The following is a 115,343-nucleotide window of genomic DNA, read 5'->3' as shown; positions in this document are numbered from 1 at the left end:
TCAAGACCATCTACTTTATGGCAACGGAATATGAGCTTTATGCGCTTAAAGAATTTAGAATTTGGATATACTCTGCCTAGACAATGGACTCAAAAATGGAAAATGTCAGTTGTACGACTCTATGCGCAGGGAGTGAATGTGTTTACATTCAGTAAGTTCAAGATGTGGGATCCCGAACTGGAAACGGTTTCTGGAAGTAGTTACCCTCAAATGCGTGTATTTAATATTGGTTTAAGTGTAACACTTTAATAAAAGAAACGATGAAAAAATATTTATACTTCCTGTCTTGCCTTTTGCTATCAGTGTTTTTCAGTGCCTGCAGCAAATACCTTGATGTTGATTTGGAAAATCAAATGACACTCGACGAAGTCTTTAACAAACGTAAGACGACTGAACAGTACCTTGCTCAGGTATATGGCTATCTGCCCCTAGAACATGATATGTTCTATAGTGAAGGTGGAAATGTTCCGCTTAGTGATGAAGCGCTATTCTCGTGGGTCTCATGGGTACCCTGGCTTAATTTTGCTAATGGCACTTGGGGTGTAACAACAACTGATTATGCAACCTGGGAACATAACTATAAAGGGATCAACCAGGCGACTGTTTTTATCAATAATGTTGATAAAAATGTAGAATTGAGCGAATCTGTAAAAAGCACAATGAAAGCGGAGGCTCGTTTTCTAAGAGCATACTTTTATTATTTATTGCTTAGACGATATGGTCCTGTATTTGTCTGGGGAGATCGCGCTGCAGATGATAAAATTGATCCAAAGACTGTAGATCGCATGCCGTTACAGGCCAATGTAGATTTTATTCTCTCCGAATTTGACAAGGCAACGGCTGTATTACCACTGGAAATTACAGATCAGGCATGGTATGGTCGTATAACCAAAGGCGCTGTAATGGCGGCGAAGGCAGAACTTTTATTGTACATGGCTCGACCTTTATTTAATGGCGCAAAGCTATATGTTGGCTTGAAAAATAAAGACAGCGAATTTCTTTTCCCCCAGATAGCGGACGCTAATAAATGGGAACTCGCGGCAAAAGCAGCTAAGGATGTCATTGATTTGAATCTTTATTCCTTATATGTGGATACCAAAGAAAAAGATCCATTTCGTCACGCAATAAAATCGTATATGGGGATTTATTTTGATAAATGGAACTCTGAAGTAATATGGGGACGTTGGTCAGATGATGGATTTAATTATAATGTACGCACGGCTCCTCCAAAAGTGGTGACTATAGGTTACGGAGGGTATGCTCCTTCACTTAAGCTGGTTGATGCATATCCAATGGCGAGTTCAGGACGTTATCCGGTTATAGGGTATGGGGCCAATGGACAACCGGTTATTGATGAAAAATCAGGGTACAAAGAGGCTGGCTTCACGGACAATTATGTTCATCCTTTGGATAATTTTGCTGCATTTAAAGCTCATAATAGCTGTGTTGGACGGGATGCAAGATTCTATGCATCCATTCTAGCCAGTGGTATGTATTGGACAAACCCGAAGCCTCAGCCTAGACAGGTAACATTTTTTGAAGGCGGTACTTCATCTTATACAAAAACAGGAGACTGCGTAAAGTCGGGCTACCTCTGGCGGAGAATGAGCGACCCGACCAATGACATTGAAGCTGGAAATTGGGGACAATTTGCTTGGCCTTATTATCGGCTTGCAGAGATATACCTCAACTATGCAGAGGCATGTAATGAAAAGCCAAATCGGAATGAAGCCGAGGCCTTAAAATATGTCAATCTCGTTCGTCAACGTAGTGGCTTAAATAATTTAGAGGTAGCCTACCCCGAAGTATTGGGCGATAAAGAAATGCTCAGAACACTTCTTCGGAAAGAACGTATGGTGGAGCTCGCATTTGAGGGACATCGCTACTTAGACTTAAGGACTTGGATGACAGCGGAGCAGGAAATGAATGAACCTTACTATACACGTAATGTAGCTGCAACAAACTATGAATCTTCATGGGAAAGGACGAAGGATGTATTTCCTGGCAAACGGTCGTTCCAGCCTAAGCATTATTTCTTCCCGATACAACAAAAGCAGCTGAGTGAAATGATTCATATTACACAAAATTATGGATGGTAGTTATTTATTAAAACTGAAGGTGATGAGAAATTATATATTCTATTGTGTTTTTCTATTTGCACTACTTCTAATGAATGGGTGTCAGAAGGATGACCGGATGAATAATATGGTAGACGATACCATATATATCCGCGACTATAAAGAGAATAAGATAACCGTATTTGATTGGGGGAAATTTGATTACAATGTGACAATAATTAAGGCGGGTATTGGACAGAAAGCTACAACAGTAAATTTTCAGATTGACGAAGCTTATCTGGCAGATTACAATGCAAAGGAGGGGACGAATTATAAGCTGCTTCCTATGGATTGTTATACAATAGGCAATTCTGCTTTGGTATTTGGAGAAAAAGATACACAACGAGATGTACATTTTGTCTTCGACAGTCACAAGATAAAGGCCTTACAGGGAAAATATAAAGAACAATATGCGCTTCCCTGCCGCATTGCGTCGGAGGGAGATTTGTTAAAATCACTTAAACCGGAGATGGGGGCAGTTTTGCTCATACCTATTGTTAAGGATCCCTTTTTGGAGTTTATCTCGCCGGGGCTACAACTTGATCTGGTCAAATTGACACCGACAGGTGCGGAACAGGTAAAAGGGGAAGCGGTGGTTACAACAAATTATCCCAATCGATGGGATCTCGATTATGAAATCGAGGAATATCCAGCAGCTTTAGAGGCTTATAATGCCACGATAAAGGAGGAAGAAAAGGAAAAACGATTGAAATTGCTCCCAAAGACAGCCTATCAGTTATCACAGATGCCCTATAAAATTGAAGCCAAGAAAAATAAGGGAAGCTTCGAATTTACGATTATCAGGAAAGGACTTGTTAGTGGAACCACAAACTTATTTGGCGAATATGCATTGCCTTTGCGGATCAAATCTGTTTCAAAAAATAGTATTAATCCAGAGGCATCGACGATACTGGTTCCTGTTTCATTTCAACCACCAGATATTGCCCGTACAGGGTGGAAGGTTATTCAGGCTTCTTCGGAATGGATCGGCGGGGGTGAAAAAGAAAATATTCTGGATGGCAACGTGGATACCTACTGGCATAACATTTGGATGGGGGGAGAACCGCCACTACCACATTTCTTAATCATCGACCTGGGTAAAGAACACGAAATGATGGCAATTGAGCTTATAAGAAGAGCAAACAACGATCTGAAAACGGTATTATTTGAGGTCAGCACCGATAATAAGACCTATATTCCAGTTGGTAAAGTTGACTTTGGTACAAATAATCCAAAACATACACTTATGACCAATATTCCGACGACGAAAGCTCGTTATTTGAAATGTATTGTTACCGAGAGTAACCGTCCACCTTCATCCGCTATTGCTGAAGTATATGTAAAAGGTTTGTAGCGATATCTGATATTTATCGTATTATCAATAGGTAGATTATTGTAGGGTTGTTCGATTTTTTTCGAACAGCCCTATTTCTTTTAGAAAGAATATGCTGAGCAATAACCTCTATTGGTTAATCAATATCGTATGGTTACATTGAATAAATGGTTCCTGAGTCCTTATTGATTTTTATGCGTCTTGTTTAAAAGTGGAGGCGAGAATAGAAAAATGAGACACTGTAGAAGTTAAAACAAAAAATCCCGCAATTTTGATTTGCAGGATTTTTTGTTTTTTTAAGTAGCCCGTAGGGGAATCGAACCCCTGTTTCAAGAATGAAAATCTTGCGTCCTAACCCCTAGACGAACGGGCCATTTCCTTTGTGATGCTGCAAATATAGAAGCTTTTTCAATAAGCACAAAAAAAAACTGCGCTTATGTCGCTAATTCGCTGAAATTGAGAAAAATTATTTTTTTAAGTGACCTTAGCCAACAGCATATGCAAGCATATATTCATTGAATTTTTCATAATGTACCTCAAAAGTATGCCGATCGAGGTGGCTGTCGAGCTCAAGTTTTAAGACACCTTGTTTTTGGTATTCGAAAGGTTGTATGGTCATGTTGTTTAAGAAAGAAACCCCTGAATTTCCCTGAAGTTTATAGATTGCTTCTTTTGCGCACCAGCAGGCATATAACTGCTCATATCGCGTATCGCTCTGCGTAATAAAAGCAAGTTCAACGGGTTTGAGAAACTTATGTTCGATACGTTCAACTTTCGTCTTGATGATTTCCATATCTATACCTACTTCCCCTTCCGTACTTATCATTGCTGCGGCATAGTCAAAAGAGTGTGAAAGTGATATCTTCTGCGGGAAATTGGCAAGATAAGGCTTACCATTAGGATCGGAAGGACAGTCAATATAACGCGAAGTATTCAATAACGTCCGCAACAACACACGTGTAGCCAGCCAATGCAAGCGTCGCTTACCCTTGTTAAATGAGCTTAATTTGGCCTTCTCACGCTCATCCAACTGAAGTTTGGACAATAAATCCTCGTCCGATTCCTCAATCCGCCAAATGGCAAATTTGGTTTGGCTATCTATTTCACGTAAATACACTAGACTCATACCCAAATTTAAAAAACAAATCGCAAATTATTGTACACTCGATGTTGAGCAATCTGAAAAATTGATGGGTTTGTTTTTTTAATAAAAAAATAGCGTAAAAATTTGTGTGAGAACCGTATTTTTGAATTTATATAGCATGGCCTGATGCTCTTGCTATCTTGATACACATGATTTTATCGGATAAAAGAATTCTTGAAGAGATTGAAAATGGCAGTATTGTCATTCAACCATTTGATCGTAAGTGCTTAGGAACAAATTCCTACGATGTGCATTTGGGTAAATATTTGGCGACTTATGCGGATCGCGTATTGGATGCCAAAAAGCATAATGAAATTAACCATTTTGAAATCCCAGAAGAAGGTTTTGTATTGGAACCTAATACCCTATATTTAGGCGTTACGCTGGAATATACAGAAACACACAAACATGTTCCTTTTTTGGAAGGAAAATCGAGTACTGGCCGTCTGGGAATTGATATCCATGCAACAGCAGGTAAAGGTGATGTGGGCTTTTGCAATACATGGACATTGGAGATATCTGTTGCACAACCCGTCAGAGTCTATGCAGGTATGCCAATCGGTCAATTAATTTATTTTGCTGTAGAAGGCGATATAGAGACGTTTTACAATACAAAGGGTAATGCAAAATATAATGGCAAGACTATCCGTCCTGTCGAATCCATGATGTGGAAGAATAGTTTCTAAAATGAAAAACGTTGGATGGATTATTTTGGGGATGCTATTGATTGTCTTGGTCAGTGGTGTGCTCTATTATTTTTTCCATCCGATGTTTGGCGGAAGCTTTAAAGGTGCGCGATTGGAGCGGATGAAACAATCGCCTAATTTCAGAAATGGTGTATTTCATAATCTTGAGGTAACTCCATCCCTAAAGAGTGATGTAAACATTGTGTCTTTAATGTGGGACTTTCTTTTTAATAAAAAACCGGGGCTGAAGCCATTGGGGGCATTACCAGCCATGAAATGCGATCTAAAAAACCTGCCGTTACAAGATATTCTGGTTTGGTTTGGCCATTCATCCTACCTGCTGAAGATTGATGGTAAATTATTGCTTGTAGACCCTGTATTCAGCGAAAACGCCTCGCCCGTTCCGGGGAGTAACAAAGCATTTAAAATCGCTGTGGATTACACTGCAGCAGACTTCCCCCCAATAGATTATCTATTTATTTCCCATGATCACTATGATCATCTTGATTATGAGACCATAACAAAATTGCGAGAGAAAGTCGGTCAGGTTATCTGCGGCTTAGGGGTAGGTGCGCATTTCGAATCCTGGGGTTATAAACCAGAGCAGATTATCGAAGGCGACTGGTATGATCAAATACACCTTGTGCCTGATTTTAAGGTAACTTTTACTCCTGCAAGGCATTTTTCCGGCCGTAGATTCACTCGAAACAATACCCTTTGGACATCCTTTGTACTGAAGACTGCGAACTATAATTTATTTTTAGGGGGCGATAGTGGTTATGGAAAACACTTTAAGACAATCGGTGAACGGTTTGGTCCATTTGATCTGGCTATTTTGGAGAACGGGCAGTATAATGATGCATGGCATTATATCCATTCGCTGCCCGAAGAATGGGGTCTTGAAACAAAAGACCTGCAAGCAAAAGCCACACTGCCCGTTCACTCTTCAAAATTCGCCCTGGCCATGCACGGATGGAAGGAACCGATGGAGAAGTTTTACGAAACGGCTCAAAGGGAACATAGTAAACTTATTACCCCAAAGATAGGAGAACTTGTTCATCTGAATAAACTGGATACTGTATATTCCCCTTGGTGGCGGGAGCTTGAATAAATTATTGCTTGTTTTTTTCAGCAATCCATAACGACATATATTTTGTGCTCTGTACAGTGTGATGCAGGAGGATTTGGCTAATAAAATTTTGCTGCCGATGTTTACCTAGCTGTACTTTAATTAAAGATAGATTAGTCATGAAATCCGCTTGGTATTTTCGTTTTTCATAACGCTCGTTAATGATACGAGTGCCCTGGATCTGGGCTGTTTTCCAGATGTCTTTATCGTTATACAGTTCCATTGATTTTATGCAGAATGTTTCAGGGTCATCTTCGATAAAGCCATTCCAGGGTAGATTGCCCTTCATAGCTTCGGCACCAATGGACGTTGTAACAGAGGGTGTACCACTATGCATGGCATCGATAAATTTGCCTTTCACCCCTGCTCCAAATTGGATCGGAGCAATCAATAGTCTGTAATTGGACATGGTGTCCTTGGCTGACTCCGCTCGCCCCTTAATATGAAAGTTCTCTTTGGGGTTATGCAGTTGGAGCACTTTTTGCGTAGGATACGCCCCATAAATATGTAATTCTACTTTCGGAAGCATTTTTCGGAGAACCGGCCAAATTGCAGTTTTTAGATATTGTACAGTATGCCAGTTAGGCTCATGGATGAAGTTGCCAATAAACAGCAGGTCTTTTCGCTCTTCGAACGGCTTCCATGCATTAATTTCCGCAGCCGTAATTTCATTTTCAAGAAAAGGTAGGTAATAGAGTATATCCGGTGAGATACGGAACACTTCAGTTAGAATTTTCATTTCAGACTCCGAGATGATTAAGGATAAATCGCATCGTAATATCGATGCAATTTCTCTTTTTGCGGTGTCGTTAAATAATTCCTCAAAGGAAAAATTGCCCTTGTTTTTGATACAGTTTTGACGTGCCTGCCTTAAGAAATGGAGATCTTCGGTATCAAGTATCCGAAGGGAATCAGGACATTGCTGAGCCACCCGCCAACCATATTGTTCCTCCACCATAAAACGGTCAAAGACTACTATGTCAGGTTTTAGTTCTGCGATAAATCCGTCAAAGCTGTCACTGTTTAATACAATGGGTTGTTCATCAACACCGAGAGGTTTCAATGCCGCACTGTAAGGAGACTTTGCTGCAGCGGAAGCAAATGTAATTTGATAAGAACGGTCAATGAATGTCTCGATCAATTGCATCATCCGAAAACCCGCAGCCGATGATGTTGGCTCCGGCCATACCAGTCCGACGAACAAAACCCTTTTCTCTTTCATGGATGAAAATTACTGATTAATGCCAAAAGAATTGATGAAAACTTAACAATTTATCATTTTCAAACGATTAGCTTTATTTCGTGTTTATAATACGGTTGGTTATTATACAATAAACGATAATATGGGCAAGACTATTGTTCAGCACATTCAACATTTTTCGCCAAAAACCTATTGGAAAGAGCTAATAGCTGTTTTGGTCATTTTGTTAGCCTTTGTTTTTTTTAGAAATGAAAGAAAAGAGCTGGCCGCCATTATTCCGCAGTTGAAGGCAGCAGATCTGACTTGGGTTTCGATCGGTATCGGTATTACTCTCCTCTATGTCTTGTTGCAAGGATTGATGTATGTGCAGAGTTTTAAAGCTATTGGTCTTTCGATTAATTTAAAAATTGCCATAGATCTATTCTTAAAAAGAAACCTGCTCAGTGTATTCCTCCCAGCAGGTGGTATTAGTTCACTCGCCTATACCACCACGCAGTTGCGCAAGAGAAATCTAAATACGACACAGATTCATCAGGCTGGTGCCATCTATGGTTATGTGGGACTACTAACCGTTTTTCTGATCGGAGTCCCCGTGATATTATATACCATTTGGGACAATAAAAATTTTGGAGATGCTTGGATTTCATTACTGATTTTGGGAGTGCTTTTGGCCGTTGTGTTTTGGTTGGTATGGTCTTTTCGTACGCATAAAGGAATCTATCGGTGGATGGAGTTAAAGTTTCCGGCTGTTGCCTCCAATATAGACGAGATATTCTCTGGAGAGGTGAAGATGAAATATCTCTTAGGGACGGTATTGGCTTCAATCGTTGTGGAGTGCTGTGGGATAGCACATGCTTTTGTCAGTATGTATGCTTTGGGCTTGGATCATTCCTTTGAAGCTGCAGCTATCGCCTATACGGTTTCGGTGGTTTTGATGATTGTATCGCCCTTTTTGCGGGGATTGGGGGCGGTGGAACTAACCATGTTATATATCTTCAAAGCATACGGTTACGGCCAGGCCGAAGGTTTGGGTATAACCATTCTTTATCGGGTATTCGAATTCTGGCTGCCCTTATTGTTAGGATTGATTGCTTTCTCTTGGCGCGGTAGGCAACTATTAGCACGTGTAGGACCAGCCTTGCTGATCTTCTTTTTGGGTATGGTCAACATTGTTTCGGTATTGACACCTCCATTGGCAGATCGCATGAAGCTAGACCGGTTTTATTTACCTCTCGAAGCTATCCATGCATCAAAGTTTATGGTATTTGTTCTGGGAGTAGGCTTGTTGGTTACCTCAGCATATTTGATCAAAGGTTTTCGCGTGGCATTTTGGATAGCTGTTGTGTTTAGTGCGCTTTCTTTATTTGGACATGTGTTTAAAGCATTGGACTATGAGGAAGCATCAGTAGCCCTGTTGACCCTTATCTTTTTGGGGATTAGTTATAAACAGTATCCGATTAAAAGTAATATTCGCTGGGTAAGAATCGGATTCGTAACCTTTGCTGTCGGATTGATCGGGGTCTGTTTGTTTGAAATATTGAGCTTTTACTTTATTGATAAACAACATTTTGGTGTTGAGTTTACTTGGCGCCAGTCTATTTATCATACCGTAAAAAGTTTCCTGTTATTCGCTGATGATGATCTGATGCCACATACCAATTTCGGACAGGAATTCCTGCGGATTACACAAGTTTTAGGGGTTTTCTGTTGGTTTCTGCTTATCTATGCGCTGGCGCGCCCGCGTTTGATTGCCGACGAGGATTCAAGTAAGTCTGAACTAGAACGGGCACAACAGCTGTTGGAGGAATTTGGGCAGTCACCGATGGATTTTTTCAAATTGGGGAAGGACAAAGTTCTTTTTTTCTCTGAGATTTCAGAGGGTTTTACAGCGTATCGACTAGCAAATGAATTTGCAATTGTATTGGATGAGCCAGTCTGTGAACAAGGCGATAAAGAAGAACTGGTTGAGGAGTTTGATCGGTATTGTTATGCAAATGGATTAAAAGCTATTTATTATCGGGTTGATGAAAATAGTCTGGTTCATTTCTCATCGCTTCGCAAACAGAAGATAACGATCGGCCAAGAGGCTGTTTTGGAATTAGAGAGATTTACACTGGAGGGGAAAGACCGTAAATCACTGCGTAATGGACTTAATGCAATTCAGAAAAAAGGGTTTACCACAGCAGTATTGAAAGCGCCGCAGCAACTAGAGACGTTGGATGAGCTTAAGGCCATTTCTGACGAATGGTTGAAGGAATTTGATAAAAAAGAAATGGTCTTTTCCCAAGGGATGTTCAATGCCGAAACGCTCGTCGAACAGGATATTATTGTCCTTAAAAATGATAGTGACAAAATCGTGGCCTTTCTGAATATTATTCCTGACTATGCCAAGGATGAATGTACTTATGATATGATCCGAAAGTCACTGGAAGCACCGGGCGGCAGTATGGATGCGTTAATAGTTGAGATGATCAGCTACGCAAAAGCCCAAAATTATAGCTATTTGAATATGGGAATGGTTCCCATGACGGGGTTGGAAACAACAGATAGTCCGGCAGAAAAGATTATGAAATTTGCTTCCACACGGTTGGGAAACTTCAAACATTATCATAGTTTGCGCGATTTTAAAGAGAAGTATGCGACCTTTTGGGAAAACAAATATCTTATCTTTGATAATGATTTTGATCTGATACAGCTCCCTGTTGCATTAGTTAAGGTGATGAAACCTAATGATTAATATACTTTGGAGCCTTATTCAGCAAGTATTACTGATCCTATGAAGAAGTTGACCGTTTTATTTATCATTGGTTGCATGGCATTTCATGTCCTCGCCCAACAACGTTTGATCGAAATGAAATATTGGAATAATAAAGCAGTATTACCTCTGGTGCTTTACTTGAGTGGAGATGGTGGATTCAATTCTTTTTCAAATAAGGTATGTCAGTTGATTGCTGATGCGGGGTACGCTGTGGCTGCTATTGACTCCAAGAACTATTTTTGGAAGAAAAAGACCGCCAAGGATATCGCCGCGGATATTTCGAATACACTCAAAAACCTTATTTTGGCAAGACAGAACCAGCAGCTTTTTATTGTGGGCTATTCTTTTGGAGCGGATGCAGTGCCTTTTATCATAAACCGTATCGATCCCTTAGTAAAGAAAAATGTACGAAGCATCGTACTGTTGGAACCCTCAGTGTCCACAGATTTGGAGATTCATATCGCCGATATCTTGGGGCGGAGTAGTACCAAACGTAGCCTTGACGTTGTTGCCGAGATTAATCGGATAGAAGGGATTAAAACGAGCATTGTTCTGGGAGATGATGAGGCCGAATTTCCGGTAGAGAAGATTCGCTTGAAAAACTTTAACAAGAAATATCTTTCAGGCGGACACCATTTTAGTGGTAATGCAGATAAAGTGGTTCAGACAACGCTGTCTCTTTTTTAGTATTTCTTATCCTAGATCAAATAAATTGATAAAAAGACCTACTATTTTTGAATTAGTTTTTAAATAGAGAAGACATATGGAATTAGGAATAGGAATGTTTGGTGACTCCAGGATAGATCCCGCTACAGGTCAGATCCAGGCTGCACAGGATAGAATGAAAGAAATTATTGAAGAAATCAAACTGATGGATCAGGTTGGGTTGGATTTCTTTGGTATCGGCGAGCACCATCGGGAAGATTATGCTGTTGCTGCTCCCGAAATTATACTGGCGGCGGCTTCTACAGTGACCCAAAACATCAAGTTGGGTAGTGCTGTTTCGGTATTGAGCTCGGCTGATCCGGTCAAATTGTTTCAAGATTTTGCAACAGTTGATTTGTTGTCCGACGGTCGGGCAGAGCTTATGGCAGGTAGGGGCTCGTTTATTGAGTCATTTCCGCTATTTGGATATGATTTGAAGGATTATGCGGATTTGTTTGAGGAGAAATTGGAACTACTACTTCGGTTGAATAAACAGAATCCAGTAACTTGGCGTGGAAATTTTAGAGCTCCTTTGATCAATCAGGAAATTTTTCCACGACCAAAGAATGGATCTTTGCCAATTTGGGTTGCAGTAGGGGGGACCACTTCATCTGTTATCCGTGCCGGAAAATTAGGTTTACCTGTCATGTTCGCAATTATTGGGGGAATGTATGAAAGTTTTGACCATCTATTTGAGATGTATCGCCAAGCTTATGAGGATAATGGACACGATATGTCAAAATTTCAAGTTGGTGTTCACATGCATGCCTTTTTTGGTGATAACAGTGCGCAGATCGCGGACTATTATTATCCGATCTACTCAGCACAGATGAATCGCATCGGAGCAAGTCGCGGATGGCCACCCTATCAAAAGACACAATATGACTTTGGCAGATCTTCGCGGGGGCACCTTATCGTTGGTGATGCAGAATATGCCGTTGATAAAATTTTGGAGATTCACGAGAAATTTGGACTGACCCGTTTTTCTGCACATATGGATGTTGGCGCACCCGGACATAAAGAAATGTTGCGGTCTATTGAGATCTATGGCGAAAAAATCGCGCCTAAAATTAGGGCGGTACTTAATAAAGATAGCTAAAAGAGCGCATTATCATTTTTTTTAAGCAGAGATATTACCTACCTTTGTCAGGTAATTATTTTTAGATAGTAAGATGCTTGGACTTAAGTTGTTGACAGATCCGCGATGGGCAAATATCGCAGAAGGAAATTTGGAGGAGATTTTGACAGATCATGCCTGGTGTGAGCAAAAGGCTGCTTCAAATGCAATATCCTTGATCACAAACAACTCTGAGCATGAGGATTTGGTACACGAATTGACTGCCATAGCCATCGAAGAAATGGAACATTTTAAGATGGTTATCGACATCATCAAAGAGCGGGGCTATACATTGGGACGTGAACGGAAAGATGACTATGTCGGTCAGCTGATGAAATTCTCCAAAAAAGATGGTAGCCGAAATATGGCTTTTATAGACAGACTATTATTTGCTGCAATGATCGAAGCACGTAGCTGTGAGCGATTTCGGGTTTTATCACAAAACATCAAGGACGAAGAACTAGCTAAGTTCTATTATGATCTGATGGTTTCCGAAGCAAATCATTATACGACATTTTTGAATTTTGCAAGGAAATATTCCGTAGATGTCGACGTAGAAAAACGTTGGAAAGAGTGGCTGGAATTTGAGGGCAAATTGATCCAGTCTTACGGAAATAAGGAAGCCATACATGGCTAAAGGATCGCGAATCTACCTATTTTAAAACACATACATAACAGTTGTCCCGTTCTATTTTCTTTAGAACGGGATTTTTTGTCACTTAATTATTCTTATCTTTGTACCGTGATTGAAAAAAGTAAAATAATAGATATCAGGAGTTTGTCTTTGAGTCAGATCAAGGATCAACTGACCGCGTTGGGTGAGCAAGGCTTTCGTGCAAAACAGATTTACGAGTGGCTATGGGAGAAATCCTGTGTTGATTTTGATCAAATGAGTAATTTGAGCAAGCCCCTACGGGAAAAGCTGAAGGAAAATTTTACAATTAATGCTGTCAAAGTTAAGGAGTCGCAAATCAGTTCAGATAAGACGATAAAAAGCAGCTTTAGGCTTTATGATGGCAATATCATAGAAGGTGTACTTATACCTGCACCTGAACGTATGACAGCCTGTGTTAGTTCACAGGTTGGCTGTAGTCTGACCTGTAAATTTTGTGCGACGGGCTATATGGATCGAAAACGTAATCTCAATGCAGATGAAATTTATGATCAAGTGGTGCTAATCAGTAAACAGGCAGAGGAAAATTACAATCAGCCGCTAACGAATATTGTCTACATGGGCATGGGTGAGCCATTGTTGAACTATGCCAATATGATGAAGTCGGTGGAACGTATTACAGCTCCAGATGGTCTTAATATGGCTGCCAAGCGAATTACCGTATCTACTGCTGGTATTGCGAAAATGATCAAAAAATTGGGAGATGATCAGGTGCGTTTTAACCTTGCTCTTTCGTTGCATGCAGCCAATGATAAAAAGCGGAATGAGATTATGCCGATCAATGAGCAGAATTCCTTAGCTGCATTGGCGGAAGCGCTGAAATACTTTTATGCAAAGACAAAGAGCCCAATAACATTTGAATATATTGTGTTCAATAATTTCAATGACGAATTGGAGGATGCAAAGGAGCTTGCTAAATTTTGTAAGCATGTGCCTTGTAAAGTAAATTTGATTGAGTACAACCCAATTGCTCTTGCTGATTTCCTGAATGCGGAAGCTGATAAGATCGATGTATTTGCCAACTACCTCAAAAGCCAAGGAATCATTACCAATGTACGAAGAAGCCGGGGCAAAGATATTGATGCCGCTTGTGGACAATTGGCAATAAAAGATAAAGACAAGGAAACTTCTGAGGCCTAGTTTACAAGATTGTTGGTATCTTTAACTGAGGGAGTTACCTGCATGCAATTTGATCTACGAAATATTCTGGCCGATTTTGTCGCCATATTCTTTCCCAAGGAATGTGCGTGCTGCGGTTGTGCGCTTAAATATCAGGAAAAATATATCTGTATTGCCTGTGATTTCCATTTGCCTTACACCAATTTTCATACCTATCCGGATAACGATACTGCCAGGCAGCTTTGGGGGAAGGCCCCAATCGAAGAGGCTTGCTCTTTTATGCTCTTACAAAAGGGAAGCCGTGTGGAGCATTTAATTTATCAGATTAAATACAATAATCAACCCTTTTTGGCCGAATATTTTGGTTACCAGTATGGACTCAAACTGCTTGAATCGGAGCTATATCGCGGTTTATCAGCGATTGTTCCAATTCCCTTACACAAGAGTAAACTCAGGAAAAGAGGATATAACCAATCGGCATATTTTGGACGAGGTCTGTCTCGAGCAATGCATATTCCTTTGCGGGAAGATGTTCTGAAACGTGAACGGGCGACCATGACCCAAACAGGTAAAGATCGCCTAGCACGCTATGAAAATGTAGAAGATGTATTTGTCTGTACACAGCTCTCACAGCCGCTGGGTGAACATGTTTTACTTGTTGATGATGTGCTAACAACCGGTGCGACAATCGTTTCGGCTACACTTACGCTGCAGGAATCGTTAGGATGTAAGGTATCGGTGGCGACTTTGGCTCGTGCCCAATAATTTCCTTTGACAGCCCTTGATGAAGCGATGGTCGATTCTAGCGCTATAAAAAATTAACAAATGATTCTTGGTACATGAAGAAAATCTTCTAAACTCTTCTGTTTACGTAGTTCAATAGATAAGCAAATCCCGCCATACCGATGCCCACGGAATCAGCAAATAAATCCCACCAATCACCACTACGGTAAGTAAAAATATAAAGCTGAAGTAATTCCGTTAAACCAGCAAATGAAAAGCCTAGGAAAGATACAACGAAAATCGGGAGCCAACGTGTTGGTTTTCCTCTAAATTGTTGTATAACACCGTTATACAGGAGTGTACAGAAAACGAAAAACATACCTGCATGAACAAGTTTATCCATGCCGGGGTAGCTAGGCACTGTATCAAAATTATTTCCGGGGAGCGTACATAAAACAATAACTATGATGGCCCAAATAAAACACCATTTATAGTCCAGTAGGATTTTAATCATGAGGATAAATATCCAAAAATTTCCTGACAGAAATGAAATTTAAATAATTTTAAAAAATTATTATACTGATTATCAGTGTATTATTATATTTATTTTGTTTTATATGGTACTATGTATTGCATGGTACCATAAAATACATATATCTTTGTATTGTTATGATAGCTGAAAATACACAAATCCAAATGAGGAAGGGGATACTTGAATATTGTATCCTATCCATAATTTCTCGAGGAGAAATTTATGCCTCCGATATTATCAGCGAACTGAAGAAAGCTCAATTGTTGGTTGTGGAAGGAACCTTATATCCGCTTTTAACACGTCTGAAGAACAATGGCCTGTTAAGCTATATATGGAAGGAATCGACTTCAGGTCCGCCTAGAAAATATTATGAAATTACCCAAGAAGGGCTTGATGTCCTTTCCAGATTGGATGTTACCTGGAATGAATTGGTGTTTGCTGTAAACACATCATTGGTAGGTAGAAACGATGATTCAACTAAACCAGTTAAAGACAATAGCGATGAATAAGACAATAATTATCAATATAAATAGCATCGTCTTCCACATTGAGGAGGATGCCTATGAGGTACTGCGGTCGTACATGATTGATATACAGAAGCATTTCGGTCAGTCGGAAGATAGCCGTGAGATTTTAGAAGATATTGAGAACCGTATTTCTGAGATGTTTACAGAGAAGATCCAGGCAGGAAGTAAAGAGGTTCTCAATATGGAAGATGTCAATGCCGTTATTGATCAGATGGGCAGGGTGAGTGACTTCGAATCGGAGGATCAGGACGATTATGCTTCTTTCCGCCGTGAGAGGAATTCTGACGGTTTTAAGGTCGGTAAAAAACTAATGCGTGATCCTGATGACCGGGTTTTTAGTGGGGTATGTAGCGGTTTGGGACATTTTTTCGGTATTGAGGCCAAATGGGTTAGACTACTTTTTGCACTGTTTGTCATTATTGGTGGATCGGGCCTTTTGGTGTATGTAATCCTTTGGATTGTGATGCCGCCAGCGATTACTAGGGCAGATAAAATGGAAATGCGTGGTGAAGCACCCAATATTCAGAATTTTAAACGTTCTTTTGATGAGGAAATGAGCGGTGTGCGGGATACCTTTTCACGTGGACTGGATCGGACCGGAGACGGAGTGACCAAACTATTGCAAATCATAGTAAAAGCCATCGGCGTCTTTTTTGTTATCCTTGTCGGGGCAACGCTTATTGGATTGATTATCGGATTAATATTCTTTGCATTAGCCATCGTGAATGTGATTCCTGATGTAATGGATGACTCTGGTCCATTCTATTTAATGGAGCCCAGTGATGTGCCATTTGCTTTGATTGCAGGCTTTTTGTCGATATTTATTCCTCTTGCGGGCTTATTTTACTTGCTTTTACGTGTTCTTTTTGAAAAGAAGCCAATGAATAATTATCTGACAACAACGCTTTTCGTAGTGTGGTTGGCGTCTATAGGAGCGATTATCTATTATTCGACTTCAGTGGCAAAAGAATTTAGAGAGTCGAGTACCATTGTCGAAGAAAAGCCTTTGCAAAAACAGTCTGTATACTTTTTAAGTGAAAATGATATTCGGGTAATCCGTTTAAAAAATGGTGTTAAAAGTGGCCTAGGAATACAAAGTGATAACTTTTCGTCTTATCTGAAGCGTGATATTCGGATCCGTATCGAACGTATTGATTCTTTGCAGGCTCCCTATGTGCGCTATGAATATTCTGCCAAAGGAAATACGTATAAAGTGGCTACGGATAGGGCTGCCAAAATCAATTATACTCTTAAACAAGATTCAACTGCACTGATTTTTGATAATGCATTCCAGTTGAGTGAGGGTGAGCGTTATCGGGATCAAGAGGTAAATGTAACGTTGTTTTTGCCTGTAGGTACCAAACTGGTGATCAATGATAATCTGGAGGATAAGTTGCGTGACATCTCATTTTACGATTGCCGCGACCGATACAATAAAGATTTAAGGGATGTAAGAGATGTCGAATTTGTGGTGACTTCGCTCGGTGTGAAATGTGCCTTGCCAGAAAAGGAATCTGAGGAAGAAGAAACTGTTGATTCGGATAGCAATCATATTGTTATTGCTGATACATCCATTGTAATTCGTAGGGATACGATCATCAATGCGAAAAAAGACGGTGTGTCTGTTCAGATAAAAAAGAAATAAATCTTTAAAAGTCTTCCGCTCCAGTGGAGCGGAAGGCAAATTATACAAGCCAATACCATTATGAACCCTGCATGAGCTTATTTAATCTGCAAAGTCAGATGAAAATTTGCCTCATAGGAGCTTCATTGCCATAAAATTGATTATTCCAATGAAAAAGTGTTTTTACTTCTTACTGTTAAATTTGCTGTTTATTTCCTTTGTCCATGCACAGGTGAAGGTTACAGGGAAAGTGCAATCCGCGGATAATGTACCCTTACCCTTGGCAACAGCCTATCTGATGAAGGTTAATTCCGCTGTTGTCCTAAAAGCTGTCGTGACGAATGAATCTGGAGAATACCAGTTTACGGATGTGGGGCCGGGAAGTTATCTCGTTGAAGCGAAGATGGTAGGGTATACCTCAAATCGAAGCGGTTCATTTGCTATCGATAAGTCCGATCATTCACTTTCGGTGATTCAGCTGAATGCTGATAACCGAAAATTGCAGGAAGTTACTGTGGAAGGTAAACGTCCTATGGTGGAAAGTAAACCTGGAAAGCTGATCTTAAACGTGGAGAACTCCCCATTAGCGGCAGGTAACAACGCGTTGGATATTGTACAGCGGGCGCCAGGAGTTAGTCTTGACAACAATAATAATTTGCAACTGATGGGGCAATCGGGTGTAGCGGTCACTATTGATGGACGACAGACCTACATGTCTGGTGAGCAATTGCTTAATTTTCTGAAAAGTACAGATGGAAATCAAATTAAATCTGTCGAAGTCATTACAAGTAGATCAGCAAAAGACGATGCTGAAGGTGCTGTGGGAACGATCAATATTGTTCTCAAGAAGAACCGAATGGAGGGGTTTAATGGAACCTTTAACCTGACAGCTGGGCACGGTGAAAAATTCAGAGGAAACAGCTCCCTTTCGTTGAATTACAAAAAGAATAATACAACATTGTTTGGCTCGTATGCCTATTCTGATGAGAAAGCTTATCGAAAGCTTTTTATTGATCGCGTTATACAGAATGATGGCAAAAAGAAATATTTCGAGCAAAAGTCAACATTGAATGAAGACGAACGCAATCATTCTTACAGGTTTGGTGTTGAACAAAAAACATCTCCAAGAAACACTATGACGCTACAATTCAATGGGTCGAATAATACGGAATATAATGATAATGATAGTAGGACTAATATAGGAAATAGTATGTCGGTATATGACACGATATTGATGTCATCTTCCTCTTTCAAAGAACTGTTTGACCGGTATTCAGCGAATCTAAGCAATGAGTTTAAAATAGATTCCAATGGACGGAAACTGACTGTTGATCTGGACTGGAGCAAATTTAGGAGCAGTAAACGTGTTACTTATCGCAATCAATATTTTGATCCATCTATGAAGCCAATTGGTCCATTGGAGAATGAACGTAGCGGAATGCCCATCGGAATTGATATCTACGTGGCTAAATTGGATTATGAACATCCCTTATCCAAGAAGTCAAAGCTGGAGATGGGCGCTAAGTATTCGAATGTAAAGTCTGACAATGATCTGCTTTTCGAAAAACTACAAAAAGACTCTCAGCAGAAAGACGCCTGGATAAATGATACAACTCGCACAAATCATTTTATCTATAAAGAGCAAATCGTGGCGGGCTATCTGGATTATAATACCAGTATCGGTAAGTGGAGCCTGAAAGCTGGTTTACGTGGGGAGTATACCATGTCGGACGGAAACTCTTTAACGAAGGGCAAGCGCGTGAAACGTGATTATTTTCAATTTTTTCCCAACGCTAACCTGACCTATTCGCTCCACGAAAATCATATATTGTCATTAGGTTATACCCGAAAAGTGACACGTCCCAATTATCGACAGTTGAATCCATTTGATTATTATATTGACAAGTTGACTTTTGAACGTGGAAATCCATATTTAAATCCGCAATTTTCCAATGAGTTCACGTTGAACTACACCCTATTGCAGCGTTATAACATTACACTTGGTGTCAATGATGTGAAAGATGCAATTGTAGAAAGTATGGGGCAGGATTCGATCAAAGGTGAAACCTGGGTTATTCGGGAAAATTTAGGAAGGAATCTGACTTCCTATTTAAACCTTAATATTCCTGTGACGGTATCGAAAATCTGGAGCATGAATAATAACATCACTGGGATTTACTTTGATTTTGATGGTATGATTTCCGGTATTCCGGTAAAAAGAAAATCATTTCTTCTTCAGGCGAATTCTATGCATACGCTAAAATTAAATAAGAGCCTTACTGCCAATGTCAATTTACGCTATTTTTCACCTTTCAAATATAGTGTATACGATCTAGAAGGGCGATGGGATATGGAAGTCGGTGCGACCAAAACATTTAAGGACCAACGAAGTTCGTTGAAATTGGCTGTGAGCGACTTGTTCAATACTGGCAATCAAAACCTGATTACTACTTTTGGTTCATTTGATTCCAAGATCAGGCAATATCAAGATCGTAGGGTAGTACGATTGACCTACTCGTATAAATTTGGTAATCTTAAAAACAATTATCGTAAAAAAGACACGAGCAACGAAGAGAAAGATCGGGCTCAATAGAAAGCTTAATAAAATATATGGTAACAAAAAAGAGGGCAGTCCAATTAAATGGACGCCCTCTTTTGGTTTATACTAACTACTAAAAAATATACTTTGTACTCAGGAAGTTCGATTCATTTTCGCTGACAATCTCATTTAGGAGCTTTTTGTTTTCCTCGGTAAACTTGGCTGCCACCAAAGAGCGGATGGAGAAGGAGCGTAAAGCATCCACCACAGATAATGTTCCCTCGGCGCTATCTTTTCTTCCGGTAAATGGGAAGGTATCTGGACCGCGCTGACATTGGCAATTGATGTTGACACGGCTTACCTGATTGACCAATGGATCAATCAAGGAGGAGACTACAGCAGCATTATTGCTGAAAATACTTACCTGTTGTCCATGTGATGAACCGATAAGGTATTCAATAGGCTCCTCTAGGTCATCAAAGGGCACGACAGGGATAACAGGTCCAAATTGTTCTTCTCTATAAAGCTTCATCTGCGAATTCACGGGATAGACAATGGCCGGATAGAAAAATGATTCGGCAACCTGGCCGCCGTTCTCGTTCACTACTTTTGCACCATAGGCTTTCGCATCTTCGATACATTCCGTCAGATAAGCCGGCTTATTAACTTCTGGAAGCGGTGTTAAGGAAACTCCTTTTTCCCACGGCATCCCATATTTAAGTTTGCTCACTTCGGCAGAGAGGCGTTTTAAAAATTCCTGTGCTAAGCTCCGGTGTACATAGATTATCTTCAATGCTGTACAACGCTGTCCATTGAAAGATAGTGAACCCAATACGGTCTCCGAGACGGCTAAGTTTAAGTCCGCATCTTTTGTAATAATTGCTGCATTTTTGGCATCTAATCCTAATATTGCACGCAATCTATTCACCTTTGGATGTAACTTTTTAAGTTCGTCAGCTACACGGCTGGATCCTATCAAAGTTAGGACATTGATCTTGCCGGATTGCATCAAGCTGGGCACGATCTTGTTGCCGCGACCATAGATGGTATTAACTACACCTTTTGGAAAACTTGTTCTGAAGGCTTCTAATAGAGGGTAATGTAATAGCGTTCCGTGTTTAGGTGGTTTGAACAGCAGCGTATTCCCCATGATCAATGCGGGGATCAATGTCGTAAACGTTTCGTTTAACGGGTAGTTGAATGGCCCCATACATAAGACAACACCTAAAGGCGATCTTCTGATCTGTGCAATAATACCTTGTTCAATTTGAAAACGTGATGAATCACGGTCTATATCTTTTAGTGCATCGATTGTCGCATAGATATATTCTACTGTGCGGTCAAATTCCTTTACAGAGTCTGCATAAGACTTGCCGATTTCCCACATAATAAGCTTGACAACAATGTCCTTCTTGGCAATCATCTTTTGTGTGAAATTTTCAACACAGGTAATACGATCGGTAACACTCATTGTTGGCCACTCTCCACGTCCGTTGTCGTATGCTTGTACAGCAGCGTCAAGGGCTTCGATGGACTCTTTTTCTGTACAAACAGGAAAGCTGCCGATGCGCTTACGTTTCAAGCCATCCTTGGTCTTCACACAAATCGGTGAAAATACCTCGTTTACTTGACCCGTCCAAGAAATCATTTCTCCATTGGAAAGGAACTCTCTTTGATCGACCTGTTCGTCCAGTGTAAATTCTGCGGGAATGTTTTTCTCCTCATAGAAGATACCTTCTAAGTTTAAGCTCATTGTTTTTTAAAAAATGGTTTAGATTGATATTTGTAATGATATTGCTAATATACTATAAATTTTACAATATATGTTAATTTTTTATTAAAATAAGTTTAGGTACTAGTGTTTTCATTACGATCCATGCAATCAAGTAGGCAATCGCGCAAAAAGAGAAGATGATGAAATATCCCGCTTCTTCGCCTTTAAAACCCATAAAGGTCATTTGCGTTTCCTTCGCATAATCGAATAACCATCCCGATGTTTTGTTGATGATAAAAGCACCAACCCCACCTGCAAGCCCACCGATTCCGGTAACCGTTGCAATGGAACGTTTTGGGAAGGCATCTCCGATTGTCGAAAAAATATTAGCGGACCATGACTGGTGTGCCGCACCTGCAAATCCGATCAGGATCACAGGTATCCAATAGGATATATGTCCCAATGGTTGGGCAAAGAGAACCACTAATGGTACAAAAGCGAATAAAAGCATGGCTTTCATACGGCCTTCATAGGCATTCATCCCTTTTTTCTCAACGAAATAGGTCGGTAACCAGCCTCCATAAATGGAAAGCATTGTAATTGCATAGAGTACAAATATCGCCAACTGCCCTTCTGTATCGGACGATTTTATATCGTATACAGCGGAGAGATAGGCCGGCATCCAAAATAGGAAAAACCACCAAACTCCGTCTGTCATAAATTTTCCGAAGACAAAAGCCCATGTTTGCTTGTATTTCAAGCATTCGGAAATTGTGGTTCTTGGTTGTTTTACTGTTCCGGTTTGTTCTGTTTGATGTTCATGGTCATCTTGATGAATGTATGCCAATTCAGCTGCATTTACTTTCGGATTTTCGTGCGGCTTTTTATAGAGGAAGATCCAGAAACCCATCCAGACAAATCCTAGGGCCCCAATAATAATGAATGACATTTCCCAGCCCCAATGTGCAGCGATGACAGGAATGGTTAAAGGAGCTGCCAAGGCGCCTATTGTTGCACCAGAATTGAAGATACTTGTCGCTAGGGCGCGATCTTTCTTTGGGAAGTACTCGGCGGTAGCTTTGATTGCCGCGGGAAAGTTTCCTGCCTCTCCAACAGCGAGTATAAAACGGGCAAAGATAAATAAGTTGACACTGACGCTAATGACGAGACCAGCATTGTTAACATGAGAAATCGCTTCTTTTGCACCTTCAAAGCCTACAAACCATTCACCGGCGACAATGCCGGAGGTCGCGATGCCACAAAAAGCGTGCAATATGGCGCCGATAGACCAAACCCCAATAGCCCATAAAAATCCTTTTTTTGTATCCATCCAATCTACAAAGCGACCTGCAAAAAGCATACTGATGGCATAAAAAATAGAAAATAAGGCTGTAATATTGCCATAGTCTGTATTTGTCCAATGGAATTCGGGGCTAATAAAATCTTTCCAGGTCAAGGAAAGTACCTGACGGTCCAAATAATTGATCGTAGTAGCAAAAAATAGTAGGGAGCAGATTACCCAACGGTAATTTCCCTTTTTCTCCGTATTCATCATAATAGGTTTATAATTTTGTTTTTTTTAAGTTTATCGTGCTTTCGACACAAGCTCGAGCGCGAGTTTTGCGTTTTCAGCTAATTGATCCGTATTTTTTGGATCGATCAGTTTGCTGCCCATACCAACAGCACATACGCCGGATTTGAACCATGTTTTCAAATTTTCCATTTCGATTTCGACCCCACCTGTAGGCATAAACTTTTGGCCTTTAAAAAGATCACGTATAGCGGACATGAATGTTGGTCCCAAGATATTTGCCGGAAACAATTTGATGAGTGCGGCTTTTTGCTGTTGAGCAATATAAATCTCGGTCGGTGTCATACAACCCGGAATCCAAAGTTTATCTTGTTCATGTACCAGTGCTCCAACCGCAGGGTTGACCAAGGGGGCGACAATAAAATCTGCGCCGATTTGGAGAAATTGCGTTGCATCTTCGACGGATTTAATGGTGCCAATACCCAGATAAAGATCTGGCATCTCAAGATCCCTTACTGCGAGCAGGCTTTCGAAGACAGCCAGTGCTTCAGGCCCACGGTTAGTAAATTCAAAGACACGTATACCTGCCTGATATAACGTACGAAGAATATGAATGCTCTCTTCTTTATCATTATGGAAAAACAAAGGAAGCATCCCCTGTTCAATTATCTTTTCTAATACTTTCTCTTTCAAACTCATGCTATCATTCTATTTTTTATATCTTCAACAGTACTTGTTGTGGCATCGCTGGGAATAAACAGTTTGTCAAATGCTGCGAGCGTTGCAAACTCCAGAGTCTCCTTTGGCGAAAGGTTGGAATATAAGCCATAGATCAGGCCGGCCATAAAACAGTCTCCACTGCCCACTTTGTCCAAAATCTCTACCGCATTGTACTCCGTTGATTTAAATAAATTATCCCTATCAAATAAGGTTGTATAATATTTTATTCCTTTGGATTCATAGTCAAATCGGAAGGTGTTGGCCACATACTGACACAGCGGATTGTTCGCTATAATCTCCTTGCTTGTTTGCTCTGCTTGCCGTAATAATTCCTTTTCTTCGTATCCCGCAGACTGTGTGATAAACTTGCTGTCGAGCTGTGTGCCAAGCATTTGGTGTGCAGCCCAGATGTTGCCCATAATTAGATTACAGTGTTTTGAGATCTCCGGCATAATATCTTTGGGATCCTTACCATATTTCCAGAGTTTTGAACGGTAATTAAGATCTAAAGACACAAAAATCCCTTTTTCTTGAGCCACTTTAACCGCTTGCAGGCAGAGGTCGGCAATGTCTGCACTGATTGCAGGACAGATTGCAGAGAAATGGAACCATTGAACATCCGAAAATGCCTTATCCCAGTCTATACTGTCTACTTTGAGGCTAGCAAAAGAGGAGTTGGCCCGGTCATAGATTACCCCTGCGTTTTTCAGATCTTTTCCTTTAGGTAGGTAATAAATCCCTAGCCTATCTCCTGTCCATTGCATGGGAGTGGTGTCTATATTTTTTCGTTTTAAATAGCGATCAATTGCTTCACAGATTGCATTTTGAGGAATTGCTGATAAATAAGATGATGGCACGCCCCAAAGGGCCAATGCAGTAGCCACATTTAATTCTGCGCCTCCAATATAAAAAGGGAGTTGGTGCTGTTCAATCCAATCCTGCTCGATGTCTGGACAGATCCGCAGCAACAATTCTCCAAAATTTAATACTTTACCTTGCATTTTCATTAAAATTCAAAATATTCTTTTGCGTTATTATAGCTGATATCCTGTACAATTTTTCCTACCCATTCAATATCATTCGGGATTTCGCCGTTTTCGATATCCTGTCCGAAGATACTGCAGAGTAGTCTTCTAAAATATTCGTGCCGTGGAAAGGAAAGGAAGCTTCTGGAATCAGTCAACATACCAACAAATCGACTTAACAAGCCCATATTTGATAGCGCATTGATCTGTTTTGTCATACCATCTTTTTGATCCAAAAACCACCAAGCCGAACCAAACTGCATTTTTCCTTTTATGGAACCATCATTGAAATTCCCTATCATCGTCGCAAAGAGCTCGTTGTCTGCTGGATTAAGATTATATAATATTGTCTTGGTCAGTTTGTTCCCATTATCTAATTTATTCAAAAATTTTGACAAAGTCCGTCCTTGACTGAAATCCCCAATAGAGTCCCAACCTGTATCGGGGCCGATCAAACGGTGCATGCGGGCATTGTTGTTGCGCAATGGGCCAATATGATATTGCTGTACCCAACCCTTTTCATAATCCCATTCGGCAAAATAAATCAACATCGCTGACTTGAATTTGAGATTCTCGGTAGCACTGATTTCTTTTTTGCTTCTGATCTTATTGAATATACTTTTAATTTCCTGTTCCGTATATTCCTCCGCATAAATTTGCTCTAATCCATGATCGGAAACCTTACAACCATTGGCAGCGAAGAAATCATGCCTAGATTTCAATGCATCCAGGTATTCTTGCAAATCATTGATTTCCCGGTTGCTTATTTTTTCAAGTTTGTCTATATACTGATTAAGCGCAGTGATGTCGTCAGCGTTCATCGCCTTATCTGGGCGGAATGCCGGAAGCATTTTGAATGATTCCTTTTCTTGGGCAAACTGCTGGTGATATCGGAGGTTATCAATAGGGTCATCGGTTGTGCAGACGGCTTCTACATTCATCATTCGAAGCAGTCCCCGAACAGAATGGCTGTCCTGTTGCAGTTGCGCACTTGTGTCCGCATATATTTTGGCTGCGGTTTTTGGAGAAAGTACATCTGTTATGCCGAAATAGCGCTGTAGCTCAAGGTGTGTCCAATGATGAAGCGGATTCCGTAACGTATAAGGGACAGTCTCTGCCCATTTGATGAATTTTTCCTCATCAGATGCATCCCCGGTGATATAACGTTCGTTAACCCCATTTGCCCGCATGGCTCGCCATTTGTAATGATCTCCATGTAACCAGGCCTGACTGATGTTGTCAAACTTGATGTCATTGGCTATCTGCTCTGGAATCAGATGATTATGGTAATCAATGATGGGTAGGTTTTTTGAATAATAGTGGTACAGCTCTTCCGCTGTTTTGGTATTCAATAAAAAATTCTCGTCTAAAAAAGCTTTCATATTATATAATTTATAAGCTTGTCTCCATTTGCTACAATACCATTTTTACGATTACAAGAATTAAAACTTTCGCTGTTGAAGCGAAAGGAAAGAAAAATTGTAAAAGAGTTGAAAGTTTGGTCGTCCGCATTTCAAACTGTTTAATTGGTCAATGAAATTACCAATATTAAAGCCTTAGTTAAAGGAAATTGATTAAAATAAATGCGCAAACGTTATCGGGGATTGTATTTGGGATCCAATTATTTTAGATGTGCTTCCCGATTTATCTGAAATCAGGCAGAATGGTTATATTTGCTCATCAAATTTCTAAACATGGACATTCAATCGCTATATCAGATTTATAAACAGTATCCAAATATTACAACAGATACGCGTAAAATTGAGAAGGATAGTATATTCTTTGCACTGAAAGGCGCAAATTTCAACGGAAATACCTTTGCGGAGCAGGCTCTTGAAATCGGAGCGAAGTATGTTGTCATTGATGAGGAAATTTATAAAAAAGGGGAACAATATATCTTGGTAGAAGATGTGTTGACAGCACTACAAGGCTTGGCAAACCATCATCGGAAACAGCTAAATATTCCCGTTATCGGTGTAACAGGAACGAATGGAAAGACAACAACAAAGGAATTATTATATTCGGTTGTCTCTCAGAAATATAAGACTTATGCCACAAAAGGGAATCTAAATAATCATATTGGCGTTCCTTTGACCTTGTTGGCCATTGATGCAACTGTTGAAGTTGCGATTATAGAAATGGGGGCAAATCATCTCGGAGAAATAGCCTTTTTATGCGCCATTGCTGAACCAACACATGGACTGATCTCCAATGTGGGTAAGGCACATCTGGAGGGATTTGGTTCTTTTGAAGGAGTTAAAAAAACAAAAGGAGAGCTGTACGATTGGCTTCAAGATCATCAGGGGACACTCTTTTTGCAGGCTGATAACGCGCATTTAAGAGAAATGGCTGCGGCCCGTCAAATTAATGAAATTGTGACTTATGGATTTTCCGAGAGCAATGATGTCATCGGTAAATTGCTGAAAGCAAATCCATTGTTGCAGATTTCTTGGAGGACAAAAGAAGATGTACAATCCTATGTAGTCGATACGCAACTTACCGGTTCATACAATACAGAAAATTTTTTGGCGGCCATCGCAGTAGGTTTGCATTTTGATGTTTCGCCACAAGAGATCAATTTGGGCATTGAGGGCTATACCCCAACAAACAATCGCTCACAGATTATGAAGACAACCCACAATACCGTTATCTGTGACTATTATAATGCCAATGCGACCAGTATGGCTGCTGCGCTGGATAATATCCGGATTATCGAGGCGGAAAAGAAAGCTATTATCCTGGGGGATATGTTTGAACTTGGGGCTGAATCTTTTGAAGAGCATCGGAAAATCGTGGATAATGTAAGGAGTATGTTCGCTGACCGCAAGATTTTTGTTGGAAAAGCATTTTTTGAGCATAGAAATGATGATGCCGAGTTTTATGAAACGACAGTAGAAGCAAAGACTGCATTGCAAAAAAAACCGATTATCGGAGCTACAGTATTATTAAAAGCTTCCCGTGGCATGGCCTTTGAAAATCTGATAGACATACTTTAGGTTCCTTTTATTTTTCCTAGGGTAAAACCAAGGCGGCAGACTATATCTGGGCTATAGCTTCAATGTTCTCGTGCTAAATGGGCTTAAAAGGTTAGGCTTAATACAGACTTGGTGCGAACTCAAAGTGCTGTTAAACCCACACTTGTTTTAATTATACCTGAGTAATTTCCTTATTTCCCGGGAGATTTGAATTTAAAGCCGGCTCAAGTTTTGTCATGTGAGGATTAAATATTGACGAAAATGAGCAAAATAGTCTTTCGGGGAAATGTAGCTCATTTGGAAAAATGTACCTTTGTATTGCATAATGGATAAAAAACGTTTTTTTTTAGAAATAGCCTACTTTGGGCAAGCATATCATGGCTGGCAGGTTCAGAACAATGCCATTTCGGTACAGGAAGTATTGAATGGTGCTTTGGAGACCTTGTTACGTGATCCTATCGAGACTACTGGGGCTGGAAGAACGGATACCGGTGTACATGCGAAGCAATTGTATGTTCATTTTGATGCGGTTCCTGTTGGGATATTAGCAAAACCGGAGCGTTTTATTCATTCACTTAATGCCCTATTGCCTTTTGATGTAGCGGTGAAAAGGTTGATTGAAGTTGCGGACGATGCGCATGCTCGATTCGATGCGACGCATAGATCTTATGAGTACCACCTTCATTTCCATAAAGATCCGTTTATTTATCCTTATTCCTGTTTCATGCGCGACCGTCCGGATGTCGATAAAATGAACGAAGCTGCCCGGTTTTTGTTGGGTAGGCAAGATTTTGAATGTTTTAGCAAGTCTCATACCCAAGTGTTTACAAATATTTGTGATATTCGTAGAGCAGAATGGTTATGGCATAACGAGCAGGATCTCGTTTTTCATATTACCGCAGATCGTTTTTTGCGCAATATGGTTCGTGCTATTGTAGGAACTTCATTGGAGATTGGACTAAAGGGCAAACCGGCTTCCTTTATGCAAGAAGTGATTGAGAGTAAAAGTCGCGGCAAGGCAGGAGTATCTGTCCCTGCGCATGGATTGTATTTAACAGAAGTAGCGTACCCTTATATATAAAATTAACGTGAGTCAAGATAAAATAACAGGCAAAACATACGATGTCAATTTGCTGCGACGCATGAGTCGCTATATGCGACCTTATCATGTTGCATTTTGGATATCGGTCGTTTTAACGATATTATTGGCAGCTGTAGCTCCTGCGCTGCCTATGTTGATTCAGCATACACTGGACAATTATATCTTGAATTTTGATACAGGTGGCCTATCCTATATGCTGATTGTCATGCTGGCATTGGTCATTGTGCAGACCTTAATCCGTTATTATCATACCTTGATGACGAATACCCTGGGGCAGTCTGTTATCAGGGACATTCGTATCCAGGTATTTAATCATATTGTACAGTTGCGCCTTAAGTATTTTGATCGCACAGCTTTAGGAAAGTTGATTACACGGACCATATCCGATCTGGAAACACTTTCCAATATCTTCTCGGAGGGGCTGATTCAGATTATTGGCGATCTCTTGCAATTAGCGGTGATATTGGGGGTGATGTTTTATTCGGATTGGAAACTGACGTTAATCGTTCTTATTCCGATGCCTTTGATGATTGCTGCAACTTATGTATTTAAAGAGGCAATGAAAGCCGCATTTATAGATGTCCGGAAATGGGTGTCCAATTTGAATACATTTTTGCAAGAACATATTACTGGAGTCGGAATTATCCAGTATTTTGCACGTGAAAAGCAGGAGATGGATAAATTTAAAGAAATCAATGCACAGCATAGGAATGCGCATATCCGTACCAACTGGTACTTCTCCATTTTCTTTCCTGTCTTGGAAATCATTATGGCTATTTCGCTTGGACTGTTGGTTTGGTTTGGAGCCAAACAGATTATGGGCGATGTGATTTCACCAGGCGTGGTGGTGGCCTTTATCATGTATATTAACATGATCTTTAGACCTATTCGAGAGCTTATCGATAAGTTTAATACTCTACAAATGGGTATGGTTAGTGCTGAACGTATTTTTGAGGTTCTGGATACGGATGAGATGACACCCAATTTGGGGACTCTGAAGCCTGATCATATCAAAGGGGAAATTGCTTTTAAGCATGTTTGGTTTGCCTATAACGATGAGAATTGGGTGTTAAAGGATGTGAATTTCAATGTACAACCCGGTGAAACATTGGCTTTGGTTGGAGCCACGGGGGCCGGAAAATCATCAACTATTAACATCCTAAGCCGATTTTACGAAGTCAATAAGGGTCAAATTTTACTAGATGGTGTAAATATCCGCGATTATGATCTTGATTATTTAAGAAATACCATTGCAACGGTGTTACAAGATGTATTCCTTTTTTCAGATACTGTCATCAATAATATTACATTAGGAGATCCTTCAATTTCTAGGGAGCAGGTCATCGAGGCAGCGAAAGAAGTGGGCGCACATGATTTTATTATGCGACTTCCGGGTGGATACGATTATGATGTCAGGGAAAGGGGAGCTACACTGTCAGCAGGACAGGCGCAATTAATTTCCTTCATTCGGGCATTGGTGCATGATCCGAGAATTCTGGTGTTAGACGAAGCGACCTCTTCTGTAGATACCGAAACAGAGGAAATGATCCAGAGTGCGATTGACAATTTAATGCGGGGACGGACATCCATTGTCATTGCCCACCGCTTGTCCACCATTCAAAAGGCAGACAAGATCATCGTATTGGATAAAGGTGAAATTAAGGAAATCGGAACACATCAAGAGCTTTTGTCTTTTGATGGTTACTATAAAAAGCTATACGATCTACAGTTCCATTCCGCAGGAATTTAGTCGTTAAACGACACTCTCTTTGGGGATGGTTTCTTCGTCTTCAATATGTGTATTCGCTTTGATTTCTGATCCTCGACCTACGAGTACATTGGCCCCAATGGAGACGTTTGGCCCAACGTTCACAAAGTCCTCAATGATGGTGTTGCTTTCAATGACCGCCGAACCTGAGATGATACAATGATTGCCAATCTGTACATCTGGGGCTATCGTTGCTCCAGGAAGAATGATACAGCCTTCGCCGATTTCAGCTCTTTTTGAAACATAGGCTTTAGGGTGGATTAAGGATTGAAAATTCCATTCTGGATTTTCAGAGACAATTCTTTCACGGAGCCCAGGGTTTTTAACGGCAACAAAGAAATTTTCTGCAGCATCTTTAACCTGATGGTGGAGTTGGACCTCATAGTCAAATACATCCTCTATCAACAAAGATTTGTCAATAAGGCCACCGATTTCGATATCTAAATCCTCCGCAACATCTACCGCAGTTTTTGCATGTGCTGTTGCTCCATATATGTATAACATGATCTTTTAATTTTGTGCAAAGATAGTGCTTTCTGAAAAGAACTCCATGAGGTAGCTCGCATCAATAGTGGAATAGTGAATCGGGACAGGTATTGGACTCGTACACAGTATAGTGGGAATTCCGTTGCCGTAAAGAATGAGTCTGGAGTAAATACAAGTGAGATAAAGGTCATAGGACATGTTTTATCTACCAAAAGTTGCAACAAAATAGCCCTTTCGATTGTTCTGATTTCTAAATAGAAAGAAAGCTTATTATATTTGTTGATATACAAAAATTAAAATATGATTCAACGTATCCAAACTGTTTATTTATTAGTGGCAGGATTAGTTATATTCGGCTTGTTTTTATTCCCTTATGTAAATTACAGTGATTTAGTCGGTTTGGGAAAGAATGTGAAGGTGACAGGTGTTTATGGTGTTGCCGCCGGACAGCCGGTGCATGAAGGTGGTTTTGGTTATATTCTGCAGACCATCGTGACAGCCCTATTGGGATTGCTCCCGATCTTCACGATCTTTAAATTTAAACAGCGTAAGGTACAGCTTCTGCTGATATGGGTAGAGATTGTAGCGATTATCTTTTTCGCGATTTGGCTTTATTCTTCGGCAAGTACGCATCTCGCTACTGTTAATCAATTTTTGGGAGCAGGTAATATTGGGGTAGGTTTCTTTTTGCTGCCGATATCAATTATTTTTTGTGCGCTAGCATTAGGTGGAGTGCGACGGGATGAAAAATTGATCCGCTCAGCTGATCGTTTGCGTGCATAATTTTATGTAAATAGATTTTCAATATAGAAAGCCACGGTAAGCGTGGCTTTTTAAATGGTATAATATATGAGTAATTTTTTTCGTTGTGCTGCCTTACTTTTTCTTTGCCTTGTAGGCGGTGCCATACGGGCCCAGTCGGCAGATTCATTACTGGTTGTCGATGATATTCAGTTTGATTTAAAAGAGTTTCATGTAGATAAGGCAACAAATGAACTGGTTATTAATTTGTTCGCAATCTCTTATAGTAAAGATCCGCGCGAATTTAAAATGAATACGTTCTCCACACAGATTGTAGATCAAAAGAAACAACCTCACTTTTTCTCTTCGATTCAGATGGGAAATGTACAGATAAAGTTTGAGGACAAACAGAATTATTTGCATTATTTGCTCGAAGAGGATAAGCCTGTAGATATCCAGGTAATTGTGAAAGACTGGAAGAAGACGTATACACCCGTTAGCATTAAGCTTGTTTTTGAGAGTAGCGAGGAGGAAGGTAAATTTTTGGATGTCCCTATCTTGCTGAATAAATAGTTGATCGGAACAGGGTAAAATAAAAAAGCGTTGTAATCTTCATAGATCACAGCGCTTTTTTTAGTCTTTAGCAATTAGCCTCAACCTATCGGTTGTATCGGATTTGTTGTTTGTCCAGCATACCCATCTGATCTTTCATCATTTTGATCTGGTCAGCCAACAATTTATTCTTGTCAGCTTTTTTGGCTTCTTGAAGTAATTTTTCTGCTTCGCGCTTATTCCGTTTTGCCATGGCAACACCAGCTAAGCTTAATTTTGCCAATGCAATGTTGTGGTCCATATGAAGTCCAAGTGCCAATGCTTTTTTGAAATATTTTTCCGATTGCATCGGAGCACGTTGAGATTCGATCAATCCAATCAACATGTTGTAATAACCGTGTTGTTGTGGGATCAATTGTTTTTCATAATTCGTGATTTTCCTCAGCCATTTTTCGGCGCTAGCCATATCTTGTTTGCGCATATACCATTGCGCGATGAGCATGTATTCATGGAAAAATACAGTGACAAAGCCTAGGATAGTGATCAGGATGCCTAGAATTCCCCATCCCCAATTTCCGGTCCAAAATAAGGCAACTGTTCCAATCAGCAATGCACTGCAGATGATGATTCTAACGAGATTTGACATAAATCTATGTTTAAAAAATATTTGTGTTCAATTTAATTCTGCAAATATCCGTTAATTTCGTCGTTTAAGCAACTTGTTCAAGTGGTTATTTTGTAAAATTATGTTTTCCGCGTATATGACGGTTTTCAGATATCGCTTTAGGGCGAGACCGACGTATCCATTATAAGTACTTTATGAATGGACAGAATTGAATAAATTTGCCATTGCATATAACTTTATCTATGTTTGGTTTATGGAAAAACTATATGATGATTCTTGGGCTCCGATATTGAAACCTTTGTTCAGTCAGCCCTATATGAAACAATTGTCTGCCTTTGTGCAACAAGAGCGTCAGCAGGCAAAGGTATTTCCGCCTGCTGATCTGGTGATGAACGCTTTTAGGCTTACCCCGCTCCAAAATGTTAAAGTTGTTATCCTGGGGCAGGATCCCTATCATAACGATGGCCAGGCACATGGGCTATCTTTTTCTGTCCCAGAAGGAATCGTTCCGCCACCTTCCTTAAAAAATATATTTAAGGAGCTACAAGATGATATTGAAGGATTTGTGGAACCCCGATCCGGGGATCTGACAGCTTGGGCTAAACAAGGGGTTTTGTTGCTCAATGCGACATTAACTGTGCAGGCGCATTTGGCTGGTTCCCATCAAAAAAGAGGCTGGGAAATTTTCACCGATAGTATTATACATGCTATTTCGCAACAGCGTGAACATGTGGTTTTTATGCTTTGGGGGAGTTATGCGCAAAAGAAGAGTGTATTAATTGATGCACGAAAACATCTTATTTTGACATCGGTGCATCCATCACCGCTTTCTGTTTATAGGGGATTCTTTGGGAGCAAACATTTTTCAAAGGCAAATAAATATTTGGGGGAGCATGGTAAAACTCCTATAGATTGGCGTTTGTCCTAGGCATATCTATCATTCTTAGAAAAACCTTTTTCACCAATAGTCAGCACACAAATATGTTCAAGTTTAATGGTATTATTAGCTTGTAGGATATGGCTGTATAGAAAGTGACTGTCATAAGTAATCTGATAAGGGCTTTCAAAATCTATCGGTTGGAAGGCTTTTCCGAGTACTATGTATTCTAGTTTTCCTTTCGGAGTAAAGCGATGTATTATTGCCTGACTGGTGCCAATGGGTTCGATATAGAACCAGGCTCCTTCGCCAACACCGCCAAGATATTGCGCTTTGGTTGGGATGGAACCAGGTTTGTCCTTTAGTACCATTCCGCCGATTGTGATATCTTCGGGTAGGGACCCTGCGAGATCAGAACAGATATTTGTTCGTAGTTTTTTTAATAAAAATAGTAGCGATGCGTATCTGTTCATTTTTATTATTTCAAGGCCGCCTGATTCTGTATATTTATAGATCGATCTATTCGGAGAGGCATTTACCAGGTTGCTCATTGGGCTTGCTTTTATCGTTTCGGGGAAATTGATGGAATGCCAGAAATGAAATCTTCTGGAAGCGTGGAGGAGGAGTCTTGCAATAAATCGGGAGCAGTTATTGGCGTTGAGGGCTACTGCACCATAGGGGTATGAACCTCTATGGACCCATTGGTCTGCGAAAGTTTTTCCGCTGTAAAAATCTATTCCCTGGACAATAGAAAAATAAAGATCACCCACACCTTGCATGGCATCTTTTATTTCTTCAAAAAACTGGACAATTTCGAGTAGGTTTACAATGTGGTCGCCGTCAATTTGTGCTTTAGTTTTAATGGTTAACTTGGGGTCGGAATCTTTTGAGCGAGCTCTTCCGTAACCCCTCGGGGCAATGTATCGGCCAAAATCGTAAAAATGAAGTTCACCTGTATTGCGCTCAATCAGAATAATACCAGTATGACCGACCTTAAAGTTCAGGTTTTTAACAAATCCTATTTTCTTGAAAAACATCATCCATGCCTCATCACCACGGATTGTAGCATCAGGCCAAGCAAGGATCATTGCTAGATCCTGATATTGGGATGATGTTTTCATAAATTCTTGGTTTAATATTCCAAAGGAATGATTGGTTCCTTTTTACTTGTAGACATGATCATCATGGTCTGGAATGTTTTCACAAAGGGGATTTTAGCAATTTTTTCCATAATTACACCTTCATACGCTTTTATGTCTTTCACATAGACCTTAAGAATAAAATCACAATTGCCGGTAACGTGATGGCATTCGGTTACTTCGGGAATCATCTTCACGGCAGCAACAAACTCGGGAATCGCATTGTGCGTATGGAAATCCAGTGAAATCTGTATAAAGGATTTGATCCCAAGACCTAATTTCTCCTCGTCTACAAAAGCATGGTAACTCTTGATGAAACCTGAATTTTCGAGTTTTCTTACACGTTCCAATGTTGGTGCGGGGGATAGCCCAATACTTGATGCTAATTGCAAATTGGTAATGCGGCCATTCTCTTGTAATAGCTTAAGAATTTTTAAATCTGTTTTGTCTGGTGCAAACGGCATATCTTAGAGTCTTAATAATCAATAGTATTTGTAAATATACAAAATTATATTTGGAAATTTAATAATATACAAAATTATTGATGATTAATAGATTTTGATTATATATCGTTTTGTGTGTTATAATTTTAATTGATTTAAAATCATTTGACTGTCATAATCGTTTGAAATGTGCTCATTTCGACGAAATGAAGTGATAAATGTCATTTTTTTATTAAAAATACCTGTTAGAGCGGATATAAAATGTATTTTATTGGCTTTGAAATTGTAACTTTGCAGTTCGATAGTTGCGGAGGCTAGACCCCTCCCGAATTAGTTAAACCGTGAGAGCGCAATATGAGTACTAAAGACGACGATTTATTAAAAGAGCTGGAGCTCGAAGAATATAAATACGGGTTCACTACAGATATCGAAATGGAAATCGCAGCCAAAGGCCTCACTGAGGAGACGGTTCGTTTTATTTCGGCAAAAAAGAATGAACCTGAATGGTTATTGGAGTGGAGATTGAAAGCTTTTCGTCATTTCTTGACGTTAAAGATGCCTACTTGGCAAAATTTCAGAGCTCCAGAGATTGATTTTCAAGATCTATCTTATTATGCTGCCCCAAAAGCAAAGCCACAGCTGAATTCCATGGATGAAGTTGATCCGGAGTTAATTGCCACTTTTGAAAAGTTAGGTATCCCTTTGGATGAACAAAAGATCTTGGCAGGTGTAGTAGCGGTGGATGCTGTTTTTGATTCCGTTTCGGTAAAAACAACATTTCGCGAGAAGCTGAAAGAACAGGGCGTAATTTTCTGTTCGTTTGGCGAGGCGGTTCAAGAACATCCCGATTTAGTAAAGAAATATTTGGGAACAGTAGTTCCCCAAACAGATAATATCTACGCAGCATTAAACTCCGCCGTTTTTTCGGATGGATCCTTTGTTTATGTTCCAAAAGGAGTAAAATGTCCAATGGAACTTTCTACATACTTCCGGATTAATGCACAGAATACAGGTCAGTTTGAGCGTACATTAATTGTTGCGGATGAAGGGGCTTATGTTTCCTATCTGGAAGGTTGTACTGCACCTATGCGTGACGAGAATCAACTGCACGCTGCAGTGGTGGAGTTGATCGCTGAACGCGATGCTGAGATTAAGTACTCTACCGTACAGAACTGGTATCCGGGTGATAAAGATGGCAAGGGGGGGATTTTTAACTTTGTAACAAAACGTGGAATCTGTAGAGGTGATAATAGTAAAATCTCCTGGACGCAGGTTGAAACCGGATCAGCAATTACCTGGAAGTATCCAGGGGTAATCCTAAAAGGCGATAATTCGATCGGTGAGTTTTATTCTGTAGCGATGACCCGTAATTTTCAGGTTGCGGATACAGGGACGAAAATGATCCACCTAGGCAAGAACACAAAATCTAAAATTGTTTCCAAAGGGATTTCTGCCGGAAAAAGCCATAATAGTTATAGAGGCTTGGTAAAAATCGGTCCGAATGCGGATAACTCCCGAAACTTTACACAATGTGATTCTTTGTTGATCGGTGATAAATGCGGGGCACATACATTTCCATATATCGAAAACCGCAATAAGACCGCAAAATTAGAGCACGAGGCAACTACGTCAAAAATTGGTGAAGATCAAGTCTTTTATTTGAACCAACGCGGTATAGATTCTGAAAAGGCAGTTGGATTAATTGTTAATGGTTATGCCAAAGAGGTGTTAAATCAGTTGCCAATGGAATTTGCTGTAGAAGCTCAGAAATTATTGGCGATTTCTTTAGAAGGTTCAGTAGGATAGATATAAAATAGTTGAGCAAGTCAGATAATACTAGCATCTCGCTCAATACTCAATACGAATAAAATGTTAAGCATTAAAAATTTACATGCGTCTGTAGAAGACAAACAAATATTAAAAGGATTAAACCTAGAAGTTAAAGCGGGAGAAGTTCACGCTATTATGGGGCCTAATGGAGCAGGGAAAAGTACCTTAGGCAATGTATTGGCTGGCCGTGAATCGTATGAAGTCAGTGAAGGTTCGGCTTTGTTGGATGGGGTTGATTTATTGGACCTTTCCCCGGAAGACCGTGCCCGTGAAGGCTTGTTCCTTGCCTTCCAATATCCTGTTGAAATTCCGGGAGTATCGAATATCAATTTCCTAAAAACAGCGGTAAATGATATTCGCGAATATAAAGGTTTGCCTCCAATGGAAGCAAAAGAATTCTTACAAATGGTAAAAGACAAGCAAAAGCTCGTAGAATTTTCAGCGAACTTAGCTAACCGTTCATTGAATGAAGGATTCTCTGGTGGAGAGAAAAAGCGTAACGAGATTTTTCAACTGGCGATGTTGAACCCGAAATTGTCCATTTTGGATGAAACAGATTCAGGTTTGGATATCGATGCACTTCGCATTGTTGCAAATGGTGTGAACCAGTTACGTTCTAAAGACAACGCTTTCGTTGTTATCACACACTACCAGCGTTTATTGGATTATATCGTTCCAGATTTTGTTCACGTATTGTACAATGGTCGTATCGTGAAATCAGGCCCTAAAGAATTGGCTTTGGAGCTAGAAGAAAAAGGATACGATTGGTTAAAAGAATATGATACACAAAACGCCTAATCTTTACACTGATAAAATAGGAGTGGAAGAGAATTTTGGCGATTTGATTAAAAAATAACATGAGTACATTAGTTTCAGAATCATTACTTCAACAAGTGTTGGGAGCTTTTAAAGAGCAAAGTGTTTCAGACGAACCTGCTTTCTTTACAGAGGCACGTCAACAAGCATTCGAACGTTTCGAAGCAGCAGGCTTTCCCACAGTTAAGAATGAAGAATGGAAATATACAAACATCCACAGTATTGTCAATAAGCCCTATGCGCTTGATGTAGATGTGGATATCGAGGGCTTAGATTTTAGTGCGGGAGAGATCCCAAATTTGGATGCGTACCGTATTATTCTGGTTAATGGTCAGTATGTATTAGCCGTAAGTGAGCTGGAAAAGGTAAAAGGACTTGAGGTTATTCCGATGGATGACGCTGTTACTGAGCCTGCCTTTCAAACACATTTTGCTAAATATGCTGATAAATCTGATAATATCATGGTAGCGCTTAATACAGCTGCTTTTACTAATGGTGTATTCATCCATTTGAAAAAAGGGGTTGTACTTGATAAGCCTATACAGATTATTCACGTAGCGACTGGAAAAGAAGATTTCTTTGCACAAACACGGAATTTGGTTGTTGTCGAGGCGAATGCTGAGCTTGAGTTGATCGAGAGCTTTATCACAGCTGAGGGTACTGCAAGCAATGTGCTTAACAAAGTTTCAGAAATCGTGGTAAAAGAGAATGCCAAAGTGCAACATTACTACCTTCAAGTAGCTGGGGCTGTAAGCCGCTATTTTAATCATACAGAAGTATACCAGGAGAAATATAGCCTTTATAACAACTACAACTGTAATTTCCCTGGGGCATCTTTTATCCGCAATAATATTAATGTGCGTTTGGATGCTGAGAATGTAGAAAGTCATTTGTACGGTATAAACCTGACTGCAGGAGAGCAGTTGGTTGATAACCATACTGTGGTGGATCACCTTAAACCACATTGTGAGTCTTATGAGTGGTATAAAAACATTACTCAGGATAAATCTACAGCAGTTTTCAATGGAAAGATCTTTGTTCGGGAGGATGCGCAAAAAACCAATGCTTTCCAACAGAACAATAATATGTTGATGTCAGATAATTCAGCTGTTTATACCAAGCCCCAGCTGGAGATTTTTGCGGATGATGTGAAATGCTCACACGGTTGTACGATTGGCCAGTTTGACAATGAGGCGTTGTTTTATTTGAGAGCACGTGGAATTGGCGAAGAATCAGCACGTATCCTGCTTGTACATGCCTTTGCTTTTGATGTGACGACCCGTTTTTCAAATGAGGTTGTTCGGAAATATGTAGAAGAATTGGTTGAAGAAAGCTTAAGAACGAACTAAACAAATCACACAAACTATAAACATATAAGGCGTTTACCAAGTCGGTAAACGCCTTTTTTTTATAAAGTATTTTTAAGGTCCTTTAACATGATTTTAACGGACTTATTTCGCTAATTTGTGTTTTTAGTGTTTTTCTTCTATTTTTGATTTGCTATGTACATGTCAATATATACAACTTACATTTATAAACCTTGGGTCTTATAGCTCAATAGGATTTAAAATCTGAATTGAACGGAATCTGTTCAAGAAATGAATAATTTATTTTTTCTGTGCTGTTCGCAAGTTTGCTTTGGTGAACCTTATATTCAGAAAGAAATCCCTTGTATTTTCATTTATTGGTCTAGGGTGCGTCATTAACCGTTTTATTTTAATGTGTTAGTCATAGTCACCCCGACGATACACCGATTGTATTTTTTATTTAAAATTTTATGGAAAAAAATAACTGGTTTCGTACCTATAGTTATATATGGATTGGACAATTTGTTTCTTTATTATCCAGTTCTGCAGTCAACTTTTCGATTATGATTTGGCTGAGCCTGACGCACAGGTCTGCTGAAGTGTTAGCTTTTGCTGCTATCGCAGGATTATTACCGCAAGCGATCATCGGGCCATTTGCTGGTGTCTATATTGATCGATGGGATCGAAAGAAAGTGATGATCATTGCAGATGGCTTTATCGCGCTCTGTACATTAGGAATGACCTTTGTACTCAAAAGTGATGGTACAAATATGTTTCTGATTTATCTGTTAATGGCCTGTCGTTCGATTGGTTCAGCATTTCACTCGCCAGCCATGCAGGCAATTGCGCCACTTCTCGTTCCGGAAGACAAATTATTACGTGTTTCAGGTATTAATCAAATGTTACAATCAGTAAGTAGCATTGCCGGTCCTGCATTGGGAACTTTGGCTATTAGCTATTTTCCTATTTCGACTGTCTTATATCTGGATGTTATTGGCGCTGTAGTCGCGATCACCTCACTACTCTTTGTGACTATACCCCACCTGTCCCGTTCTAATGTGAAGCCTTCTATTGCTGCTGTCTTGGATGATCTAAAACAGGGGATGAGTACTATTTATCATAATAGAGGACTAAGAATATTATTCCTATATGCCATGGTGGCGACTTTTTGTATTATGCCTGTTGCCATTATGTTCCCCTTGTTGACCATCGGTCATTATGGCGGCGGTAAGTGGGAGATGAGTATTATTGAGATTGTGTGGGGAGTAGGTATGCTTATTGGAGGCAGCTTTTTGGGACTTGCTAAAGTATCCCTAACAAAAGTGGTATTAGTGAACAGCATGCACATAATATTGGGGGTAACTTTTGCACTATCGGGATGGTTTCCTTCCACCTGGTTTATTCCGTTTGTTATGATGACAAGTTTGGGCGGAGTCTCCATGTCTATTTTCTCGGCATCATTCATGACAATTATTCAAGAGCAGGTTCCAGTGGAAATGTTGGGGCGAGTTTTCTCGCTTTATTTTAGTATAGCCATTTTACCGAGTATGATAGGGCTTCTTTTTACAGGATTTATCGCTGATGCAATCGGCGTATCGACAGCTTTTATTATTGCAGGTCTTATTGTTGTGCTGGTTGGGCTATTGTCTTTTATTAATAAGTCAATCATGAGTTTAGGCCGCACGTAAAAGTAAGCAAAAACAAAAAACGCTTCCAAATTTTGGAAGCGTTTTTTGTTTGGAGCGAAAGACGAGATTCGAACTCGCGACCCCAACCTTGGCAAGGTTGTGCTCTACCAACTGAGCTACTTTCGCGTTGATGCTACAAAAGTAAGGCATTTCTTCTTATTCTGCAAGAGAAAAAACAAAAAATCTTAACTTAAATCAATTGCATCGACACAGTTAATTCCATCTATAGCGGCTGAAATAATACCGCCGGCATAACCGGCTCCCTCACCGCATGGGTAAAGTCCTTTTACCTGAGGGTGTTGCAGATTTTCTTTGTTCCGAGGTATACGCACAGGCGAAGATGTCCTTGATTCTACACCGACCAATATAGCTTCATTTGTATAATATCCTTTCATCTTTTTACCAAATATTGGAAGCGCACCACGTAACGCCTCGTGTACAAAAGCTGGTAAAACTTCCCTTAGGTCTGCCGAGGACGTCCCGGGTTTGTACGAATTGTCCGGTAAATCCATGGACACACGCCCCTCGACGAAGTCAACCATGCGCTGTGCGGGAGCAACCAGATTTCCACCGCCAACCTCGAAAGCCTTGCGTTCAATCTGCCTTTGAAAATTAAGTAGAGCGAAGGGGTCATTTAGGGAATTAGGTACGTCTTCGAGGTTGATTTGAATGACGGTGCCTGAATTGGCATGTGGATTATTACGTTTGGAAGGCGACCAACCATTGACAACAATTTCATCGAGGTCTGTTGCACAGGGAGCGATAACGCCTCCGGGGCACATACAGAAAGAGAAAACACCACGATCATTCACCTGTTCAACGAGGCTATAATAGGCTGGTGGTAAATACTCACTTCTGACCTGACAATGGTATTGTGCCTGGTCAATAATAGCCTGCGGGTGTTCTATGCGGACACCCAGCGCAAAAGCCTTTGCTTCAATCAGCCAGTTGTTGCGATGAAATAATTCGAAAATATCCCGCGCAGAGTGCCCTGTCGCTACAATAACATGATCGGCCTTGATTTCCTCCCCACTGGCTAATTTTACACCGCGGACCTGACCAAAAGACTCAAGTATATCATCCACACGTTGGTCGAAAAGGAATTCGCCTCCAAATTCAATTACGCTTTCCCGCATTGCTTCAATAATATGTGGCAGCTTGTTCGTGCCGATGTGGGGGCGGGCATTCACTAAAATGTCGTTTGTTGCTCCATGAGAAACAAACAGTTTGAGGACTTTATCTACGTCCCCCCTTTTATTAGAGCGGGTATAAAGTTTTCCGTCCGAATAAGTTCCGGCACCACCTTCTCCAAAACAGTAGTTGGATTCGGGGTTAACAATACCTTCGCGGTTCAGCTTCGCAAGGTCGCGTCTTCGGTCCTGTACTTTTTTCCCCCTTTCGATTACAATTGGTCTGAGCCCCCGTTCAATACAGCGAATTGCAGCAAATAAGCCTGCCGGACCAGCGCCGACAATGATGACTGGCTTTCCTGTAAGAACGGATCTAAAATTGTTCTCATAAATCTCTGGTAACGGGAATTCGTCGATATAGTAAATGACCCGCGCTCTATAAACCACCTGTTTGCTCCGGGCATCGATAGAACGTTTACGGATTTTATAACCTTTGACCTGTTGGGGTTTCAGACGTAGCGCTTTTACACCTTGTTGTAGGATATATTGCTCGTCTTCGATTTTTTCAGGAAGGATAGCAATCTCAATTTCTTTCTGCATAAGCTATGGGGCTGGGTTTTTATCCCAAAACCGTGACAAAGTTACAGAATATTGGCTATTTGCCGATTTGGAAATAAAAATATTCTTATCTTAGTAAGAGCTTGGTATATGCTTTGATAGTGTAACCGTAAAATTTGAATAGTATTTAATTCTTTGAACAATGAAAATGAAAAGATTTTTAGTAGCCCTATGCGGTTTGTTTGCATTAGTGTCCTTAAACTCATGTGGTTATAATACGATGGTTTCTCAAGATGAGAACGTCAAAGGGAAATGGGCACAGGTTGAAAATGCTTACCAACGTCGTGCGGATTTGGTGCCAAACTTGGTGAACACGGTGAAAGGTGCTGCAAAACATGAAGAAAGCACTTTGACTGCAGTAGTTGAAGCGAGAGCTAAGGCAACATCCGTTACCATTAATGCAGATGATTTGTCAGAAGAAAATATTGCGAAGTTCCAAAAAGTTCAAGATCAGTTCAGTGGTTCTTTAAGCCGTCTTTTGGCTTCAGTAGAGGCTTACCCAGACTTGAAGGCAAATCAAAACTTCCTGGAATTACAGGCACAATTGGAAGGTACAGAAAACCGTATCTCGACTGAACGCAGAGCATATAATGAGGCGGTACAACAATTTAATACGACGGTACGTAGCTTCCCAAATAATTTAATGGCCGGCATGTTCGGATTTAAAGCCAAGGGTACATTTACTGCCGCTCCAGGCTCAGACAAAGCGCCGACCGTATCATTCTAATAATACCTTTATTAGAAATACACGATATAATGGATGATGCGGCTTACGTATGGGCCCTTCATCCATTTTTTATACATCATTTTATAGGCAAATGTTCGCATGATGGAGTGGAGCTGATAAAGAGCTTTGCGGACTAATGAAGATATTATATTATGGCTTTAAATGCAGAAGAACAAGAAAGAGTCGTTCATGCCATCAATGTGGCAGAAAATGAGACCTCTGGGGAAATTCGGGTTGTAATAGAAAACCACTGTCCAGATGAAGTTCAGGACCGGGCAACGTATTATTTTTCCAAACTAGGCATGCATAAAACCGTGTTGAAGAATGGAGTTCTTATTTATATTGCTTTAGAAGATCATAAATTTTCTATCATTGGCGATAAAGGAATAGATCAACGTGTAGAAAGTGATTTTTGGAATTGCACCAAAGACCTTATGGTCGAAGAATTCCGTATGGATAGAATTGTTGAGGGGCTGGTGAAGGGAATTGAACATGCAGGCAAACAATTAGCGAAATTCTTTCCCAGAGAGCATGATGATATCAATGAACTTCCAAATGATATTGTTTTTGGTGATCGCTAGTCAATAAAAAATAAAACTTATGTCGAAAATATTTTCTTGGGTCCGGATTTCAGTTATGGCAATAGTGCTGTGGGCGCTGACTTTCATGACTGCAATAGGACAGGATTTTCCCGAGACCCCTGATAAGCTTGTCAATGATTATACAAATACATTGACCGCCAGTCAAAAACAGCAATTGGAGCAAAAGCTGTTGGCATTTGAAGATTCTACATCGACGCAGATTGCTGTCGTTGTCATGAACTCTACCGGAGGTTATGATATTTCTGATTATGCGGTCCGTTTGGCGAAAAAGTGGGGCGTCGGTAATAAAAAGTACAATAATGGTATTTTATTATTGGCAGCATTGGGTGACCGAGCTGTGACCATTCAAACGGGGTATGGGATTGAAGGAGCTGTTCCAGATGCAATAGCCTATCGTATTATTGAGAATGATATCAAGCCAGCATTTCGTCAGGGTGATTATTATGGTGGAGTAGATAAAGCGACGAATTCCCTGATTTCGTATGCAAAAGGAGAATATAAAGCTGATCCCAAACAACCTAGTGGTGGTGGCTCCGGATCAATTATTTTTGTCATCATTGTAGTGATATTTCTTGTTGTGATGTTTTCAAATCGAGGCGGAGGCGGAAAAGGTGGTGGTCGTGTGATGAACGGTCGCGGCTCTTCCGATATTTTCTGGTGGACCTTGCTTAACGGTCTTGGTGGTGGTAATCGTGGTGGAGACGGTTTTGGTGGCGGTTCCGGCGGTGGATTCGGTGGATTCGGCGGTGGTGATTTCGGCGGTGGCGGGGCCTCGGGGCGTTGGTAACAACTTTGCTAAATAATGTTAAATAGCGTGACAGTGCAAAGGAAATGTTTTACATTTATGGGAAGTATATAATTATGAAAAAGGGAATATTAATGGGTTTAAGCTTTTTACCAGCCTTATTGATGGCACAAGAAAGCTATACAGTGACAGGAAAAGTGAATGCTACTTCTGATAAAGCCAAGGTGTTTATGCAATACGCCAACAATGGTACCCGTCAGCTAGATTCAGCAGCTGTCCTTAAAGGTGAGTTTAAATTCAACGGTCAGGTAGCTTCTCCAACTAAAGGTGTAATGATTTATTCTCCTGATGGACTTTCTTTCGGAGAGCTAAGAGGAGCTCAGAAACAACCTGAAACAGCACAATTGTATTTATCCAAAGGGGTGATCAAGGTAGATGCAACAAAAGGATTTAAAGAAGCGACAATCACAGGTACAGCGATCAACGATGATTTTACTCAATACAAAGCTTTTGTAAAACCGTATACCGACGCATATGAGGGATTAAATCAACAATATTTTGGTGCTTCTGATGCTCAAAAACAAGACCCAAAATTCATTGAAGGATTGCAAAAACAAGCTGGTGAGATTTCTGAAAAGATGGAAAAAGCTGACGCTGAATTTATCAGTAAGAATCCAAAAAGCTGGTATACATTGGATCTATTGGCGGAAAATGTGAGCGGAGAAAATGTGAATGAATATGTAACATCCTTTGATAAGCTGTCTCCGGAATTGAAAAATTCTGAAAAAGGAAAAGAATTGGCAGAGCGCATACAAAAGTTAAAAGCGGTTGCCGTAGGCTCTATAGCTCCTGATTTTACCTTACCTGATACGACTGGCAAAAATGTTGCTTTATCTTCACTGCGTGGAAAGTATGTGTTGTTAGATTTTTGGGCGAGCTGGTGTGGACCTTGTCGTCACGAAAATCCAAACGTTGTCGCGGCCTTCAATAAATTTAAAGATAAAGGATTTACGGTGTTTGGTGTTTCCTTGGATAACCCTGGCAAAAAAGATGCTTGGATGAAAGCAATCCATGACGATAATTTACAGCAATGGCCACATGTATCCGATTTACAAGGCTGGAAATCTGCTCCTGTAAAATTGTACGAAGTGCGCGGAATTCCACAAAACTTCTTAATTGATCCTTCGGGAAAAATTGTCGCTTCAAATCTAAGAGGAGAAGCTTTGGAAGCTAAATTAGCGGAATTGTTGAAATAGTCTGATCTTACAGTCTAAGACTGCACTATACAAGGCACTTATTTAAAATCTCTATATATGGGAGATTTTGAATAAGTGTTTTTTGTTAAGGCTTAGCTTACATATCTTTTCTTTACCTTTGTTTAGGAAGTTGATTTGGATTTCCCCTCTTTGAGCGGTTGAGAATTGTATGGATGCTTTGGAAGGATCCGGTCAAGCAAGAAACAAGAGGAAGTCATCAAACCGGGTGTCGTAGTACACTTAGAAAATAATAAAATGAGAAAGAATCTGATTGTGTTGATGGCTTTGGCTATATGTGCCGTTGCCTGTAATTCGAAGAAAGAAAACGGTGTCCCAGTGGTTAACCTGGAGGCGCTCAGTGCAATTCCTTTGGATCATTCCATCGATACGCTAGCTAAGGGGACAGCGTTTATTGATGTAACATTACCAGCTAATGCGCGAATCGATGAATTGTCGCAACAGGAACTAGGCCTATTAAAGGCTGCCGCCTATCGTTTCTATCGTCATGTATCTTTAGAAGACAATCAGTATAAGGTAGATATCAAAGACCCGAAGTCCCTGCATATAGCCGATCAGGTTGTTACGGCCTATGAGCAAGCAATTACAAATACCAATCATTTTGCCGATTCAATGGCTAAGGCGGGGCAGGCGATCCAGCTGCCTGTCGTTAATGCAGAATATCTAAATAATTTGTTGAAATAGTGATCTCAATGAAGAGATTAAATTTATCATGCGGGGTATAGTATTGTAATACATACAAAAACGGCATGTCCATACTTTTTGGACATGCCGTTTCTGCTATAATTTATTCGTATCCCCCTACGATTTTTTCAAATATTCTTTCTCAGGGAAGTATCTTAACTTTTTGGGTAGGCCTCGTTTGCCTAACTCGCGATCTAGAAAACTACCTTTTATAGTGACAGTATCTCAATGATACGAAGCAGATCTTCGTTAAGTTTTACGTTATGTTTAATAGCGCTCTTGAAAGGAGTAAATCTAACGTCACTACAGATCAGCCCGGCCATTTCACCTCTACGGCCGGCAACAAGCGCTTCTACTGCCGCAACGCCAAGTCTGCTTGCCAATACACGGTCCATACATGTAGGGCTACCACCACGTTGGATGTGACCTAAAATAGAAAGTCGTACATCATAATGCGGGAAATTTTCTTTTATTTTTTCCGAAACGACCATTCCGCCTTCTTTATCACCTTCGGCAACGATGATAATACGTGAGGATTTATTCTTACGGCTCTTATCCAGCCTTTTCATGATTGCATCGTAGTCAACCTCAAACTCAGGAACCAATACAGCTTCAGCACCGGTACTTATTCCTGAACGGATGGCGATCAAACCCGAATCACGTCCCATGACCTCGATAACAAAAACCCTATCATGGGATTCTGCAGTGTCACGGATCTTATCTACTGCCTGAATAACAGTATTAATTGCTGTATCATAACCAATGGTAAAATCAGTCCCGGCCAAATCATTGTCGATCGTGCCCGGTAGACCGATGATTGGAAAGTCAAACTCATCGATGAATTTTGACGCGCCTGTAAAAGTTCCGTCACCACCGATGACAACCATCGCATCAATTTCATGGCTACGTAAATTATCATAAGCTTGTTTACGGCCTTCTATGGTCTTGAAAGCCTCACTGCGCGCAGTTTTTAGGATTGTGCCACCACGCTGTATGATATTGGCCACGGATTTGGCATCCATTGGGAAAATTTCTCCATTTACCAAACCATCATAGCCCCTGCGTACACCAAATACCTCAAGATTGTTAAAGATACCCGCTCTCACGACAGCGCGAATACCGGCATTCATTCCTGGAGCATCTCCTCCAGATGTCAAAACAGCAATTTTTTTAATGTTACTCATACGTACTCAAACTTAGCTATTTTTACGTTTATATACAATTATATTTCTGTTATAAAAAGTTCAGAATTGCTTAAATGCAATTAAATAATAGGCCTCTACTGTGTAATTAATCTAAGCGAGCAGCAAACTTCATGTAAACTTTACAATAGTCCTTTTAAGATTTAAAAACTATTATTTTGTTAACAAGTAGACTTATTTCTTAGCTTTAAAAGCATCAATTCCACTTTGTAAAAATGCCTTGTATTGTTCAATATTATAGTTTGCACCTGTTTGGGGTACTAATACCTTACCTGAGGCATCCACGATTACATATAAGGGTTGTGAATTACTATTAAATGTTGATGCTTGAAAATCACTGTTTTTATTGCCGATCGTTTTAATTTTCTTGCCGCTATACTTAGAAACAAATTGTTCGTTTGCAGGTAATTCGGTTTTATCATCAACAAACAGTTCAGCCATAACAAATTCTTCTTTTAATAGTTTGGCGACGACTGGATCAGTCCACACATTTGCTTCCATTTTTCGACAATTGACACAGTTCCAGCCTGTAAAGTCGATTAATACAGGCTTGTTTAACTCTTTCGCAGCTTCCAGAGCCTGATCATAATCATAGTATGGATCAAAACCTTTTGGTGTACCGCGCTCATGGAAGATTTCTGCATATTTTTTTACTTTACCATCACTGTGAGCTGGCGCATTTGCTACTCCAGCCGAAAGGTCGAAGTCCTGTGTGGCAGATGGAGGTAAGAATGCGGAAATAGATTTCAATGGTGCGCCCCATAGACCCGGGATCATATAGACCACAAAAGAGAATACGACGATTGCAAGTATAGTACGTGGTACAGAGAGGAATTTTAGTTCGCTATCATGTGAAAACTTGATCTTTCCAATAAGATATAAGCCCATTAGGCCGAATATGGCAATCCATAAGGATAGGAATACTTCACGATCCAGCCAGTTCCAGTGATAAGCCAAATCTACATTGGACAAAAACTTTAAGGCCAAAGCAAGCTCTAAAAATCCAAGAACTACCTTCACCGAGTTGAGCCATCCGCCAGATTTTGGCAGTGATTTTAGCATGGAAGGAAACATGGCAAATAAACCAAATGGAATTGCTAATGCAATGGAAAAACCTAACATACCTACTGCTGGGCCCAAACGTTCGCCTTTGGAAGCGGCTTCAACAAGCAGGGTGCCAATAATAGGTCCCGTACAGGAGAAGGATACCAAAGAAAGACTAAATGCCATAAAGAAAAGTCCAATAAGCCCCCCTTTATCTGATTTGGCATCCATTTTATTGACAAAAGAACTTGGTAATGTAATTTCGAAAGCGCCAAAGAATGATGCCGCAAAAACTACGAGCAATAGAAAGAATAAGAAATTAAATATTCCGTTAGTCGATAAGGCATTAAGCGCATCAGAGCCGAAAGCAATTGTAATAATCATTCCCAGCGCCACATAGATCACAATGATAAAAAGACCATACAGTAAGGCCTTGCTAATCCCATTCGCGCGGGAGCCAGATTGTTTTGTGAAGTAGCTGACTGTCAATGGCAGCATAGGGAATATACATGGCATCAAGAGTGCGGCAAAACCGCCAATTAATCCAGCAATAAAAATACTCCAAAGTGATTTTTTCCCAGTATCCGAATTATCAGAAGAAACATTTGTTGTTGCCTTATCCAATTTGCTGCTATCTTGGCTCTGGGTTGTGTCCGGGGCGTCCGAAAAAGCCAAGTCCTCCGGCACAGCCTCCGCAACGGGAGTTGTGTCAGGTGAAGATTCAAATTGAAGCCCCTCTGTACTTGTTAGACTATCTTGTTGGAAAGCAAAAGTCGCTGTTGTAAGCGAAAGGCTGAAGAAAGCAACTAAGAGTAGAATAAATGTGTTTTTTAACATGCGTATCTGTTTCTGATGTCAGCTTCAAAAATAAAAAAAGGCGATGAGAATCGCCTTATTATTTTATCCGTGTATGATCATTTTTACTATTTGATTGTCACAGCAAAAGCATATTCGTCAGGAGGTAGACATTGTGATGCATCACAAGCTTGCCATTCAACGGTACCTTTTACGGTTGCTGTACCTTTATTCAACTTTACTTTTTGTTGAAAGATCACTTCATTTGTAAAGTAACCAACGTCCATTTTAAACACTTCTTCGTGTTTAACTTTTGCTTTTGGCTCAGCTGTTTTACCAACTAATGCGTAGTCGGCAGCTTTTGCAAAATTAAAGGATGTTGGAATAGGTCCACCGTCTTTTACATTTTGAGAATAAATGTGCCAACCGTTTTGGATGGTTCCTTTCACATAGACAACCGCCTCTTTGCTGTTCAGTTTCTTGCTGGCTACAGTCCATTTTACAGGTTTGTGAATCTGAGCAAAAGCTCCTGTAACTGCAAAAATCACTGCAGTTATTAACAATACTAATTTTTTCATTTTCCTAAATAATTATTGCAGTTCGTTATACACCTTTGATACTTATGATTGGTAAAGGTTTAATTTCTCTACGTTACAAATTTAACATATTCCAAAATGGATTATCTGAATTTAGTGTAAAGATTAGGATATAAGGTGGCTTATCTCTTTGATTTCGAATTGTTGCAGTTTGTCTTCAATAAGTACTTGGAGCCGGCCATCAATCCCCACTGCTTGGATGATCCCCTGCTTTTCCTCTCCTGCGACTAAAAAAGGACGCTCCTGACCTTTCCAAAAGAGTAGCTCGTTATAATAGGCCAGTAGCTGTGACCAGGATTGGCTAAAGAGATTATTGTATTCCTGTTGGATACTTTTAAAAAGTTCGATGGCTAGGTCTTTTATGACATAATTCGTTTTTCCAGTAAGGACAGCTAGTGAGGTGATTGTTGTTGTTGTGTCAAAATTGATTTGATTAATGTTAATACCAATTCCGACAATCGACGATTCGATACTATTGCCCTTTAATTTATTTTCAATTAGGATACCTGCTATTTTTTTGTTGCCGGCATAAATATCATTGGGCCATTTTACAGCAACATCCTGCTCAGTTTTGCATTGAAGCCACTTAGCTACCGCGATTGCAATGGTTGCTGAGAGCGCAAATTGTTGGGCAATTGGCAAGAAATACGGTTTTAAGAGAATTGATGTCGTCAGATTTTTCCCTGGTTCGCTGACCCAGACGCTTCCACGCTGCCCTTTTCCCTGAAACTGTTCTTCTGCTAAAATGGCAGTGCCTTCTGCGAGTGGCGTGAATTTTGACATTAATTCTCGTAAATAATCATTTGTAGAGGCAACTTTGTCAAGATATATTGTATTTTGACCAATGATAAGTCCCGAAATATTGTTATTTTGCAAACTGAAAGTATTAAATAAATATTAAGTCAAAACTATCATATTTTTTAATGAGTAAAAATAAAAGTTCAGAATTGTCGCAACGTCTATCAGAAATTATCGTTCACGGTATGCAGGAAAAGAAAGCAAACGAGATCGTTCGCTTGGATTTAAGAGATCTTCACAGTTCTGTTTCTGATTATTTTGTGATTTGTCACGCCGACTCCAACATTCAGGTAAACGCAATTGCCAAAAGTGTTGAGGAGGAAGTCTATAAGGCTTTTGGTCAAGAACCCCAATATAAAGAAGGACAATCAAACGGAGAATGGTTGATTTTGGATTTTGTGGATGTGGTTGTACATATCTTTAAGACCGAAAAAAGAGCGCATTATGGTATCGAAGATCTGTGGGGTGATGCACAGATTCAACATTTTCAGAGTGCTTAATACTAAGCCTCAATACATTAATTTATACAGAAAATATAATTATACGATATAATGAAAAAAATCCCAAGTAGTAAGGTAAGCCCAAAACCGCCAAAATTCAATTTTGTGTGGCTAATGATTGCCATGTTTTTAGGTTTTTTTGCCTTGCAATATGTTTTTGGAGAAAACCCGGCTAAGGAAATTAGCTATAGTGATTTTGAAACACGCATGTTAAAGACCGGCGCTGTTGAGCGTCTGGAAGCATATAAGAAAAATGATCTTGTCGAGGTAGAAGTCTATCTAAAAAAGGGTTGGAAAGACAATCCCGCTTTTAAAGACGTAGCCAAGAGTAATGATCCCATTCCAAGCCTTGCAGGTCAGGAGGAAACAGGTCCACAGTATATCTTTAAAGATGCCTCAGCAGAGGTTCTAGAGAAAAAGTTAGCGGCATCGCAGGCTGAACTGGCTCCGGGTACACCTAAGGTACAATTAAAGTATGCCGATCGCTCTAATCCTTGGGCGAGCTGGTTTGTGACATTTATGTTGCCATTGTTGGTATTGGCAGCGATCTGGATTTTCTTAATGCGCCGCATGGGCGGAGGAGCTGGAGGTGGCGGCGGAGCAATATTTAATATTGGCAAATCCAAAGCTCAGTTATTCGATAAAGAATCACAAATCAATATTACTTTTAATGATGTTGCAGGTTTAGAGGAAGCAAAACAAGAGGTAATGGAAATTGTGGATTTCTTGAAAAACCCACGCAAATACACAAATCTAGGCGGTAAAATTCCTAAAGGAGCATTGCTTGTAGGTCCTCCGGGAACAGGTAAAACCTTGTTGGCAAAAGCTGTTGCTGGTGAAGCACAGGTGCCTTTCTTCTCCCTATCTGGTTCAGATTTCGTTGAGATGTTTGTCGGTGTTGGTGCCTCACGTGTGCGTGACTTGTTCAAACAAGCCAAGGAGAAAGCTCCGTGTATTATTTTTATTGATGAGATTGATGCGATCGGTCGTGCCCGTGGTAAAAATTCCATGATGGGTGGCAACGATGAACGCGAAAATACATTGAATCAATTATTGGTGGAAATGGATGGTTTTGGTACGGATTCAGGTGTTATCATCTTGGCTGCAACAAACCGTATTGATGTGTTGGATAGTGCATTGTTGCGTCCAGGACGTTTCGACCGTCAGATTTCTATTGATAAACCAGATTTGATCGGCCGTGAGCATATTTTTAAAGTGCACTTAAAACCGTTAAAGCTATCTGCAGAGGTAGATGCCAAAAAGTTATCTGCACAGACGCCAGGTTTTGCGGGAGCAGAAATCGCCAACGTTTGTAATGAAGCTGCATTGATCGCCGCACGTAAAAACAAGCCTGAGATAGATATGCAAGATTTTCAGGACGCCGTGGATCGTGTAATCGGTGGTCTTGAGAAGAAAAATAAAATCATTTCTCCCGAGGAGAAACGTATCGTTGCTTACCACGAAGCGGGGCACGCTATCGCGGGCTGGTATTTGGAGCATGCGGATCCTTTGGTGAAAGTTTCTATTGTTCCACGCGGAGTTGCGGCTTTGGGATATGCGCAATATCTCCCTCGTGAACAGTTCTTATATACGACTGAGCAGCTGATCGACAGTTTGTGTATGACCATGGGTGGACGTGTCGCTGAAGATATTACTTTCGGAAGAATTTCTACAGGTGCTCAAAATGACTTGGAACGTATCACGCAACTTTCTTATGCAATGATTGCTATTTATGGTATGAACGATAAGGTCGGAAATGTGTCTTTCCGTGACAGCTCAGAAGCTTCTTTTCAAAAACCATACTCTGACAAAACGGCAGAATTGATTGATGCCGAAGTTCGTAATCTGATTACAGATGTCTATGCACGTACAAAACAACTTTTGTTGGATAAACGTGAAGGCCTAATCAAGATTGCAGAGAAGCTGTTGGAAAAAGAAATTCTTTTCCAATCTGATCTTGAAGAAATTCTGGGTAAACGTCCTTTCGAGACCAAAACAACCTACGACGAGTTTGTTAATGGCGCCGACGGTGGCGGTGTTCCCCAGACTGATTTACCATTGGATGTTCACCCTGATGAGGCGACCTCCAAAGATGAACAACGGTTGGATAATTCGTCTAATAGTTTGAACTAATTTAGATTTTGCAGCGCTAGAATAAACTCTAGCGCTGTATTTATATTGCTATTGAGCCATGAATGTGAAGAACGCGACAGCGAAGGAGGTAATGTTAAAACGGATACGCCAAGCATTACTTCAAAAAAATGATAATCCCCACCCTAATTTCAAAGAAACAGCCCTTTACAAAGAAGAGGATGAACTGGTGGATCTTGTTTTTGTCCGTGAACTAACAGCTGCCGGTGGCAAGTTCCTTTATTGCGATGGTGAGATTGGCCTGATCGAGAATTTGATTGCTTTAACCGAGGTTAACAATATAAAAAATATCTATGCATGGGAGCAAGGTATCCAAGATCTCCTGAGCCCCTATGGATTCCCCTTTTTCAAAACGGAGAAAGACTTTGAATCTGCGAATGCGAGTATTACCTCCTGTGAGGCATTAATCGCTCGCAATGGAAGTATTATGGTCAGCAATGCCAATGCTTCCGGGCGCCGGTTGAGTATCTATCCTCCGATTCACATTGTTGTTGCTAAAGCTTCTCAGTTAGTTTGGGATGTGAAAGATGCTCTGACATACATCCAAAAGCGTTATGGACAGGAAATTCCAACTATGATCTCAACAATTACAGGTCCTTCGCGGACAGCTGATATTGAGAAAAGATTAGTTCTGGGTGCTCATGGCCCCAAAGAACTTTATGTTTTACTTTTAGAAGACCGTTTCTAGGTATGCTGACTTTATATTTACAACAGGCCCCTGTAGCAAGTGCTATTTTCTTTTTTACGTTGGTCACGAGTATCTATACTTTTTCTCATGAACAGCTCTATGGTAAGCTGATGCTCCATCCATACAGTATAGCTCGTAAACAGCGGGTATATACAATATTGACCAGTGGTTTTATCCATAAAGACTGGGGGCACCTCTTGTTCAATATGATCACTTTTTATTATTTCGCTTTTCGATTGGAAATGATTTTGGCACAGGCCAGCCCATATGGACATCTCTTCTTTGCTGTCGTTTATTTTGGTAGTCTGGTGCTGAGTGACATTCCAACGATTGTTCAGCAAAAAAATAATTATGGCTATTACAGCTTAGGAGCGTCCGGTGCTATCTGTGCTGTATTATTTAGCTATATCCTCTTTGATCCAAGAACCAAAATAGGGGTTATGTTTATCATCGGTTTGCCGGCTTATTTATTTGCATTTTTGTTTTTGGGGTATTGTATTTGGGCCTCCAAAAAGGGGCAGGACGGAATTAACCATGATGCACATTTTTTTGGTGCATTATCCGGATTGATTTTGACTATCATCTGTTTCCCCTGGGTAATAAAACACTGCCTGGCACAGTTCTAAAATTTCCCACCCCAGGTCTCCCGATCCAGACTTCTGTACTGAATTGCTTCAGCGAGATGGTGGTTCTCGATTGTAGGGCTATTTTCCATATCCGCAATGGTGCGGGCAACTTTTAATATTCGGTCATAAGCCCTGGCGGAGAGGCTTAGCCGGTCAATGGCTGTCTTTAATAATTTCTTTTGAGGTTCGCCGATCTGACAGATCTCTCTGGTCAACTTGCTACTCATGTGCGCATTACAATGAACATTTGGGTGGGATTCAAATCGTTGTTTTTGAATCTCTCTCGTCTGGATGACACGATTTCGGACCGTCAAGCTGTTTTCCGAAGGGCGAGAGGCAGTCAGTTCGTCGAATTGTACAGGTGTTACTTCAACATGTAGGTCGATCCGATCTAATAATGGACCAGATATTTTACTTAAATAACGTTGAACAGTGTTGCTGCCGCAGATGCATTCCTTTTCGGGATGATTAAAATATCCGCAAGGGCAAGGGTTCATTGCGGCAACCAACATAAAGCTGGCCGGATAGTCTATCGTTAATTTTGCGCGAGATATGGTGATACTCCGCGATTCGAGCGGTTGTCGCATAACCTCAAGGACAGTTCGTTTAAATTCTGGAAGCTCATCCAGAAATAGTACGCCATGATGCGATAGTGAAATTTCTCCGGGTTGGGGATTAGAGCCTCCGCCTACCATGGCAACATCGGAAATGGTATGATGGGGAGCGCGAAAAGGCCGGACAGTTAATAAAGCCTCTTTCGCTTTGAGATTTCCCGAAACTGAGTGAATTTTGGTCGTTTCGAGTGATTCAGTCATATTGAGCGGAGGTAGAACTGTTGGTAATCTTTTTGCTAACATGGTCTTACCAGCACCTGGAGGTCCTATTAAAATGACATTGTGCCCTCCAGCAGCGGCTATTTCTAATGCTCTTTTGATATTTTCCTGTCCCCCAACATCTGCAAAATCAACGTCATACTTATTTGCTTCGGTCTGAAAAAAAGATTGGATATCAACGGTGGTTGGGGGGATCTTTTTCGAATTATTGAGAAATTGTACCACGTCTGTAAGATTTTCGACAGCAATTATATCGATACCGGTAACAATAGCGGCTTCCTGTGCATTTTGTTTGGGAAGTATGATCCCTTTAAAGCCATCCTTTAACGCCTGTAAGGCAATCGGTAACACGCCTCGGATAGGCTTTATACTGCCGTCTAGGGATAATTCGCCTAGGATCAGATAATAGTCGAGCAATTCCGTTGTGAGCTGCCCTGAGGAAGCAAGTATGCCGATGGCGATCGATAAATCGTAGCTGGAACCTTCCTTTCTGATGTCAGCCGGTGCCAAGTTGACTACAATTTTCTGCCGTGGCATGTGAAGTTGACAGGAAGTAATGGCACTTTCAATACGTCGGAGGCTCTCTTTGACAGCATTGTCAGGAAGTCCGACTATATAATAATGCAGGCCCGTAGAAACTACGACCTCAACTGTGATGGTACATGCCTCAATACCATAGACGGCGCTACAATAGGTTTTGTTCAACATATGTTTTATAATCGGTTGATTTAAAGATACTAAATATTAAATCATAAATAATAAAGCTTTAGTGAATTATTGTAAACCGATAGAAAATTGTTGGAAAATCACTATATTGTAATTATATAGATTCTAGTAAATAATGGATAAATGCGGTATTTGGCAAACGATTTGCTTTAATAATTGTATTATTATCGAAGACTAGATTCATCGTATAATAGAATTAGAACTTTAAAACGAAAAAGAAATGAATGACACAAGTAAAGTAGCTTTGGCGTTGTTGGCAGGTCTTGCTGCAGGTGCAGCTTTAGGAGTTTTATTTGCTCCGGACAAAGGATCAGATACAAGAGATAAGATCAATGATTCATTAAGCGATTTGAGTGATGCTATTCGTGAGAGAGCTGAAGAACAATTCGATCAATTGAATGAGTTTAAAGAAAAAATTGTCTCCACTCTAAAAGGTAAATTAAACCAGGGAGAGGAAATTGTAGACGATGACATCATCGAGCATGCATAAGAAGCAAATTGTCCCTCAGGACAGTTTTGGGAGATACATAGAATTATAGGCTATTTCAAAAGGCTGAATATAAATATTCTATAGAAGTTGGTATAGACTTTTGAGATAGCCTAAATAAAATTAAGATGCATGGAAGAAGAAAAATTTTCACTTAGTGGTACTTTTCAAAAAACAAAAGAGTACATAGATTCCCAGTTTAAGCTCGTTAAATTGAAAACAATCGAGCGATCATCGCGGTTGATCGCGAGTTTGGTGGTGGACGCGACTAAATTGATATTCACTTTGTTTGTTGTCTTTTTCCTGTGTTTGGCTTTGGGATTTTGGCTAGGTGAGCTATTGGGAAGTTATTCATTGGGATTCCTGGCGACAGCAGGCATTTTTATGGTTATTATCGTAATTATACGGATTTTCGAACCTGCATTGGAATCTAAGTTTATGGATCTTTCCATACGTCGCTTTTTGGCCAAGTGGAATGATGAGATCGAAGAAGAGGAAGAAGAGTTGAGAAAAAACGAAAAATTTGATAGAGAAGGGGCTACAAATGAATAATAAGCAGACAAAAATACGCAATTTACAGGAGCTTAAAACTGAAATCGCTCGTTTAAAGGAACTCAAAAACGAACAAGAGGCTTATTTGAAAACACAATTTACGTTGTTCAACAACAAGATCGAAGCCCCAATTCGATTTTTCAATTCTTTGAAAAACAATATTCCGGGAGTCAACCTTGTTCAGCAATTATTCGCAAAAAGCAGTAACCCAGATTCAGATTGGTTGACCAAAACCTTACGTATAGGTGTTCCTTTTGTGATGAATAAGCTCTTCTTGAAAAATTCAGGCGTATTAAAAAAGGCCTTGATGTTGCTATTATCTGAACGTGCCGTCGGCCAGATCAATCAGTATAAAATCAGTGGATTAATTGGTAAACTCAGTAATTTTATCCGTCCCAAAAAGAAGAAAAAGAAAAATTCACAAATTGAAGGGGAGGCTCCTCTTAAAGATGAAGTCAATGAATATGGAATTCCTTCCTATAGTGAAACCTATTAGGAAGTTGTTTCTTCTTTTTTCAAAAAATCTTCATAAGCTAATTTAATGCCTTCGCGAAGATTAATTTTGTGTTTCCAGCCTAAAGCATGTAATTTGGATACATCCATCAATTTTCGTGGTGTTCCGTCAGGCTTGCTTGTGTCAAAAGAAATCTTCCCCTGATATCCGACCACCTCTTTAATGAGTTCAGCCAGGTCCTTTATACTCAAATCTTCACCGATGCCAATATTGACAAACTGTTTCTCATTATAGTTATTCATCAAAAATACGCAAGCATCGGCTAAATCATCTGAAAAAAGAAATTCCCTTAACGGTGTACCCGTCCCCCATATAGTTACTTCGTCCAGTTTATTGATCTTCGCTTCATGGAATCTACGGATTAGGGCCGGCAAAACATGTGAGTTTTGTGGATGATAATTATCATTGATGCCATACAGATTGGTTGGCATCACGGAAATATAATTGCAGCCATATTGATCGCGGAAAGCTTCGGTCATTTTAATGCCTGCAATCTTGGCGATGGCGTAGGGCTCATTTGTCGGTTCGAGGGTGCCTGTTAGCAATAGATCTTCGTTTAACGGTTGAGGAGCCATTTTCGGATAGATGCAGCTTGAACCTAAAAACATCAACTTCTTAACTTCATTGTCGTAAGAGGATTTAATAACGTTATTCTGTATCGCCATATTTTCGTAGATGAAATCGGCGCGATAAGTATTGTTTGCCATAATTCCACCAACTTTAGCAGCAGCTAAGAAGACATAATCAGGTTTTTCCTCTTTGAAAAAGTCAGCAACTGCTTGTTGGTTACGCAGGTCTAATTCTTGGGACGTCCGGGTCACAATGTTATTATATCCAAGTTCTATTAATTTGCGATATATTGCCGATCCAACCATTCCTCGATGGCCTGCTACATAAATTTTAGCGTCTTTTTCCACGATAAGTTATTGATTCCTGCAAATATAAGGTTATTTTTGCGGGATATTAATAAAAAAATGGGAAAGGATAAACTACGTAAATTTGCAGAAGTAGCGACTTTTGAGAATGTCATCCAGCTCGATGCGGGCAAAGAATATAAAGGAAAATGGGCTGAGAAGCAATTTGGAAATACAAACCCGGTTGTTTTGGAATTGGCCTGTGGTAAAGGGGAATATACTGTTAATTTGGCGCGATTATTCCCGGAAAAAAACTTTATCGGTATTGATTTTAAAGGCAATCGTATCTGGCGGGGTGCGAAAACGGCATTGGAAGATGGTATTAAAAATGTTGCTTTCTTGCGGATACAGATTGAAACGATTCTTGAGCATTTTGCCGAAAATGAAATTGATGAAATTTGGATTACCTTTCCGGATCCACAGCCGCAGGACAGCCGCGAAAAGAAACGTTTGACAGGGCCTAAATTTTTAGACCGCTATAAGATTGTCATGAAGCCAGAAGGTATGATGAATCTAAAGACAGATAACGACGGCTTCTACGCCTATACTCTTGAGCAAATAGAGTTACAGAACCTGAAGAAATATAAAGAGACAACAGATCTGTATCGTTCGGACTTGGTCGACGATGTTTTATCAATCAAGACATACTACGAGAAAAAGTACCTGGCCGACGATAAGAATATCAATTATGTGAAATGGAGCTTTGAGAAACGTTAACATCGGCGTTTTCATAATAAAGGGAAGCCCAGGCGAAAGTTTGGGCTTTCTTGCGTTTAATACTTATATCAATATATCTTCCATTTCGCTAACATTAATCAGTGCTTATTAGAAAGAAGTCGGCTTTCTCTAAACTGTTTTTGCCTTTGCAACCACGTTGTTTATAGCATAGTTATCATTGTCCGCTACAGGTGGGCTACTTCTTGTTAAAAATTCCTTCCTCCTAAATTGATTCTTCTTGCTACGCTTTTGCTACCAGTCTATTTTGTGCTTGCGCTCTGGTGGTGCATAAGAGGATTGAACGATAGGCTTATTGTTTCGGTTCTGTATTTTAAATAATTTCGATTTATTTCGTTTTTTAAGGAATATTAATTATTTTCGATACTATTATATTAAATAACCAAGGTGAAGGCTTGCATTTTTTTAAACCTAATGCGTGAAATTCCTATCCATAATGGATTCTTCTGCATTTTTATAATGATGTAAATCGGGCAATATGTTTCTTAAAGGAAATTGTATTCGAAACAATTGTTAACAGAAAGAAAACATTAAGTTAAAACAAACTTTTTGTTAAGAATATACTTTTGTCCCAAATTGCAAATTAACAATTTACACTAATATCTATGTTTAGTATTAACCCTATCCAAATTAATCTAAGGCACTCATCCTCGAAAGTGCTATTTGCAGCGCTGATAGTTGCCTGCAATCTGGATGTAGCTGCGGCGGCTGTTTCAATGGAAAACAGTAGCGGAGCCACACACATTTTTAATCAGGGGAAGATTAGAATTAAAGGAAAAGTTGTAGATAGCAAGACACAGGAGCCCTTGGCATCGGTATCTATCCTTGCCGGCGGGGTAGCCAAGGGAACGACTGATCGAACAGGTCATTTTGAAATAGAGGTTGAAGCCGGTGCTTCGATCCGTTTCCAGTTGATCGGCTATGAAGGGCAAACGAAGACCTTTACAACAGCACAGTCAAATGCTCAAATCGCGTTAAATGTTACATCTGAGGCATTGAATGAGGTAGTTGTTACGGCGCTAGGTATTCAGCGTGAGGAGAAAGCACTTGGTTACTCCATTAGTACCGTGAAGGGGGAGGAATTGACCAATGCGATTTCAAATAACTGGACAGATGCGTTGACAGGTAAGGTTGCTGGATTAAATTTGGTGAAATCGGGTGCTGGGCCATTGGGCTCGAATAAAGTTATCCTGCGTGGGGAAACATCCATGACGGGTGACAACGAGGCTTTGATCGTTGTGGATGGAATAATTATGGGCGGGGGAGTCAGATCGACACAAACAGGAAATTCCGCCTATTTAGACGCGGATTCACCTGTAGATTTTGGTTCTTCACTGGCCGATATTAATCCCGAGGATATTGAATCGGTTTCTGTGCTGAAAGGACCGGGCGCTGCGGCATTATATGGGTATCGTGGTGCACGTGGTGCAGTCATTATTACCACCAAAAAAGGAAGGGGAATACAAAATAGAATTGGGGTTACAGTCAATTCAAATACCGCAATCGGGACAATTAATCGGTGGCCTGATTACCAGTATGAATATGGACAGGGCGTAGTGGGCCAAGACTTGTATTATTCTTACGGACAATCGGAAGATGGTGCAAGTACGTTGAGTACTTCTTCTGCATGGGGCCCAAAATTTGATGGCCAGTATTTCTATCAATACGATCCAGCTAACTATAGACAAACGCCAGCGGAACGTACGCTTTGGCGTCCATATGAAAATAACCGAAAAGAACTGTTTCAAACGGAACTGACTTCGACTAATTCCATAAGTATTTCGGGATCTACGGAAAAGACAACGGCTCGTTTTTCATATACTAATGTAACCAATAAGTGGATTATTCCCAATATGGGATACAATCGGCACACCATTGCCATGCAGTTCAGTAATAAAATTACGGATAAATTGAGCTTGTCCACTAAGATTAATTTTAACAATAGGGGCTCGGACAATCTGCCAAACAGTGGCTACAATAACCAGAGCTACATGTACTTCGTCCGTGGTATTACGCCCAATATTGATGCAGCCTGGTTGGATCAGAACTGGATTCCGGGCAAAGAGGGCATTGAACAAATGACACCATTCTCTGGCTTATTAGATAATCCAAGAACAATATCTTATGATATGGTCAATGCACAGAATAAAAATAACCTAATCGGAAATGTGCAGTTGGATTATAAATTTACCAATGAACTGAGTTTGATGCTCCGGACAGGAATCGATATGGGCTATGATAAACGTAAACAGTCAAGACCTTTTGATACCAACAAATATGCATTCGGTTACTATCGCGAACAGTCTATCTATGCTGAAGAGCGGAATTCTGATTTCCTCTTGCAGTACAACAACCAGCGTTTGCAAGATCACCGTTTTGGTATTTCTGCAGGTGGGGCGTTACTAAACAATAAATACATCAAGGACGACGCAAAGGCCAATAGTTTACTTTATCCAAATCAGTATAACTTTGCAAATGCACGTGAAACAGTGCTTTATGACCCTTGGCGGGAGGAATACGCCATACATAGTGTATATGGTTTGGCCAATTATAGTTTCAAGGAAAAGTACTTTATTGATTTTACAGGTCGTGTAGACTGGGCAAGTACGCTAGCTTCACCAAAGCGAAATGAGGTGGCATGGTTCTTTTATCCGTCTGTGAATACAAGCTTTATCCTAAGTCAGATTTTTGAACTGCCAAAATCAATCAACTACTGGAAATTGAGGGCTTCTATTGCCGGTGTCGGTGGCGGGGGCAAAGACCCTTATGGAAACTCATACGCCTATCGGAGTGCCATCGGTTTTAATGGTGGACTTGCGAATCCGACGACAGTACCTGACGAGAATTTACAGCCCGAGCGTACCACTTCTTATGAGTTGGGGACAGATTTTCGGATGTTTAAAGACCGGATTAAGCTGGATTTTACCGTATATAGTACAGCTACTGATAAACAGCTGATCACACCTCCTGTAGATCCTTCCAGTGGATATAGATTACGATATACCAATGCCGGAGAAGTTAGAAGTAAAGGAGTTGAGCTCGCCTTATCAGGTGATATCCTGAAAAATAGCGATAAGCTGAACTGGAACATGTATGGAAACTTTACGCATTATGATTCAAAGGTGTTGTCTATTCCGGCAGCTTTTGAGGGGCAGCTTGTGCTTTCGACCTTGTTTGGCAGTCGAGGTTCTATAGTTGCTATCCCCGATCGTCGATTTGGTGATATTTGGGGTCTAGGTTATGAGAGAAATCCCGACGGGAAGATCGTTTACGAAGGCGGGGTTCCTGTATTGACTCAGGATAATATATATATCGGTAATCCTAACCCAACGACAAAATTCGGTTGGGGGAACGAATTTAAGTATAAAGGTTTCCGCTTTAACTTCTTATTTGATGGACAATTTGGCGGGGTAGGTTATTCATTAACGCATGCTGTTCTGATGGAGGAAGGAAAGTTGAAGAAAACGCTGCCCGGAAGATATAATGGAATTATAGGCGACGGTGTTGTGTTGAATCCAGATGGAAGTTATAGCAAAAATACGGTCGTTGCAGAAGCCGGTGATTACTATGCTAGACATTTCAACCGTGATAATATCGAGTCCAATACTTTTTCTACAGACTTTATTAAACTCCGGGAAGTTCGCTTAGATTATTCATTGCCGAAGTCTTTCCTAAGTCGTTACAAGATTGAGAAAGCATCTATTGGCGTGTACGGACGGGATCTTTTTGTTTTTACTAAATGGCCGGCTTTTGATCCAGAATTCGCTTCTTTGACTTCCAGTGGTATTGAAAAAGGAGCTGAAATTGCTCAATTTCCTTCGACCCGTACAATGGGCGTAAACTTATCATTTTCATTTTAACTATTGACATTATGAAGAGACATATCTATATAGCAAGTCTACTGATGCTTGGAAGTTTAACATTCCAAAGCTGTACCAAAGACTTTGTAGAAAAGAATACAAATCCTAATGCCGTTGCAGCAGCAGCACCCCAAAGCCTATTAGCCCCTGCATTGGTCAACCTGTTGAGTACCAATCTATCGCGCAATTTGCGGATTAACAATGAACTGATGCAGGTAACGGTTACCGTAAATGATAATCTGGAAATCCAGCGCTATGAAATTAGGCCATCTGAATCTGAATCGAGCTGGTCCGGTTGGTATGTGCAATTAACCAATATCCGGGATATGTATCAAAAAGCGTTTGCCGGACAACAGAAAGGTTATCAAACCTATCAGGGAATTTCCCTCATACTAGATGCTTGGGTAAGTTCCATGATCACGGACATGTATGGTGACGTGCCATATTTTGATAGTAATAAAGGTTTTTCCGAAGGTAATCTTACCCCCAAGTTTGATAAACAGGAGGATATCTATAAAGATATTTTCCGAAAACTGGAAGAAGCCAACACCTTATTGAAAGAGAATGTTGTCGTAGAATCAGCCAATACAGCGATGGATCCAATTTATAATTCAGATCCGACAAAATGGCGCAAATTTGGAAACTCCTTGTATTTGCGATTGCTATTGCGGGTTGCACATAAAACAGAAACGAATGCTGTTGCCAAGATTAAGGAAATATTGGAGACCAATGCTGCCGAATATCCGATTATGCAAAGCAATGCTGAAACGGCCGCGGTATACTATACCAATGTACAACCGTATATGAACCCCAATTTCACAATGCGGGATTTCGATTTTAACCGTTCAAAAGGCTATGCTGAATTTTTGATTAATAATCTGATGGATCTTGGAGACCCGCGTCTAAAGATATGGGCTACGGAGGCTAGCCTCGGTGTATATGGCGGTATGCAATCAGGTTATAGAAGAGGCAATGTTCCTGAGATTCAATCGACATTACAGCTTGCCTTAAAATCTGATGCGCACATGGGAAATATCATGAATTATGCTGAATTGCAATTTATCATAGCGGAATGTGCCCTGCGGAATTATGTTGAGCTTGATGCTTCTGAAGCATATACAAAGGGAATCAATGGAGCGATGGAATATTGGGGAACTACTGTTCCACAGGGCTATTTGGCAAATCCAAAAGTGATTTTTTCGGCTGAGGATTCCGAAACTCAAAAGCTAAAAAAGGTGCATCTGCAAAAGTATTTTGCAATGATGTATACGGATTTCCAACAGTGGTATGAGTATCGTCGAACACAGTTGCTGGATCTGTACAAAGGGCCAGGTTTATTAAACAATGGAAAGATGCCCGTCAGATTAAATTACCCAATTATTGTCCAATCGCTTAATAGGGAAAATTACCAAGATGCGGTCAGTCGCATGGGCGGAGATGGAATAAATGAAAAAATGTGGTGGCAACCTACAATCAACTAGTTCATGAAAAAGTTAAAGTTAGTAATATGGACTGCGTTGGCGATGTCAACGCTCCTGACAGGCTGTAAAGAAGATATCAATGAGTCAATCGGAGAATTAAATCCTGAAATATCATTGTATACATTACGTAGCCTCTATAAAAATACGGATCTACAACTCAACGAATCAAGTGCGCTTGGCGCAAAGTACTTGAAGGCACTTGTGGTTTCACGCGCTGAGAATAAGAATTTGCCCGAAAATACAATCGCTGTTCAGAATATCTGGCGCAATCAGCGTAGAGGAATATTAGTAGAGGTTACTGATGCCTCGAGTTTCAAATTTGGTGACTCTGTTCAGATCAATATCGATGGTACAAAATTGGTCAAAAAATCTGGCTTAATGGTTTTATCGTCCGTTAAAAATCAACAGGTCAATGTCTTTGCGTCAAATAAAAACGTTGCTCCATTAGCGGTTTCGGTTGCAAATCTTAAAGCGAAATTCGATGAGTTTGAATCAACTTACATTGATGTAACTGCTGATGTCGAGCCAGAGCCTGCAACAGGAACAGCCCTAAAAGGCGATAAGATCTTGATGGATGGAGATAAAAATGAGATTACCTTGCATACCGAGGACAATGCAACATTTGCGGGACAGTCTATTGCTCCCAGCGCCTCTTTCAGAGGAATAGCATTCAGAGAGGGGGATAAATTGCAAATCCGAATGCAGGACTACTCCGACATGGCTTATGCAAGTGGTAAACTATATGCTGGATGGCCGGAGACATTTGATGCTGTAGACGCGAGTGTGAAAGGAAGTTACGATATGGGCGAAAAGAACGACGTGTCTTTCCCAACTGGGCAATGGAAGTTATATCAGGCAATATTGGGTACTACTGCTGGTCGTGACCGTATTGTTTCGGGTAAAAATGCGATACGCATGCAACAGAATTTAAGTGTTGATGGTCATGTGCAGATGAATTTTGATGTACCGAATGGCGCTTCAAAAGTGACGCTTTGGTATGGCTCATATTATACGGATCGGTCATGCACGTTTAAGCTGGAATATTCTACGGATCAGGGCGCAACATGGAAGCAAACAGGTGAATCTATCGCAGATGCACACCCAACTTCGCAGAGTATGAATTCAAAACAGGCTGTATTTTTAATGAATGTCCAAGGAGCTGTCCGTTTCAGGATTACCAAGCTTGGATTGGGAACCAGCAATAATGTCATTAATAATGGAAGGCTCGGCCTGGATGATATTGCGATCTATAAGAGTTATTAGATTGAACGATTGATGATGTAATCGCCCTGTGTAGTTAACACTCCACAGGGCGTTTTGTTGTTCGTATATATTTTCTAAACTCTTCAGAAAAAATTGTTATCTTCATTATAACTATAAACGAAGACTTATGAACTTAACAGACTTAGTTACAGGCGGAGTTGGCTCTAAAGCAATAGAAGCCATTTCTAAAATGACAGGTGTCAGTGAATCCAAGGCAAAATGGATTGTGGCAGCAGCAGTACCCTTAATGATTGCGGCATTGAATTACAATGCAAAAAACAAAGGTCAAGCAGAAAACATCGACAAAGCGATCGATCAACATAGTGGTGGCGGTATCTTCGATAAGATAGGTGATTTATTTGGTCAGGGCGGATCTGATGACGGGAACAAGATTGTCAACCATATGTTTGGGCAAAATACAGAGGTGGTGACCCAGAATATAGCCGATAAAGCTGGTATCAGTTCAGCGCAGGTAACTGGTGTTTTGGCGACACTGGCGCCTATTGTCATGAGTTATCTAGGACAACAAAAACAGGCATCCAGCGGTGGTGGTATTGGTGACCTGATCGGATCTGTTTTAGGTGGCGGCGGACAGCAGAGTGCCGGCGGTGGTATGCTAGGGGGGATCCTTGGTTCATTTTTGGGTGGCGGACAGGAAGAACCTGCACAAGAAACACAACAGGCTTCCACAGGTACTAGTATGACCGATATGTTGGGAGGTTTGGCCGGCAGCTTTTTTGACAAAAGTAACGATGGCCAATCCAAAGGAAATATCCTGGACTCTATAGCGGGAATGTTTGCGAAGTAAAGCAATCTTACAACATAAAAAAAGTCGGTAATTTGATCAGTTACCGACTTTTTTTATGTTCTATTGAATTAATCTTCGACCTTCACTTTAGGTGGAAAATTCTTATGTTTTCTTTTGCTGATTTTGTCTACATTAACAGGTTGAGGAACTTTAACATAGTATCCCGTTCCATCATATTCCCGTTTATTCGGACTTTCTTTGCAGGCGACAGAGCAACAGCCTTCCATTTCCCATCCGCATTCGTCACACTGCGTGAAATGCTCATTACATACCGGGTTGGCGCAGTTGATCATCTTGGTCGTCTGTTTACCACAATTGAAACAGGTTGATACCACAGATGGGTTGACCGAGTTAACATCTACTGTGACACGGTTGTCAAAGACATAACACTGGCCTTCGAAATCTTCGCCACCTGCTTCTTTGCCATATTTAATAATTCCACCATGCAATTGGTAGACATCCTCAAAGCCTTCTTTTAATAGTAAGGCCGAAGCTTTCTCACATTTGATGCCACCTGTACAGTAGGTCAGTATTTTTTTTCCTTTATATTGCTCCAGCTCTTTGATTTTTTCTGGAAACTCGCGGAAGTTATCAATGTCCAACGTGACCGCATTTTTAAAACGGCCGACATTGTGCTCGTAGTTCGAACGGACGTCCAATACAACGACATCTTCCTGATCTTTCATTGCCAAGAAATCCTTCGGTTCCAGATGCACACCTGTTTGACGGTTTGGATCGATTTCTTTCGGGTCTCTTAATCCAGAGTGTACAATTTCAGCTTTGTAGCGGCAGTGCATTTTGATAAAAGAAGGCTCTTCAACGTTGTCGATCTTAAATTCGGTTTTGTTGAAACGGCCATCCGCGTAGACTGCATCCATATACTGTTGACATGCCTCAGTTGTACCCGAAACGGTACCATTAAGACCTTCGTCGGCAACAATAATACGGCCTACTAAGCCAAGTGATTTACAAAATTCCAGGTGATCAGCCGCAAACTGTTCGGCATTTTCGATAGGGCTGTAACAATAGTACAGCAATGTTTGATATTGTGTCATGATATTCATTGATACCGCTGCAAACGGCGTTTAATGCAAAAATAAATTCACTGCAAAGCTACAAAAAATAATAAAAGGAAGAAAATGACCTTCGTCACCTTTTCTTCAAAGGTTCCAGGAGGTACTCTAGACCATTTAGCTTGATCTCATAGAGCGTGGCCAGTTGCTGACCTAATTTGCCTTTAGGAAATCCTTTTTGATTGTACCAGACCAAATAAGGTTCTGGAAGATTGCACAAAGTATAGCCTTGATATTTGCCGAAAGGCATTTTAACTGTTACAAGTTCAGTGAGGATTTCGGGATTTAGCATTAGTCTTGGGGTTTTCCGTAATTAATGCGGTACCAGATCGCTTTTAATGCAATGATTCCATGGTTGAATAAATTGGGAATGGCACCGTAATAGTGTTTGAAGATGGCGAAGCGTTCTTTTAGCGACTCTTTATGTTTCTGTTTTGACATCCCGCCCACGAGGTAACGCGCTACATATTGATGAGCATTAACAGACTTATTTGCCTTTTTGGCACAACGAATGACCCAATCTATATCCGCACATAGCTTATAACTCAGATCATACGGTTCCGCAATAGTCCGTTTGATATAGATGGCCTGATGACAGATATTCATACCATAACGAAAGCTCTTCCAGTCAAAATTTGCCGGCACCTTATGTCTTCGTTCCCCAATAATCGCCCTGTTGTCATCTACCAATATCGTTTCACCATATAGGATATCGGCATCATCACTGAGTCTCGCTAGGTTTTCGATGCTGTTGAGATCGTATATTTCGTCACCGGAATTCAAAAAGAGAACATAGTCACCTGTAGCCAAAGCAAGGCCTTTGTTCATCGCGTCGTAAATTCCCTTGTCTTTTTCAGATAATAAGACCGCAATTTTATCCTGATATTTTTGAATAACCGCTAAGGTTCCATCAGATGATTCCCCGTCAATGACAATATATTCGATATTATCATAGGTTTGGTTAACAACAGACTTGATGGTGTGCTCAATATCCCGTACATTATTGTAAACGACAGTGATGATTGAAAATTTTGGATGAGCGGCCATAGCTATTTATTGAATTCGTTAATCTTCTTTTTGAGGAATCGGATGCCTCGTTTGAACCAAGACCCCTTCCGATGTGCATAAAAATATTTGATAGCGCCATAGGCTTGTGTATCCTCCACAATTTCTGTTGGAAAATAACACACAGGATGATCAGCCAACGTGACCTGATAGGTAGATTCGGCAGCCGTATGCGTGCCTGTGCCATCATTACCGATATTCTGTGTCATCGAATTCCTCGGATACAAAACTAGCCCATTTTTTTTGAATACCGAAGCGTACCAACGTATTGCCCAAGAGTTGATCTTACCAGCACGTAGTTCCTGTACCTGTTTCCAGAAGTTTTCTTTTCCTTCAATACTGAACTGATGAATCTCTTCCTCCGAAAAATCGGAAACAAGCTCATCTATGTTGGGGTTGAAATGTTGCCATGCACGATCCCACGTTGCCCAGCCCCAGCTATTGGCGACTCGAAAGAAAAATGTTTCGGGAAGCTCATTCAGATTTTTTACAGGATAGCCGTAGCCACTGATTTGCATGACCTGTTTGTCCTCTTTATAGCGGTCTAGTGCTTTATTAAAGTAATCGAGTGCAAATGCCGATGTTTCGAGATCGTCTTCTAACACGATAATCTGTCTATGTTCATGGACAACTTTGGTAACACCATCGATAACATTGGCAGCTAGGCCCCAATTTTTGTCCCGCTCGACTATTTTGATCTGTTTAAAAGACCATGGGTTTTTTATAATCCGACGTACCTCTTCTACAGCCTCAATCGCGCGCTCATCTTTTGCTGCATCCGAATAAATATAGAGCATGGTCTGGTCTGCGTATTTGTTTCTCTCAAGTGCAGCGAGTGTCTTGAGTGTATGCGCTGGCCGATTATACACAAAGAGTAGAACTGGAGCAAGACTGTTCATCTATCAAAAAATTTTGTTAAAAGCTTTTTTATTAGCCTGACGGGTATTCCGGACTTCTCCGGTCTTGCCCAATAGTCTAAAAGCGATATTGAGATAACTTTTTGTTTCAAAAATACGACCTTTCCCTAAAGAAGACAGCATTTTCTTTATGCTTGCTAATATAGCCATCGAAAAAGCCTTTGTAAACGTATAATTGATATTGCAATACTCCGTCAGATGATAGACGAATTCGCTCTTTAGAAAAGCTTTGTTATCCACTTGGCGTTGCTGTCTGTCGTGATAGGCCTTGGCATCTTCGGCCAACACAAAATCCAGCCCATAATATTGGATGCGATTGGCGTAGTCTTTATCTTCTCCGTAGTGGAAAAAGATCGGAGAAAAACCGCCAACTTTTTTGATTACTTCGCAGGGAATAAGCCAAAAAGCAGCATTCACGAATGTACAAGTTCGATAAGAATTCTTAAGCTGGATATGCTTCGTATAGACTGAGAACCCATGGTCGAGTTTTTCCTCCGTTCCATCGTAATGGATGGGGGAAATAATTCCAATGTTTGTGGTATCTACCTTGATCAGGTTGGCGATACAGTTCTGATCTATCCAAGCATCCTGATTGACTAAAAATGCGTAGTCATACTCTTCCTCTAGGGCGATAGTCAATCCAATGTTATTGGCTTTTCCAAAACCGAGATTTTCGGGACTTTCGATCAGTCTGACTGTGGGGTAATTTTCTTTGATGATGCGGGTGGTATGATCCTTTGAGTTATTATCTATAACAAGGATATCCGTTGGATGGCTTGATGCGAGCAGGCTGGGTAAGCACTTGTGGATCCAAGGCTCAAAATTATAAGAAACGATTATGGTGAGAATCTTGGCCATCTATTTTTTTCGGATAACTGTGGTGAAATAGTGGAACAATTCAAGTAGAATACTTGGCTTAAAGATTCTATTAACGATGATATATGCACATACAGCGATAGCAATTGTACTTGCAAACCGAAGATAGAGGTTTGCGATGGAAGTGGTCGCGTAATGTGCTGCTAGGCAGCTAAGCCCTGCTAAGATAGCATATGAAAAAACATCCCGCATCAAGTAGCTGAATGAGTAAGTCATATAAGGCTTGGCCGAAGCGTACCAGACAAATATCCATAGCGCGTTTAGTCCAGCGGTTAGTGTGATTAATATCTCAAGACCCAATGATTTGCCAAAGACCAAAATAGCAATTTGGAGTAAACCAAAAATAACAATATTTCGCATATAGATCTGGGACTTACCCTTGCTGATAATTAAGTTTGAAAAAACGTTACTTACCGAATCAAAGGCTGCTCCTATACAGAAAATCTGAAGAAAGATGGCACTTTTTTCCCACTTTTCGGTGATGGCTATTGTAATGAAATCTTGTGCGACGGTTGTTAGGCCAAATAACATTGGAAAGGCCAAAAATGCGGTAAAAGAAATGAGCTTGCGGAATACACGAAGCTGTCTGTCCCTATCATCTTCTATTTCCCGAAGAATCGGTTGTGTGACATTGTTGACCATATTGGTCAAAATATTCTGCGCCATTATACTCCATCGATTGGGATTCACGGTATATCCCAATTCTTCAGCGGAATAATGGCGACCCAACACCGCAGCATATATATTTTTATTGATATTGATAAAGATATTCGTCACCAATATCTTACTGCTAAAACCCAAAATATCCCGAATAGGTTTGAAATCAAATTCAAATGTTGGCCTAAATTTAGAAAAATACCAAAAGCCAAGCATATTGAAGCCACTATAGGATACAATTTGTATAGCATAGGCCCAGTAAGAATAATCTTTATAAGCGAGATAAACACCAAGGATATTTGAAGCGACGAGGGCGAAGGTGCCTGTAATTACCCGTTCCTTGATCTTTAAATTTCGGAAAAGATAGGCATGATGGGCAATCCCAAAGCTTCCAAGCCAAAAGGAGAGGAAGGTAAACCGACTCAGTTCGACTAGCACGGGTTGCTTGTAGTAGAGGGCAATCAGCGGAGCTGAAAAGAATAAGACAAGGTATATAAATGTCCCTATTCCGACACTTGTCCAGAATACAGCATTGTAATCCTTATGTTGAACTTCCTTTTTGTTGACGATACCGTAGACAAAACCACTTTCCTGAAATGCAGATGCGAGAACAGAGAATATGGTAATCATGGCTACCAGACCGTAGTCCTCCGCAGTTAGTTTACGATTGAGTAGGATGCCGAAGCCGAAGCTCAAAAACTGCTGGATGATACTGGCCATACCACCCCACAGCAGTCCTTTTGTTGTTTTTGATTTTAAAGAGTCATTTTCCGTTTGCGATGACATGCTAAATTAAATGAGCGGCAATATTAAAGTATTGCAATTGTATTCGCAAATTCTTTTAAGGAAACATCGCTTGGATTGATATCAGTAATCAGATAAGAAATATCACGTAGCGGCACTACTTTCATTTTCTGGACGGAATTGAGCTTCTCTGCGATACTGAGTATGGCGACTTTCTTTGAACATTTAATCATCGCGCGCTTAATCTGTACCACTTCCCAGTCAGAGTCTGTTACTCCATCTTCTACCGAAAGTGAATTGGTGCCCAGTAGACAGAGGTCTACTTTTAGATCTGCCAATTCATTGGCGACCTGTGCGCCAGATACGATATTGGTGTTCCGTGAAAGCTTTCCGCCGACCAGGATCACTTCGAGATTTGGTTTTTCGGCCAGTTCCAATGCAACTAATGGACTGATCGTAAAAAATGTACATTGAAGATGGTCAGGGATAGTCCGCGCCAGTTCAATCAGGGTTGTTCCCCCGCCGACCAATACTGTCATGCCATTGGAGATCAAAGAGCTCGCTTTCTTGGCAATTTCTTTTTTTGCCTCTTTCGCATAGACATTCCCGTCCTGGAATGGAAACTGAAAAGATTTGGAAAGTGCCCCCCCATAAACTTTTAATACCTTTCCGTTTTCTGCAAGCTCGTTCAGATCACGTCTGATGGTATCTTCGGATACATTGAGCTGCACACTTAGATCTGAAGATAAAACTTTGTTATGTAGATTGATCTGATGTATAATAAATGCTTGTCTTTCTTCCTTTAACATTGGTCTTTGGTTTTAATCGGAGTTTTTAAACTAGTTGAAAAAAATCAGTTTAAATGTAGTGAAAATTATTCTTCCTTTTTATCAATTTTTGTTAAACCAGCTTTGAAGCGAGGTTTAAAGCCTGTTGGTTTGTTTGTCGGCTGTGTTTCATTGCTCTGTTGCGGTTCGATAGGCGGATTGGAACTGTCGCCGTCCGTTAGTATCGGCGATGCTTGTGGAGCAGGGGTGCCTGTCTGCGCTTCGTTTGTATCCTTTGCCGAGGGAACTACTGTTAGTGAAGAATCAGTATTTGCTGTTTTCGTTACACCAGCTTTGAATCTTGGCTTAAAGCCTGTCGGCTTGGATGCTGCTGTTGTCGAACTGCTCGAGGCCTCCGCAGGTGAGGATGTATTTGCTGTAATTGCGTTATCCGCAGCGGCTGATGGTGTCGTCGCACCCTCTATTGAAGATTTTGCAGATTGAAGAGGTTCAGCAGTCTGCTTGTCATCAGTACCTGCTGTTTTCGTTATCCCAGCTTTAAATCTTGGCTTGAAACCTGTAGGTTTGTTTGCTGTGGTTGGATCAGTTTCGGTGATGTTCTCCTGCTGCGGTTCAACCGTCGGATTGACTGTGTTGCTGTCCGTTGGTTTTGGCGATGCTTCTGGAGCAGCTGTCTGCTTCGCGTTCAGGTCTTCTGTTGGCGGAGTCACTTCCTGTGTCGAGTCAGTACTTGCTGCTTTCGTCAGGCCTGCTTTAAATCTAGGTTTAAAGCCTGTCGGCTTCGGTGCTTGTGTTGCCGAGCTGTCTGAGGCCTCTGCAGGTGAGGATATATCCTCATTAACAGTGCTATCCGCTGCTTTCGTCACACCCGGCTTGAAACGGGGTTTAAAACCTATCTGTTTAGTCGTTTCTGGAGCCTCGTCTTTTGGCAATTCTGCAGGTACGGACGGCTCCTCGGATGAGTTCGTTGTGTTTTTAGTGATTCCTGGCTTGAAACGGGGTTTAAAACCCGTCGGTTTAGCCGTTTCTGGAGCAGCGTCTTTCGGCAATTCTGTAGGTGCGGACGGCTCCTCTGATGAATTCGCTGTGTTTTTGGTGATCCCTGGTTTAAAGCGTGGCTTAAATCCTGGGACCGAATTTGCAGCTGCTGTCGAAGGTTCTGTTTTAGGTTCCTCTTTCTGCTCAGCAGGCTCCGCTTGAGCTGTCGCTTTAAACCTAGGTTTGAAACCTGCAGGTTTTGTAACAGAAGCATCCGTTGCCGCCGGAGCCGTCTCAACAGGATCTGTCTGGATAGTTTTTTTGACGACCACCACTTCTTCTTCCGCCAGATGATAGCTCTTACGAAGCTTGTTGAACCAAAATTTCTTGCTATGATCAAAACTTTTCTCGCCCATGGCAGAATAGTGCGCTCTGAACTCTTCAAATAGAGGTTCATCCGCCGCTTTTAAAGCTTTTAAATCAATTTTCTTTTTCGCGAAAAATTCTTCAAAAGTCATCCTGTTATGAGTTTGATATAGTCTATTACAAATGTAGTAATTTTTCTGACGGTGCTGAGAGGCCTTGCTATAAAAAAAAGAGCGACAAGCGCTCTTTTTAGATATTTTGTGAGATGAACAGCTTAAGCCATGTTATGGTATACAGCTTGTACATCGTCGTCTTCTTCGATTTTATCGATCATCTTCAATACATCTGCCGCTTGTTCCTCTGTAATCTCAGCGTGTGATAGCGCAATACGCTCCAATTTTGCCGAAGTTACTTCGATACCTTTTTCTTCCAGCAGTTTTTGCATATTACCGAAATCCTCAAAAGAAGTCTGTACTACAGCAACATCATTGCCCTCTTCATCAGCTTCAACGTATAATTCTTCCAAACCACCATCGATAAGCTCCAGTTCCAATTCTTCAAGATCCAATTCATCTGTCGCTGCAAAGCGGAAGATGGATTTGCGATTGAAAATAAAATCCAATGATCCTGTTTTTCCCAAGGATCCTCCAGCTTTGGTAAAATAGCTGCGGATATTTCCTACGGTACGGTTGGTATTGTCTGTCGCTGTTTCGATCAAAACCGGAACACCATGAGGGCCATAACCCTCATATACATATTCTTCATAGCCTTTTGAATCTTTCTCTGAAGCACGTTTTATAGCCGCTTCGATACGATCTTTAGGCATGTTTACAGCCTTAGCATTATGTATTGCTGTACGAAGTCTCGAGTTGGTTTCAGGGTGCGGGCCGCTTTCTTTAACCGCCATAGCGATCTCTTTACCTAAACGTGTAAATTGCACGGCCATCTTAGCCCAGCGTTTGAATTTCCGCTCTTTTCTGAATTCGAAAGCTCTTCCCATTGTTATATTTTGTTTTTAAGATTCTCAATCATATCGACTGTCATCTTCTGGATGTCAAATTCTGGCTTCCAGTTCCAGTCTTTGCTTGCGTATGAATCATCCAGACTTGCAGGCCATGAATCGGCAATCTGCTGTCTTGGGTCATTCGCTACGTAAGAGATTGCAAAATTAGGAAGAATTTTTTTAATTTCTTGTGCGAGTTCTTTTGGAGTAAAAGTAATACCACCAAGGTTATAGGCGTGACGGATGCTCAGACTTTCCTGTGGCGCGTCCATCAGCTCAAGTGTGCCGCGGATGGCATCTTCCATATATAACATCGGTAATGCTGTATTCTCGGATAAGAAACATTCGTAAGTACCTGTTTTCAGTGCCTCATAGAATATATCAACAGCATAATCTGTCGTTCCACCTCCCGGTTCTGTCTTCCAGGAGATAATACCTGGATATCTTACGCTGCGGATATCCAATCCGCGATGTTCCTGATACCATTCGATAAGACGCTCACCTGCAAGCTTACTGATTCCATAGATCGTATTTGGATCCATAACACAGTATTGCTCCGTATTTACTTTCGGTGAGTGCGGACCGAATACAGCAATGGAACTTGGCCAGAATATTCTTGAAACTTTATACGTAACAGCTAGGTCAAGTACGTTGAGCAATCCATTCATATTAAGCTCCCATGCTTTTTCAGGATATTTTTCTCCTGTTGCTGAAAGCATGGCTGCCAATAAATATACTTGAGTAGGTTTATATTTTTGAAACAATATGTCGAGACCATTTTTGTCAAGCACATTTGCAATTTCAAAATTCTCGTCGGGGCTTTTTATTTGTGGTTCTCTGATGTCTGTGGTGACAACATTTTCTGCACCAAATTTTTTACGCAGAGCGATTGCCAATTCAGTACCGATTTGGCCGTTTGCACCAATGATAATAATGCTTTCTTTCATGATGCAAATATAACGGCTTTTCAGTATCTAGCAACTGTTTGATGCAAAGGACAGTCTTCTAAAAATGTTAATTTATAGACTCTTGGCGCTGTTTTTATGAGATTTTAAACCGTTTCAATCGTTTGTTCTGTTTTTTTGAACGAGCAGCGAAAATTTTTATTTTTTTTGAATTATTGGCACTTCAATTTTTTTAGGTCAAATCCGTGGTTCGTGAGCTATAATTTTTGATTGAGGTGGAAAAAAAACGGAGCAGTTGTGACTTTTTTAGCGGAATAAGCTATATTTTGTTATTTTAATAGTGTAATTGCTGAATATTTTTTAAATTTGAAGAATTCATTCTTCAAGAATCAACTAAAAACAAAATCAAAATAACAAATTTTATATACACAATTTAAACACAGACAAAAATGAAAGTGGCAGTAGTCGGCGCAACAGGCCTTGTAGGTACTGAGATGCTAACCGTGTTGGCGGCGCGAAATTTCCCAGTAACAGAATTGATTCCAGTAGCTTCAGAGCGTAGCAAGGGTAAGGAAATTGAATTCAAGGGAAAGAAGTATAAGGTGGTTACACCATCTGAGGCTATTGCTTTGAAACCTGATGTTGCATTGTTCTCCGCAGGAGGCGATACGTCTAAAGAATTTGCACCAAAATTTGCAGAAGCTGGAATTACAGTTATTGACAATTCTTCAGCATGGCGTATGGATCCGACAAAGAAATTGGTCGTTCCGGAAGTAAACGGCGATGTGTTATCCGCTGATGATAAAATTATTGCAAACCCAAATTGCTCAACTATTCAAATGGTAGTGGCGTTAAAACCATTACATGATAAATATAAAATTAAGCGTGTCGTAGTTTCGACTTATCAGTCCGTAACGGGTACTGGTGTTAAAGCCGTTAACCAGTTGATGGATGAACGCGCAGGTAAAGAAGGCGAAAAAGCTTATCCTTATCAGATTGATTTGAATGTCATTCCACATATCGATGTATTCCAGGGAAATGGCTACACCAAAGAGGAAATGAAAATGATTTTGGAAACAAACAAAATCATGCGTGACGATTCAATCAAGGTAACAGCAACAACTGTGCGTATCCCTGTTATGGGTGGACACTCCGAGTCATTGAATATTGAATTCGAAAATGACTTTGATTTAAATGATGTGCGTGCAGCATTAGCTGCTCAAAGTGGTTGTATCGTTGTCGATGATCCTGCTAATCTTCAATACCCGATGCCAAAAGATGCGCACGGTAGAGACGAAGTTTTTGTCGGACGTATCCGTCGTGATGACTCACAACCAAATACACTAAATATGTGGGTAGTAGCAGACAACTTGCGTAAAGGTGCAGCAACAAATGCTGTTCAAGTTGCTGAACTATTGGCAGAAAAAGGATTGATCTAACTCAAGTAGATTCCATCATATTGAGCCCCCATGAAGTAATTCATGGGGGCTCTTTTTATAGATATATTTATGATTTCAAGGAGGATAGGCGTTTTTTAAGCCGGTTCGATCAATCTGTTGCTATGGTGTCAAAGTCTTTGGCAAGATGGAAAAATCAATCTTATCATTCAATGGTACATAGCTGTCTTTTTCCTGCTCTTCCAGTCGGTCAGGAAATAATATGCCGAAGAGGTGATCCGTTTCATGCTGGAAGATTACTGCGGTAAACCCTTCAATATTTTCTTCAATAACTTTTCCCTCCTTATTGATGTACTGTAAACGGATCGCATAGCTCCGCAGAACGTCTTCTTTGCGATTGGGGATGGATAGGCAGCCTTCTGCACCCTTCCGTTTTAGCTTGGAGCGCCACAGGATTTTTGGATTTACATAAAACTCGAAAGGTTGTTCCGGTTTGTCAAACCGTTGCACCCAGATCAGGTTTTTGTTGATCCCAATTTGAGGTGCCGCTATTCCTACCCCTGGATGATTTGGATCCCGAACGGTTGCAAACATCCGTTTTGAAAGTGTTTCTAACAATGGGTCATTGTACTTAACATCACTGCTTGTCGCTTTCAATACCTTTAAATCTTTTTCATCGGTAGTTTGTAATACACGAAGAAGTGTGTTTTCATCCCCTGATAGAATAATCTTCTTGTCAGCTTCTGTAAATTCCTGTCCGGCATTCAGGTTGACCGGTCGTTCATTCTTCGCTTTATGAAAGGCTTTCTCTCCTGCCATAATTTTTGTTTCTAAAGTGTTTTCAACTGGGGGAACAGGACAACGATAACCATTGCTGTAGGCACAATAAGGATTGTAAGCCTTATTAAAGTCTATTTCAATGCTGTTGCCCTTGATGTCATCTGTGGACAAGTCTATATAGCGTCCGCCACTATAACTCTCCTGGCCGTTTGTCTGATCTAAAAATGGTAAAAATAAATGTTTTTTGTAGGCAGGATTTTGAAATAAAGCTACGCTCTGATAAATATTCAATGTTCTTTCTGCCCCATTCAGCGTAAATGTCACAATTGCATAACGCTTGTATTCGTTGCTGGTACCATCATAGGTGGGCATACGAAATACCGGTTCATCAAATAAGACCTCAATCTTAGCTTTAATTTTATAGTTTGGATTTACTGGGAAGTAATCTAAAGACGCTACTTGTTCTGCTTTCAATGGACCAAATTGCTCTTTGGCTAATTCCACAGCTTTTTCCTTGCGCTGTGCTAATATTTGTTGGTCATAATTGCTCTGGGCATGCCCGTATAAGCTAAACGCAACAAATAGACCAGCAATAACTGTTTTTCTCATTTATATTTTTAATAGTCTATCAAAGTTATAGTTTTTTTTGGTGAATTGAAGTTTAACACGGTAAAAAATAAAAAAATGATGACTCTTCATAGGTCTATTGCGTGTAGGATCAGATTCTCAATACGCTTCTCTCGATACTCAAATGTAAATTGTACTTTTGTAAAAAAAAAGATCTTCCATGAGATTAATGGCATTTGATTACGGTACAAAACGAATTGGGATTGCAGTCACCGATCCAATGCAAATTATTGCCACGGCACTGACAACAGTACATCCACAGGATATTTGGAGTTTTCTGACGGATTACCTCCAAACGGAACAGATCGAAACATTCGTTGTCGGTAAACCCAAACAACTGGACGGATCGGATTCGGAGTCAGCTTCGCATGTGGTAGGGTTTGTGCGCAAGCTGAAAAAGACCTATCCGGCTATCCCTGTTGTGGAAATTGATGAACGTTTTACTTCAAAAATGGCCTCCGCAGCCATCGCTCAAAGCGGCAAGAAGAAAAAGGACCGTCAGCAGAAAGGCCTGGTCGATACGGTGTCAGCGACAATCATCCTGCAGAGCTATATGGAGGGGCGGAACTTTTAAATACGGATTTTATCGCATGAGCCGTTCGCTTTAGATGATTCGTCTATTGATGGAGTAATATCGATTTTATGATCATAAAGTCCATTTAGCTGATGGAATCAAAACCGAGGCCAACGAGCTCATTTAATAATAATTACTGATGAAAAGCATATTATTTTTTACAGAAGACATAGATTTCAAACTAAAAGAAAAAGGTAAGATCCGTCAATGGATCGCTGATGCGATTAAAGGTGAAGGATTTAAGCGCATAGGCGAGCTGAGTTTTATCCTCTGTTCGGATGCCTATCTGTTGGAGATCAATAAGGAATATCTGAATCACGATACCTATACCGACATTGTAACTTTTGATTCATCAGAGGATGAGGATACCATTGCTGGCGATATTTTTATCAGTGTGGAACGCATTCAGGAGAATGCGCAAAAATTTAAGGTCGCTGAACGTGATGAGTTGCACCGCGTCATTATTCATGGTGTTATGCACCTTTGCGGATACCCGGATAAAAAGCCAGCCGATAAAGCGAAGATGACGGCTAAAGAAGATGAATATCTAGGGAAAAGAAATTTCTAGGTTCTTAGATCCACTATTAGGGTGTCCAATACTTTGGATGCCCTGTTTTTCTTTATTCATAGCTATGTTTAATCTTCTTGTTCGTAGGGAATTATTCACATTTCCGTGCTTTGAATAAATACTCTTTTTGCCGTCTTTTTGTGGATTTTTTTCATGCGAATGATTTATCTTTTTGGGCTCAGATCCCTGATGGAAAATAAAGCCTAAATTTAAGAAACACACCTGTATATCTGATCTGTATACCCGTATGTTTTCCTCTAAAAAAACTTGTCTTTTCGATTATATTTGTTTAGCTTCAAAAATACAAATTGTCTAAACCATTTATAGCGTGTCTCATATGAACGAATTAGAGGAATATTTCCGGAATAACAATGCGAAGCTGATCAACAAATGGATGCATTATTTCGACGTATATGATCGTCATTTTCGTCGATTTAAAGATAAAGAGATCGTTGTATTGGAAATAGGGGTCTTTCAGGGTGGAAGCTTACAGATGTGGAAGAAATATTTTGGCGACAAAGCAAAAATCTATGGGGTAGATATCAATCCCAATTGTAAGGAACTGGAAGAGGAGAACGTCGAAATATTTATCGGATCTCAGTCAGACCGAAAATTCCTTCGTAAAGTGAAAGAGTCAATCCCGCCAATAGATATCCTGATAGATGATGGCGGACATACCATGTTGCAACAGATTATTACATTTGAAGAGTTATTTGGACATGTAAAAGAAGATGGAGTCTATTTATGTGAAGACCTGCATACTTCTTACCAAGTTTTTTATGGTGGTGGGCATAAGCGGAATGGCACTTTTATCGAATACAGTAAGAATTTTATCGATTACATCAACGCCCATCATTCTGAGCAACGTGGACTAAAAGTTAATGAATTTACACGCTCGGTCAACTCCTTGCATTACTATGATAGCATATTGGTGGTTGAGAAACGAAAAATGCAGCCGCCAACACACATGAGAACGGGTAATGCTACAGTACAGGATTTTGATGCTCCGCCAACAGGCATAAGTGGATTAAAGTGGAAGATTAAGAAACCGGCGCTAACTGCGATCAATAAATTCCTCCGTTTTTTTAGGATTGGGGGATTTATGTGGCGATAGCAAATCGATCGGTTACTAAATTGCCAGCAGTCCATGTTGTGCTATATAAAAAAAGCCTTGTACACTGTACAAGGCTTTTTTTATAGCATTGCTAATGACTAAAATCTTTCAAATTGAGAGAAGAAGAAGTTACCTTCGATAGCCGCATTTTCATCAGAATCAGATCCGTGGATAGCGTTAGCATCGATAGATTTAGCATATTTATTACGGATAGTACCTTCCGCTGCATCAGCTGGATTAGTAGCGCCGATTAATGTGCGGAAATCTTCAACTGCGTTGTCTTTTTCTAAGATTGCAGCAACGATAGGACCTGAAGTCATGAATTCTACCAATTCACCGTAGAAAGGACGTTCTTTGTGCACTGCATAAAATGCGCCAGCAGTTTCTTTTGATAATTGAATGTATTTCATCGCGATGATTTTGAAACCACCAGCAATAATATCGTTTAAGATTGCACCGATGTGACCATTCGCTACTGCGTCAGGTTTAATCATCGTAAAAGTTCTGTTAGTTGCCATTATTTTAATTTTTTTGCAAACTTAGATAAATTGCTTTTTATATGCAATATAATTAGACTTATATAGGAACAATTTATTCGTCTTAGTGTGTTAATTTAATGTGCAGATGGTCATAAAAAAAGGGCTAGTTTGGTTGTGATGCACCAACAGTTTCAGTCCTCTTCACCCATTGGGCATCTTTTTGTCTTAAAAAATGTAATATGTTCATTGGTAGTTGATAATGAACCAAAATAAAAAATCAACTGTAAACAAATCTATTCAATAAATATATTCGATACGAATATGTAACTTTGTAATGTTATGGCATTAAATCTAACAGTAGACATCGATAAGGATTCCGGCTTTTGCTTTGGAGTGGTATACGCCATCGATATGGCGGAGGAGATTTTGGAAGAGGACGGTTACCTCTATTGTCTTGGTGATATCGTACACAATGATGAAGAAGTCGCGCGGTTGAAAGCCAAAGGATTGCGTATTATCGATCATGCTGCATTGCCTACACTACAAAACGAGAAGGTGCTCATCCGCGCACATGGCGAAGCTCCGGAAACCTATCGTATCGCATTAGAAAACAATATTACCCTAATTGATGCTTCTTGTCCGGTTGTCCTCAAATTGCAGAACCGGATCAAAACCTCTTTTGATCAAGAGGAAAAGATCCTGATCTTTGGAAAGCATGGCCATGCGGAGGTCATCGGTCTACAGGGACAGACAAATAACGAAGCGCTTGTATTTCAGGATATAGCTGAGCTGGACGATGCCGATTTGCCAGCTTCATTTACGCTCTATAGTCAGACAACTAAAAGTGTGGATAAATTCTATGCCATCAAAGAGGAGCTGATCAGGAGAGGGTATGAGGTTAAAGCGAATGATACCATCTGTAGACAGGTATCTAATAGATATGAGGATCTTGGTGCCTTTGCCAGACAATATGACAAAATAGTTTTTGTGTCCGGTAAGAAGTCTTCCAACGGAAAGGTGCTATTTGAAGTTTGCCAAAAGGCCAATCCTGAAAGTTACTTTATTTCCGACCCTGCCGAACTGGATGCTTCAGTCTTTAGAACCGGTGACCGTATTGGTATATGTGGAGCGACCTCAACACCTATGTGGCTGATGAAAGATGTAAAATCAGCTCTGGAAGCGTTCTAGACAATTTTACCCGTCACAGATATTTCATATTATTGCAAGTAAATCTGCGATACATGCTTTTTTGTTTATTTTTGTAGGCTATGAGCAATAAAGCCAAAAAAGGTATTCTTTTAGTACAGTTAGGTACACCCGATAGTCCAACTACTCCAGACGTAAAAAAATATTTGACCGAATTCTTAATGGATCCCCGCGTCATCGATATTCCTTATTTCCAACGGACATTATTGGTTAAAGGAATTATTGCTCGTACCCGTGCACCAAAATCAGCAAAAATTTACGAAACAATCTGGGATAAAGAAACTGGATCACCCTTGATGCATTATAGTATACTGCAGCGTGATTTGTTGCAGGAGTCGTTGGGTGAGGAGTACCATGTCGAACTGGCCATGCGTTACCAGAATCCATCCATTGAGTCGGCTCTGCGCAAGATGGAGGGAATGCTGCTCGAATCTATTCGTGTTATCCCATTGTTCCCGCAATACGCGTCAGCCACATCGGGCTCGGTAATAGACCGTGTGATGGAGCTGATCCGCAAATGGAATTATCTGCCTGAGATCAGTTTTGTAAGCAATTTTTGCACAGATGATTTAATGGCTGAGACCTTTGCAGATCATGCCCGAAAACATGACCTTTCACATTTTGACCACTTTGTGTTTAGCTACCATGGCCTTCCCGTTAGACAGCTGGGTAAAGTGGATCCAACTGGCAAACTGAAATGCCCTGAGTCCGGTTGTGATTCCTGCAAAACAAATGTCAACGCATATTGTTATGTTTCTCAGTGTTATGCCACGACGCGGACCATTGTTGAAAAACTAGGCTTGCGAAAGGAACAATACTCCCTGTGCTTCCAGTCTCGATTGGGCAAAGAACCGTGGATTCAACCCTATACGTCCGATCTGTTGCATGACCTCGCTAGTAAAGGCTATAAAAAATTATTGGTCTTCAGTCCGGCATTTGTAGCTGACTGTATAGAGACGATTGATGAAATTGGCGTGGAATATGCTAATGAATTCAAGGATTTAGGTGGAGAAGAAGTCTGTTTGGTCGAAAGTCTCAATGACGATCCCAAATGGATTGCATCTCTGAAGCAATTGGCACTCAATGCCAAAAATTAAAACGAATTAATGATGTTGTTAGTAAATGCTTGTGTTTTACTCATACTAGATTTTTATATCTTTTTTGCCCTTCGTGCTACGAAGATTAAATTTCCCAAAACAAAGATATTCACCGTATTATGGTGGTCGTATTCGGCCCTATTATTATTAGGTGTTTTTATATCCGCCAAATATAACATTCCATTGATTGTACGGTCTGTTATTTTGGTTGGGTTCTTTCTGACAGCAGCTTCAAAGATATTCTTCTTTTTGATCTTATTGCTAGATGATATCCGTCGCGGTGGAGTCTGGGTAAAACGGCTGTTCAGCAAGAAAGAGTCTGTTGAGGATGCTGAAGAACCATTACCTGAGAATCCGGTAAAAGGCATCAGCAGATCCGAATTTTTGACCAAAGCAGGTATTTTAATTGGGGCCTCACCGTTGATTCCATTAAGCTGGGGTATTATTTCTGGCGCATACGATTACCGCGTGAGACGCGTACCTTTATATTTACCTAATCTTCCGAAAGCTTTCCACGGCATGACCATCGCACAGATATCAGATGTGCATTCAGGATCCTTCTATAACAAGACCGCTGTAATGGGTGGAATAGATATGCTGCTGAAAGAAAAGGCTGATGTAACGTTCTTTACGGGAGATATTGTGAATTCTCAAGCTTCTGAAATGCGCGAATACCAAGATATTTTTGCACGGGTGAAATCGGATTTAGGTGTATTCTCAACATTGGGGAACCATGATTATGGGGATTACTATTATGGAAAAGAAGATTCTCCCGAGAAGCGAAAAAATTTAAAGGATGTGATTGATGTCCATAAAGTGATGGGCTGGGATCTGTTAATGGACGAAAACCGCAAGATTAAAGTTGATGGTGAAGAGCTCTGTATCGTAGGGGTGCAGAACTGGGGTACAGGTCGTTTTCCAAAACATGGCGATATCAAAAAGGCTTTGGCGGGAACCGAGGAACAGTCCGTTAAATTACTATTATCACACGATCCATCCCATTGGCGCGCTCAGGTATTGGATACCGATGTCGACGTGATGTTTGCGGGACATACCCATGGTATGCAGTTCGGTGTACGCGCTGAAATGTTGCAATGGAGCCCGGTACAATATATTTATAAAGAATGGGCGGGACTCTACCGTGCACAAGAAAACAAGCGTTTATATGTCAATGTCGGTTATGGATTCTTAGGATATCCCGGTCGTGTAGGTATCCTGCCTGAAATTACTATCTTCGAGTTGATCAAAGGACAAGATCCAAAATTTAAGGCTTAGCCTCCTGTATGGAGACTTTGGTCGTTCCGATCTTTGGCTTACTTAATTTGGGAGATGACTAGCTGTCACGGGAGATGTCAGTGATTCCGATATTTTTTAGCATAGCTTTAAAGGACTCATCTTTAGATAATTTTACTTTTTAATTTTAACTTTTTACTTAAAAAAGCTAATATTGTGTATTCTGTACACCAGTTATACATAACATGCAATCAACTTTAAACTTTGGGGACTCTCCTCACACACGCGTTAATATTCTTACCGGGGAAAAAGTACTTGTGTCTCCACATCGCAGCAAGCGGCCATGGCAAGGACAGGTAGAAGATCTGCCTGGTGATGATAGACCGGCTTATGATCCCAAATGCTATTTGTGCCCAACCAATAAACGGGCAGATGGGGATATCAATCCAGATTATAAAGAAAGCTTTGTTTTCGTCAACGATTTTTCGGCCCTATTGAAAGATACCAGCCAACAGGAATTTAATGAGGACGAATTGTTTATTGCAGAGACTGAAAAAGGAATCTGTAAAGTTATTGCATTTACACCACGCCATGACCTCACCTTGCCTGAAATGGAACAATCCGCTATAAAGGCTGTAGTTGATCTCTGGCAAAAGGAATTTGAGGAACTTTCCAAGGTGGAATGGATCCGTTATATCCAGATTTTTGAAAATAAGGGGGCTATCATGGGCTGTAGCAATCCACATCCACATGGGCAGATCTGGTCACAAAATCATTTACCGGTAGAAATTCAGAAAGAATGTGTTCAGCAGAAAAAGTATTTCGACAAGTATCAGCGTACCCTATTGGCCGATTATATCCAAGCTGAACTACGAAAAGAAGAGCGTATTATCGATGAGAACGATTCTTTTGTTTCTTTGGTGCCTTTTTGGGCAGCTTGGCCTTACGAAACAATGATCGTAAGCAAACGGCCTGTACAGAATATTGTTACATTTGACGAAAAAGAAAAGCAAGACTTAGCTGCGATTCTTAAGTTACTGACCACACGGTACGATAATCTTTTCAAAACATCCTTTCCATATTCTGCTGGAATGCACCAAGCGCCAGTGAATGATGGGGACCATCCGGAATGGCATTGGCATATGCATTTCTATCCTCCCTTGTTACGCTCGGCAACCGTCAAAAAGTTTATGGTTGGCTATGAGATGCTCGCTAACCCGCAACGGGATATCACACCGGAAATAGCCGCCGAACAATTGCGGAATTGTGCTACTATACATTATAAATCGAAGTAAGAATGATCGCAAAAGAAACTATAGTAAATAAATTTAAAAGCTTATATCAGGAAGAACCCCTTGTGGTTTCCTCTCCTGGACGGATTAATATTATCGGTGAACATACCGATTACAATGATGGGTTTGTCTTGCCAGCCGCTATTGACAAGGCGATCTATGTCGCTGTCAGCAGACGTGCAGATGATAATATTGTGTTGTATGCCGAAGATTATCAAGAAAGACATGAGGTCAAATTAAGTGAAATCGCTATTTCAGAAAAGCATTGGCCGAATTATATCCTCGGTGTAGTGGATCAATACCAAAAGAGAGGTGCCGTGTTGGGTGGGTTTAACCTTTATATTGATGGTGATGTACCATTGGGTGCCGGCTTATCTTCTTCAGCAGCAGTAGAATGTGCTGTTACTTTGGCCCTTAGTGAACTGTTTGAATTAAAAGTAGAACAGATTGATATCCCGCAAATTGCACAAAAAGCCGAGCATACCTATGCCGGTGTGATGTGTGGTATTATGGATCAATTTGCGTCGGCCTTTGGTAAAGAGAAAAATGTTATTAAGCTGGATTGTCGCTCCTTGGGATTTGAATACGTGCCACTTGACCTTAAAGGTTATGAAGTGGTCCTATTGAATACAAACGTGAAACACTCCCTTGCTTCAACGGCTTACAACACACGTAGAGAGCAATGTGAGCAGGCATCATCATGGGTAAGAGCGCAATATCCTCAGGTTAAAAACCTGAGAGATGTTACAGTAGACATGCTGGATGAACTGGTTAAAGATAAAGATGCAGATATCTATGCCAAAGCAAGTTTTGTTGTCCGTGAAAATGAACGGGTAGAGAAGTCTTGTGAAGCATTACGTTCGGGCGATATTGCACAGTTGGGGCAATATATTTTCCAGAGTCATGAGGGCTTAAGCCAAGTATATGAGGTGAGTTGTCCTGAATTGGATTATCTGGTTGATTATGTCAAACAATTCCCTGAAGTCATTGGTGCCCGAATGATGGGCGGCGGCTTTGGTGGCTGCACAATCAATATTGTTAAAGAGGGTGCCGTTACATCAATTTTGCCGGCCTTGGAGAAAGAATATCAACAAAAATTTGATAAGGAACTTTCGGTCATCCAGGTAGAAATTGCGAATGGTACAAGGATTTTGTAATCCTTTTTTTATTAGAAAGTGCTCGTTTTCAGTTGTTAATATAGCCTTAATATATTTTCATACGGATGAGCGAATAAAAGTTTCTTTTATGAACTAGTAATAAATACCCGTTGAACTTCAGCGGGTATTGTTTTATTTAGTATCAATTTTCCCCAACGCCTGCTCTAAGTCGTCAATTAAATCTGCAATATTTTCAATACCAACAGAGATACGTAACATGCCCAGGGTGATTCCAGAAGCTTCCTTTTGCGCTTGTGTGTGATGGCCGCCCCACATGCTGGCTGGATGCACAATGAGCGATTCAACACCGCCTAAACTAGCTGCATTGATAAATATTTCGAGATTGTTAATCAAAGCCTGTGCATTTCTAAAGGCCTGCTCTTCGTTAGTACCATCAACTTCAATGCAGATCATACCCGAAAAGCCACGCATCTGGCGGGCTGCAAGTTCATGTTGAGGGTGGCTTGGAAGCCCCGGATAACTCACGTTCTTAATCTTAGGATGCCGATCGAGGAAGCTGGCGAGTTCTAATGCATTTGAATTAATTTGTTTGACGCGTAGATTTAGCGTTTTCAATCCGCGGAGGAGCAGCCAAGAATCCAATGGTGCCAGAGACGCCCCTAGCGCAACACTTCGTTTCCAGACTTTTGCAATATAGTCATGGCTTCCACAGACAATGCCAGCCGTTAGATCGCTATGCCCACCCAGATATTTCGTAGCACTATGGACAACGATATCAATCCCGAAGTCCCGCGGTGTCTGGTTTATAGGGGAGGCAAAGGTATTGTCAACCATACTCAAAATATTATGTTGTTTGGCTATTTCACCAACGGCCTTTAGATCCGTAATATTTAAATTCGGATTGGAAGGAGTTTCAATATAGATGAGTTTGGTGTTTTCCTGAATAGCATCGGCAAAGGCTGGGGTATCTGTTTGATCTACGGCAGTGACGGCGATGCCATAGTCGGTCAGAAATTCTTTAAAAAATATAGCTGTTCCTGAATAATGGGCAAGCTGTGCAACGATATGGTCACCTGATTTCACAATTGCTAATATGGCGGTACTGATCGCAGCCATGCCTGTCGCAAATACGATTGCATCTTCTGTTTTCTCCAGTTTAGCCACTACGGCCGCGACCTGGCTGTTTGTTGGATTACCATGCCGATGATAAAAGTATGGATGTTTGGGTTCGGTCGCTGCCTTGATGTATTCCGCGGGATCACTGTCCGCAATATAAGTTGATGTCTGAAAGATAGGAGCCGTTACAGCAGCGGTTGAATTGAAGTGTTGTCCTTCATGGACGAGTATCGTTTCGGTATTGGATGCCATGCTAATTTTATTGATAAGTGTCCTTTTAGCTTCAACAGACACATCCCATATGTCTGTTCATGATAGCCATCAAAACCTTCGATATCCTCTCACCGTACTTGGCGTAAATTGCTATAGGAAGGTTTTCTTGTGTATCAAATATAAATAAAATCTACACAATAAGTAGATTTTATTTGTAAAGGACGGCCTAGCATACTTAAGATAACATCTGTTTAAGCAGATTCAGGGCATAACTTATTGTATTTACATTACTTAGCGCAAGACGAAGTTGCCCTTTTACCTCTTTGAGATTGCTGATTTCAGGGTAGGACTGTACAAAAGACAGCACCCTGCCGAATTGATCCGATTCAAAATAGCTCGATTTTGGGTTATTCACAAAATACCCTTTTAGTGTATTCTTTTTATAGGATATCTTTTCGAAGCCAATTGTTTTTCCAAACCATTGCAGGCGTAAGGTATTGAATAGCTCGAATACTTCGTGCGGGATCGGGCCAAAGCGGTCTTCGAGTTCTTTTTCAAATGCCGCCAGCTGCTGTTCGTTCTCGAGTTTGGAAAGCTCCGTATATAGATTATAACGTTCCGTTATATTTGTTACATATTCATCCGGGATTAATACCTCAAGATCGGTATCTATTTGTGTAAAGGAAACATATTTGCGTTCTTTTTCATCTGCAAATACCTCCGAGAACTCATCGTCTTTCAGCTCCTGAATGGCTTCATCCAAGATCTTGTGGTACATTTCAAATCCTATTTCAGCAATAAAGCCGGACTGCTCACCACCCAGCAAATTTCCTGACCCCCGGATATCCAAATCCCGCATGGCGACATTAAAGCCTGAGCCCAGCTCTGAGAATTCCTCTATCGCCGAAAGCCGTTTGTATGCTTCCGGCGTCAATGTCGATAATGGCGGGCTCAATAAATAACAGAAGGCTTTCTTGTTCGAACGACCTACACGGCCCCGCATTTGGTGAAGATCACTGAGGCCAAACATGTGCGCATGGTTAATGATAATGGTATTGGCATTCGGGATATCCAGGCCTGCTTCAATAATCGTTGTTGCGATCAATACGTCAAAATCATGGTTGATGAATTTAAGCATCACATCTTCCAGTTCATCTCCTTCAAGCTGACCGTGGGCAACACCGACACGTGCTCCGGGTACCAGCTTGCGGATTAAATTCCCCAGCTGGGGAAGGTCGGCCACACGGTTGTGGATAAAGAAAACCTGTCCACCCCGATCGAGTTCATAACTGACCGCTTCACCGATCAATGATTCATTAAATACGTGAAGCTCGGTCTGTACTGGTTGACGATTGGGAGGTGGGGTAGAGATGATACTTAGATCCCGCGCTCCCATCAGGGAGAAATGCAAGGTCCTTGGGATAGGGGTCGCTGTTAAGGTCAGCGAGTCCACATTGGCGCGCATCACTTTCAGTTTTTCCTTCACCGCTACACCAAACTTCTGCTCTTCATCAATAATCATCAAACCCAGATCCTTGAATTTGACATCCTTGCTGACCAAGCGATGTGTGCCGATGATGATATCTATTTTTCCTTCCGCAAGACGCGCCAAAGTTTCTTTGATCTGTTTGGTCGTTTTAAAACGGTTGATGTAGTCGATATTGCAGGGTAGTCCTTTTAGACGCTCTGTAAATGTCCGATGATGCTGCAATGCCAAGATGGTTGTAGGAACCAATACAGCGACCTGTTTGCTATCTGCTACGGCTTTAAAGGCTGCCCGGATGGCAACTTCTGTCTTTCCAAATCCGACATCACCACAGATCAACCGGTCCATTGGATGCGGTGATTCCATATCTTTTTTTACATCTGCGGTAGCCTTTTCCTGATCCGGGGTATCTTCATAGATAAACGAAGCCTCTAGTTCATTTTGCAAATAGCTGTCCGGAGAGAAGGCATTCCCATGCTGAGCCTTCCGTTTGGCATAGAGCATAATCAGGTCACGGGCGATGTCCTTGACCTTCTTCTTGGTCGTTTTCTTTAATTTATCCCAGGTATCCGTACCGAGCTTGTTCATCTTCGGTACCGTACCCTCTTTGCCGGAATATTTTGAAATCCGGTTCAACGAGTTGATATTGACATACAGCAAATCATTGTCTGCATAGATCAGTCGGATCATCTCCTGTGATTTGCCATTGACATCCACCTTTTCAAGACCGCCATACCTGCCCACACCATGATCAATATGGGTGATGAAATCTCCAGGTTTGAGATCCCTTAGATCTTTCAGCGTAATCGCCTGCGAACGTTCGTAAGCTTTTTTGCGTTTGTATTTGTAGTATCGGTCAAATATCTGATGATCCGTATAACAGGCTAATTTCAAGCTGTCATCCCTAAAGCCTTCGCGTAGTGCTTTGTGGATAGGAATAAAAGTAGCCGCTTTGTCAATATCCTCTAATATGGTATAGATCCTTTCAACCTGTTTTGTTGAATCCGAAAAGATCAGATTCTGGATCCGATGACTCTCATTTTCCTTGAAATTATGGATCAGCAGATTAAAGTCTTTATTAAATGAAGGTTGAGGATGAATGTCAAACTTGATCGTGAGTTCCCCTTTATAGAAAAACTGTTTTCCAAATTCAATAACGGGGAAATCAAAAAATAAGGCATTAAGGTTTTTCTCATCCGTAAACTCGTGCTCAGGATCATGCCAGTCTGGATTATCTTTTTTCTGTTTGTCTGTCAAGCTCGTCCAGAGCTGTTTTGCTTTTTTCAATCCGTCCTTGACAATATCAAGCGTGAACTGGGCGTCTTTGATCCAGATGGAAGCGCCCTGATCGATATATTCCAATAAGGAAATGTGCTGCGAGGTCAGAAACTTGGCCTGCACATTCGGAACAATGGTAACCTTATGGATTTTATTGACTGAGAGCTGAGATTCAATGTCAAATGTCCGAATGCTTTCAATGTCATCGCCAAAGAATTCGATGCGGTAGGGAAGGTCGTTCGAGAAAGAAAAAATATCTACGATACCACCCCGTATTGCAAATTGTCCGGGTTCATAGACAAAATCTACACGTTCGAAATCATATTCGATCAAAAACTCATTGATAAAATCAATACTTAAAGCCGTATTTTCAGTAATCTCCAGCGTGTTTTTCTCCAGATCAGAGCGATTGATGACCTTTTCAGCAATTGCTTCCGGGTAGGTGACCACCATCTTTGGTAATTCCGAGGTATGATTGAGCGAACTTAAAGTTTCTGCTCGCTGCAGTACATTTGCCGAATCCGTCTGTGTGAAATCAAAAGCTTTTCGGTAAGAGGAGGGGAAAAAAAGCACCTGCTTGTCCAGTAAGCTTTCCAGGTCACTTAAAAAGTAGGAGGCATCTTCATGTGTTGGCAAAATAAACACCATTGGACGCTCCTGCAATTTGTAGGAGGAAACGGCAATAAATGCATCCGAAGAACCGATAAGACCTTTGAGTTGAATCTTTGGATTTTTGGATTGCATACCCTTTGTAAGCGACTGGACTGATTCGCTTTGGCTGTATTTTTCTAGTATTTCTTGAATTCCCACGAGCAAAAATTTCGAATAATTGCGAATTTAATTAAATCCTCTTAAGTATGTGGTATGTTGTGCTAAATTTTTTGGTAAAAAAATGATCAAGGGAAGAATTTTTACTGTTAGAACAAAAGGGGAATGTCCTATGAATTGTGGGCTGAAGTAGTGTGGCAGCCGACCAATTATACTATCGCTCACGGAATACTAGCCATTGAGATTCCGCAATGAACTATTTTGCTAAGTGCAATGTATAGGCGAAAGCCAATATGATCAAAAGTATCGCTAGATAAAGTAATTTATGCTGCTCATAGGCAGTGACACGATAGGATCCAATTTTAACACGGTTTTTGCTGTTTCTCATGATTAACTTAGGTCAAGCTCAATTCGCTGTTCACTAATATAGCTTTTTAATGTGGTATTACCAAAAGCATGTAGTGTGTTTTGAAAATCTTCCCGATAATCGAACTGAAAGTCTTCATGCAGTTTATCATATTTACCAACCGCATGTTTAATACGGCCTGTGATATATTTGTGCAATTTATGGGCTGCCGATTGATAGGATGAATCAAATAAACGTTCATAGTCGCCTATGACCCGCTGTAAGATATAAAAACGGAATTCAGCTTCACTGGTTTTGTCTTTGGTCACTTTCTCATGCTCGTTCACCAGGCCACTTGCCTGTTTGACCAGCTTGCTCAGCCCAATAAAATTGCTGTGATGCGGTGTATTGCCAATTTGACTTGTTCCGAGGTCAAATAATTGAGCTAATTGTTTACGCAGTTTATCAATACGTTCCTCCAGGTCATATTCATTCTCCAACAATTGAAAATGCAATTGTTTCATCAGCATTTTGTCCTTACTGATCAGACGGACAAGTAATTTGTCTTTCTCTTTTTGCGGCAGTTCAAGGACAGCTTTCTTTAACTCGGCATCTTGATGTAGAGACATAATGTTTACGTAAAATTATCTTGTTATTAAGGAAAGAGCAAAGATGAAAGACCTCTGATTATTCAGTGAACAGTCTGTTACCCTTGCTCCTTTATCTATATTTTATCAGCGACCTAAACAGGTAGACAGATGTTACCATCCTGATCCTGCACTATAGCTCAGCTGCTTGATTGTTAATACAATATTCTGAATTTGATCGTATTGTCAATCTGCTTTAATTGCTTCAATAGATCTTTATCATATTCGCCCTGAATATCAGTAACAGCATAGCCAATATCATTGCGGGTCATTAAAAACTGTGCAACGATATTGATGTTGTTTTGTGCATAGATCTTATTGATCTGCGCCATGATACCCGGTACGTTTTTATGGATATGCAGCAATCTTGTCACCTGTTTTACTTTTGGTAATACTAGATTCGGGAAATTACGGCTGAGATAAGTGTCGCCATTGTTGATAAATTCCGCCATGCGACGTGGAATAAATTCCGAATTTTTCTTTTTACCCTTCTTATCGTCAAACACAACAATTCCCTTGGCATTGCAGATATCTTTATTGATATGCCCCTTGATGTCGCCCAGATAACCGATTGTTTTTAATTTATCTGCCTGTTGAAGCTGTTCATCCGTGATATCGATATTGTCGCCTAGCAAAAGCATGCCCACATCTTTTACATATTTTTCTTCGAAAGTCTCTTTCGTACGGATCGAGAAACCATCTCTTTTCAGAATATGTGCAGCAATCTCCGGAACATCGCCGACAATAAGGCAAAGGATACGGTTTTTAGGATAGGAGATCGCACGTGGTAGATCATTTACATATAAGAATTCATCAAAGCTTGGTGTGATGAAATCCGCTTTTTCAGTGACGCTTTTACGTTGGATGTTCTCCGTAAAGGCAAAGAACTTTTCAATTAAACCCGATTCTTTCAATTGGAAATCCGAATAACCGTCACCGATACCAAAAAGTCGGCCCTCAATATTCAGTTGTTTTAAGAGCTGTACTTTGCCGCCTTCATTGGATAATGGATTTTCTTCATCAAAACCGATAATATTGCCGTCCTCATCGAACCGAAACGTATTTGCATAGATATTTTCGGTTTTGATATGATAAGGTGTCACCACGGGCGTGATAAATTCCTTAAACCCGCCGGAAACAATCCATGCCGTATCCGAATGTTTTTTGAAAAACTCGCGGTTGCGTGAGAAAGAAGTTGAAACTTTTTTCTTGAGATGAGATACCAGTTTATCCAAGTGGCTTCTGTTGGCATTCAGCAATTTTACACGACCGGCCAAGGCTTCACGGAAAGAGAGTTTTCCCTCCATGGCAAGATTGGTATATCTTTCAATTTCATTGTAGATAGATTCGCGGTCAGGATGATTTTCGAGAGAGATCCGGGCGAGCTCATCCAGCGCTTCTACTTGGGTAAATGTACTATCAAAATCAATGATGTAATAGTTTTTCATCTTAATTATTTGTTTTTTAATGGTGATGAAGCTATCATGAGGGGTACTTATTACTATCGAACTTTGACTTTGTTAACTCATGATGGTTTCATCTTAATTATTTGTTTTTAATGGCGATGAAGCTATCCTGGTCAAACTATTCAATTCCTCTGCAAGCGGCTGTGGCTTGCCGATGGTTTCTTTATTTTTAATCGTAGTTTGGTAAGCTCATGATGGGTTCAGGGTTCGGTTGTTTAATATTTTATATTGTTTTTACTGTTTGTTGTACAAATTTGCAATTTCTTTTAATGTCTGTTCCAATGGGCGGTAACTGTGGTTCAGGAGTGATTGTACCTTTGCATTGGAGTATTGTAATTTGGCACTCGATGCTGCTGCCGTTTCTTTGGTCAGCGAAGATTCTGATTTCTTGAAGACAGCGAGCATGCTGGAAACCGTGGATGCGATCTGAAGAAGTGTCTCGGAGACCTCAATCGTAGGTTCGGGCCTGTTCATCAGGACACTGGCCACACTGAGCAGATCCTTATTGGGAATGTTGAGGTGATTGATAATATAGCGTTCAGCGGTAATTTCACCTTTTTCCATTAACTGGATCATAATTGTCGCGACATCTTCAACATCAACGATACCGACACTCCCTTTCGGATAAAACTTCAATCCCTTATTGATCATCGCGAATATGGCCCCAGATCCCTTGTCTTTGGCTGCAGCTCCCAATATTACCGAAGGGTTTACGATAACGGCATCCAGCCCCTCCGTAATACCACGCCAAACCTCCATTTCAGCCTGATATTTAGACAGCGAGTAGTTGGAGGTGCTGGGGCTATGCTCCCAATGGTCTTTTTCAGATACGGGTAAGTTGTCTTTGTTGCTGCCCAATGCTGCGATCGAACTAACATGAAGTAGGCGAATGTTTTTCTCCAGGCAAAGGTTGACAATATTTGCTGTTCCTTCCACATTGACTTTAAAGAGTGATTTAGCATCTTTCTTCTGATACGAAACCAGTGCTGCACAGTGATATACCTTGGTTACGCCTTCTAGCGCGTCTTCCAGCTCAAAATAATCGTTGATGTCCGCATCAATCCATTGAATCAATGATGAGGATAACAGGGCGGGCGGAATAGTCGATTGAGCTCTCTTGGTCGCAATGACGTCAATTCCCTGATCGATCAGTTGTTTGATCAATGTAGATCCTAAAAAACCTGTTCCTCCTGTTATTAATATCACCTGATAAAGATACTGTTAAAAATAATGTTTTCAAAAGTTAGTTAATAAATGGATATTTGTGAGAGTGGCATCCCAAAAAAACAAGATGTTTTAAACAAATTATAGCTTATGTCGTCATTGTCCGTATTCTTTAGTCCGATTTCAATTGCAAGTATCTCTCCTGAGCATGGTTTCCTGAATTCCCAGCTAGGGAATGTGATTCAGGCCTATGAAACAGATTTTCCTACCTGGGAGGAAAATGAACAACCTCAATTGGCTATTATCGGTGTGCAGGAGGATCGGGCATCGGTCAATAATAATGGAACAGCTAAAGCCCCGGATGCCGTACGCAAACACCTTTATAATTTGTATCAAGGAGATTATAAGATGAACATTGTCGATCTGGGCAATATAAAAGCAGGGAATACTATCCAGGATACCTATGTAGCCTTGAAGTCGGTGGTAGAAGAATTGGTAAAAGCCAATATCCTTCCGATTATTATCGGAGGCGGACAGGACCTGACCTATGCGCAATACCTAGGCTACCAGAATTTGGAAAGGAAAATCGAATTGGCTATTGTGGATTCCCGTTTTGATCTCAATCAGGAAGAAGCTGAAAATGTCAGCCTCAATTCCCGGTCTTATGTCAATCACATTATCTTGCATCAGCCCGATTATTTGTTTAACCTGAATTCCATTGCTTATCAGACCTATCTCGTCAGCAAAGAGTCCATCAATATGTACGACAAATTGTTTTTCAATGCAACCCGCGTGGGAATGATTGCAGGTAAAATGGATCAGTCTGAACCTCTTATCCGGGCAGCTGACTTGATCAGCTTCGATATCGGTGCCATACGCGCATCAGAGGCACCGGGCAATGCCAATGCGATTCCAAATGGCTTGTACGGGGATGAAGCATGTCAGCTTGCACGCTATGCAGGTATGTCGGATAAATGTACTTCCATTGGTTTCTACGAATTGAACCCAACATTTGATCCCATGGAACAGACCGCGATGCTGGTGTCACAGATGATCTGGTGTTTTATCGACGGTTATTATAATCGCAAGCAAGATACACCTTTATACCCCAAATCGTCTTATATCATCTACCGTACCACACTTGAAAATGAAGAACATGAATTGGTTTTTGTGAAAAGTAAAAAGTCTGACCGCTGGTGGATACAAGTACCTTATTTTGGCTCAAAATCGGTCAATGAACGATACTATCTTGTGCCATGCCGCTACGAAGATTATCAACTCGCGGTTTCTGGGGAGATGCCCGATCTATGGTGGAAGACGCACCAGAAGTTGCAGTAAATAAGCTTAAAACAGCATTTTGGAGCTGACTTGATGCACTGTCCCAATTAATGCCGGGGGTGAGGAAAGCATGCTCCAATAGCGTGACATCCATTCATCAATCAATAGCGGTGTGATCGCGCAAGAAGACCATTTGTATACCGCTGTAAGTAGGCAAACTTATCATTAATGAAATTTGATCGCAGTATTCTGTCAGAAGGGATAAGAGGCTGCTGTTCGCATAAAATATAAATCATGGAAATATTTTTCTTCGCAGGAATTGTCTTGTTGCTGGTCATTTTGATCATCTTAGTGTTGAAAAGAAATGCTGCTACCACCTTGGATGTAAACCAGAATAAAGAAGTGGAAACTTTGAAAATAGAACTGGCACGTTCACAACAGCGAGAGCAAAGTTTGCTGGAAGAACGTTTAATGCTCAAAAACGAATTGGACAAGGAGCGTGAGAGTGTATTGGTTGCCGAACGTTCGCTGGAAAGCACACGGTCTTTCTATGAGGCCCAATTGGATAAATTTCAGGAGCAAAAAAATGAAATTGCCGAAATAAAAAGACAGTTTAACAATGAATTTCAGGTTATCGCCAATAAAATATTGGAAGAGAAAACCCAGAAATTTACCGAATCAAACCATCGTTCGCTCGGCCTGATCCTGGATCCTTTAAAGGAAAAAATCAAACTATTTGAAGAGAAGGTAGATAAAAATTATAATCAGGAAGCGGCTGAACGAAATTCCCTGCGGGGTGTCGTGCTACAGTTGGTCGAACAGAGTCTCAAGATTAAAGACGAAGCCAATAGCCTTACCAAAGCATTAAAAGGAGATACGAAAAAGCAGGGTAATTGGGGAGAGGTGATTTTGGAAAGAGTGCTGGAACGTTCGGGGTTGATGAAAGACCGTGAATTTAGGCTACAGGTTTCCCTGATGGATGCAGAAGGGCGGAGAATGCAGCCCGATGCGATTATTGATCTTCCCGAAGATAAACACCTTATCGTGGATTCTAAGGTCTCTTTGATCGCTTATGAGCGGTGGGTAAATGCGGAGACGGATGAAGACCGTGCGATTTTCGCGAAGCAACATGTACAGTCCGTCGAAAATCACGTGAAGGAACTCTCCGCCAAAAACTACCATGAGTTGTATGGGATAGAATCGCCGGAATTTGTCCTGTTGTTTATGCCGATTGAATCTGCATTGAGTATGTCCGTCGCAGAAAAACCAGATCTATTCAGTGATGCTTGGGATCGCAAGGTCGTTATTGTTAGCCCCTCGACCCTGTTAGCCACATTGCGTACCATCGCCAGTATATGGAAACAAGAACGTCAGACGCGCAATGTGATTGAAATTGCCAAAGAAGCAGGGAGTCTGTACGATAAATTTGTGAGCTTCCTGACGGATATGGAGCAGGTTCAGAATCAGTTGGAACGGGCATTAAAAAGTCATGAAGATGCGACGAAAAAGCTGTCGACTGGGGCAGGCAATGTTATCGGAAAAGTGGAGAAGTTGAAGCGGTTGGGCGCAAAGGCAAATAAGCAGATCGACGCTAAATTTCTGGACGAAGACGAATAATAAGAACCAGGACTTCATAAATACGACGACTTTCCGGTAACGTGATATATTTTACGATATGAAAGTGTGGTTTGTCCTGTTTAATGTGGTTCATAATGTCCGTTTATTCCTAAGTTAAAGCGATTGCCTCGAAAAGGAGAGACGGAGTAGTCAAACCTTCCTGTTCCGCAGGCATAACAATAAAACATTGAAGAGCTGATCATAAAAGCACTAGGCTTCTTGCAGATTAGCTCTTCAATCCTCAAACTAAGGCCGTAAGCTGAAGGCTTGAACTAACTAAAGTCTCACTACTAAATACTCATATCTCAATACTAACAGATAAAGCAGACTCACCTATATGACATCAGCCGAAGGCTTGACCCGACCAAAGTCTCAATACTCACTACTAACTACTCAATACTAATATCTCCCTACAGTTCTTTCATGCGTTTATTGATCGACACATCTACATATGTATCCTTTAAACGATCAACAGCCTCTTTTTCAGCAACGAGATTGGTATCTGATTCGTAATCATGTAAGGTTCTTAGATTTTGGATTTCATTGTCATAAGGATCACGTCCGGCCAACAGTTTGACAATGACGGGAAGACATTCTAAAAAGACAAAGAGTAGCGCGATAAAGAATACTGCATTCGCATTGGATTCATTGACCTTTCCATTGGCATCGTAGCGTAGGTTGCCCAGTGCAGAATTGCGATCGGCAAAACCTGCGACGTTGACAGCGCTGTCCAGTGAGGCATTTGACAGAACCTTTTGATCCAGTATTCCTTCAAATTTTTGCTTTTGACGGATTGCGTTTTGCTGTGCTGCGATCTTATTACGTAGCGTGTCCAGATATGCTTCTTTCTTTTTGAGGTCTTCTTCCTTCATTTTAGCATAAGGGCCATAGCCCATTACGCCCGAGGTTTCCGTGGTTTTATTACCATATATTTCATAGTTCAGTTTAGTGCGATCGCTCTTGATACTAGATTCCAGCGAATCACGTTCCACATTCGTCGCCTTTAATTGATTGACCTCATTGCTGTATTTTTTGTTGAACGTGCTGTTCAGGGTATCAATTTTTGCACGTTGGTCAGCGAGGTAACGTACACGTAAATTCTCCCGGATTTCCTTGTCGAAAATTTTCAGCTCCAAAGGCCTGGAAATAACTAAACCGATTAATATCGCCAAAAGAATACGGGGCAGGGCCTGCAAGAGTTGCATCCAGCCACTTTTTGATTTATTGATACTCAGTACGATATAGCGATCCATGTTGAAAATCGCCAAGCCCCAAATAATGCCAAATACGATGGCCAGCAGCCAGTCCAGTGTCCCCCCGCTAAACACAAAATACATGGCATAGCCGCCAGAAAGACTGGCAAATAATCCCGTAAAAAAAATAGTAGCACCTATGGCTGTGTACTTACTATGCTCCTCCGGATACTTTTCAAGAGTTTCTTGATGCACACCTGCACATCTCCAAAAGAAACGGTTAATAGCGCTCATTTAAATAGTTTTACCCAAATTGACAGATTATTTTTAACAAGGTTACGAATAAGTTTTTGTTTTACAATAGGATGACGGTTTTTGCTCGCTTGCTATGCAATGAAACCGGGCTCCCGTATTTGCCTAATTTTATTATCTTTGAAAAAAAATCAGGAATAATCAGACGATATGAAGAAAAGACAACTTTTGCCATTTTTAATGCTAGTGGCAACTGCGATTGTTGGTTGTGAGGAAAAAAAAATGATGACAGATAATCCTCTTTTATTAGCCTATGAAACACCCTTTAATGTTCCACCATTTGACAAGATCAAAAACGAACATTTCAGGCCCGCCTTTGAAGAGGCAATAAAAGTACATAATCTGGAGATTGACTCTATCGTCAATAACTCCGATAAGGCGACTTTCCAGAATACGATAGTAGCCCTTGAAAATGCTGGCAGCTTATTAAATAATGTGTCTACTGTATTTCATAATCTGAATAGCGCAAATACCAATGACAGTATTCAGGCGATTGCAAAAGACCTGGCCCCAATATTGTCTAGCCATTCGGATGAAATTTCGATGAACCCCAAGTTATTTGACAGAGTCAAAGAAGTTTGGAATAGCCGTAATACGCTCGGTCTGGATGCCCAGGACAACAAACTCCTCGAAGAGACCTATAAGAGCTTTGTCCGTTCTGGAGCAAATCTAAAGGATGCGGATAAAGAAAAAATGAAAAAGATCAATGCTGAACTTTCGACATTGACAACACAAATCGGAGAGAATTTATTGGCGGAGACCAATGCGTACCAATTGGTGGTTGATTCCGCGAGCCAGTTGGAAGGTCTACCTGAATCATTAAAAACTGCAGCGGCTGAGGAAGCTGTTGCCAAAGGGAAGAAGGATAAATGGGTATTTACCTTACAGAATCCTTCGATCATGCCTTTCCTGCAATATGCCAAAAACCGTGATCTGAGAAAGCAGATCTGGGAAGCCTATCAAATGCGCGGTAACAATGATAACACGAATGATAATAAAGCAATCATTCAAAAAATTGTTAATCTACGTCTTCAAAAGGCGAAACTATTGGGCTATAAATCACATGCCGCATATGTCCTTGAGGAATCGATGGCTAAGACACCTGAAAATGTCTATGCTTTATTGAATAAGTTATGGACACCTGCTTTGGCAAAAGCCAAAGGCGAGGAAGCGGATATCGCAAATGAGATTAAAGCTGAAGGTGGTACTTTCGCCGTTGCCCCATACGATTGGAGATATTATACAGAGATTATCCGCAAAAAACGCTTTGCACTGGACGAAGATGAGATCAAACCTTATTTGAGCTTGCCGACCGTACGCGAAGGCGCTTTTGCAGTAGCAAACAAACTATATGGTTTGACATTTGTCGCCCTAAATAATGTACCGACTTATCATAAAGAGGTAGAGGTGTACGAAGTGAAAGACAAAGATGGTTCACATCTGGGACTTTTATATGCAGATTTCTTTCCGCGTGAATCCAAACGTGGTGGTGCTTGGATGACATCTTACCGCGATCAATCCACAAAAGATGGCAAACGCGTTGCTCCGGTAATCTCTATTGTATGTAATTTCACAAAACCTGTTGGTAAGAACCCTGCATTGCTGACATTTGATGAAGCAACTACACTATTCCACGAATTTGGACATGCTTTACACGGACTGCTTTCCAATGTCAGATACAGATCTATGGCTGGTACTTCCGTGCCACGTGACTTTGTCGAATTGCCATCACAGATCATGGAAAACTGGGCCGCAGATCCAGAGGTGTTAAAGACCTATGCAAAACATTTTAAGACCAAAGAGGCAATGCCAGATTCATTGATCCAAAAAATGGAAAAAGCAGGAACTTTTGATCAAGGGTTTGCAACCGTGGAATACCTTTCGGCAGCATTACTGGACATGGATTACCATGCAACAACCAAAGAAATTTCAAAAGATATCAATGGCTTCGAAAAAGCAGCCATGAAGAAAATAGGGATTATCAATGCAATTATCCCACGCTATAGAAGCACTTATTTTCAGCATATCTTTGCTGGAGGTTATTCGGCTGGCTACTATGCTTATATCTGGTCCGAAGTGTTGGATTCAGATGCTTTTGCAGCATTCAAAGAAAAGTCTTTGTATGATAAAGCAACAGCGGATTCCTTCCGTAAGAATGTCCTCGAAAAAGGAGGAACAGACGATCCGGCAAAAATGTACCGTATCTTTAGAGGTGCAGACCCAGATCCGAAATATTTATTAAAAAAGAGAGGATTGAATTAATCCGCTACAAAACAAAAAAAGGAGATATATAAAAATATATCTCCTTTTTTTGTTTTAATACTTGTTATTCTAAAAACAATGCTTACATTTGAATGTTATTTATAATGAATCTAAATAAATATAGATAGTATGTGTGATACCAAGATTCTGAGTCAACGCGGAGATACCCACATTAGTGTATGCCACAAGTGTAAAACATATTATATCTGGCAGCAAAGTTTTGTGCTGACATTTACACAGAATAAGTTTTTCGATTTTCTGAACATCATTAAGAGTAATGGTGACGAACTTTTCTTCAGTTCATTCCCCGACGGTGAGTTCCGCTTGATTATGAAGACGCCTTACCCGGACATTGTTTTCTCGTTTGATGAAGAGCAATGGCAAAATTTTAGGGATGCCTTACAAGAATCGTATTACATGAATGAATTTTATGGCATGTTAAACAATTAAGATAAAAAGTCCTGTTGCTTCGCTTGTGTTTCATCTCTCTTTCCTTATGCGTTGCCAACAGGCACAAACAAAACCCTCAGAGATATCCGTATGATTGTACAGATAGCTACTGAGGGTTCTTCATTTATCTTAAAATACAGTTATTCGCCTATTGCATAATATTTAAAATCGAGCTCTTCAAGCTGTTTCCGGTTCAAGAGTTTCCGTCCATCAAAGACAAAGGCAGGTTTCTTCATCTGATCCTTGATCTTCTTCCAGTCGTAGCTTTTGAATTCATCCCATTCTGTTAATATGGCAACAGCGTGTGCGTCGTCACAGGCTTCATAAGGCGTATTGACAACTTTGACCAAGGCCCTGTTTTCTTCCGATGAACGTGTGTTCAGATAATCCAAGTCAGCGTAAATATGTTCCGCAGATACTTTTGGATCGTACACCGTAATTTCTGCCTGCTCATTTAAGAGATAGTCGGCCACATAGATCGCTGCGGATTCACGGGTATCGTTAGTATCTTTTTTAAATGCCCAGCCCAAAAAGGCAATCTTTTTTCCTGATACCGTATTGTACAATGTCTGGATGATATTGTCGGCAAAACGCTGCTTTTGATAATCATTCATTAAAATAACCTGATCCCAGTATTCAGCGACTTCTGTAAGCCCATAACTACGTGCGATATAGACGAGGTTTAGGATGTCCTTCTGAAAACACGAACCTCCGAAGCCAACTGATGCTTTTAAAAATTTAGCACCGATACGTGTATCCATGCCGATTGCTTTGGATACCTCATCGACATTGGCTCCTGTTTTCTCACAAAGCGCGGAGATCGAGTTGATGGAGGAGACCCGTTGCGCCAGAAAAGCGTTGGCGGTCAATTTAGAAAGCTCAGAAGACCATAGATTGGTCGTCAAGATTTTGTTGTGATCTACCCAATGCGCATAGATATCCACTAATGCTGCAATTGCTTCTTCATTTTCGCCCCCGATAAGTACACGGTCCGGATTGATCAAATCCTGTATTGCTGTCCCTTCGGCGAGGAATTCAGGATTGGATAGAATATGGAAATTCACACCATTACCGGTATTGTCAAGGATACTTTTCAATGCAGCGGCAGTACGTACCGGAAGAGTGGATTTTTCGACAACGATCTTGTCATTTTTGGCAACTGCAGCGATCTGACGGGCACAAAGCTCAATATATTTTAGATCCGCAGCCATTCCCTTTCCTTTTCCGTAATTCTTGGTTGGGGTATTGACCGAAATAAAAATCATATCGGCTTCATCAATAGCTTTGTTGATATCGGTTGAGAAAAACAAATTGCGGCCCCTCGCTTCAGCAACGATTTCCTGTAGCCCTGGTTCATAAACAGGAAGGTTTTCTAGGTTTTCGTCATTCCAGGCTGCGATACGCTCGGCATTCATATCAACAATGGTGATCTCAATATGCGGACATTGTTTCGCAACAACCGACATGGTTGGTCCACCCACGTAACCAGCTCCTATACAGCATATTTTCTTGATAGTTTTACTCATTTTGATTATCTTAATCAGCTATAAATTGAACAACAAATGTAAAGAATTCGAAATTGTTTTTTGTCGATAAAAGTCAATATTTCATTTCGAAAGTGTAAAAACAGGACGTTATTGAATTATAGCGCTTCATCGAAACGTTTGTTTGGCTCATTCTGAAGGTCTAGGAACGGAGATGGACCGCTTAGCTGGAGCTAAATCTCTTTTTGAGCTGTATAATTTACAGCGAAGGGTAGTATAAATAATTGGATCCGGGATAAAATCTATCAGATTTATACTAATTTTACATTAAAAATAGGAGCACGATTTTGATAAAGCAAGAGGTTATTGACAAAGTACTGGAAACGGCACGGATAGAGGAAGTGGTGGGTGACTTCGTTGATCTAAAGAAGCGTGGTACCTCCTTGATCGGAAACTGTCCATTTCACCACGAAAAGACACCTTCGTTCCACGTTTCTGTCTCCAAAGGCATCTACAAATGTTTCGGTTGCGGTGTCGGAGGAGATTCACTCAAATTTGTGATGGAACTGGAAAAGTTCTCCTATCCCGAAGCAATCCGGTATCTGGCAGATAAATATTCCATTGAGATCGAAGAAGTTGAACGGTCTCCAGCACAGCTCGCTGCGCAGGACAAAAGAGAAAGTCTGTATGTCTTGAGTGCCTGGGCCGGTAAATTTTTCGTAGAACAACTCTGGAAAAGCGAAATGGGGCAGGTCATCGGACTCAACTATTTCAAAGAGCGGGGATACCGTGAGGATATCATCAAGAAATTCGAACTGGGTTACTCACCAGAAGAGTGGACGGCACTGGTGGATAAGGCACAGGAGGCCGGCTTCCATCCGGATTACCTGGCTGCAAGTGGACTGGCGATAGAACGCGACGATAAATCGCTCTACGATCGCTTTAGAGGCCGTGTCATGTTCCCGATCCATAATTTGACCGGACGTATCATCGGTTTTGGTGGACGCACACTAAAGACCGATAAAAAGGTCGCCAAGTATGTAAACTCACCCGAGAGCGAGATCTATCATAAGTCAGATGTACTCTATGGGTTGAATTTCGCCAAGAAGGCAATCATGGAAGGGGACAACTGCTATCTCGTCGAGGGTTATGCGGATGTTCTATCTGTACATCAGGCCGGTGTCGAAAATGTGGTGTCTTCTTCGGGAACTTCCCTGACGACAGGTCAGATCAAATTGATTTCCAGATTTACCAAAAATGTAACCATACTCTATGATGGCGACGAAGCTGGAATAAAGGCCTCTTTGCGTGGTACCGATATGTTGCTGGAGGAAGGGTTAAATGTAAAGGTATTGCTCTTTCCGGACGGGAATGACCCGGATTCTTATGTGCAAACTTATGGTGCCACAGCTTTTAAAGAGTATGTGAAATCCCATCAGCAGGATTTTATCTTCTATAAGACCAATATCTTACTTCGTGATGCCAACAACGATCCGATCAAAAGGGCAGCGGTAATACGTGATGTTGTTGAAAGTATCGCTTTGATCCCCGATGAGATTAAAGTCTCCGTTTTTATTCGGGAATGTAGCAGCCTATTGGATATTGAGGAGCGTATTTTGCTTGCCGAACTCAACAAGATAAGGCTGAATAAGGCAAAGAAAGCCGATAAAGATGCCTCCCGTAAGGCACAAAATACCCCGGCAAATACAGGGATGCCGCCTTTTGGGATGGATGGCCCGCCACCTGATTTCTTTATGACCGACGATGAGCGTGGGGGACTGCCAGCAATGGAAGCAACAGAGCAGCCTGCACAGCTGACCGCCGAGATCCTACAGGAACGTGAGATCGTCCGCATCCTGATCAATTACGGCGATTACCTGGCCACTTGGGAAGGTGATGGCGATATTCCGGTTGCTGGTGTCCTACTGGGTAATATCGGCGATATTGAATTTAAGGATAAGGGCGCTGCATTTATTCTAAAAGCCTATCGGGATGCTGCTGAAAATTATGAAATCCCCGATCCAAAATTATTCTATTCCCATGCGGATGCTGCTGTCTCCGAACTGGCGATCAATTGTGTGGCGACGAAGTATTCGCTCAGTGAAAATTGGAATGACGACAAACGCAAGATCTATGTCAGCCAGGAATATGAGCATCTTAAGCAATTGGTTGTGGAGGCTATCTACCGGATAAAAAAGCAAAAAATCAGTGCGGAAATGCATCATATCCGTGAAGAAATGAAACAGGAACAGGATATTGCTAATTTGGAAGTACTTCTCTTTAAGTATCAAAAACTAAAAGAAGCAGAGCGTCTTCTAGGCGGATTTTTGGGAAATACGATTGTAAAGTGATCCGGATAATATGGCGAAACATCTTGAAATAGGAATACTGGGCGAGCAGTTGGCCATGGAATACCTGATCAGGATGGGCTGTAAAATAGTGTTAAGAAATTGGCGATTTAAGAATTTAGAAGTAGATTTGATCGTCATGGACGGAGATACCCTGGTATTTGTGGAGGTCAAAACACGGTCGACGACGGCTTTTGGCGAGCCTTACGAATTTGTGGATGTGCGCAAGCAACGGCGGCTCATTCGGGCAGCACAGGCTTATATATTAAAACATGCATATAACGGCGAAGTGAGGTTTGATGTGGTAGCTGTAACGAATAACACAGATGCAGAAGTTACTTATATAAAAGATGCATTTTGGGATAGTTAGTATTGTTTTAGCAAGTAGATCGGAATCTTGGTTATATAATCACAGTTTTACCAGGTTGCCATGTTGAATCAGACTTTTATATCATAACGATGAGATGCTCATGATCTATTCAAACAGATTGTTTTTATAAAGATCGGATTGTTTCATCAGCTTTAAAAATAGATTATATAGATGAAACCCATCATGATTTATTCAAACCGGGTAAAGCGAGCTCATGAATGCCGCTTAAAACATACACCCGATGAATAAATCTGATAGCTTCATCACAATTGAAAAACAAATTTATACGGATGAAAAAAATTACGTATTTTATTGCGGTCGCAACACTTGCTTTTGCTTCCTGTAAGTCGAAAAAATCTGCATTGGAATTTGCGTCACCCGGCGCAAACCAAGCTGTTTTAAAGGGTAGCCAAGTTCAACTGAAATTGAAATTTGATGCAATTACCATGGATTCTGTTGCTTATTTCGTGGACGACAAGCATGTGGGGTCCTCAACAGATACTGTAGCAATTACGGTAGAGACCAAAGATATGGCTTATGGTACACGTAATATTTCTGCAACAGTGTACAGTGGTGGCAAGTCTGACTCCGTATCGAGCACTTTTTATATTGTTCCAGCGGCAGCAAAGAACTATGGATTCGAGATAGTCAACAAATATCCGCATGATACCAGCGCATTTACCCAGGGACTTCAGTTTGCCGATGGTGTATTGTATGAATCTAATGGACGATACGGTGAGTCTAACCTCAGAAAGGTTGACCTGACAACTGGAAAGGTACTGAAGGAAATCAAATTTGATGAGAAAACCTTTGCCGAGGGGATGACATTAGTTGGCAGTAAATTGTTTATGTTGACCTGGGAGCAGGGTGAGGGATATGTGTTTGACAAAAATTCATTTACAAAAGAAAGTTCATTTAAATACGAAAATAGTAAGGAGGGATGGGGGATTACCTATGATGGCAAGCGTTTGATCAAGTCAGATGGCTCCAATAAATTGTTTTTCCTGGATGCGGTTACTGGTAAAGAGTTAAGTTCAATTGCTGTATATGACGAGAATGGTCCTGTCGATCAACTAAATGAATTGGAATATATTGATGGAAAAGTTTACGCGAATGTCTATCAGAAGGACATTATTGCAATTATCAATCCCGAAACAGGTGCTGTAGAAGGAAAGATCAACCTGGTTGGAATCTACGAACATACTTCGGCTTATGATAACGAATTGAATGGAATTGCTTATGATCAGGCCAAAAAACGCTTGTTTGTAACAGGTAAGCTCTGGAATACCTTATATGAAATCAAAGCAATAGAAAAGTAGTATTCCACACGATATATATATATTAAATAAAAAAGGCTATCCAGTTGGATAGCCTTTTTTATGCGATTTTAAATGTATGTCCAAAACAAATTCACATATTCAATGCGCAAAGGGTTTGTTTTGATTTTCTGTACATCTTCCTTTATTTTTTACGCTGAATTTAGCTGCCTCAATACCATGCTATTCAATAAAGTGTCTGTATCGGCCATGTAAGAGGTATGATCCGCATTATCTTCTCAGGAGTCCGAAAAGTACGACGCCAATCATGACAATTACTATCGATGCATTCCGGTTTGTATCCCTGCGGAGATCTATCGAAAGCTGCTATCCATTGCTTGAAGGACCTTTGTGCAGATCCTCTTCCAAGTTTGAAATGATCGTATCCGTCTCGAAGGATTATATCCTGTATGAGCGTCTGAAACTGAGCGTGCAAACAACGATCAATATGAAGGGCATGTTATAAAAAAAGGGATGAACCAATGGTTCATCCCTTTTTTTATAATTTTATTTTGCGATTAATAAACCGGAGTGAAGCTCCAGTTATCATCAAAACGAGTTGTACCATTTAGACCTGTCGCAACATAACCTGTTGATTGGATTGCAAAACCGACAGCATCTTGTCTAGCGCCACCGTTAAAAGAAGTATTGTCATATGTCCAGCTATCTCCACTGATGTTGTATTTAACAACAGAACTGCTTGCTGTACCTTTTGATCCACCTACTAAGAAGCCATTGCTACCAATTACAAAAGCTGCAGCGTTAGAGCGGTTCACACCACGATCATTATCTAAATCAGCTAACTGTGTCCATTTGCTACCATCAAATTTGTAGAAATCTGTTGGGTAACCGCCATTGGAAACTCCACCACCAACATAAGCAGTATTACCTGATACAAATACAAAAGCACCTTTTCTCTTCGCTGCAAATGGAGCATCAGGAATTGCTTCCCATTTATTTAACTCTGGGTCATATTTGAAAAATTGATTGGTAAAGGCAGTACCATTTGCAATGGTAGTTTCTCCTGTACCCACATAAGCTTTTCCGCCGATAGTGAACGCTACTGCATTTGCTAATACAATAGGCAAGTCCGCAACTTTAGTCCATTGTTTTCCTTTTTCTGCTGAAGGATCAAATTTATAGAAATCTTTCAAGAAATTTGCGCCATCATTACCGCCACCTACATAGCCAAAATCACCGATTGCAAAAGCAATTGCACCACGACGACCGCTACGCGCATCTTTATCTGCTAAAGTATCTTTTTCGCTCCAGGTATTGGATGCTGGATCATAAGCATATGTGTTTTTTAAATGAACAGCCTTGCTACCTGCATTACTTGATTGACCAGTAGTTACATATGCGATGTTCTTTATTACAAAACTTGCTGCGGAAGATGTTTGTGGACCTTTGTAAGCTGCTTTTTGAAACCACTCGGTCGATTTTTCTTCACTAGTGTCATTGCTTTTTTTACAAGAAGAGAATGTTGTAACTGTAAATACAAAAGCTGACAATACGAGTAGCCAATTTTTCTTGTTCATAAATTATTGAAATTTAGTATAAAGGATGTTTAATTTAATTCTTGGATCATTACCATCTTTTGCCAATATCAACCGATCCGCTGTTCTTGATAGCTGAGAAGGTGTCACTACTGTAGCCCCGCTTGCAGTTCTCGTTGTTACTGGCAACGGAGGTAAAGATAGATATAATGAAGTGTTTTTATATGCTGTTGTTTTAATTTTATTTAAATAATCAATCAAATTAAAGGTGTATTTACCATTTGCATCTCCAATTTTAATCAATGGGGCAGATTGCACTGGGTTTTGCGCATCTCCTGATAATGATGCTAAGGCGCTCACCGGTGTCCCTTCGCTATTTGCGATCATAAGAACCAGATTTTCAGGTTGCGCATAGCCCTCTAGCGGGTTATTTTCTGCTTCAATGACAAGTTCCACTTTATTGATTGAAATTGTTGGATCGTTTACCAAGGATAATAACGTAGGGAACTCGATTTTCGCTACAACACCACTCGAACCTTCGAGGAATGTATTACCATCGGTTTTTTCAACATCAATCTGCGGGTTAGCAATTGTCATTGCTGCAAACTTCGTTGCCGAGCGATCTGCTTCAATTTGATTGTATTGGTATGCTTTGTTGTCGATAGCAAAAGATTGTTTGCTGCTTACCTTATTCCCCTCATTGTTCTCAAAAGAATAATGTACCTGTAGAAAAACGGTATCTGTAAATCCAATAAGCGTTGTATTGTTTTTATCCGGAACCAGCGCTAAGCCCTTAAAATACTCCTGAAAACTCGTGTTATTTTGAATCCTGTTATCCCCATTTTTTATCAACCTGAAAAGTTCATTACTGATTGAGCTATTGAATTTAAAGAATAAGGAATCCGTTGATTTTACGCGTGGGTTAAAGGAAAGTTCAGCTAAAGGGGTGCTCTCATAGGCTAATTTTTTATTGCTGAATATGCTAGGAGTAGTTACATAAAATGGTCTTTCAATCGCCGGCTGCGTCGGATCTATTGGTGTCAATGTAATATCTTCCGTGACGCGATGCACTGCAATTTTCTGAATTTTGGTTGTATCGCCGTAATAGTATTTGTTCGGGCTCAATACTAGGGAAACCGAATCCAGTACCGCATCCTCCGGAATGGCGGTGCCGTTTATTGTACCGATCCCCAAACGCAAATAAGAAGTAGATTTGACACTACCGGTGACCGCATTGCTATTTTTTCCTACCAGAACCGTACCTGTATTTGAAGTTGGAAGCGGATCCAATTGATAAGTGGAAACTTTGACGGAAACTGTATCAATTGGTACTACGCCAATCGTTTCATTTCTCGAATTATCCAAAGAAAGTGAAATGTCCTTATTACAACCGACAAAAGCTGCCAATGTAAAAAGCGGAAGTAAAAATTGTATACTACGTCTCTTAAAGTTTTTGATCATATTAATTTTTGAATAGTGCAAAAGTAATCAATGCTTACTGTTAATCAGTGTTATATTTTGTTAAATATGGTTAATTACCACAGCGATTGCAAATCTAGTAATTTAAATTTGTTTTCGTTATGGGTAGAAGATTTAAATTGCTGATCAGCTTGATCGTTTTAATAGGTACAGGAATTACCATTGTGCTTGGCGTCTGGCTTTACGGAAGTTATACCAATCGGCGGGACCTTTTTCTGTCCACGGCCGAACGGTCGCTTTTTAATGCCGTACAGGAAGTGTATCAGGCAGAAAATGGTGATCAACGATTGGATGATCCCGACACAGAGAGAAACCGGCTTCTCAGGGATATAAAAAATGAACTGCTACCCTCGTTATCCGAAGCTGAACTTGATCGGGCCTTGGAAAGGGTGCGGGCCCGACAGCCCCGTAAAGAACATATATTTCGCAGCGATCCAGATCGCAAAGGGAAAATGTATTCCAAAGATCGCGATCATCAGAATGCTATTATTCCGCCCTTCTTGTTCCGCGATTTTGAAATGAGTAAGATGAACTTGGATCAGATCGACAGGAAATTCACAGAATCACTGAACAATAAAGGTATCTCGGTGCCCTATGAGTTGAGCGTCGTTACGATTCCACGCGAGCAGGTAAAGGATGTACGTCGCGAATACCGCGAAAAAAACCTGGCCTGGACAAGACCGATGATGGTCAATCCCGTAAAGAATGAGTTTCTGGTTGTTAAGTTCCAGGAGGATTGGAAATATCTGCTTTTCAGCCTGAGCTGGCAATTGCTGATTTCGCTGCTGTTGATCGGTCTTTTGTTGGGCACTTTCTTTTACCTGATGAAAACCATTTTTAACCAGAATAAAATGGCCGAACTCCGAAAAAACTTTGTCGATAATATGACCCACGAACTGAAAACTCCAGTATCCACCGTAATGGCAGCAATTGAAGCTATACAACTGTACGGCGTGCGGAACGACAGGGAAAAGATGGACCGTTACCTTGATATTTCAAAAAAAGAACTTGAACACCTATCCGGTATGATTGAGAAAGTACTGCAGATGGATATCGATGCTTCGCGGGGAATTGTTCTACAACGGTCAGATTTTGATATTGTCGCCATGGTGGCAAGTGCGATTGAGGTGGCTCAACTCAATAAAACAAAAACAGTAGAAGTGGAGCTCCATGCCGATCCCGAGTCGATCCTGATCAAAGGCGATGAATCCCATCTGAAAAATGTCATCAATAATCTATTGGAGAATGCCATAAAATATTCGGGAACACATGTCAGCATTAAAGTTGACATTAAAGCTGCCAAAGAACATGTCCAGATCCGTATTCGGGATAATGGGAAGGGTATTGCGCCCGAATACCATCAGCGGGTTTTCGATATGTTCTTTAGAGTACCTTCGGGCAACTTGCATGATGTCAAAGGCTTTGGCCTGGGACTTGCGTATGTCAAGCAGGTTGTGAAGCGTCATGAGGGTAAGATCAGTGTCGAGAGTGAATTGGGAAAAGGAAGTACCTTTATCATCAAGTTACCATATTAGCCTATAGGAAGCTATTTTTCGATATAGCTTTGTATAGAAAAAGCATTATTATTGAACGACAGGAATTATGATTAATATTTTATACGTAGAGGATGAGCCAAGTCTGGCGATGATTGTGGCAGATAGCTTGGAAGCTAATGGCTTCCATGTTGTACACTGCAGCAATGGACAGGAAGCCCTGGAGTCTTTTAGCATAGCAAAACCAGATATCATGGTGGTGGACGTGATGATGCCTGTTATGGATGGTTTCACCTTGGCCACCAAAATTCGGGAGATGGACACCTTGCTCCCCATCATCTTTTTAACGGCCAAAGTACAGACGGAGGATGTGGTTCGGGGATTTCGTCTCGGCGGAGACGACTACGTCAAAAAGCCGTTTAAGATCGAAGAATTGGTTGTACGCATAGAGTCTTTGTTGAAAAATAATCCTAAAATGTTGTTCGGTCAGAAACTGATGATCGGTGATTATACACTGGACAGCCTGAAGCATCAACTCACCTATCAAGAAGAGGTCCTTAAATTATCCTTTCGGGAAAGCGAACTGCTACGCAAGCTGTACGAACAGAAAGATAAGGTGATCGCTAGAGAAGAGATTATGCGCGCTTATTGGAGCCACGACAAGTATTTTACAGGGCGAAGCCTAGACGTATTTATTAGCCGCATCCGTAAGTATCTGAGCCAGGATCCTCGAATCAAAATTACCAATATACGCGGCGTTGGCTATATGCTGACAGTGGATTGATAAGCTTGTTCCACGTGGAGGATGTTTATTGTTTTCGCATTCGATTAGCCTTCCCGCCCATACCCCGGATATGGTAGGTAAAACTCAAGATGGCGTAGCGGTTGATTGCATTGGATTGGGATACCCGCACCCAGAGGTCGTTGACCTGTTGATTGACATTTTTATTGTCATTAAAAATATCAAAAACCGTTAGATTGATCTCTGCATTTCTCTTTTTGAACATCTTCCTGCCGACAGAAACATTCCACAACAAACTTGTCGTGCTGGGCGCGTTTAGGATACTTCCGTTATATAAGTAATTGAACGTCGAATTTAAGGTCCAGCTTTGCCATAATGTCAATGCGATGGAATTGCTGATGCTGTGTTTATAAACAGCGTAATTGGATTTTTCAGTTGCCGAATTTTTTGAATAGGCTAAATTTCCATTATAATCCAATCCGATGATCAGCTCCCTGCTGAAAGCGGTGTTCACGCCGACACGTTGATTGATTCCGTAGGTTT

101 protein-coding genes, 2 tRNA genes and 1 pseudogene (2 of these 104 cut by a window edge) are annotated in these 115,343 nt (G+C 40.7%); 60 read left to right on the top strand and 44 right to left on the bottom strand.

Going from position 1 to position 115,343, the window contains the following annotated elements; translation table 11 throughout:
• The 3 genes in view from BWD42_RS15515 to BWD42_RS15505 are tightly spaced (at most 22 nt apart) and all read left to right on the top strand, a layout consistent with a single transcriptional unit that may run on beyond the window.
• Window positions 1–249: the end of a TonB-dependent receptor gene (locus BWD42_RS15515; protein ID WP_077437388.1), read on the top strand. Its footprint begins 3,066 nt before the window's first position; only the last 249 of its 3,315 coding nucleotides appear in the window; its start codon lies beyond the left edge, outside the window; it ends in the stop codon at window positions 247–249.
• 11 nt (window positions 250–260) lie between these two features.
• Window positions 261–2,099 (top strand): RagB/SusD family nutrient uptake outer membrane protein, encoded by a 1,839-nt coding sequence (locus BWD42_RS15510; RefSeq protein WP_077437295.1) that lies wholly within the window; start codon window positions 261–263, stop codon window positions 2,097–2,099.
• Window positions 2,100–2,121: 22 nt separating this feature from the next.
• A complete protein-coding gene (locus BWD42_RS15505) occupies window positions 2,122–3,471 on the top strand; it encodes a BT_3987 domain-containing protein (protein ID WP_175992072.1) in 1,350 nt (449 codons plus the stop codon).
• A 280-nt stretch (window positions 3,472–3,751) separates the two neighbouring features.
• Here BWD42_RS15505 and BWD42_RS15500 read toward each other — a convergent pair.
• Together BWD42_RS15500 and BWD42_RS15495 are read right to left on the bottom strand one after the other, a co-directional pair.
• A tRNA-Glu gene (locus tag BWD42_RS15500) sits at window positions 3,752–3,823 on the bottom strand.
• A 111-nt stretch (window positions 3,824–3,934) separates the two neighbouring features.
• Complete coding sequence (locus tag BWD42_RS15495; RefSeq protein WP_077437293.1) at window positions 3,935–4,576, bottom strand: 4'-phosphopantetheinyl transferase family protein; 642 nt, start codon at window positions 4,574–4,576, stop codon at window positions 3,935–3,937.
• A gap of 167 nt (window positions 4,577–4,743) precedes the next feature.
• Here BWD42_RS15495 and dcd point away from each other — a divergent pair, with 167 nt between their 5' ends.
• Window positions 4,744–5,280, top strand: coding sequence for a dCTP deaminase (dcd, locus tag BWD42_RS15490; RefSeq protein ID WP_077437292.1), 537 nt, complete (start codon window positions 4,744–4,746; stop codon window positions 5,278–5,280).
• Window position 5,281: 1 nt separating this feature from the next.
• Entirely contained in the window at window positions 5,282–6,391 is a 1,110-nt protein-coding gene (locus tag BWD42_RS15485) for an MBL fold metallo-hydrolase (protein ID WP_077437291.1), read from the top strand.
• A 1-nt stretch (window position 6,392) separates the two neighbouring features.
• Here the strand turns inward: BWD42_RS15485 and BWD42_RS15480 are convergent, their stop codons facing one another.
• Window positions 6,393–7,631 (bottom strand): glycosyltransferase, encoded by a 1,239-nt coding sequence (locus BWD42_RS15480; RefSeq protein WP_077437290.1) that lies wholly within the window; start codon window positions 7,629–7,631, stop codon window positions 6,393–6,395.
• Between the two features lie 121 nt (window positions 7,632–7,752).
• On the opposite strand from BWD42_RS15480, the gene BWD42_RS15475 reads away from it, so the two are divergent.
• From BWD42_RS15475 to BWD42_RS15450, 6 genes are all read left to right on the top strand, one after another.
• A complete protein-coding gene (locus BWD42_RS15475) occupies window positions 7,753–10,347 on the top strand; it encodes a flippase-like domain-containing protein (protein WP_077437289.1) in 2,595 nt (864 codons plus the stop codon).
• Between the two features lie 75 nt (window positions 10,348–10,422).
• Entirely contained in the window at window positions 10,423–11,055 is a 633-nt protein-coding gene (locus BWD42_RS15470) for a virulence factor (RefSeq protein WP_217700082.1), read from the top strand.
• Window positions 11,056–11,131: 76 nt separating this feature from the next.
• Window positions 11,132–12,172, top strand: coding sequence for an Atu2307/SP_0267 family LLM class monooxygenase (locus BWD42_RS15465; protein ID WP_077437287.1), 1,041 nt, complete (start codon window positions 11,132–11,134; stop codon window positions 12,170–12,172).
• 73 nt (window positions 12,173–12,245) lie between these two features.
• Window positions 12,246–12,827 (top strand): tRNA-(ms[2]io[6]A)-hydroxylase, encoded by a 582-nt coding sequence (locus BWD42_RS15460; RefSeq protein WP_077437286.1) that lies wholly within the window; start codon window positions 12,246–12,248, stop codon window positions 12,825–12,827.
• A 75-nt stretch (window positions 12,828–12,902) separates the two neighbouring features.
• Entirely contained in the window at window positions 12,903–14,003 is a 1,101-nt protein-coding gene (gene rlmN / locus BWD42_RS15455) for a 23S rRNA (adenine(2503)-C(2))-methyltransferase RlmN (RefSeq protein WP_410528291.1), read from the top strand.
• A 42-nt stretch (window positions 14,004–14,045) separates the two neighbouring features.
• Window positions 14,046–14,747 (top strand): ComF family protein, encoded by a 702-nt coding sequence (locus BWD42_RS15450; RefSeq protein ID WP_077437285.1) that lies wholly within the window; start codon window positions 14,046–14,048, stop codon window positions 14,745–14,747.
• Window positions 14,748–14,835: 88 nt separating this feature from the next.
• Here the strand turns inward: BWD42_RS15450 and BWD42_RS15445 are convergent, their stop codons facing one another.
• A complete protein-coding gene (locus BWD42_RS15445) occupies window positions 14,836–15,219 on the bottom strand; it encodes a VanZ family protein (protein ID WP_077437284.1) in 384 nt (127 codons plus the stop codon).
• Window positions 15,220–15,374: 155 nt separating this feature from the next.
• Here BWD42_RS15445 and BWD42_RS15440 point away from each other — a divergent pair, with 155 nt between their 5' ends.
• The 3 genes from BWD42_RS15440 to BWD42_RS15430 all read left to right on the top strand — a co-directional run bounded on the left by BWD42_RS15440 (window position 15,375) and on the right by BWD42_RS15430 (window position 19,981).
• Complete coding sequence (locus BWD42_RS15440; protein ID WP_077437283.1) at window positions 15,375–15,746, top strand: PadR family transcriptional regulator; 372 nt, start codon at window positions 15,375–15,377, stop codon at window positions 15,744–15,746.
• Window positions 15,739–17,409, top strand: coding sequence for a PspC domain-containing protein (locus BWD42_RS15435; RefSeq protein WP_077437386.1), 1,671 nt, complete (start codon window positions 15,739–15,741; stop codon window positions 17,407–17,409). Before BWD42_RS15440 ends, BWD42_RS15435 begins: the two co-directional genes overlap by 8 nt.
• A 148-nt stretch (window positions 17,410–17,557) precedes the next feature.
• Window positions 17,558–19,981: a TonB-dependent receptor domain-containing protein gene (locus BWD42_RS15430; RefSeq protein WP_077437282.1), complete on the top strand. Its 2,424-nt coding sequence runs from the start codon at window positions 17,558–17,560 to the stop codon at window positions 19,979–19,981.
• Window positions 19,982–20,060: 79 nt separating this feature from the next.
• On the opposite strand, the gene BWD42_RS15425 is transcribed toward BWD42_RS15430, so the two are convergent.
• From BWD42_RS15425 to uxaC, 5 genes are all read right to left on the bottom strand, one after another.
• A complete protein-coding gene (locus BWD42_RS15425; protein WP_077437281.1) occupies window positions 20,061–21,680 on the bottom strand; it encodes an NADP-dependent glyceraldehyde-3-phosphate dehydrogenase in 1,620 nt (539 codons plus the stop codon).
• A 73-nt stretch (window positions 21,681–21,753) separates the two neighbouring features.
• Window positions 21,754–23,193: an MFS transporter gene (locus tag BWD42_RS15420; RefSeq protein WP_077437280.1), complete on the bottom strand. Its 1,440-nt coding sequence runs from the start codon at window positions 23,191–23,193 to the stop codon at window positions 21,754–21,756.
• 33 nt (window positions 23,194–23,226) lie between these two features.
• Window positions 23,227–23,871: a bifunctional 4-hydroxy-2-oxoglutarate aldolase/2-dehydro-3-deoxy-phosphogluconate aldolase gene (locus BWD42_RS15415; protein ID WP_077437279.1), complete on the bottom strand. Its 645-nt coding sequence runs from the start codon at window positions 23,869–23,871 to the stop codon at window positions 23,227–23,229.
• The gene (locus BWD42_RS15410; protein ID WP_254846249.1) at window positions 23,868–24,893 is read right to left on the bottom strand and encodes a sugar kinase; all 1,026 of its coding nucleotides are present in this window, start codon (window positions 24,891–24,893) and stop codon (window positions 23,868–23,870) included. Before BWD42_RS15410 ends, BWD42_RS15415 begins: the two co-directional genes overlap by 4 nt.
• A 5-nt stretch (window positions 24,894–24,898) precedes the next feature.
• The gene (gene uxaC, locus BWD42_RS15405; RefSeq protein ID WP_077437277.1) at window positions 24,899–26,299 is read right to left on the bottom strand and encodes a glucuronate isomerase; all 1,401 of its coding nucleotides are present in this window, start codon (window positions 26,297–26,299) and stop codon (window positions 24,899–24,901) included.
• Between the two features lie 312 nt (window positions 26,300–26,611).
• Between uxaC and BWD42_RS15400 the strand changes: the two genes are divergently transcribed.
• The 3 genes from BWD42_RS15400 (at window position 26,612) to BWD42_RS15390 (ending at window position 30,744) form a co-directional block, all read left to right on the top strand.
• The gene (locus BWD42_RS15400; RefSeq protein WP_077437276.1) at window positions 26,612–27,913 is read left to right on the top strand and encodes a UDP-N-acetylmuramoyl-tripeptide--D-alanyl-D-alanine ligase; all 1,302 of its coding nucleotides are present in this window, start codon (window positions 26,612–26,614) and stop codon (window positions 27,911–27,913) included.
• 304 nt (window positions 27,914–28,217) lie between these two features.
• Window positions 28,218–28,973 carry a tRNA pseudouridine(38-40) synthase TruA gene (truA, locus tag BWD42_RS15395; RefSeq protein ID WP_077437275.1) on the top strand — a complete coding sequence of 252 codons (756 nt, stop codon included), beginning with the start codon at window positions 28,218–28,220 and terminating at the stop codon, window positions 28,971–28,973.
• A 7-nt stretch (window positions 28,974–28,980) separates the two neighbouring features.
• Entirely contained in the window at window positions 28,981–30,744 is a 1,764-nt protein-coding gene (locus BWD42_RS15390; RefSeq protein ID WP_077437274.1) for an ABC transporter ATP-binding protein, read from the top strand.
• A gap of 3 nt (window positions 30,745–30,747) precedes the next feature.
• Here BWD42_RS15390 and BWD42_RS15385 read toward each other — a convergent pair whose 3' ends face one another.
• Window positions 30,748–31,266, bottom strand: a complete 519-nt coding sequence (locus BWD42_RS15385; RefSeq protein ID WP_077437273.1) for a hypothetical protein — start codon at window positions 31,264–31,266, stop codon at window positions 30,748–30,750.
• A 282-nt stretch (window positions 31,267–31,548) separates the two neighbouring features.
• On the opposite strand from BWD42_RS15385, the gene BWD42_RS15380 reads away from it, so the two are divergent.
• The gene (locus BWD42_RS15380; protein WP_077437272.1) at window positions 31,549–32,031 is read left to right on the top strand and encodes a DUF4293 domain-containing protein; all 483 of its coding nucleotides are present in this window, start codon (window positions 31,549–31,551) and stop codon (window positions 32,029–32,031) included.
• A gap of 66 nt (window positions 32,032–32,097) precedes the next feature.
• Window positions 32,098–32,562, top strand: coding sequence for a hypothetical protein (locus BWD42_RS15375; RefSeq protein ID WP_077437271.1), 465 nt, complete (start codon window positions 32,098–32,100; stop codon window positions 32,560–32,562).
• Between the two features lie 85 nt (window positions 32,563–32,647).
• Here the strand turns inward: BWD42_RS15375 and BWD42_RS15370 are convergent, their stop codons facing one another.
• Entirely contained in the window at window positions 32,648–33,187 is a 540-nt protein-coding gene (locus BWD42_RS15370; protein ID WP_077437270.1) for a tetratricopeptide repeat protein, read from the bottom strand.
• A gap of 232 nt (window positions 33,188–33,419) precedes the next feature.
• Between BWD42_RS15370 and ung the strand changes: the two genes are divergently transcribed.
• Window positions 33,420–34,094 carry a uracil-DNA glycosylase gene (gene ung / locus BWD42_RS15365; RefSeq protein WP_077437385.1) on the top strand — a complete coding sequence of 225 codons (675 nt, stop codon included), beginning with the start codon at window positions 33,420–33,422 and terminating at the stop codon, window positions 34,092–34,094.
• On the opposite strand, the gene BWD42_RS15360 is transcribed toward ung, so the two are convergent.
• The gene (locus tag BWD42_RS15360) at window positions 34,091–35,164 is read right to left on the bottom strand and encodes a DUF6695 family protein (protein ID WP_077437269.1); all 1,074 of its coding nucleotides are present in this window, start codon (window positions 35,162–35,164) and stop codon (window positions 34,091–34,093) included. The two genes, ung and BWD42_RS15360, sit on opposite strands and share 4 nt — an antisense overlap.
• A gap of 11 nt (window positions 35,165–35,175) precedes the next feature.
• Window positions 35,176–35,646 (bottom strand): Lrp/AsnC family transcriptional regulator, encoded by a 471-nt coding sequence (locus tag BWD42_RS15355; RefSeq protein WP_028071042.1) that lies wholly within the window; start codon window positions 35,644–35,646, stop codon window positions 35,176–35,178.
• A gap of 333 nt (window positions 35,647–35,979) precedes the next feature.
• Between BWD42_RS15355 and sufB the strand changes: the two genes are divergently transcribed.
• From sufB to BWD42_RS15335, 4 genes are all read left to right on the top strand, one after another.
• Complete coding sequence (gene sufB, locus BWD42_RS15350) at window positions 35,980–37,431, top strand: Fe-S cluster assembly protein SufB (RefSeq protein ID WP_077437268.1); 1,452 nt, start codon at window positions 35,980–35,982, stop codon at window positions 37,429–37,431.
• A 63-nt stretch (window positions 37,432–37,494) separates the two neighbouring features.
• Window positions 37,495–38,253, top strand: coding sequence for a Fe-S cluster assembly ATPase SufC (gene sufC, locus BWD42_RS15345; protein WP_077437267.1), 759 nt, complete (start codon window positions 37,495–37,497; stop codon window positions 38,251–38,253).
• A gap of 59 nt (window positions 38,254–38,312) precedes the next feature.
• On the top strand, window positions 38,313–39,620 hold the full coding sequence (gene sufD, locus BWD42_RS15340; RefSeq protein WP_077437266.1) for a Fe-S cluster assembly protein SufD: 1,308 nt from the start codon (window positions 38,313–38,315) through the stop codon (window positions 39,618–39,620).
• Between the two features lie 428 nt (window positions 39,621–40,048).
• Window positions 40,049–41,266 (top strand): MFS transporter, encoded by a 1,218-nt coding sequence (locus BWD42_RS15335; RefSeq protein ID WP_077437265.1) that lies wholly within the window; start codon window positions 40,049–40,051, stop codon window positions 41,264–41,266.
• A gap of 50 nt (window positions 41,267–41,316) precedes the next feature.
• On the opposite strand, the gene BWD42_RS15330 is transcribed toward BWD42_RS15335, so the two are convergent.
• Both BWD42_RS15330 and BWD42_RS15325 read right to left on the bottom strand, forming a co-directional pair.
• Window positions 41,317–41,392: transfer RNA gene (locus BWD42_RS15330), tRNA-Gly, on the bottom strand.
• 59 nt (window positions 41,393–41,451) lie between these two features.
• Window positions 41,452–42,996, bottom strand: a complete 1,545-nt coding sequence (locus tag BWD42_RS15325) for an NAD(P)/FAD-dependent oxidoreductase (RefSeq protein WP_077437264.1) — start codon at window positions 42,994–42,996, stop codon at window positions 41,452–41,454.
• Between the two features lie 166 nt (window positions 42,997–43,162).
• Here BWD42_RS15325 and BWD42_RS15320 point away from each other — a divergent pair, with 166 nt between their 5' ends.
• The 5 genes from BWD42_RS15320 (at window position 43,163) to BWD42_RS15300 (ending at window position 47,046) form a co-directional block, all read left to right on the top strand.
• Entirely contained in the window at window positions 43,163–43,741 is a 579-nt protein-coding gene (locus BWD42_RS15320) for a LemA family protein (RefSeq protein WP_077437384.1), read from the top strand.
• Window positions 43,742–43,893: 152 nt separating this feature from the next.
• Window positions 43,894–44,322 (top strand): TPM domain-containing protein, encoded by a 429-nt coding sequence (locus BWD42_RS15315; RefSeq protein ID WP_077437263.1) that lies wholly within the window; start codon window positions 43,894–43,896, stop codon window positions 44,320–44,322.
• A gap of 19 nt (window positions 44,323–44,341) precedes the next feature.
• A complete protein-coding gene (locus BWD42_RS15310; protein WP_410528290.1) occupies window positions 44,342–45,130 on the top strand; it encodes a TPM domain-containing protein in 789 nt (262 codons plus the stop codon).
• Window positions 45,131–45,204: 74 nt separating this feature from the next.
• Entirely contained in the window at window positions 45,205–46,344 is a 1,140-nt protein-coding gene (locus BWD42_RS15305) for a TlpA disulfide reductase family protein (RefSeq protein ID WP_077437382.1), read from the top strand.
• A 255-nt stretch (window positions 46,345–46,599) separates the two neighbouring features.
• A complete protein-coding gene (locus BWD42_RS15300; protein WP_077437381.1) occupies window positions 46,600–47,046 on the top strand; it encodes a hypothetical protein in 447 nt (148 codons plus the stop codon).
• A gap of 209 nt (window positions 47,047–47,255) precedes the next feature.
• On the opposite strand, the gene pfkA is transcribed toward BWD42_RS15300, so the two are convergent.
• From pfkA to BWD42_RS15280, 4 genes are all read right to left on the bottom strand, one after another.
• On the bottom strand, window positions 47,256–48,230 hold the full coding sequence (gene pfkA / locus BWD42_RS15295; protein ID WP_077437262.1) for a 6-phosphofructokinase: 975 nt from the start codon (window positions 48,228–48,230) through the stop codon (window positions 47,256–47,258).
• A 192-nt stretch (window positions 48,231–48,422) separates the two neighbouring features.
• Complete coding sequence (locus BWD42_RS15290) at window positions 48,423–50,129, bottom strand: protein-disulfide reductase DsbD family protein (protein WP_077437261.1); 1,707 nt, start codon at window positions 50,127–50,129, stop codon at window positions 48,423–48,425.
• 86 nt (window positions 50,130–50,215) lie between these two features.
• Window positions 50,216–50,665 (bottom strand): protein-disulfide reductase DsbD domain-containing protein, encoded by a 450-nt coding sequence (locus BWD42_RS15285; RefSeq protein ID WP_077437260.1) that lies wholly within the window; start codon window positions 50,663–50,665, stop codon window positions 50,216–50,218.
• Window positions 50,666–50,788: 123 nt separating this feature from the next.
• Window positions 50,789–51,559, bottom strand: coding sequence for a biotin--[acetyl-CoA-carboxylase] ligase (locus BWD42_RS15280; RefSeq protein WP_254846248.1), 771 nt, complete (start codon window positions 51,557–51,559; stop codon window positions 50,789–50,791).
• A 47-nt stretch (window positions 51,560–51,606) separates the two neighbouring features.
• On the opposite strand from BWD42_RS15280, the gene rsfS reads away from it, so the two are divergent.
• The 4 genes from rsfS to BWD42_RS15260 are packed head-to-tail and all read left to right on the top strand — an operon-like array spanning window position 51,607 to window position 55,446.
• The gene (rsfS, locus tag BWD42_RS15275) at window positions 51,607–51,981 is read left to right on the top strand and encodes a ribosome silencing factor (RefSeq protein ID WP_077437259.1); all 375 of its coding nucleotides are present in this window, start codon (window positions 51,607–51,609) and stop codon (window positions 51,979–51,981) included.
• A gap of 51 nt (window positions 51,982–52,032) precedes the next feature.
• A complete protein-coding gene (gene ftsH / locus BWD42_RS15270; RefSeq protein WP_077437258.1) occupies window positions 52,033–54,114 on the top strand; it encodes an ATP-dependent zinc metalloprotease FtsH in 2,082 nt (693 codons plus the stop codon).
• Between the two features lie 58 nt (window positions 54,115–54,172).
• Window positions 54,173–54,820 (top strand): lactate utilization protein C, encoded by a 648-nt coding sequence (locus BWD42_RS15265; protein ID WP_077437257.1) that lies wholly within the window; start codon window positions 54,173–54,175, stop codon window positions 54,818–54,820.
• 2 nt (window positions 54,821–54,822) lie between these two features.
• Window positions 54,823–55,446: a rhomboid family intramembrane serine protease gene (locus BWD42_RS15260; RefSeq protein ID WP_077437256.1), complete on the top strand. Its 624-nt coding sequence runs from the start codon at window positions 54,823–54,825 to the stop codon at window positions 55,444–55,446.
• Here BWD42_RS15260 and BWD42_RS15255 read toward each other — a convergent pair.
• Window positions 55,443–56,987 (bottom strand): YifB family Mg chelatase-like AAA ATPase, encoded by a 1,545-nt coding sequence (locus tag BWD42_RS15255; RefSeq protein ID WP_077437255.1) that lies wholly within the window; start codon window positions 56,985–56,987, stop codon window positions 55,443–55,445. The genes BWD42_RS15260 and BWD42_RS15255 overlap by 4 nt on opposite strands.
• Window positions 56,988–57,225: 238 nt before the next feature.
• Here BWD42_RS15255 and BWD42_RS15250 point away from each other — a divergent pair, with 238 nt between their 5' ends.
• The 3 genes from BWD42_RS15250 to BWD42_RS15240 all read left to right on the top strand — a co-directional run bounded on the left by BWD42_RS15250 (window position 57,226) and on the right by BWD42_RS15240 (window position 58,540).
• A complete protein-coding gene (locus BWD42_RS15250) occupies window positions 57,226–57,495 on the top strand; it encodes a YtxH domain-containing protein (protein WP_077437254.1) in 270 nt (89 codons plus the stop codon).
• Window positions 57,496–57,624: 129 nt separating this feature from the next.
• A complete protein-coding gene (locus BWD42_RS15245; RefSeq protein WP_077437253.1) occupies window positions 57,625–58,044 on the top strand; it encodes a hypothetical protein in 420 nt (139 codons plus the stop codon).
• Window positions 58,037–58,540 (top strand): hypothetical protein, encoded by a 504-nt coding sequence (locus BWD42_RS15240; protein WP_077437252.1) that lies wholly within the window; start codon window positions 58,037–58,039, stop codon window positions 58,538–58,540. The genes BWD42_RS15245 and BWD42_RS15240 overlap by 8 nt, the downstream gene beginning before the upstream one ends.
• Here BWD42_RS15240 and BWD42_RS15235 read toward each other — a convergent pair.
• Window positions 58,537–59,475, bottom strand: a complete 939-nt coding sequence (locus BWD42_RS15235) for a GDP-L-fucose synthase family protein (protein ID WP_077437251.1) — start codon at window positions 59,473–59,475, stop codon at window positions 58,537–58,539. The two genes, BWD42_RS15240 and BWD42_RS15235, sit on opposite strands and share 4 nt — an antisense overlap.
• A gap of 57 nt (window positions 59,476–59,532) precedes the next feature.
• Here BWD42_RS15235 and trmB point away from each other — a divergent pair, with 57 nt between their 5' ends.
• The 5 genes from trmB to BWD42_RS15210 all read left to right on the top strand — a co-directional run bounded on the left by trmB (window position 59,533) and on the right by BWD42_RS15210 (window position 67,619).
• On the top strand, window positions 59,533–60,189 hold the full coding sequence (trmB, locus tag BWD42_RS15230) for a tRNA (guanosine(46)-N7)-methyltransferase TrmB (protein WP_077437250.1): 657 nt from the start codon (window positions 59,533–59,535) through the stop codon (window positions 60,187–60,189).
• A gap of 623 nt (window positions 60,190–60,812) precedes the next feature.
• Entirely contained in the window at window positions 60,813–64,067 is a 3,255-nt protein-coding gene (locus tag BWD42_RS15225; protein ID WP_077437249.1) for a SusC/RagA family TonB-linked outer membrane protein, read from the top strand.
• Window positions 64,068–64,078: 11 nt separating this feature from the next.
• Window positions 64,079–65,548: a SusD/RagB family nutrient-binding outer membrane lipoprotein gene (locus BWD42_RS15220; protein WP_077437248.1), complete on the top strand. Its 1,470-nt coding sequence runs from the start codon at window positions 64,079–64,081 to the stop codon at window positions 65,546–65,548.
• A gap of 3 nt (window positions 65,549–65,551) precedes the next feature.
• Window positions 65,552–66,811, top strand: a complete 1,260-nt coding sequence (locus tag BWD42_RS15215) for a DUF5689 domain-containing protein (protein WP_139351176.1) — start codon at window positions 65,552–65,554, stop codon at window positions 66,809–66,811.
• Between the two features lie 127 nt (window positions 66,812–66,938).
• Window positions 66,939–67,619: a DUF937 domain-containing protein gene (locus BWD42_RS15210; protein ID WP_077437246.1), complete on the top strand. Its 681-nt coding sequence runs from the start codon at window positions 66,939–66,941 to the stop codon at window positions 67,617–67,619.
• Window positions 67,620–67,687: 68 nt separating this feature from the next.
• Here the strand turns inward: BWD42_RS15210 and BWD42_RS15205 are convergent, their stop codons facing one another.
• The 10 genes from BWD42_RS15205 to BWD42_RS15160 form a co-directional block, all read right to left on the bottom strand.
• Entirely contained in the window at window positions 67,688–68,674 is a 987-nt protein-coding gene (locus tag BWD42_RS15205; RefSeq protein WP_077437379.1) for a rhodanese-related sulfurtransferase, read from the bottom strand.
• 94 nt (window positions 68,675–68,768) lie between these two features.
• Window positions 68,769–68,984: a DUF3820 family protein gene (locus BWD42_RS15200; RefSeq protein ID WP_046673143.1), complete on the bottom strand. Its 216-nt coding sequence runs from the start codon at window positions 68,982–68,984 to the stop codon at window positions 68,769–68,771.
• On the bottom strand, window positions 68,984–69,739 hold the full coding sequence (locus BWD42_RS15195; RefSeq protein ID WP_077437245.1) for a glycosyltransferase family 2 protein: 756 nt from the start codon (window positions 69,737–69,739) through the stop codon (window positions 68,984–68,986). Before BWD42_RS15195 ends, BWD42_RS15200 begins: the two co-directional genes overlap by 1 nt.
• A 2-nt stretch (window positions 69,740–69,741) precedes the next feature.
• Window positions 69,742–70,656 (bottom strand): glycosyltransferase, encoded by a 915-nt coding sequence (locus tag BWD42_RS15190; RefSeq protein ID WP_077437244.1) that lies wholly within the window; start codon window positions 70,654–70,656, stop codon window positions 69,742–69,744.
• Between the two features lie 3 nt (window positions 70,657–70,659).
• A complete protein-coding gene (locus BWD42_RS15185) occupies window positions 70,660–71,532 on the bottom strand; it encodes a glycosyltransferase family 2 protein (RefSeq protein WP_077437243.1) in 873 nt (290 codons plus the stop codon).
• Window positions 71,533–72,993 carry a lipopolysaccharide biosynthesis protein gene (locus tag BWD42_RS15180; RefSeq protein WP_077437242.1) on the bottom strand — a complete coding sequence of 487 codons (1,461 nt, stop codon included), beginning with the start codon at window positions 72,991–72,993 and terminating at the stop codon, window positions 71,533–71,535. It abuts the gene before it with no gap.
• A 23-nt stretch (window positions 72,994–73,016) separates the two neighbouring features.
• Window positions 73,017–73,760: a DeoR/GlpR family DNA-binding transcription regulator gene (locus BWD42_RS15175; protein ID WP_077437241.1), complete on the bottom strand. Its 744-nt coding sequence runs from the start codon at window positions 73,758–73,760 to the stop codon at window positions 73,017–73,019.
• Between the two features lie 65 nt (window positions 73,761–73,825).
• The gene (locus BWD42_RS15170; protein WP_077437240.1) at window positions 73,826–75,235 is read right to left on the bottom strand and encodes a hypothetical protein; all 1,410 of its coding nucleotides are present in this window, start codon (window positions 75,233–75,235) and stop codon (window positions 73,826–73,828) included.
• A gap of 122 nt (window positions 75,236–75,357) precedes the next feature.
• The gene (locus BWD42_RS15165) at window positions 75,358–76,083 is read right to left on the bottom strand and encodes a YebC/PmpR family DNA-binding transcriptional regulator (protein WP_077437239.1); all 726 of its coding nucleotides are present in this window, start codon (window positions 76,081–76,083) and stop codon (window positions 75,358–75,360) included.
• A 2-nt stretch (window positions 76,084–76,085) separates the two neighbouring features.
• The gene (locus tag BWD42_RS15160; RefSeq protein ID WP_077437238.1) at window positions 76,086–77,033 is read right to left on the bottom strand and encodes an NAD-dependent epimerase/dehydratase family protein; all 948 of its coding nucleotides are present in this window, start codon (window positions 77,031–77,033) and stop codon (window positions 76,086–76,088) included.
• Between the two features lie 407 nt (window positions 77,034–77,440).
• On the opposite strand from BWD42_RS15160, the gene BWD42_RS15155 reads away from it, so the two are divergent.
• The gene (locus BWD42_RS15155; protein WP_077437237.1) at window positions 77,441–78,430 is read left to right on the top strand and encodes an aspartate-semialdehyde dehydrogenase; all 990 of its coding nucleotides are present in this window, start codon (window positions 77,441–77,443) and stop codon (window positions 78,428–78,430) included.
• A gap of 120 nt (window positions 78,431–78,550) precedes the next feature.
• Here the strand turns inward: BWD42_RS15155 and def are convergent, their stop codons facing one another.
• Window positions 78,551–79,777 (bottom strand): peptide deformylase, encoded by a 1,227-nt coding sequence (gene def, locus BWD42_RS15150; protein WP_077437236.1) that lies wholly within the window; start codon window positions 79,775–79,777, stop codon window positions 78,551–78,553.
• Between the two features lie 178 nt (window positions 79,778–79,955).
• On the opposite strand from def, the gene ruvX reads away from it, so the two are divergent.
• The 3 genes and pseudogenes from ruvX to BWD42_RS25255 all read left to right on the top strand — a co-directional run.
• On the top strand, window positions 79,956–80,369 hold the full coding sequence (ruvX, locus tag BWD42_RS15145) for a Holliday junction resolvase RuvX (RefSeq protein ID WP_077437235.1): 414 nt from the start codon (window positions 79,956–79,958) through the stop codon (window positions 80,367–80,369).
• A gap of 139 nt (window positions 80,370–80,508) precedes the next feature.
• Entirely contained in the window at window positions 80,509–80,937 is a 429-nt protein-coding gene (gene ybeY, locus BWD42_RS15140) for an rRNA maturation RNase YbeY (RefSeq protein ID WP_077437234.1), read from the top strand.
• A gap of 337 nt (window positions 80,938–81,274) precedes the next feature.
• Window positions 81,275–81,613, top strand: a pseudogene (locus BWD42_RS25255) (SAM-dependent methyltransferase); the annotation flags it as partial.
• 536 nt (window positions 81,614–82,149) lie between these two features.
• Here BWD42_RS25255 and BWD42_RS15130 read toward each other — a convergent pair.
• Window positions 82,150–82,569, bottom strand: a complete 420-nt coding sequence (locus BWD42_RS15130; RefSeq protein WP_077437233.1) for a nucleoside-diphosphate kinase — start codon at window positions 82,567–82,569, stop codon at window positions 82,150–82,152.
• A gap of 300 nt (window positions 82,570–82,869) precedes the next feature.
• On the opposite strand from BWD42_RS15130, the gene BWD42_RS15125 reads away from it, so the two are divergent.
• The 5 genes from BWD42_RS15125 (at window position 82,870) to galK (ending at window position 88,515) form a co-directional block, all read left to right on the top strand.
• A complete protein-coding gene (locus BWD42_RS15125; RefSeq protein WP_077437232.1) occupies window positions 82,870–83,718 on the top strand; it encodes a 4-hydroxy-3-methylbut-2-enyl diphosphate reductase in 849 nt (282 codons plus the stop codon).
• A gap of 80 nt (window positions 83,719–83,798) precedes the next feature.
• A complete protein-coding gene (gene hemH / locus BWD42_RS15120; RefSeq protein ID WP_077437231.1) occupies window positions 83,799–84,833 on the top strand; it encodes a ferrochelatase in 1,035 nt (344 codons plus the stop codon).
• A gap of 12 nt (window positions 84,834–84,845) precedes the next feature.
• Complete coding sequence (locus BWD42_RS15115) at window positions 84,846–86,108, top strand: metallophosphoesterase (RefSeq protein ID WP_077437230.1); 1,263 nt, start codon at window positions 84,846–84,848, stop codon at window positions 86,106–86,108.
• A gap of 203 nt (window positions 86,109–86,311) precedes the next feature.
• Complete coding sequence (locus tag BWD42_RS15110; protein ID WP_077437229.1) at window positions 86,312–87,361, top strand: UDP-glucose--hexose-1-phosphate uridylyltransferase; 1,050 nt, start codon at window positions 86,312–86,314, stop codon at window positions 87,359–87,361.
• 2 nt (window positions 87,362–87,363) lie between these two features.
• On the top strand, window positions 87,364–88,515 hold the full coding sequence (galK, locus tag BWD42_RS15105; protein ID WP_077437228.1) for a galactokinase: 1,152 nt from the start codon (window positions 87,364–87,366) through the stop codon (window positions 88,513–88,515).
• Window positions 88,516–88,647: 132 nt separating this feature from the next.
• Here galK and BWD42_RS15100 read toward each other — a convergent pair whose 3' ends face one another.
• The 6 genes from BWD42_RS15100 to BWD42_RS15080 form a co-directional block, all read right to left on the bottom strand.
• On the bottom strand, window positions 88,648–89,844 hold the full coding sequence (locus BWD42_RS15100) for a trans-sulfuration enzyme family protein (protein WP_077437378.1): 1,197 nt from the start codon (window positions 89,842–89,844) through the stop codon (window positions 88,648–88,650).
• A 196-nt stretch (window positions 89,845–90,040) separates the two neighbouring features.
• Entirely contained in the window at window positions 90,041–93,379 is a 3,339-nt protein-coding gene (mfd, locus tag BWD42_RS15095; protein ID WP_077437227.1) for a transcription-repair coupling factor, read from the bottom strand.
• 214 nt (window positions 93,380–93,593) lie between these two features.
• Window positions 93,594–93,725: a hypothetical protein gene (locus BWD42_RS25095; protein WP_262507843.1), complete on the bottom strand. Its 132-nt coding sequence runs from the start codon at window positions 93,723–93,725 to the stop codon at window positions 93,594–93,596.
• A gap of 2 nt (window positions 93,726–93,727) precedes the next feature.
• The gene (locus BWD42_RS15090; protein WP_077437226.1) at window positions 93,728–94,312 is read right to left on the bottom strand and encodes a hypothetical protein; all 585 of its coding nucleotides are present in this window, start codon (window positions 94,310–94,312) and stop codon (window positions 93,728–93,730) included.
• Between the two features lie 173 nt (window positions 94,313–94,485).
• Window positions 94,486–95,778, bottom strand: coding sequence for an HAD-IB family phosphatase (locus BWD42_RS15085; protein ID WP_077437225.1), 1,293 nt, complete (start codon window positions 95,776–95,778; stop codon window positions 94,486–94,488).
• A gap of 252 nt (window positions 95,779–96,030) precedes the next feature.
• Entirely contained in the window at window positions 96,031–97,002 is a 972-nt protein-coding gene (locus tag BWD42_RS15080) for an NAD-dependent epimerase/dehydratase family protein (protein WP_077437224.1), read from the bottom strand.
• Between the two features lie 108 nt (window positions 97,003–97,110).
• Between BWD42_RS15080 and BWD42_RS15075 the strand changes: the two genes are divergently transcribed.
• Both BWD42_RS15075 and rmuC read left to right on the top strand, forming a co-directional pair.
• Window positions 97,111–98,298 carry a formimidoylglutamase gene (locus BWD42_RS15075; protein ID WP_077437223.1) on the top strand — a complete coding sequence of 396 codons (1,188 nt, stop codon included), beginning with the start codon at window positions 97,111–97,113 and terminating at the stop codon, window positions 98,296–98,298.
• 234 nt (window positions 98,299–98,532) lie between these two features.
• Window positions 98,533–99,855 carry a DNA recombination protein RmuC gene (gene rmuC / locus BWD42_RS15070; protein WP_077437222.1) on the top strand — a complete coding sequence of 441 codons (1,323 nt, stop codon included), beginning with the start codon at window positions 98,533–98,535 and terminating at the stop codon, window positions 99,853–99,855.
• A 410-nt stretch (window positions 99,856–100,265) separates the two neighbouring features.
• On the opposite strand, the gene BWD42_RS15065 is transcribed toward rmuC, so the two are convergent.
• The gene (locus BWD42_RS15065) at window positions 100,266–101,342 is read right to left on the bottom strand and encodes a DUF4407 domain-containing protein (RefSeq protein WP_077437221.1); all 1,077 of its coding nucleotides are present in this window, start codon (window positions 101,340–101,342) and stop codon (window positions 100,266–100,268) included.
• A gap of 168 nt (window positions 101,343–101,510) precedes the next feature.
• On the opposite strand from BWD42_RS15065, the gene BWD42_RS15060 reads away from it, so the two are divergent.
• Window positions 101,511–103,622 (top strand): M3 family metallopeptidase, encoded by a 2,112-nt coding sequence (locus tag BWD42_RS15060; RefSeq protein WP_077437220.1) that lies wholly within the window; start codon window positions 101,511–101,513, stop codon window positions 103,620–103,622.
• Between the two features lie 129 nt (window positions 103,623–103,751).
• Complete coding sequence (locus BWD42_RS15055) at window positions 103,752–104,072, top strand: hypothetical protein (protein WP_077437219.1); 321 nt, start codon at window positions 103,752–103,754, stop codon at window positions 104,070–104,072.
• Window positions 104,073–104,212: 140 nt separating this feature from the next.
• Here BWD42_RS15055 and BWD42_RS15050 read toward each other — a convergent pair whose 3' ends face one another.
• Window positions 104,213–105,598: a nucleotide sugar dehydrogenase gene (locus BWD42_RS15050; protein ID WP_077437218.1), complete on the bottom strand. Its 1,386-nt coding sequence runs from the start codon at window positions 105,596–105,598 to the stop codon at window positions 104,213–104,215.
• Window positions 105,599–105,903: 305 nt separating this feature from the next.
• On the opposite strand from BWD42_RS15050, the gene dnaG reads away from it, so the two are divergent.
• The 4 genes from dnaG to BWD42_RS15030 all read left to right on the top strand — a co-directional run bounded on the left by dnaG (window position 105,904) and on the right by BWD42_RS15030 (window position 110,056).
• A complete protein-coding gene (dnaG, locus tag BWD42_RS15045) occupies window positions 105,904–107,907 on the top strand; it encodes a DNA primase (RefSeq protein ID WP_077437217.1) in 2,004 nt (667 codons plus the stop codon).
• A 10-nt stretch (window positions 107,908–107,917) separates the two neighbouring features.
• Window positions 107,918–108,274, top strand: coding sequence for a YraN family protein (locus BWD42_RS15040; protein ID WP_077437216.1), 357 nt, complete (start codon window positions 107,918–107,920; stop codon window positions 108,272–108,274).
• A 290-nt stretch (window positions 108,275–108,564) separates the two neighbouring features.
• Window positions 108,565–109,593: a glutaminyl-peptide cyclotransferase gene (locus tag BWD42_RS15035; RefSeq protein ID WP_077437215.1), complete on the top strand. Its 1,029-nt coding sequence runs from the start codon at window positions 108,565–108,567 to the stop codon at window positions 109,591–109,593.
• A gap of 265 nt (window positions 109,594–109,858) precedes the next feature.
• Window positions 109,859–110,056 carry a hypothetical protein gene (locus BWD42_RS15030; RefSeq protein ID WP_077437214.1) on the top strand — a complete coding sequence of 66 codons (198 nt, stop codon included), beginning with the start codon at window positions 109,859–109,861 and terminating at the stop codon, window positions 110,054–110,056.
• Window positions 110,057–110,108: 52 nt separating this feature from the next.
• On the opposite strand, the gene BWD42_RS15025 is transcribed toward BWD42_RS15030, so the two are convergent.
• Together BWD42_RS15025 and BWD42_RS15020 are read right to left on the bottom strand one after the other, a co-directional pair.
• Entirely contained in the window at window positions 110,109–111,128 is a 1,020-nt protein-coding gene (locus BWD42_RS15025) for a Kelch repeat-containing protein (protein ID WP_077437213.1), read from the bottom strand.
• A 3-nt stretch (window positions 111,129–111,131) separates the two neighbouring features.
• The gene (locus tag BWD42_RS15020) at window positions 111,132–112,547 is read right to left on the bottom strand and encodes a DUF4270 family protein (protein ID WP_077437212.1); all 1,416 of its coding nucleotides are present in this window, start codon (window positions 112,545–112,547) and stop codon (window positions 111,132–111,134) included.
• A gap of 119 nt (window positions 112,548–112,666) precedes the next feature.
• Between BWD42_RS15020 and BWD42_RS15015 the strand changes: the two genes are divergently transcribed.
• Entirely contained in the window at window positions 112,667–114,100 is a 1,434-nt protein-coding gene (locus tag BWD42_RS15015) for a sensor histidine kinase (RefSeq protein ID WP_077437211.1), read from the top strand.
• 67 nt (window positions 114,101–114,167) lie between these two features.
• Window positions 114,168–114,842, top strand: coding sequence for a response regulator transcription factor (locus BWD42_RS15010; RefSeq protein WP_077437210.1), 675 nt, complete (start codon window positions 114,168–114,170; stop codon window positions 114,840–114,842).
• A gap of 25 nt (window positions 114,843–114,867) precedes the next feature.
• On the opposite strand, the gene BWD42_RS15005 is transcribed toward BWD42_RS15010, so the two are convergent.
• On the bottom strand, window positions 114,868–115,343 hold the end of the coding sequence (locus BWD42_RS15005) for a TonB-dependent receptor (protein WP_077437209.1). 2,266 nt of this gene lie beyond the right edge of the window; 476 of the gene's 2,742 nt are visible here — the last part of the coding sequence; its start codon lies beyond the right edge, outside the window; the stop codon is at window positions 114,868–114,870.

Origin of the sequence: Sphingobacterium sp. CZ-UAM (genome assembly GCF_002000245.1) — a bacterium.
Taxonomy (GTDB): domain Bacteria; phylum Bacteroidota; class Bacteroidia; order Sphingobacteriales; family Sphingobacteriaceae; genus Sphingobacterium.
Note: the sequence above shows the minus strand (reverse complement) of the source record. Positions and strands in the feature narration are given on the sequence as shown.

Excerpts from the sequence above, each read along its gene's own strand:
- BWD42_RS15510 (WP_077437295.1), top strand. The coding sequence starts at position 261 with ATGAAAAAATATTTATACTTCCTGTCTTGCCTTTTGCTATCAGTGTTT.
- BWD42_RS15505 (WP_175992072.1), top strand. The coding sequence starts at position 2,122 with ATGAGAAATTATATATTCTATTGTGTTTTTCTATTTGCACTACTTCTA.
- BWD42_RS15495 (WP_077437293.1), bottom strand. The coding sequence starts at position 4,576 with ATGAGTCTAGTGTATTTACGTGAAATAGATAGCCAAACCAAATTTGCC.
- dcd (WP_077437292.1), top strand. The coding sequence starts at position 4,744 with ATGATTTTATCGGATAAAAGAATTCTTGAAGAGATTGAAAATGGCAGT.
- BWD42_RS15485 (WP_077437291.1), top strand. The coding sequence starts at position 5,282 with ATGAAAAACGTTGGATGGATTATTTTGGGGATGCTATTGATTGTCTTG.
- BWD42_RS15480 (WP_077437290.1), bottom strand. The coding sequence starts at position 7,631 with ATGAAAGAGAAAAGGGTTTTGTTCGTCGGACTGGTATGGCCGGAGCCA.
- BWD42_RS15475 (WP_077437289.1), top strand. The coding sequence starts at position 7,753 with ATGGGCAAGACTATTGTTCAGCACATTCAACATTTTTCGCCAAAAACC.
- BWD42_RS15470 (WP_217700082.1), top strand. The coding sequence starts at position 10,423 with ATGGCATTTCATGTCCTCGCCCAACAACGTTTGATCGAAATGAAATAT.
- BWD42_RS15465 (WP_077437287.1), top strand. The coding sequence starts at position 11,132 with ATGGAATTAGGAATAGGAATGTTTGGTGACTCCAGGATAGATCCCGCT.
- BWD42_RS15460 (WP_077437286.1), top strand. The coding sequence starts at position 12,246 with ATGCTTGGACTTAAGTTGTTGACAGATCCGCGATGGGCAAATATCGCA.
- BWD42_RS15450 (WP_077437285.1), top strand. The coding sequence starts at position 14,046 with ATGCAATTTGATCTACGAAATATTCTGGCCGATTTTGTCGCCATATTC.
- BWD42_RS15445 (WP_077437284.1), bottom strand. The coding sequence starts at position 15,219 with ATGATTAAAATCCTACTGGACTATAAATGGTGTTTTATTTGGGCCATC.
- BWD42_RS15440 (WP_077437283.1), top strand. The coding sequence starts at position 15,375 with ATGATAGCTGAAAATACACAAATCCAAATGAGGAAGGGGATACTTGAA.
- BWD42_RS15435 (WP_077437386.1), top strand. The coding sequence starts at position 15,739 with ATGAATAAGACAATAATTATCAATATAAATAGCATCGTCTTCCACATT.
- BWD42_RS15430 (WP_077437282.1), top strand. The coding sequence starts at position 17,558 with ATGAAAAAGTGTTTTTACTTCTTACTGTTAAATTTGCTGTTTATTTCC.
- BWD42_RS15425 (WP_077437281.1), bottom strand. The coding sequence starts at position 21,680 with ATGAGCTTAAACTTAGAAGGTATCTTCTATGAGGAGAAAAACATTCCC.
- BWD42_RS15420 (WP_077437280.1), bottom strand. The coding sequence starts at position 23,193 with ATGAATACGGAGAAAAAGGGAAATTACCGTTGGGTAATCTGCTCCCTA.
- BWD42_RS15415 (WP_077437279.1), bottom strand. The coding sequence starts at position 23,871 with ATGAGTTTGAAAGAGAAAGTATTAGAAAAGATAATTGAACAGGGGATG.
- BWD42_RS15410 (WP_254846249.1), bottom strand. The coding sequence starts at position 24,893 with ATGCAAGGTAAAGTATTAAATTTTGGAGAATTGTTGCTGCGGATCTGT.
- uxaC (WP_077437277.1), bottom strand. The coding sequence starts at position 26,299 with ATGAAAGCTTTTTTAGACGAGAATTTTTTATTGAATACCAAAACAGCG.
- BWD42_RS15400 (WP_077437276.1), top strand. The coding sequence starts at position 26,612 with ATGGACATTCAATCGCTATATCAGATTTATAAACAGTATCCAAATATT.
- truA (WP_077437275.1), top strand. The coding sequence starts at position 28,218 with ATGGATAAAAAACGTTTTTTTTTAGAAATAGCCTACTTTGGGCAAGCA.
- BWD42_RS15385 (WP_077437273.1), bottom strand. The coding sequence starts at position 31,266 with ATGTTATACATATATGGAGCAACAGCACATGCAAAAACTGCGGTAGAT.
- BWD42_RS15380 (WP_077437272.1), top strand. The coding sequence starts at position 31,549 with ATGATTCAACGTATCCAAACTGTTTATTTATTAGTGGCAGGATTAGTT.
- BWD42_RS15375 (WP_077437271.1), top strand. The coding sequence starts at position 32,098 with ATGAGTAATTTTTTTCGTTGTGCTGCCTTACTTTTTCTTTGCCTTGTA.
- BWD42_RS15370 (WP_077437270.1), bottom strand. The coding sequence starts at position 33,187 with ATGTCAAATCTCGTTAGAATCATCATCTGCAGTGCATTGCTGATTGGA.
- ung (WP_077437385.1), top strand. The coding sequence starts at position 33,420 with ATGGAAAAACTATATGATGATTCTTGGGCTCCGATATTGAAACCTTTG.
- BWD42_RS15360 (WP_077437269.1), bottom strand. The coding sequence starts at position 35,164 with ATGAAAACATCATCCCAATATCAGGATCTAGCAATGATCCTTGCTTGG.
- BWD42_RS15355 (WP_028071042.1), bottom strand. The coding sequence starts at position 35,646 with ATGCCGTTTGCACCAGACAAAACAGATTTAAAAATTCTTAAGCTATTA.
- sufB (WP_077437268.1), top strand. The coding sequence starts at position 35,980 with ATGAGTACTAAAGACGACGATTTATTAAAAGAGCTGGAGCTCGAAGAA.
- sufC (WP_077437267.1), top strand. The coding sequence starts at position 37,495 with ATGTTAAGCATTAAAAATTTACATGCGTCTGTAGAAGACAAACAAATA.
- sufD (WP_077437266.1), top strand. The coding sequence starts at position 38,313 with ATGAGTACATTAGTTTCAGAATCATTACTTCAACAAGTGTTGGGAGCT.
- BWD42_RS15335 (WP_077437265.1), top strand. The coding sequence starts at position 40,049 with ATGGAAAAAAATAACTGGTTTCGTACCTATAGTTATATATGGATTGGA.
- BWD42_RS15325 (WP_077437264.1), bottom strand. The coding sequence starts at position 42,996 with ATGCAGAAAGAAATTGAGATTGCTATCCTTCCTGAAAAAATCGAAGAC.
- BWD42_RS15320 (WP_077437384.1), top strand. The coding sequence starts at position 43,163 with ATGAAAAGATTTTTAGTAGCCCTATGCGGTTTGTTTGCATTAGTGTCC.
- BWD42_RS15315 (WP_077437263.1), top strand. The coding sequence starts at position 43,894 with ATGGCTTTAAATGCAGAAGAACAAGAAAGAGTCGTTCATGCCATCAAT.
- BWD42_RS15310 (WP_410528290.1), top strand. The coding sequence starts at position 44,342 with ATGTCGAAAATATTTTCTTGGGTCCGGATTTCAGTTATGGCAATAGTG.
- BWD42_RS15305 (WP_077437382.1), top strand. The coding sequence starts at position 45,205 with ATGAAAAAGGGAATATTAATGGGTTTAAGCTTTTTACCAGCCTTATTG.
- BWD42_RS15300 (WP_077437381.1), top strand. The coding sequence starts at position 46,600 with ATGAGAAAGAATCTGATTGTGTTGATGGCTTTGGCTATATGTGCCGTT.
- pfkA (WP_077437262.1), bottom strand. The coding sequence starts at position 48,230 with ATGAGTAACATTAAAAAAATTGCTGTTTTGACATCTGGAGGAGATGCT.
- BWD42_RS15290 (WP_077437261.1), bottom strand. The coding sequence starts at position 50,129 with ATGTTAAAAAACACATTTATTCTACTCTTAGTTGCTTTCTTCAGCCTT.
- BWD42_RS15285 (WP_077437260.1), bottom strand. The coding sequence starts at position 50,665 with ATGAAAAAATTAGTATTGTTAATAACTGCAGTGATTTTTGCAGTTACA.
- rsfS (WP_077437259.1), top strand. The coding sequence starts at position 51,607 with ATGAGTAAAAATAAAAGTTCAGAATTGTCGCAACGTCTATCAGAAATT.
- ftsH (WP_077437258.1), top strand. The coding sequence starts at position 52,033 with ATGAAAAAAATCCCAAGTAGTAAGGTAAGCCCAAAACCGCCAAAATTC.
- BWD42_RS15265 (WP_077437257.1), top strand. The coding sequence starts at position 54,173 with ATGAATGTGAAGAACGCGACAGCGAAGGAGGTAATGTTAAAACGGATA.
- BWD42_RS15260 (WP_077437256.1), top strand. The coding sequence starts at position 54,823 with ATGCTGACTTTATATTTACAACAGGCCCCTGTAGCAAGTGCTATTTTC.
- BWD42_RS15255 (WP_077437255.1), bottom strand. The coding sequence starts at position 56,987 with ATGTTGAACAAAACCTATTGTAGCGCCGTCTATGGTATTGAGGCATGT.
- BWD42_RS15250 (WP_077437254.1), top strand. The coding sequence starts at position 57,226 with ATGAATGACACAAGTAAAGTAGCTTTGGCGTTGTTGGCAGGTCTTGCT.
- BWD42_RS15245 (WP_077437253.1), top strand. The coding sequence starts at position 57,625 with ATGGAAGAAGAAAAATTTTCACTTAGTGGTACTTTTCAAAAAACAAAA.
- BWD42_RS15240 (WP_077437252.1), top strand. The coding sequence starts at position 58,037 with ATGAATAATAAGCAGACAAAAATACGCAATTTACAGGAGCTTAAAACT.
- trmB (WP_077437250.1), top strand. The coding sequence starts at position 59,533 with ATGGGAAAGGATAAACTACGTAAATTTGCAGAAGTAGCGACTTTTGAG.
- BWD42_RS15225 (WP_077437249.1), top strand. The coding sequence starts at position 60,813 with ATGTTTAGTATTAACCCTATCCAAATTAATCTAAGGCACTCATCCTCG.
- BWD42_RS15220 (WP_077437248.1), top strand. The coding sequence starts at position 64,079 with ATGAAGAGACATATCTATATAGCAAGTCTACTGATGCTTGGAAGTTTA.
- BWD42_RS15215 (WP_139351176.1), top strand. The coding sequence starts at position 65,552 with ATGAAAAAGTTAAAGTTAGTAATATGGACTGCGTTGGCGATGTCAACG.
- BWD42_RS15210 (WP_077437246.1), top strand. The coding sequence starts at position 66,939 with ATGAACTTAACAGACTTAGTTACAGGCGGAGTTGGCTCTAAAGCAATA.
- BWD42_RS15205 (WP_077437379.1), bottom strand. The coding sequence starts at position 68,674 with ATGACACAATATCAAACATTGCTGTACTATTGTTACAGCCCTATCGAA.
- BWD42_RS15200 (WP_046673143.1), bottom strand. The coding sequence starts at position 68,984 with ATGCTAAATCCCGAAATCCTCACTGAACTTGTAACAGTTAAAATGCCT.
- BWD42_RS15195 (WP_077437245.1), bottom strand. The coding sequence starts at position 69,739 with ATGGCCGCTCATCCAAAATTTTCAATCATCACTGTCGTTTACAATAAT.
- BWD42_RS15190 (WP_077437244.1), bottom strand. The coding sequence starts at position 70,656 with ATGAACAGTCTTGCTCCAGTTCTACTCTTTGTGTATAATCGGCCAGCG.
- BWD42_RS15185 (WP_077437243.1), bottom strand. The coding sequence starts at position 71,532 with ATGGCCAAGATTCTCACCATAATCGTTTCTTATAATTTTGAGCCTTGG.
- BWD42_RS15180 (WP_077437242.1), bottom strand. The coding sequence starts at position 72,993 with ATGTCATCGCAAACGGAAAATGACTCTTTAAAATCAAAAACAACAAAA.
- BWD42_RS15175 (WP_077437241.1), bottom strand. The coding sequence starts at position 73,760 with ATGTTAAAGGAAGAAAGACAAGCATTTATTATACATCAGATCAATCTA.
- BWD42_RS15170 (WP_077437240.1), bottom strand. The coding sequence starts at position 75,235 with ATGACTTTTGAAGAATTTTTCGCGAAAAAGAAAATTGATTTAAAAGCT.
- BWD42_RS15165 (WP_077437239.1), bottom strand. The coding sequence starts at position 76,083 with ATGGGAAGAGCTTTCGAATTCAGAAAAGAGCGGAAATTCAAACGCTGG.
- BWD42_RS15160 (WP_077437238.1), bottom strand. The coding sequence starts at position 77,033 with ATGAAAGAAAGCATTATTATCATTGGTGCAAACGGCCAAATCGGTACT.
- BWD42_RS15155 (WP_077437237.1), top strand. The coding sequence starts at position 77,441 with ATGAAAGTGGCAGTAGTCGGCGCAACAGGCCTTGTAGGTACTGAGATG.
- def (WP_077437236.1), bottom strand. The coding sequence starts at position 79,777 with ATGAGAAAAACAGTTATTGCTGGTCTATTTGTTGCGTTTAGCTTATAC.
- ruvX (WP_077437235.1), top strand. The coding sequence starts at position 79,956 with ATGAGATTAATGGCATTTGATTACGGTACAAAACGAATTGGGATTGCA.
- ybeY (WP_077437234.1), top strand. The coding sequence starts at position 80,509 with ATGAAAAGCATATTATTTTTTACAGAAGACATAGATTTCAAACTAAAA.
- BWD42_RS15130 (WP_077437233.1), bottom strand. The coding sequence starts at position 82,569 with ATGGCAACTAACAGAACTTTTACGATGATTAAACCTGACGCAGTAGCG.
- BWD42_RS15125 (WP_077437232.1), top strand. The coding sequence starts at position 82,870 with ATGGCATTAAATCTAACAGTAGACATCGATAAGGATTCCGGCTTTTGC.
- hemH (WP_077437231.1), top strand. The coding sequence starts at position 83,799 with ATGAGCAATAAAGCCAAAAAAGGTATTCTTTTAGTACAGTTAGGTACA.
- BWD42_RS15115 (WP_077437230.1), top strand. The coding sequence starts at position 84,846 with ATGTTGTTAGTAAATGCTTGTGTTTTACTCATACTAGATTTTTATATC.
- BWD42_RS15110 (WP_077437229.1), top strand. The coding sequence starts at position 86,312 with ATGCAATCAACTTTAAACTTTGGGGACTCTCCTCACACACGCGTTAAT.
- galK (WP_077437228.1), top strand. The coding sequence starts at position 87,364 with ATGATCGCAAAAGAAACTATAGTAAATAAATTTAAAAGCTTATATCAG.
- BWD42_RS15100 (WP_077437378.1), bottom strand. The coding sequence starts at position 89,844 with ATGGCATCCAATACCGAAACGATACTCGTCCATGAAGGACAACACTTC.
- BWD42_RS25095 (WP_262507843.1), bottom strand. The coding sequence starts at position 93,725 with ATGAGAAACAGCAAAAACCGTGTTAAAATTGGATCCTATCGTGTCACT.
- BWD42_RS15090 (WP_077437226.1), bottom strand. The coding sequence starts at position 94,312 with ATGTCTCTACATCAAGATGCCGAGTTAAAGAAAGCTGTCCTTGAACTG.
- BWD42_RS15085 (WP_077437225.1), bottom strand. The coding sequence starts at position 95,778 with ATGAAAAACTATTACATCATTGATTTTGATAGTACATTTACCCAAGTA.
- BWD42_RS15075 (WP_077437223.1), top strand. The coding sequence starts at position 97,111 with ATGTCGTCATTGTCCGTATTCTTTAGTCCGATTTCAATTGCAAGTATC.
- rmuC (WP_077437222.1), top strand. The coding sequence starts at position 98,533 with ATGGAAATATTTTTCTTCGCAGGAATTGTCTTGTTGCTGGTCATTTTG.
- BWD42_RS15065 (WP_077437221.1), bottom strand. The coding sequence starts at position 101,342 with ATGAGCGCTATTAACCGTTTCTTTTGGAGATGTGCAGGTGTGCATCAA.
- BWD42_RS15060 (WP_077437220.1), top strand. The coding sequence starts at position 101,511 with ATGAAGAAAAGACAACTTTTGCCATTTTTAATGCTAGTGGCAACTGCG.
- BWD42_RS15055 (WP_077437219.1), top strand. The coding sequence starts at position 103,752 with ATGTGTGATACCAAGATTCTGAGTCAACGCGGAGATACCCACATTAGT.
- BWD42_RS15050 (WP_077437218.1), bottom strand. The coding sequence starts at position 105,598 with ATGAGTAAAACTATCAAGAAAATATGCTGTATAGGAGCTGGTTACGTG.
- BWD42_RS15040 (WP_077437216.1), top strand. The coding sequence starts at position 107,918 with ATGGCGAAACATCTTGAAATAGGAATACTGGGCGAGCAGTTGGCCATG.
- BWD42_RS15035 (WP_077437215.1), top strand. The coding sequence starts at position 108,565 with ATGAAAAAAATTACGTATTTTATTGCGGTCGCAACACTTGCTTTTGCT.
- BWD42_RS15030 (WP_077437214.1), top strand. The coding sequence starts at position 109,859 with ATGACAATTACTATCGATGCATTCCGGTTTGTATCCCTGCGGAGATCT.
- BWD42_RS15025 (WP_077437213.1), bottom strand. The coding sequence starts at position 111,128 with ATGAACAAGAAAAATTGGCTACTCGTATTGTCAGCTTTTGTATTTACA.
- BWD42_RS15020 (WP_077437212.1), bottom strand. The coding sequence starts at position 112,547 with ATGATCAAAAACTTTAAGAGACGTAGTATACAATTTTTACTTCCGCTT.
- BWD42_RS15015 (WP_077437211.1), top strand. The coding sequence starts at position 112,667 with ATGGGTAGAAGATTTAAATTGCTGATCAGCTTGATCGTTTTAATAGGT.
- BWD42_RS15010 (WP_077437210.1), top strand. The coding sequence starts at position 114,168 with ATGATTAATATTTTATACGTAGAGGATGAGCCAAGTCTGGCGATGATT.